Raw genomic sequence first — 115,343 nt, 5'->3', positions numbered from 1 at the left:
ATGGTGGTCGACTTGCCCGCGCCGTTGGGGCCGAGGAAGCCGGTGATGATGCCGGGCCGCACCGTGAAGGTGAGGTGGTCCACCGCGACCTTGTCGCCGTAGTGCTTGGTCAGCCCCTCAAGCTCGATCATGTACAGCACGCTAGGCGCGCCTGGGTGGCCCGGCCACCGGGGCGGGGCCGGCTGGCTGACCCCCTGTACGACCGGGCCCCCGCCACCGCCTCAGAGGGCGGTACGGGGGCTCGGTTGAATCCGGCGAAACCTTCCGACGGGTGGTTCAGCGCGTCTGCTGGGCCGGGACGCCGCGGGAGACCGCCTCGTCGTCGCCGGGGGCACCGGCCGCGGCCACCGCCGCACCGGTCAGCGTGGCCAGCATCTCGCGGACGTTGGTCAGCTGGGCGTTGATGGAGTCGCGGCGGTTGGTCAGCGCCGCCAGCTCACGCTCGGATTCGCTGCGGATACGATCCGCCTTGGCGTTGGCGTCCGCCACGATGTCCTCGGCCTGGCGCTGCGCGGTCTCCACCGTCTGGCGGGCCCGGCGCTCGGCGTCCGTACGCAGCTTCTCGGCCTCCAGGCGGAGCTGCTCGGCGCGGTGCTCGATCTCGGCGAGCCGCTTCTCGGCCTTGGCCTGACGGGAGGCGAGGTCGCGCTCGGACTGCTCGCGGCGCTTGGCGAGGTTGGTCTCGAAGTCCGCGGCGGCCTGGGCGGCCTTGGCGCGGGTCTCCTCGAAGAGGGAGTCCGCTTCCTCCCGCTTGGACTGGGCGTCCTTCTGGGCCTCGGCGCGCAGCGTGGACGCCTCGCCCTTGGCCTTCTCGACGATCCGGGCGCCCTCGTCCTCCGCCTTCGCCTTGCGCTCGGCGGCGAACGCCTCCGCGTCGTTGCGGACCTGCTGGGCGGCCGACTCGGCCAGCTCGCGGTGCTGCTCGGCGGCCCGGCGGGCCTCCTCGCGCAGGTCCTTGGCCTCCTCCTCGGCGAGCCGGAGGATCTTCTCGACGCGCGCTCCGAGGCCCGCGTAGGACGGTTCGGCGTCATTGACCTGCGCCTGGGCGTTCTGCGTCTCGAGGTGGAGTTCCTCGATCCGCTTTTCCAGCGACGTGATGCGGGCCAGCGCGCTGTCGCGGTCGGCGACGAGCTTCGTGATGCGGTCATCCACCTGACCGCGGTCGTACCCACGCCGCACGAGCTCGAAGCCGAAGGGGGAGGAAGTGTCGCTCATGGGGTTCCTGTCGAAGAGACCGGTGAGGTGATAAGGAGAATCCTAGGGGTCACAACGGCGTGTCATCGAGTCATTGCCCGTTTGATCTGGAGAATGACCCCTCATTTGAGTGGCTACCCTTCAGACTGCTTGCCACTCGAACGAGTTGCTCCGGCGCCCGCGCCCGCTTTCACCCCGTTGCCCTTGTTTTCGCCGCCTCCGCCGGGTGCCTCGAAGGACTCCAAAGCCTCCAGAACGTCCTGAACGCGGGAGATTTCGGCGTTGATGTCCTCCCGCCGGCGGACCAGGGTCTCCAGCTCGCGCTTGCCCTCGTCCACGATGCGGGCGGCCTCCTCCCGGGCCTCCTCGCGCATCCGCTCCGCGTCGCGCACCGCCTCGGCCTTCTTGTTCTCGGCCTCCTTGATCAGGCTCTCGGCCTTCTTGACCGCCGCGATCCGGACCTTGCTCGCCTCGCTGTTGGCGTCCGCCATCATCCGGTCGGCCTTCTCCTCGGCCTCCACCTGCTGCGCGGTGGCCTGCGCGATGAGCTTGTCGACCCGCTCGCCGGCGTTCTTCATGGTCTCCGCCGACTCCCGGCGGGCCCGCTCGTGCAGCTCCTCGACCTCGGACTCGATCCGCTGCCGCAGTTCCTCGGCGCGCTCCCTTATGGCGGTGGCGTCCCCGCGGGCCTCCTCCAGCAGCGCGTTGGCGTCCGTACGGGACTTCTCCACCCGCGCGTTGCCGTCCGCGGTCGCCTCCGTGACGAGCCGCTCGGCCTCCTTGCGGGCCGCCCCGACCATCGTGTCGGCCTGCTCCTCGGCCTGGGTGGCGACCTTCAGCGCCTCCTCCTGGGCCTTGGCGATGAGCTGGTCGGCCTGCTCCGCGGCGTCCCCGCGGCGCTTGGCGGCGTCCTTGCGGGCCTCGTCGAGCAGCCGGTCGGCCTCCTCCTGGGCCTCCCCGCGCATCCGCTCGGCGGCCGCCTCCGCGTCCTCCTTGATTTTGGCCGATTCGTTACGGGTGCGGCCGGCGTGCTCCTGCGCGGCGGTGACCGTCTCGGCCGCCTCGGCCCGCAGCCGGTCCGCCTCCGCGGTGGCGGTGGCGATCATCCGGTCCGCCTGCTCGCGGGCGTCGGCCCGGGTACGGTCCGCCTCCCGCTCGGCGTCCGCGGTGGTCTCCGCGGCCTCGGTACGCAGCCGCTGGGCCTCCGTCGCGGCCTCCGACACCAGCGTGTCGGCCTGCTCCGCGGCGTCCGCACGGGCCTTGTTGGCGTCCGCGCGCGCCTGGTCGCCGGTGCGCTCGGCGTCCCGGCGCGCCTGCTCCAGCACCTCGGCCGCCTCGGCCCGCAGCTGCTCGGACCGCTCGGTCGCCTCGGCCACCAGGGCCTGCGCCTGCTGCTCGCCCTCCGCGCGCAGCCGCTCGGCGGCCTCCTGGGCCTCCTGGACCGTACGGTCCGCGTCGTCCTGCGCCGAGGACGTCAGCTCGGTCGCCTCGGTGACGATCCGTTCGGCCTCCGAACGGGCCTCGGTGATCAGGCGGTCGGCCTGCTCCGCGGCGTCCGACCGCATCCGGTTCGCGTCCTCGCGCGCCTCGGCACGGGTCCGCGCGGCGTCCTGCTCGCCGGCCGCCAGCGCGTCCGAGGCGTCGGTGCGCAGCGCTTGCGCCTTCGCGGTGGCGTCGGTGACCAGCTTCTCGGCCTGTGCGGTCGCCTCCGCGACCAGCCGGTCGGCCTGCTCGGCGGCCTCCGTACGCGCCGCGTTGGCGTCCCGGCGGGCCTCGTCGAGCACCCCGGCCGCCTCCGTGCGCAGCCGCTCGGCCTCCTCGATGGCCTCCGCGACGGACCGCTCGGCAAGGGTCTTGGCGGCCTCCGACGCCTCCTGCGCCTCCTGCCGGGTGCGCGCCGCGTCCTCCGACGCCCGCTCCCGCTCGTCGTAGGCGTCCTTGCGGACCCGGTCGGCCTCCTCCTGGGCCTCCGACTTCGTGCGCTCCGCGGCGTGTTCGGCCGCCGACCGCAGCCCGGCGATCTCCTCGGCGGCCTGCTCGTGCAGCCCCGCGACCGAGTCCCGGACCTGCTGCGCGGTCTGCTCGGCCGTCGCCACCAGCTCGCCGGCCCGCCGGTCCGCCTCCTCGACCAGCCGTTCGGCCTCCTCCTGTGCCTCGGCCACCCGCGTACGGGCCGAGGCCAGCAGCTCCTCGCTCTGCTCGCGGGCCGCGGTGCGCTCCTGGTGGGCCTCCTCGCGGGCCTCGCCCAGCAGTTGCTCGGCCTCCCGGCGCCGCCGCGCGGCCTCCTCCTGCGCCTCGGCCAGCGCCTGCGCCGCCTCGGTGCCGGTGCGCTCCGCGGCGGCCGCGGCCTCCGCGCGCACCCGGTCCGCGGTCTCCTGCGCCTCCGACTTGAGCCGTTCGGCCTCGGCCGCCGCCTCGCCGCGCAGCCGTACGGCCACCGACTCGCCCTCGGCGCGCGCCGCCGAGGCGTCCGCCGCGGCCTCCGTGCGCAGCCGCTCGGCCTCCTCCTCGGCCTCCTGCTGGAGCGTGCGCCGACGCTCGGCGGCCTCCGACGTGAGCCGGGCGGCCTCCTCCTGCGTCTCGCGGCGCAGCCGTTCGGCCTCCGCGCGGGCCTCGCGCAGCGACTCCTCGGCGGCCGTGACCCGCTCCTCGGCCTCGGTACGCAGCCGGTCCAGCTCCGCCTGGGCGTCGGCACGCAGCTGCCCGGCGGCCTCCTCGGCCTCCTCGCGCAGCTTCGCGGCGCTCTTCTCGGCCGTCGACGTCAGCTCCTCGGCGGCCTGGGTGCCCTCCAGCAGCAGCTGTTCGGCCTCCGAACGCGCCCGCTCCAGCGCGTCCTCGGCCTGCCGGCGCAGCGCCGAGGCCCGCTCGATGGCCTCCGTCCGGACCCGCTCGCTCTCCGCGACGGCACCCGAACGGGTCTCCTCCGCATCGGACTTGGCCTTGGCCAGCAGCTCCTCGGCGGTACCGGCCGCCTCCTCGATCTGCTGGACCGCCTCGCGCCGGGCCTCGCTGCGGATCCGCTCGCCCTCGGCGACCGCGTCCGCACGCAGCTGCTCCGCCTCGCCGCGCAGCCGCCGCGCCTCCTCCTGGAGTTCGACGGTCTTGGCGCGGTACTCCTTGGTGTCGTCCTTCGCCGCGCCCTTGAGCTGCGCCGCGGTGTCGTGCGCCTCCTCGCGCAGCCGGTCGGCCTCGGCCTCGGCCTCCTTGCGCAGCCGGTCGGCCTCCTCGGCGGCGGCCTTGGTCGCGGCCTTGGCGTCCTCGGACGCCTTGGTCAGCATCTCCTCGGCGGCCCGCGCGGCCTTCGCCAGCTGGGCCGCGGAGTCCTCCGCCGCCTTCGACCGCGCGGCCTCCTGCGCCTCGGCGAGCAGCCGCTCGGTCTCCGTACGGGCGTCGACGCGCAGTTGCTCGGCCTCGGCCTTGAGCGCCTCGGCCTCCTTGGTGGCCTCACCGACCAGCCGGGCGATCTCCGCCTTGGCCGTACGGGTGCGCTGCTCGTTCTCCGACTCGGCGGCCGACAGCCGCTTTCCGGCGTTCTGCTGCGCCTCCTCGACCAGCTTCTCGGCCTCGGCGCGCGCCTCGCGCAGCGCCGTGTCCGCCTCCTGCAGCCGGGCCTCGGCGGTACGGGTCAGTTCGGCGGCCTGACGGCGCGCCTCCTCCGACTCGGTGCCGGCCGCGGTGCGCAGCTGCTCGGCCTGGTCCGTGGCCTCCTGGGCCTGGTTGGACGCGGCGGTCAGCAGCCGCTCGGCGTCCGTACGGGCGCGGCGCAGCAGGGATTCGGCTTCGGCGCGGGCCGCTTCGGCCTCCGAACCGAGCCGGGCCCGGGACTGCTCGATCAGCCGCTGGGCCTCGGCGCGCGCCGACGCCAGGGCCGCTTCGGCCTCCGCCCGGGACTCCTCCATCAGCCGGCGGGCCTGCGACTCCGTACGGGCGCGCAGCTGTTCGGCCCAGGCGACGTTCTCGTTGACGTGTGATTCGACGGTCTGCCGGCGCTCGTTGAGCTCCTCGTCGAGCCGCTGGCGGCGGCTGACCGCCTCGGCGTGCAGCTCGGCCTCCAGCCGGGCCTGCCGCTCGGCCTGCTCCTGCAGCACCCGCTGGGTCTGCGCCCGTGCCTCGCGCAGCTCCCGCTCGGCGTCCGACCGCAGCTGATCGGCCTGGATCTGCGCGTTGCGCAGCAGTTGTTCGGCCTGGTGGCTGAGGTTGTCGTAGGCAGGACGGGTCGCGAGGTTGCGACGCGCCTCGTGCAGCTTGGCGCGCAGCACCTCGACCTGGTAGCCGAGGTCGTCGGCGTGCTGGACGGCCTTGTCCCGCTCGTTCTTCAGCCGCTCCATCTCGGCTTCGAACTGCGAGAGGTGGTCGCCCTCAGCCCACTTACGCTCCTGGCGCTCGTTGCCCCGCACTGCGCGGTCCCATCCGTCCCCTGGTCATGGTGGCGGCCGGCTCCGGTCCTGCGGTGCTCGTCCCGTACACGTCACGTCGTACCCGACTGGCACCCATTGGAGCTGACCCTTCTCCGAAGAAATGGTGTCAGATCATCGGCAGAGTATGGACCGAGCCCCACTCCCGTACCCCGGCCGAAGCTGCACTCTACCGGCCGGGGAACGTGAAGGTCAGTGGTCCGTGGTGGCGGAGGGTGCGGCGGTGACGAGTTCGGTGAGTACGCCGTGGCAGTCCTTGGGGTGCAGGAAGGTGATCCGCGAGCCCATCGAACCCGTCCGGGGCTGGTCGTAGAGCACCCGGACGCCCTTGTCGCGGATGGCCTCGGAATCCCCGTCGACGTCCGCGGTGCCGAAGGCGATGTGGTGTACGCCCTCGCCGTTCTTGGCCAGCCATTTGCCCACCGCGGAGTCCTCGCGGGTGGGCTCCAGGAGCTGGAGGTAGGAGGCCCCGCCGTCCGAGGTCTCGTTGATCTTCAGCATGGCTTCCCGGACGCCCTGCTCCTCGTTGACTTCGGTGTGGAACACCTCGAAGCCGTACGTGGCACGGTAGAACTCGACAGTCTTGTCGAGGTCGAAACAGGCGATCCCGATGTGGTCGATTCGCGTCAGCATGGTTCCAGTGCACCCCTCTCACGACTGGTTACGCAACGTGCGCGCGATCACACCTGCTGGCCGGTGACCCGACGGGTACCGCTCAGTACATTGACGGGAACCCTCGTTAACTTCCCTGCAAAGGAAGGCCGCATCGCATGTCTGAAACCAACGGCACGAACGGCACCACCTCAGTAATCGTGGCGGGAGCCCGTACCCCGATGGGGCGGCTCCTCGGATCCCTGCGGACCTTCTCGGGCGCCGATCTGGGCGGCTTCGCCATCAAGGCGGCGCTGGACCGGGCGGGCATCGGCGGCGACCAGGTGCAGTACGTGATCATGGGCCAGGTGCTGCAGGCCGGGGCAGGGCAGATCCCGGCGCGCCAGGCCGCCGTCAAGGCCGGCATCCCCATGAACGTCCCCGCGCTCACCGTCAACAAGGTGTGCCTCTCCGGCCTGGACGCGATCGCGCTGGCCGACCAGCTGATCCGTGCGGGTGAGTTCGACGTCGTCGTCGCCGGCGGTCAGGAGTCCATGAGCAACGCGCCGCACCTCCTCCCCAAGTCCCGGGAGGGCTACAAGTACGGCGCCGTCGAGATGCTCGACGCGATGGCCCACGACGGCCTGACCGACTCGTTCGAGGGCATCGCCATGGGCGAGTCGACCGAGAAGCACAACACCCGGCTCGGCATCGCCCGGCCGGAGCAGGACGAGATCGCCGCGGCCTCGCACCAGCGGGCCGCCGCCGCCCAGAAGAACGGCCTCTTCGAGGCCGAGATCACCCCCGTGGAGATCCCGCAGCGCAAGGGCGAGCCGGTCCTCTTCAGCAAGGACGAGGGCATCCGGGCGGAGACCACCGTGGAGTCGCTGGCCAAGCTGCGCCCGGCGTTCGCCAAGGACGGCACGATCACCGCGGGCACGTCCTCGCAGATCTCCGACGGTGCGGCCGCCGTCGTCGTGATGAGCAAGGCCAAGGCCCAGGAACTCGGCCTGGAATGGATCGCGGAGATCGGCGCGCACGGCAACGTCGCCGGCCCCGACAACTCGCTGCAGTCCCAGCCGTCCAACGCCATCAACCATGCCCTGGGCAAGGAGGGCCTGACCGTCGCCGACCTCGACCTGATCGAGATCAACGAGGCGTTCGCGGCGGTCGCCGTGCAGTCAATGAAGGATCTGGGGGTCTCCCCGGAAAAGGTGAATGTCAACGGCGGCGCGATTGCCCTGGGTCACCCGATCGGGATGTCCGGCGCCCGCATCGTGCTGCACCTGGCCCTGGAATTGCGCCGGCGCGGCGGCGGGACCGGCGCGGCCGCGCTGTGCGGTGGCGGCGGTCAGGGCGACGCGCTGATCATCCGCGTACCGGGTAAGTAAGCGACAGCCCGTACGTGCGTGCGTACGGGCTGCCGAATCGCGTACCAGCGAGCCGAAGGAGCCGAGCAGCGATGGTGGACGTCCCCCAGCTGGTGGAACAGGCACGGCAGGGCCGGCCGAGGGCGGTGGCCCGGCTGATCTCCCTCGTGGAGGGGGCCGCGCCGGAGCTGCGCGAGGTGATGGCGGCGCTGGCACCGCTCACCGGCAACGCCTACGTGGTCGGGCTGACCGGCTCACCCGGCGTGGGCAAGTCCACCACCACCTCGGCCCTGGTCACCGCGTACCGCAAGACGGGCAAGCGGGTCGGCGTGCTCGCCGTCGACCCGTCCTCGCCGTTCTCCGGGGGCGCGCTGCTCGGCGACCGGGTCCGGATGAGCGAGCACGCCTCCGACCCCGGCGTCTACATCCGCTCGATGGCCACCCGCGGCCATCTGGGCGGACTGGCCTGGGCCGCACCGCAGGCCATCCGGGTCCTCGACGGGGCCGGCTGCGACGTGATCCTGGTCGAGACGGTCGGGGTCGGCCAGTCCGAGGTGGAGATCGCCTCCCAGGCGGACACCTCCGTGGTGCTGCTCGCGCCGGGCATGGGCGACGGCATCCAGGCGGCCAAGGCCGGAATCCTGGAGATCGGCGACGTCTACGTGGTCAACAAGGCCGACCGGGACGGCGCCGACGCCACCGCCCGGGAGCTCAACCACATGCTCGGCCTCGGCGAATCCCGGGCGCCCGGCGACTGGCGGCCGCCCATCGTGAAGACCGTCGCCGCCCGCTCCGAGGGCGTCGACGAGGTCGTCGAGGCGCTGGAGAAGCACCGGGCCTGGATGGAGGAACACGGCGTCCTGGCCGAACGGCGCCGCGCCCGGGCCGCCCACGAGGTCGAGACGATCGCGGTCACGGCGCTGCGCGAGCGGATCGGCGACCTGAGCGGCGACCGGCGGCTGGAGGCGCTGGCCGAGCGGATAGTGGCCGGTGAGACGGATCCGTATCGGGCGGCGGACGAATTGGTGGACGGCGTCACGAATGGCGGCTAGCGCCGGGCCTCCCACGTAGTTGGCTTTGCCGCCGTGGGGGTTGCTCGTCGTTGCGCGCTTTGCGGCGCCCCGTACGTACCTGGCTTTCCCGCCGCGGGGCTTGCTCGCCGTTGCGCTTTGCGGCGCCCCGCACGTACCTGGCCGTCCCGCCGTGGTTGTTGTTCGCCGTTGCGCCTGCGGCGGGCTGGGTTGTTTGTGGGTGCGGTGACGGGCCTCCGGGGCCGGGGTGTGGGACTGCTTCGCTTTACGTCCCACACCCCGGCCCCTCCGGCCCGTCCCCTCCCGTGAGGGGGAGGGGAAACGGTGGGTGGGGGTGGCGGCCCATCCGGGTCAGTCGTCCCCGTGGTCGTCGTGCGTGGGGGCGGTGTTCAGGGTGCCGGTCTGCGGGTCGATGAGGAGCTTGTGCTCGGTGCCGTCCTTGGTGACGGTCTCGACCTCCCAGACGGCCTTGGCGCGGTGGTCGTCGTCCAGTTCGACGGAGGTGACCGTGCCGTGTTCCGCGGCGGCCTTGCGGGCGGCGGTGGCGGCGTCCGTGCGGGCGTTGTTCAGGGCGGACCGCTCGCCGGCGTGATCGTCGTCGTCCTCGTGGTCGACGTGCTGCTTCAGCACCCGCGCGGTCCGCGCGTCGAGGGTGACCTCGTGCCACTTTCCGTCCTTGCCCAGCACGTCCGCGTCCCAGACCAGGCCCGGGCGGTCCCGGTCGAGGTCCAGGCCGGAGACCTTGCCGGGGACGGCCTTCAGGGCGGCGGCCGCGGCCTGGGGAGCGGTCACCCGGGCGGCGCCGGCCTCGCGGAGGTCCTCGGTGTCTTGGCGCTCGTGGCCGGCCGCCGGTGCCGCGGCCGGCGCGGTGCTGCCGGAGCCGCTGCCGCTCACCGCGACGGCGGTGACCGTACCGCCCGCCAGCAGGGCGGCCGCGGCGGCGGTGGCGATGACGAGGTGGCGCTTCATGTGCTCTCCTCCGTAGGTGCTCGGACCCGGTCGTCCGGGTCAACGCTGTTCGGCCACAGTGGCCGAACGCACCTGAAGCCGAGCTGAAGCCGGCTGAAGGACTCTTCAGGTTCCGGGTGGCAGGCTTCGTCCATGCTCCCGCCCGTCACCCACCACCGCCCCGACCGAGGCGCTGCGCGCCGCCCCCTTCGACTCTTGATCGTGGAGGACGAACAGCGGCTGGCCCGGTCGCTGGCCAGGGGCCTGCGGGCCGAGGGATACGCGGTCGACGTGGTGCACGACGGCCTCGAAGGGCTGCACCGTGCCGGCGAGGACGCCTACGACCTGGTCGTGCTGGACATCATGCTGCCCGGCATGAACGGCTACCGCGTCTGCGCCGCGCTGCGGGCGGCCGGGAACGAGGTGCCGATCCTGATGCTGACCGCCAAGGACGGCGAGTACGACGAGGCCGAGGGGCTGGACACCGGCGCCGACGACTACCTGACCAAGCCGTTCTCGTACGTGGTGCTGGTGGCCCGGGTGAAGGCGCTGCTGCGGCGGCGGGGGCGGAGCGCCCAGCCGGTGCTGCGGGTGGGGACGCTCGCCGTCGACCAGGGGGCGCGCCGGGTCGAGCGGGACGGTACCGAGGTCGCGCTGACCGCGAAGGAGTTCGCCGTACTGGAGCAGCTGGCCCTGCGGGCGGGGGAGGTGGTGTCCAAGGCGGAGATCCTGGAGCACGTGTGGGACTTCGCCTACGACGGTGACGTCAACATCATCGAGGTGTACGTGAGCGCGCTGCGGCGCAAGCTCGGCGCCGGGCACATCGTGACGGTGCGCGGTGCGGGATACCGGCTGGTGGCCGGTGCGTAGGGCGCGGGGCCGGGTCCTGGGTTCGGTACGGGCCCGGGCGGCGGCCGGCGCGACCGTGGTGGTGGCGCTGGCGCTGATCGCGGCCGGTACGGCGGTGCTGCTGGTGCTGCGCGGCAACCTGCAGGACCAGGCCGGGCTGCAGGCGGAGGTCGCGGCGCGCGAGGTGGCCGCGCAGATCGCCACCGGCACGGCGTACCCGAAGCTCGATCTGCCGGACGGCGAGGACCATCCGGTGGTGGTCACCGACGACGACGGGCGGGTGCTGGCGGCCGGCGAGGACGTGCGGGCCGTCGACGGCAGGCCGGTCAAGGGCGGGCCGGCAGCGGGCGACGCGGGTGCCGGATCCGGCAGGTCGGGTGACGGCGACGACGATGACGGGGACGACGACCGGGGCGGGCCGCGGGCCGGTGAGGTGGACGACGACGTGCGCTACCGGGACGGGACCGCCGACGTCGACGGCACGGTGGCGGCCTACCGGTTCGCGGCGGTCGAGGCCAAGGACGGCCGGGGCGAGAAGGCCGTGGTGCGGGCGGGGTCCGCGCTGGCGCCGGAGCGTGCCGCGGTCGGCTCGGTGCGGACCGCCATGCTGATCGGGCTGCCGCTGCTGCTCGTGGTGGTGGCGGGGGTGACCTGGCTGGTCACCCGGCGGGCGCTGCGGCCGGTGGAGGGCATCCGGTCGGAGATGGCGGCGATCACGGCCAGTACGGATCTGAGCCGGCGGGTGCCGGTGCCGTCGTCCCGGGACGAGATCGGCCGGCTGGCGCGCACCACCAACGAGACGCTGGCCGCGCTGGAGACCAGCGTCGAGCGGCAGCGGCGGTTCGTCGCGGACGCCTCGCACGAGCTGCGCAGTCCGATCGCCAGCCTGCGCACCCAGCTGGAAGTGGGGGTGGCGCACCCCGAGTTGCTGGACGTGCCGGGCGCGGTGGCGGACACCGTGCGGCTGCAGCGGCTGGCGGCGGACCTGCTGTTGCTGGCGCGGCTGGACGCGGGGGAGCGGCCGGCCGCGGCCCGGGTGGACCTCGCGGCGCTGGTGCGGGAGGAGCTCTCGCAGCGGGCCGGGGACCGGATTCCGGCCACCGCCGGTGAGCTCGCGGTCGTCGAAGTGGCCGGGTCCCGCGGTCAGTTGGGGCGCGTGCTGGGGAACCTGCTGGACAACGCGCAGCGGCATGCGGCCGGGGAGGTGCGGGTCGCGGTGGTGCGCGAGGGGGAGTGGGCCGTGCTGCGGGTCGAGGACGACGGGCCCGGGGTGCCGGAGGCGGACCGGGAGCGGATCTTCGAGCGGTTCGTCCGGCTCGACGACGCGCGGGCGCGGGACGACGGCGGGGCCGGGCTGGGACTGGCCATCGCCCGGGACGTGGCGGTCCGGCACGGCGGCACGCTGGTCGTACGGGACCGGGCGGTCTTCGAGCTGCGGCTGCCGGCGGCCGGCTGAGCCGATGCGGCCGCGGCCCCCGGGCGGGGGCCGCGGCCGGGCGGTCAGATCGTGCCGCGCTGGACGCGGAGGTGTTCGGCCACCGGGGTGAGGGAGGCCCGCAGCGCCTGCAGGTCATCGGGGGAGAACAGATCGATGAAGTGCTTGCGGACCGAGGCGACGTGGTGCGGGGCGACCCGGCGCATGGTGTCCCAGCCCTCCTCCGTCAGCACCGCGTAGAGGCCACGGCGGTCCGATTCGCAACTCTCTCGGCGTACCAGGCCGGCGTTCTCCATCCGGGTGATCTGGTGGGAGAGACGGCTCTTGGACTGCAGGGTGCTGGCGGCCAGGTCGCTCATCCGGAGCCGATGGTCCTCGGCCTCGGAGAGGTTGACGAGGATCTCGTAATCGTTGTTCGTCAGGCCGAACGGTTGCAGATCGCGCTCCAGTTGGTGCATCAGCAGTCTGCTGACGTCCAGATGAGTGCGCCAGGCACGCTGCTCCTGGTCGGTCAGCCAGGGAGTGTCGCTGTCGGTCGTCATGGATGAATTCTACCTGTTAAAAGTTGAATAGTGAATTAATCCCCGTTGGGGTGACGACGACCGGCCGGGGCCGGATGTGGGTCAGACGTTCGAGGTCACCGTCCGCAGACTACCGCTCACAGCCCGAAGCGGCGCTGGAGGCTCCCGAGGTTGCCGGGCAGCTGGGGCAGTTGTGAGCCACTTTGCGGAACGTGTCCGCCACCGCCCGGAACGCCCTCCTCCACCGGGACCGCGCCGGTCGCCAGCTCCGGCATCAACTGCTCCGTCGACTGCAGCAGGACCGTGCCGGCCCCCACGAACTCGAACTGGTGCTCCTCGCCCGAGGCCCCTCCGATACCGGTGTGCGCGCGCAGCCCGCCGAGGAATCCCCGCAGGTACTGGTGGTCGTAGTGGTGGCACGGCGAGGGGCAGTCGGCCCAGCCGACGAGCGCCTGCGGGTCCACCCGGATCGGCGGCTCCATGAACACCACCGGCCCGTTGGACGCCGCCACGAACTTGCCCGTCCCGATCAGCGTGAGGAAGCCCGGGATGATCGACTGCTTCAGCGACAGAGATGGCTGAAACGCGAGCAGATTGCCCGAGCGAATAGTGAGGTTGCCCTCATCGAGATCGTAGGAATTCACGTCGAAGGCACGGTCCGCGAGCAGCATCTTTCCCCGGCCCTCGGCGACGACCCAGTCCGCGGCGTGCAGTGGCGAATGGAAACTTCCGGCGATCAGCCGGTCCAGCCGGCCGTGCCCGATGCCCTGGAAGTCGATCTGCCCGTAGTAGGCGATCATCTTCCCCTTCTGCAGGAACCACTGGCCGTTCAGATCGACGCTGAAGGCGTACGGATTGACGTTGTCATCGGCGGGGAGCGAGGCGACGTCGTGGACAACGGGACCGGTCACAGCTTCTCCTCCGACGCCTGGACGTAGACGGTGCCCTGGCCCGACAGCTCCAGCTGGAAGGCCTCGCCCGAACCGCGGCCGACCATGTCGCGCCAGCCGAGCGCGGTGGACAGTTTGTTGCGGACCTCGCCGCGGTGCGCGACGTACGCCTGGGGGTCGACGTGGACCGGGCGCTGCGGGGTGATCGGCAGCTCCAGCACGCCGCCGTGGGCCATCACCGCGGCCGAGCCGACGCCGGAGAGCGTCGTCGTGAACAGGCCCTGGCCGGTGACCTGGCCGCGGACCATGCCCATCACACCGCCCTGCGCGCCCATGAACATCGTGCCCTGCTGGAGCGAGCCGTCGAAGGCCAGCAGCCGGTCGGCCTCGACGTAGAGCGTCTCGCCGGTCAGGTCCACGACGTGGACGTGATGCCCGCCGTGCCCGAACATCACCGTGCCACTGCCTTCCACGGTCATCAGCGGGGTCGCCTCACCGGCGACCCGGCGGCCGATCATCGAGCCGATACCGCCCTGGCCGCCCTGGATGTTCGGGGTGAACGAGACCTCCCCGCGGTACGCGAGCATCGCCCCGCGCTGGCTGAACATCCGCTGGCCGGGCGTGATCGTGGCCTGCACCATGCGGGAGTTGAGCGCCGTGAACGGCATCAGACCTCACCGCCCACGGTGTTGCGCTCGCTGGGCTGGACGTAGACCAGGCCCTCGCCCTCGAAGCGGATCTGGAACGCCTCGCCCGAGCCCTCTCCCATGAACGTGCGGAAATTCACGCCCGACTGGAAGTGCTGCTTCAGATCGCCGGTGTGCGCCACATAGGCGCCCGGGTCGACCTGCAGCGGGTACTGCTTGGTGACCCGCAGCACCACCGCGGGACCGTCCGAGGTGATCGCCGCCTGGCCGCTGCCCTCGACGGTGGTGGTGAACAGGCCGTTGCCCTGGGAGGCGCCGCGCAGGCCGGTGAACGTCGTGCCCGTGCGCAGCGCCGCGTCCGTGCAGAGCAGGTTGCTGGCCTCCACGTACAGCTTCTCGCCGTGCAGCCGCACCAGATTGATCTCGCTGGCGCGATCGGCGAAATAGCAGGTGCCGTGGCCCTTCACCTCCATCACGGCCATCTGCTCACCCGTGAGCCGCCGGGTGACCATGCCGCGCAGACCCTCGCCGCCGCCGGTCATCTTCTTGAAGGACATCTGGCCGTCGTACGCGACCATCGCCCCGTTTTTCGCCTTGACGGCATCGCCCGTCATGTCGACGGCGAGCACCTTGCTCCCCTGGAGCCGAAACTGAGCCACGCGTCAGACGGTAATGGCCACCGGCCGCGCGGGGCAGGCCCTTTGCCCCTGACATCGCCCGGAGATCTCCCTGAGCCGACCGGGTCCCGCTCGCCGGTCCGCCGGCGGCCGGCCCGGGGTGGTCCGGCTCACGTCCCCCCGGCGCGGTGATCGCGGGTGCGGCTGTAACAATGGGGCGACGCTTGTGAACCCTTGCACAAGCCAGCTCCTCGCCCGCCACCCGAACGAGGTTCCCGTGGACATCAAGACCGCCGCCGCCCTGCACCGCCTGCGCCTGGCCTCCGTTCCGGAGGCCATCTCCTTCCCCGCGCTGCTGATCTTCGGTACCGGTTTCCGGCTCGCCTTCGACTACGACGCCCTGGTGATGCCGCTCGGCCTGATCCACGGCCTGCTGTTCATCACCTACATGGTGCTGCTGCTGGACGTGTGGAACCGCACCAAGTGGCCCTTCAAGCGCGTCGCGTTCTTCTTCCTGCTGGCGATCCTCCCGTTCGGCGGCCTCTACGGCGACCGGGTGCTCAAGCGCGAGGAGGAGGCCGGCGTGATCGCCGCCCGCGCCCGCAAGGAAGGGATCGTCAACGCATGATCGTCGCCTTCTCCGTGAGCCCGCTGGGCGTCGGCGAGGACGTCGGCGAGTACGTCGCCGACGCGGTCCGGGTCGTCCGCGAGTCCGGCCTGCCGAACCGCACGGACGCGATGTTCACGTCCGTCGAGGGCGAGTGGGACGAGGTCATGGATGTCGTCAAACGAGCCGTCGCGGCCGTCGAGGCACGCGCCGGACGGGTCTCGCTGGTCCTCAAGGCGGACATCCGCCCGGGGGTCACGGATGGACTGACGTCGAAGGTCGACACGATCGAGCGGTTCCTCTCCGAGGGCTGAATCCCACGTACCTGGCTGTCCCGCCGCGGGGCTTGCTCGCCGTTGTGCGCTTTGCGGCGCCTCCCACGTACCCGTCTGTTCCGCCGCGGGTGTTGTTCGCCGTTGCGCCTGCGGCGGGCTGGGTGGTTTGTGGGTGCGGTGACGGGCCTCCGGGGCCGGTTGTGTGGACTGCTGACGCTTTACGTCCACACAACCGGCCCCTCCGGCCCGTCCCCTCCCGTTGGGGGGAAGAAAACGGTGGTGGGGGTGCACGTGACGTCCACGTGCCCGCAGGCAACGGATGACGCCCGCCCCCAACCAGCTGAGAAACCTCCCACTCACGGGAGGGGGTGGACCGGAGGACGAAGTCTGGAGGGCCGGCACCGCACCCGACAACACCACGCCCGCCGCCAGGCGCAACGGCGAGACGACCCGCGGCGGGTCGGCCAGGTACGTGCGGGGCGCCGCCAAGCGCGCAACGGCGAGCAACAACCGCGGCGGGACAGACGGGTACGTGGGAGTCAACCAAGCAACGCAAGGCCGAGTGGTGTCTGTTCGTAGAGCACTTCGTGGCCGTGGCGGTGGGAGGTCAGGAGGCCTGCGGCGCGGAGGACGGAGAGGTGGGCCGAGACGGAGGACGGGGCGAGGCCGAGGCGGCGGGACAGTGCGGTCGTGGTGGACGGTGCGTCGAGCGCGGCCAGGACGGCCGCCCGCTTCGGCCCCAGCAGCCGGGCCAGTGCGGGCCCGGCGTCCGGCTCGGACCACAGGCCGCCGATCCCGCGGGCCGGGTAGATGACGGTCGGCTGCCACGGCGGATCGAAACCGCTCACCACGTCCGGCCAGGCGAAGACGCTGGGCAGCAGCAGCACCCCGCGGCCGCCCAGGTCCTGGGTCTGCCGGAAGTCGGTGCGGGTCCGGACCGTGAGGGTGTCGCCCGACCAGGTCAGCCGGGGATGCAGATCGGCGAAGAGCCGCCGCAGTCCGCCGTCCGCCAACTGGCGTGAGCGGTAGGCGATCTCGGCCTCCAGCAGGGCCCGCAGCCGGGGCCAGTCCGGGGCGAGCAGCGCGTGCCAGGCCCGTTCGGTGACGTCGGCCAGCTCCTGCACGGCGCGGGCCGGATCCGCCAGCGCCGCGCGGCCGCGCGCGGACTCGGCCCCACCGGGGGTGCAGGCCAGCGACTTGGCCATCTCGGCCCGGGCCAGTTCCGGGTCGGTGGCCCGCAGCCGCGCCAGTTCCTCGTCGAACCCGGTCGTCGGGGTGTCCGGGGGCCGGCCCAGGAAGTCCGGGGTGTAGCCCGGCGGCGACGCCGGCATGAACAGCCACAGCGGTGTCAGGTCCAGCCCGGCCAGCGCCGTGCGCATCCGCCGTAACCACGGCGCGTGGTAGCCGTGCCGGTCGGTGCGGCGCAGGGTCCGTACCGCCTCGTGCGTCTCGCACAGCGGCGAGATGGCGAACCGGATGCGCAGCAGGTCGTCGGCGCCGAAGTGCAGATGCAGCGGCATGACCGCGGGACCCCCCGGGGATTCGGCTGGGGCCGAAAGATTACGGGACGGGGGCGGCGCGCGGCAGTCTGCCGCCATGTCCGCGACCACCGGGCCCGTTCCGCCGGGCCGTACTCCCGCACGCCCCGAGGAGGGGCCAGAGGCCGGCGGCGGCCCCGTCGCTGCCGGCCGCCCGGCCCGTTACCGTGCCGTCTTCGCCGTCCCGGAATTCCGTGCGGTCTTCGCCGCGCACCTGCTGTCCTCCCTCGGCGTGGTCGTCTGCGAGATCGCGCTGTCCTTGCTGGTCTTCCGGCGCACCGAGTCCCCGCTGCTGAGCGCCCTGACCTTCGCGCTCGGGCTGCTGCCGTACGTCCTCGGCGGGACGCTGCTGTCCGCCGTCGCCGACCGGTACCCGGCCCGCCGGGTGCTGGTGGTCTGCGATCTGCTGTGCGCGCTGGCGGCGGCCGGGATGGTCCTGCCCGGCACACCGGTCGCCGTGCTGCTCGTCCTGCGCTGCCTGATCGCCGCCGTCGCGCCGGTCTTCGCCGGCACGCGTGCCGCCACGCTCGGGGACATCCTCGGCGAGGGGGATCTGTTCGTTCTGGGCCGGTCGGTGATCCGCATCGTGAACCAGAGCGCCCAACTGGTGGGCTTCGGTGTCGGAGGGCTGCTGGTGGCCGTGGTGACGCCCGGGGCGGTGCTCGCCCTCACGGCCGTCACCTTCCTCGGTTCGGCGCTGCTGCTGCGTCTCGGCACCCGGGCCCGCCCGGCCCGGGACGGCGGCGGCGCGGCGGCCGGGCGCGGAGCCCTGCTGGGCGCGTCGCTGGGCGGCGTGCGGCGGCTGCTGGCGGACCGCAGGGTGCGCGCGCTGCTGCTCCTGACCTGGCTGCCGCCGGCCTTCGTGGTCGTCCCCGAGGCGCTGCTCGTCCCCTACGCCGACCTGCTCGGCGCCGGCCCGGGCGGTGCGGGGCTGCTGATGTGCAGCATGCCGATCGGCGCCGTGGTGGCGGAGAGCCTGGTCGGCTCGCTCCTGGGGCCGCGGGCCCGGTCCCGGCTCACCTTCCCCATGGGCGTCTTCGCCGTCCTGCCGTCCCTCGGCTTCGCCGCGCAGCCCTCGCTGGGCTGGGCGGTGCTGCTCCTGGTACTGACGGGTACCGGCATCTCGTACAACTTCGGGGTGGACCGGTGGTTCGTCGCCGCGGTCCCCGAGGAGTTGCTGGGGCAGGGGATGACGGTGGTGCAGGCGGGGCGGATGACGGCGATGGGCCTGGCGATGGGTGCGGCCGGTCTCGCGGCGGAGTACGCGCCGCTGCGGGCGGTGATGCCGGCGGCGGGGGTCCTCGGCGTGCTCTGCGTCCTCGCCGTGATCCGCGAGGTCCGGCGGACCGCCGGACGGGACCGCCGGCCCGGACCGCTGAGTGAGACCGAAAACTGAGACAAGGCTGACCACAATATGACCGCCGGGTAGGGTCGGAGACGTGCCGAAGCCGCTCAGCCTTGCTTTCGATCCCATCGCGCGCGCCGACGAACTGTGGCGCCAGAGGTGGGGAGCCGTGCCGTCGATGGGCGCGATCACGTCGATCATGCGCGCCCATCAGATTCTGCTGTCCGAGGTGGACGCGGTGGTCAAGCCGTACGGACTGACCTTCGCCCGGTACGAGGCGCTGGTGCTGCTGACCTTCTCCAAGGCCGGTGAGCTGCCGATGTCCAAGATCGGTGAGCGGCTCATGGTGCATCCGACCTCGGTGACGAACACCGTCGACCGGCTGGTGAAGTCCGGCCTGGTCGCCAAGCGGCCCAACCCGAACGACGGGCGGGGCACCCTTGCCTCCATCACGGACAAGGGCCGCGAGGTCTGCGACGCCGCGACCCGGGACCTGATGGCCATGGATTTCGGACTCGGCGCGTACGACGACGAGGAGTGCGCGGAGATCTTCGCGATGCTGCGGCCGCTGCGGGTGACGGCGGGGGATTTCAAGGACGCGGACTGAGGTCGGAAAGTACGGTCGCTGCGGGTCAGCGCGCTTGTGCCCGGCGTTCGCGGGGGTGGCCCGCGAAGGGTCCTCACCTGGTGCCGGGCGGTTGCGTGCTCCCCGCGTCCGCGGGGATTTTCTGGGCGGTTACGCTCGTATCCATGAAATCCAGCGTGCTGACCCGCTATCGGGTGATGGCTTACGTCACCGCCGTGATGTTGCTGGCGCTCTGCGCCTGCATGATCGCCAAGTACGGCTTCGGGATGGGCAAGGACCTCACCCTGGTCGTCTCCCAGGTCCACGGCGTGCTCTACATCATCTACCTGATCTTCGCCTTCGACCTGGGCTCCAAGGCCAAGTGGCCGTTCGGCAAGCTCCTGTGGGTGCTGGTCGCCGGCACGATCCCGACCGCGGCGTTCTTCGTCGAGCGCCAGGTGGTGCGCGAGGTCGAGCCGCTGCTCGCCGAGAGCGCCCCGGAGCCGGTCAAGGTCTGACCCCGCTCCGTCACGCGCCCGTCCCGCACCGGCACGGGCGCGTTTTCGCGTTCCCGCCTCTCCCCCCGGCCCGCTACGGGGTGTGACAACCGCGACCCACGGGGCGCTCCCGTCGACAATTACTAGGACGTCCTAGTAAATTCGATCGTATGGACGCTGACGCGATCGAGGAAGGCCGCCGTCGCTGGCAGGCCCGGTATGACGCTGCCCGCAAGCGGGACGCGGACTTCACCACGCTCTCGGGCGATCCCGTCGAGCCGGTGTACGGGCCCCGGCCCGGGGATTCCGTCGAGGGCTTCGAGCGGATCGGATGGCCGGGCGAGTACCCCTTCACCCGGGGGCTGTACCCGACCGGCTACCGCGGCCGTACCTGGACCATCCGCCAGTTCGCGGGCTTCGGCAACGCCGAGCAGACGAACGAGCGCTACAAGATGATCCTGGGCAACGGCGGGGGCGGGCTCTCGGTCGCCTTCGACATGCCGACGCTCATGGGCCGGGACTCCGACGACCCGCGCTCGCTGGGCGAGGTCGGCCACTGCGGCGTGGCCATCGACTCCGCCGCCGACATGGAGGTCCTCTTCAAGGACATCCCGCTCGGCGACGTCACGACGTCGATGACGATCAGCGGCCCGGCCGTGCCGGTCTTCTGCATGTACCTCGTCGCCGCCGAGCGGCAGGGGGTGGATCCGGGGGTGCTCAACGGGACCCTCCAGACCGACATCTTCAAGGAGTACATCGCCCAGAAGGAGTGGCTCTTCCAGCCGGAGCCGCATCTGCGCCTCATCGGCGACCTGATGGAGCACTGCGCGCACGGCATTCCCGCGTACAAGCCGCTCTCGGTCTCCGGCTACCACATCCGCGAAGCCGGGGCGACGGCCGCGCAGGAGCTGGCGTACACCCTCGCGGACGGTTTCGGGTACGTCGAACTGGGGCTCAGCCGCGGCCTGGACGTCAACACCTTCGCACCAGGGCTTTCGTTCTTCTTCGACGCCCATGTCGATTTCTTCGAGGAAATCGCCAAATTCCGCGCGGCACGCCGGATCTGGGCCCGCTGGATGCGCGAGGTGTACGGCGCGACGAGCGAAAAGGCGCAGTGGCTCCGCTTCCACACCCAGACGGCGGGTGTTTCGCTGACCGCTCAGCAGCCGTACAACAACGTCGTCCGGACCGCGGTCGAGGCCTTGGCGGCGGTGCTGGGCGGCACCAACTCCCTCCACACCAACGCCCTGGACGAAACCCTCGCGCTGCCGAGTGAGCAGGCCGCGGAAATCGCGCTGCGTACGCAGCAGGTGCTGATGGAGGAGACCGGGGTCGCCAATGTGGCGGATCCGCTGGGCGGTTCGTGGTTCATCGAGCAGCTGACGGACCGCATCGAGGCGGACGCGGAGAAGATCTTCGACCAGATCAAGGAACGGGGCCTGCGGGCGCATCCCGACGGGCAGCACCCCATCGGCCCGATGACCTCCGGAATTCTGCGCGGTATCGAGGACGGCTGGTTCACCGGCGAAATCGCCGAATCCGCCTTCCGTTACCAGCAGGCGCTGGAAAAGGGCGACAAGAGGGTCGTGGGCGTCAATTGCCACGAGGGTTCGGTCACCGGTGACCTGGAGATCCTCCGGGTCAGCCACGAGGTCGAACGCGAACAGGTCCGCGTCCTCGCCGCCCGCAAGGCCGCCCGCGACGACGCCCGGGTGTCCGCCTCGCTCAAGGCGCTGCTGGCCGCCGCGCGGGACGGCAGCAACATGATCGAGCCGATGCTCGACGCGGTACGCGCCGAGGCCACCCTGGGCGAGATCTGCGGCGCCCTGCGCGACGAGTGGGGCATCTACACGGAGCCGGCGGGCTTCTGAGCGAGTGTCCCTGCCGCTGGGCGGCTATCCCTCCCGTTGAGCCGGCCGACGCCACCGTCGGCCGGCTCAACGCGTCAGTACGAGCCCGAGCACCGGACCGACCACGACCACCCCGAACAGGGCGACCGCTGCGGTGGACACGACGATCGCGACCTTTCGGGGCAGAGAGGTGTGCGGGTGGGGGAGTGGTTCAGCGCGGAAGCAGGAAGGCGAGGAGCGGGCTGACGACGAGCATGCCGACGGCGGACAGCGCGACGACGCCGAGCACGATCGCACGCGTCGCGGTGCCCTTGGTTTCGCGCCAGGTCTCCCTCAGGCCGCGCCCGCTCCGGCCGAGGTCGGTGAGCAGCCAGAGCAGGGCGAAGGCCGCGGGGAGAAGGCAGGCGAACGCTGCCACGAAACTCTGCAGGGCCTGCGTGGTGTTGACCAGCTCGGTGCGGTGGTCACCGATTCCGCTGGCCGGGAGTTCCACGCCCGCCGGCAGGGATTTCCCCAGACCGCTCATTTCGGCTCGGGGATCATTCGCTTTTCCGGTGTCCGCACGGAAGGTGCCGGTGCAGGTGTAATCGGTGTAGGAATGGCCTTTGCGGGAGTAGTGGTATACCGATGTGCACTTCGCGACGATCAGATGCCCCGGCGTGCCCCTGACGCCGGCAGAAGCCAATCCCGACCAGGCGGTCCAGGCGCCGAAAAGCAATGCTCCGATCATCACGAGCACCGTCACGCATCGGCCCAGAAAGCGTTTTACGGGGGGCGGCGCCTGAAATTGGGGCATAGTGGATATATCCTTTCGTGCTCGCCGATATGGTCGAGCTGGTTGCGGTAACTCTGCGGTGAGGGGCGGGAGTTGCACCGGACGTGAAAAAGATCTTCACCTTTCCCTCACCTACGGTGGCCGTGGGCCTCGGCTACCGTACGTTACGGTTGACGTCTTCTTTACGCTCTCAAGTCAATGCCATTCCGAGGGGGAGTTATGGCGGGTGCCGGTTATGACGTCGATCCGGCGGTGCTGAAGACGCAGGGAGGCGTCTTCCGGGAAATCGGCTCCGGATTCAGCGACGCCGCCAAGAAGTTGAAGGCCGCATGCGGCGGTGATCCCGCGGATGCGTGGGGGAAGGACGACTTCCTCGATATGTTCAATAATTTCTACGCGCCGGTGGCGGAGGGGCTCTGCGACTCCATGCCCCATCTTGGGGAGGAAATCTCCAAGATCGGCAGCAAGCTGGAAGCCATGGCCGCGCACTACGACGCCACCGAGCAGGATCAGCACGACCACCTTGCCAAATACGCGGCGCAGCGACCGCACTTCGCGGACTGACGCCCTTTCGGTTCCGCCTGCTTTCTCGCACATCCGCACCGACAGAACTGTTTCTCGGGGGACACCTCACCGTGGCCGTTACGCTGCCGACCGAGCTCGACTGGATCCTCGATCTGCTGGGATTTCAATGGCCCAATGTCGACGAGGACAAAATGCGGGACGCCGCCGAAGGCTGGAGCAATTTCGCCGCGGCCGCCCGCCAGTACCAGTCGCAGGGCATCACTGCCTCCAACGCCGTGCACGGCGCCAACTCCGGTGAGGCGACCGAGGCGTTCGACAACACCTGGAAGAAGTTCGGTGGGGACGGCGGCTGGCTGGAAGAGGCTGCCGACGCGGCGGACGCCCTCGCCATCGTGCTCCAGGTGGTCGCCACCATCGTCCTCGTGATGAAAATCGCGGTGATTGTCCAACTCATCGCGCTGGCGGTCGAGTTCGTCGCCGCCCAGGCGGCGGCTCCGGTCACCCTGGGGGCTTCCGAGGCCGGTGCGGCCGCGGCCACGGTGACGACCCGGGTCCTGGTCCGCCGGATCATCACCGAGGCGAAGCAGAAGATCGTCCAAGCCGTGAAGGACGCCCTCGCCCAGAAGGTGGAGAAGAAGGTCGGCGAGATGGTGAAGGAACTCGCCATGGACTTCGCCAAGGACGCGGCCAAGGGGCTCGGGGGGAACATCGCGACCCAGGGCATCAAGGCACACTTCGGGGCGCAGGACGGGTTCGACTGGGCGGAAGCCGGTAAGGCGGGGTTGAAGCCGCTGGTGAACCTCGACGGCAAGGGGCTCGGTCTCGCCGGCGACAAGGTCAAGGACCTCAGCCAGGCCGGTACGGGCCTGTACCACATGGGTCAGGGCATCGGGAAGGTCGCGCAGGGCGACTTCGCCGAGGGCGGCAAGCAGATCTGGGACGGACGCGAGGAGACGGCCAAGGGCGTCCGGGAACTCCACGGCGTCCGCTACAAGGACAAGGAACCGGCGGCCGAAGGTGAGAGCTCGTCCGAGGGCGGTGCGTCCGAGGGCGGTTCCGGTTCCTCGTCCGGAGAAGGGTCCGGGTCTTCCGGGTCCGGTAGCTCCACCTCCTCCTCCGGGACGGGTAGCTCCACGGCCTCCTCCGAGGGCGACGGCGGCGCCTCGACCCGTACCGCCACCGCCACCCCCACCCCTCCCCCCGCCCCCACCACCGAGAGCGGCCGCGCCGAGGCCGACCGTGCCCGTGACGCCTTCGGGTGAGAGGAAGTACATCCATGAGCAGCAACAACGTCCGCTTCAGCGCCCCCGGTGAGCGGGACTACCCCGTGGCGGACCGGGACCTCGCGGAGGAGCAGAACGAGCACCTCACCAGGTCCTTGCGGGCGGTGCGGGACAACGCGGCCGCTCCGGCCGAGGTCCAGGACCTCGCGCGCAAGGTGCTCGGTGGCCGGCTGGAGCTCAAGGACGTACTGGACGACCCGTCCGGGTACCGGGCGCTGACCGACGGGATCGCCGGGATGCGGGAGAGCTGGCGGTCGATGTCGCCGGAGGACCGGCAGGCGGTGCGGGCGCGGGTCGAGGAGAAGGCCGAGGAGGCGGAGGCCGACGGGGTCGGCGCCACGTACCGGCCTCGGTGAGCGGCCGGCACGGGCTCGGCAAGCGCCCTCAGGGACCATCAACCCGTCTCAGGGGCCATCAATCGCCCTCACAGGGGCGGCACCGGCATCCGCAGCCGGAACAGTGCGCCGCCGCCCGGTGCCTGTTCCGCCGTGAGGTCGGCCGCGTGGGCGTGGGCGATCTGGCGGGCCATGGCGAGGCCGAGGCCCGAGCCGGGGAGGGCGCGGGCGGCGTGGGCGCGGTAGAAGCGGTCGAAAACGTGCGGGAGGTCCTCGGGGGCGATGCCCGGGCCGTGGTCGCGGACCGTCAGGTTCAACTCGCCCGCGGCGCAGTTGAGTTCGGCCTCCACCGGTCCGCCCGGCGGGGAGAACTTGGCGGCGTTGTCGAGGAGGTTGGAGAGCAGGCGGGTCAGGCGGGAGGGGACGCCGGGGACGGTGACCGGGGCCGCCTCGGGGGCGAGGCGGAGGGTGAAGGCGGTCTCCGGCCAGTGTTCGCGGGCGGTGGTCACCGCGTGTTCCAGCAGGACGGCCGGGCGGACCCGTTCGACCAGGGGCTGGGGCTCCTCGTCCCGGGCGAGTTCGATCAGGTCGTTGACGAGGGTGGTGACCTCGCGCAGCTGCCGGCCCAGAGCCGCCGAGGCGCGGTCGCGCTGGGCGTCGGTCAGGCGGTCGGCGCGGGCGAGCAGTTCGGCGTTGGTACGGAGTGCGGTCAGCGGCGTCCGTAGTTCGTGGGAGGCGTCGGCGACCAGACGGCGCTGGGCGGTGACGGACTGCTCCAGGGCGGCGAGCATGGTGTTGAAGGTGGCGGCGAGGCGGGTGAGTTCGTCCTCGCGGGCGGTCGGGCCGGCCGGCAGTGCGATGCGGTGGCGGGGGTCGCGGGTGGCGGCGATGCGTTCCGCGGTGGCGGTGAGGCGGGCGACCGGCGCCAGGCCGGCCCGGGAGACCGCGTAGCCGAGCGCGGCGGCCAGCAGGATGCCGGCGCCGCCGACCGCGGACAGCGCCCAGGCGGCGTGCTGTACCCCGCGTTCGACGGTGTCCGAGCGGAGCGCCACCTGGAGCGCCTCGTGCCGGCCGTGCGGCGCGGTGTACATCCGGACGGGCTGTCCGTCGACCGTGAGGTCGCGGTAGTACGGCGTCTGCCGGCCGGCGGCGACCCGGCGGGTGTCGTCGGAGACCGGCAGGACGGGGTAGCCGCCGCGGGGGTCCTTCGCCGGGTCGGCGGGAACGATCTGGAAGCAGGGCACGGCCTGGTAGCGGCAGGAGGCGTCGCTCACGGTCGGGCCCCAGTCGCGGGTCTCGTGGATCTTCTGGGTGGCCGTCTGGGCGAGATCGAGTTCCAGCTGGCGGGTCATCTGGTAGTGGATGATCACGAAGGCGGCGGCGCAGACACCGACCGCCACCAGGGCGACCGCGGCGGAGGCGGCCAGGGCCAGGCGGGTGCGGAGGGGGTGGTGATGGCGTCGCCACGGGGCCGCGTCCGAAGTGCCCGGCCCCTGGGCGCCGCTCGCATCCCCCGGCCCGTGCGTCCCCGTCCCCTGCGTCCCCGTCCCCTGCGTCCCCGGCCCGTGCGTCCCCGCCCCCTGCGTCCCCGTCCCGTCCATCCCTGTCCCGTGCGTCCCCGCGCCGTCCGCCCGCTCCCCGCTCATCGGTTCTCCGGGAGGTCCAGGCGGTAGCCGATGCCGTGCACGGTGTGGACCAGGCGGGGCTCGCCGCCGGCCTCCAGCTTGCGGCGGAGGTAACCGACGTACACCGCAAGGGAGTTGGAGTCCGGTCCGAAGTCGCGGCCCCAGACGCGCTCCAGGATCATCTCGCGGGGCAGCACCTGGCCCGGGTGCAGCAGGAGCAGCTCCAGCAGCGCCCATTCGGTACGGCTGAACTCCAGCGGGCGGCCGGCGCGGTGGCCGGTGCGGGTCACCGGGTCGACGACCAGGTCCTCGAAGGAGAGCCGGGTGTCCTCGACGGCGGGCGCCGCGGCCCGGCGGAGCAGGGCCCGTAGCCGGGCCAGCAGTTCGTCCAGGGCGAAGGGCTTGACCAGGTAGTCGTCGGCGCCGGCGTCCAGTCCGTCGACCCGTTCGCTGACCGAGTCCAGCGCGGTCAGCACGAGGATGGGCGTGCGGTCGTCCAGCGCGCGCAGCCGGCGGCAGACCGCGAGCCCGTCCAGCACCGGCATCATCACGTCCAGGACGATGGCGTCCGGCTGCCAGGCGGCGACCTCCGAGAGCGCGGCCAGCCCGTCGGCGGCGCCGCGGACCGCGTAGCCCTCCACGGACAGGCCGTCCTCCACGGCGGCACGCACCTCCGGTTCGTCGTCGACGACGAGGATCTTGGGGGCCGGGGCGTGCCCGGGTGTGGACGACGGCATGGACATAGGCTGCCAAACACCTCTCTTAGAAGCTTCTTAGGGCACATGGCGAGCGTGGCGGCCATGCGCACACCACTCTCTGTCGTGATCGGGGCGGGTGGCACCGGCGGTCACATCTACCCCGGCCTCGCCCTCGCCGACGCGCTCCGCAGGGCCGTGCCCGATGCCGTGATCTCGTTCGTCGGGACCGAACGCGGGCTGGAGACACGGCTGATACCGCAGGCCGGGTACCGGCTGCACACCGTCGACATGATCCCCTTCGACCGCTCGCTCGGCGCCCGACGCTATCTGCTGCCGGCCGCGCTGCTGCGCTCGGGAGCCCAGTGCCGGACGATCCTCAAGGAACAGGGCGCCCAGGTGGCGGTCGGGATGGGCGGCTATCCGAGCGCCCCGGTGATCGTCGGGGCGCGGCTGGCCGGGCTGCCCAGCCTGATCCACGAATCCAACGCGGTGCCCGGCCGGGCGAACCGGTTCGCGGCCCGCCTGACCCCGCACCTCGCCCTCGCCTTCGACCGCAGCCGGCCGCATCTGGCGGGCGGGGAACGCGCCGAGACGGTCGGGATGCCGCTGGTGGGCCCGCTGGCCGGGCTGGACCGTACGGGGCTGCGGCCGGCCGCCCGGCGGGCGCTGGGCGTCCCGGACGGGGCCCGGCTGCTGCTGGTCAACGGCGGCAGCCTGGGCGCGGCCCGGCTGACCGAGGCGGCGGTGGGACTCGCCGCCCGGTACCGGACGCGTACCGATCTGCGGCTGCTGATCAAGACCGGCCCCGCCGCCCTGGAGGAGACCCGGGCCCTGCTGGCGGCGAACGGCGGGGCGGCGGTCGCCGAGGCCGTGCCCTATCTGGACCGGATGGACCTGGCGTACGCCGCGGCGGACCTCGTGGTGTGCCGGGCCGGTTCGGCGACCGTCGCCGAGCTGGCCACGATCGGGATGCCGGCGGTGCTGGTGCCGTATCCGCACGCGCCGGGCGACCACCAGACGCACAACGCGCGGGTGCTCTCCGACGCCGGGGCCGCGGTGCTGCTGCCTGACGGGGAGACCACGGCCGAGCGGCTGGACGCGCTGGTCACCCCGCTGCTGACGGACCCCGACCGGCTGGCCGCGATGGGTGCGGCCGCCGACCCCGGCACCCATGCGCACGCCGCGGACCTGCTGGCCGCCAAGACCCTGGCGCTGGCCGGCCGCCACCGCCACCTGACCACGCCCCTGGACGTCAACCCCCCTCTGAAGGAGTCAGCATGAGCAACAGCAACAGCAACAGCAACAGCAGCACTGGACGGCAGTGGGCCGGGCGGCGGGTCCTGGTCACCGGGGCCGAGGGCTTCATCGGTTCCGCCCTGGTCGACCTGCTCGTCGAGGCCGGCGCCGAGGTACGCGCCCTGGTCCACTACAAGCCGTACGCGGAGAAGGGCAATCTGGCGCGCTATCTGACGCCGGGCGGGCCGGTGGAGATGGTCGCGGGGGACGTGCGGGACGCGGGCCGGGTGGCGGACGCGGTCGCCGGCTGCGACACGGTCTTCCATCTGGCCGCGCTGATCGGGATCCCGTACAGCTACGACTCGCCGGGCGCGTACGTGCAGACCAATGTGGTGGGCACGGAGAACGTGGCGGAGGCCTGCCGGCGGCACGAGGTGCGGCGGCTGGTGCACACCTCCACCAGTGAGGTCTACGGGACCGCGCGGACCGCGCCGATCGCCGAGGACCACCCGCTGCAGCCGCAGTCGCCGTACTCCGCCTCGAAGATCGGCGCGGACATGATGGCGCTGTCGCACTGGCACGCCTTCGAGCTGCCGGTGACGGTGGTCCGGCCGTTCAACACCTACGGTCCCCGGCAGTCCGCGCGGGCCGTGATCCCCACGATCCTGGCCCAACTGCACGCGGGCGCCCGGCAGATCAGGCTCGGCTCGCTCACCCCGACCCGGGACTTCACCTACGTCACGGACACCGCGGCCGGGTTCCTGGCGCTGGCCGACTGCGACCGGGCGCTGGGGCAGGTGGTCAACCTCGGCACCGGGCGGGAGATCGCGATCGGCGCGCTCGCCGAGGCGCTGATCACGGCCTCGGGGCGGGACGCGGAGGTGGTGGTCGATCCGGCGCGGCTGCGGCCCTCCGGCAGCGAGGTGGAGCGGCTGCTTTCGGACAACTCCCGGGCGCGGGAATGGGCGGGTTGGCGGCCGGAGGTCTCCTTGGAGGAGGGGCTGAAGCGGACCTCGGCGTGGGTCGCCGAGCATCTGCACCTCTTCGCGGCCGACCGTTACCAGGTCTGATCCGCGTCCCGCTGCCGGCGGGCGTCCTCTGCTACCGGGCGTCGTCGTGTTCCCTGGCCCCGGCGGGCCGGCCGGTCTGCCCGTCCAGCCCGGTCTGCCCGTCCAGGCCGGCCAGTCCGCCGAGGAAGAGGGCGGTGAAGTCCCGGCCCCAGTCGGCGTCCACGGGTTCGCCGCTGACCAGGGTGCGGTGCACGATCGCGCCGGCGATCACGTCGAAGATCAGGTCCATGGTGCGGGCGGCGGTCCGCGCGCCGTCCTCGCCGGGGGTGTCGGCCGGCAGCTCGCCGCGTTCCTGGGCGCGCGCCCGGCCCAGCAGGACCAGGCGCTTCTGGCGGTCGACGATGGCCGAGCGGATCCGTTCGTGCAGCGCCTCGTCGGTGGTGGACTCGGCGACCACGGCCATCAGGGCCGTCTTGGTCTCGGGCCGGGCGAGCAGCGCGCCGAACTGCAGCACCACGCCCTCGATGTCGGCCCGCAGGCAGCCCCGGTCGGGGAGTTCGAGCTCGTCGAAGAGGACCGCCACGGCGTCCACGACGAGCTCGTTCTTGTTCGCCCAGCGGCGGTAGAGCGTCGTCTTGGCGACTCCGGCGCGGGTCGCCACCGCGCTCATGGTCAGCCCTCCCCAGCCGAGGTCGACGAGTGCGGCACGGGTGGCGCTGAGGATCGCGTGGTCGGTCTCGGCGCTGCGCGGGCGGCCCGTGCGGCCCTTCCTCGGGCTGGCGGAGTGGTGCATGCGGGCGACCATACCGGCCAGTACGGGCCGGGGCGGGGCGCCTCGTGAGGGAGATCACGGAGCGCGGGGCCGGAACCGGTTGTTGCGCAGGGGCGACGGCGAGTTACGCTACGACCCGTAGCGTAAGACTGGCATCCCTCCTCCGGATGCGGAGCCGTCTTGAGCGACAACCACCGGCCTGGGTGGGGACCCGAGGCCGCACGTACGGCCGTTGCGGCCGACCGCAGTACCGCGCACCACCCCGGCTGTCCGGCAGCCGGAAACGCTGACCACGTCGATCGACCGCACCGCTTTCCGGATCGCTTTCCGGAACGGACCGCCCAGGGGGGAGGATGGACCCATGCAGCCACGCAATATGTCCATGAGCGGAGTCGTCGACCTCGCAGCGGTGAAGGCGGCCGGGGAAGCGAAGCAGAAGGCGGAGCAGGCACGCGCCGAGGCCGCCCGTACGGGCCGGGCGCCGGCCGGCGGGGCCCGCCTGGTGTACGACGTCGACGAGGCCGGGTTCCAGCAGGACGTCCTGCAGCGCTCCACCGAGGTCCCGGTGGTCATCGACTTCTGGGCCGAGTGGTGCGAGCCGTGCAAGCAGCTGGGTCCGCTGCTGGAGCGCCTCGCGAACGAGTACGCCGGCGCCTTCGTCCTGGCGAAGATCGACGTCGACGCCAACCAGATGCTGTTCCAGCAGTTCGGGGTGCAGGGCATCCCGGCGGTCTTCGCGGTGGTCGCCGGACAGCCGATCCCGCTGTTCCAGGGCGCGGCCCCGGAGGCGCAGATCCGGCAGGTGCTGGACCAGCTGGTGCAGGCCGCCGAGCAGCAGTTCGGCATCGTCGGCGCACAGGTCGACCCGCAGGCCGCGGCCGAGGAGACGGCCCCCGCCGCGCCCGCGCCGGGTCCGTACGACGCGGTGCTGGAGGCCGCCAGTCAGGCGCTGGACGCCGGTGATCTGGGCGGCGCCATCCAGGCGTACAAGAACGTCCTCTCCGACGACCCGGCCAACCCGGAGGCCAAGCTCGGCCTCGCGCAGGCCGAACTCCTGCACCGGGTGCAGGACCTGGACCCGCAGGCGGTGCGCAAGGAGGCCGCGGACAACCCGGCCGACGTGCCGGCGCAGATCCGCGCCGCGGACCTGGACCTGGTCGGCGGGCACGTCGAGGACGCCTTCGGCCGGCTGGTCGAGACGGTGCGGCGGACCGCCGGGGACGACCGGGAGGCCGCGCGGCTCCGGCTGTTGGAGCTGTTCGAGGTCATCGGTGCGGAGGACCCGCGGGTGACGGCGGCGCGTACCGCGCTCGCCCGGGTGCTGTTCTGACCCGCTGTCCTACGAGGCGTCCGGTTCTGACCAGGCGTCCGCTTCTGACCTGTACGCCCTTCGCACGTTGACCAAACAAACGAAGCAGCGGCCACGTTTTACCTAAACTTGGTAAACGTGGCCGCTGTTACTTGGAGTAAGTCAAAGCGACCCCCTTGCGGCACTGTGTCCGCAATTGCGCGATGTCTCTTCGCGGTGAGTGGCGACCGTGTGTGTCGGGGTGATGTCGGTCGGTCGCCACGTGGTTATCAGCCCGTTACCCGCAAGTAACGAGCCCCTTGTGCACGGGCCGTGAATGGACCACGATCGGCCACGCTCGGTCCATTCCCGCAGCCCGGCATCCGGTCGGCGCGACGGGGCACTTGGGTCCCCACCGAGTGGTCGGCGGCAGTGGCGCCGGCCGTGGACAGGGGGGTCTCTGCCCCTTCGGCAGAGCCTGTCCAGGAGGTTGCGCGAGAGCGTGGCCAGTGGTTGTCGCTCGGGGGTGATCGCCGGTATTCGGAAACACGATGTGCCTCCGAGAACAGGCGCTCTCCTTCCCGAGGACGTAGCACTTCTCCCATCCCAGGTACCGCCGCCCCAACTCGGGCGGCAGATACCGGAGATGTACGTCCGAGAAGGAGGAAAGTCATGGAGTCCCTGGCTCGTGGCGGGACCAGATGGAAGCGGTTCGCCGTCGTCATGGTGCCGAGCGTGGCGGCGACCGCCGCGATCGGTGTCGCCCTGTCGCAGGGTGCCCTTGCGGCGTCGTTCAGCGTGTCCGGCCAGCAGTTCAAGGTCACGACGGACCGTCTGGACGGCACCGGCTTCGTCCAGTACGGAGCCATTGACGCCCAGAAGGGCGGCAAGGCTGTCCCGGTGGCGGTCTCGGCGTTCTCCAACGCCAAGATCAAGAACCTGTGCCAGTCGGTGGTCGTTCCGGTCCCGGTCTTCGGCGATGTGTCGCTGAAGCTGTCGGCCGGTGGTGGCAGCACGCCGGTGGAGGCGAAGAACCTCTACATCGACCTGGACCAGCTGGACGCGGACGCGACCTTCAACAACATCAACATCGGTGTTGCTGCGGGATCGACGTCCAAGGGCCCCGGCATTCAGAAGGGTGACAAGACCGACCCGGGCTCGTTCGCCCAGGAGGCCGACTCGGCCGTGCTCACCCACGTCAAGCAGACGGCGTGGGCCACGACGGCCGGCACCTTCAAGCTCAGCGGCCTGAAGATGAGCGTCGCCAAGGGCAAGAACGAGTGCTACTGACGCACTGAGCGTACGGGCGCGGGGCCTTGAGTCAGTGCGGCGGCCCACGCCGTTCCCCGTGCCCGTACGCCGGGTAGCGCTTGGTAGACAACTCAGCTCAGAACCACCGATTTGCCAGTCCCGAGGAGCTGTACGACATGAGCGCCGAAACGCGACCACGGCTGATCGAGTCCGTCGGCCGGAAGCGGATTTCGTTCCGGGAGTGGCGCGGACACCGCCCGTTCTGGGGCGGCATGCTGACTCTGCTGGCCGGCCTCCCGATCATGTACATCCCTTACGCGAATCTCACGATCGGTTCCCTGACCGTCCGCATGGCCACCACCGCCGGCGCCGGCTCGCTGATCATCGGTGTGCTGCTGGTCGTGCTCGGTCTGACCATGTGGTTCCAGCCGGCCTCGCGGGTCTTCGCCGGTGTGGCGGCGATCCTGCTGGCCCTGGTCTCGCTGGTCGTCTCGAACTTCGGCGCCTTCCTGATCGGTTTCCTGCTGGGGCTGATCGGCGGTGCTCTGGGAGTCGCCTGGGCGCCGGGCGGGCCGGAGAAGAGCGGGGACGACGCGGAGGAACCGGTCCGCAACGTCGCCGGGCCGGTGGTCGCGACGGACCCCGCCCGTGGGTCGGGCAACGGACTGGACGACCTGTCAGGAACGAGCCCGATCAATGGAACGAACGGGAGGCACCGTGCCGGGTGACGAGCTGCATGAGGAGAACGCAGCCGCCGGGGCGAGAACCGGGCCGAGGCACGCGGCGCCGAAAAAGCCGCTGCTGACTCGGCTCCACGTGCCCGCGGGCAAGGCGATCGCGATCGCCGCCATGCCGTCCGCCGTCCTCATGGGCATGGGGCTGACGCCCCAGATGGCGATCGCCAAGCCGGCGCCGCCCAAGAGCCCCTTCAAGGACGGTCCGTGCGTCACTGCTCCGGACAAGGTGGACGGACAGGACGGCAAGAAGGCCAAGGCCGGCGCGAAGGACAAGAAGGACGGCGGACAGGCGAAGGGCGACAGCACGTCGTCCACCAAGCCCTCCGCGGAGCCCTCTGCCTCGCCGTCGCCCTCGGCCGGCAAGCAAGCGGACAAGACACCCGAGGCCACGCCGTCCGGCTCCGCCTCGAAGACCGACGAGCCCTCGGGCTCCGCGACCCCGTCGCCGTCGGCCTCCGAGGGGACGAAGGACGACGGGGGTCTGCTGGGCGGGATCGGCGACGCGCTCGGCGGTCTCCTCGGCGGCGGCTCGTCGGACGACGGCAAGGCGTCCGCCTCGCCGAGCACGACTCCGTCCCCCTCGTCGTCGGCCTCGCCGTCGAAGGAGTCCACGTCCGGCGATGCGGCCAAGGACACCGCGTCCGCCGCGGACAAGGCCACCAACCCGGTCAAGGACACCGTCGACGGCCTCACGGGCGGCGCCAAGAAGGCCGGTGACGCCCTCGGGAACGGGTCGAAGACGGTCAACGACGCCGTGCACGGCGCGGTGGGCACGGCCGACAACGCCCTGCCCGGCGGCGGTCTGGACGGCAAGGACGCCGACGGCAAGAAGTCGTACCCCTGCGTCGTCGAGAACAAGCAGAAGGGCAAGGACGAGCAGACGCCCGTCACGCTGCCCGACGACCCCTGGCACCTGGAGTCCAGCGGTCTGACCCTGCGCGGTCTCGACTACGAGGGCGTCGTCAACGTCACCACGCAGAACGGCCACACCAAGCAGGCCCTGAAGTTCACCGCGGACAGCGTGGACATCGGCGACCTGCACCAGATCGTGGACGACAAGGCGTCCGGCAAGCACTACCACGTCCGGTCGACCCCGCACTCCAAGTCCACGATCCGCGGCGGCAAGGTGACCATGTACACCGAGCGGCTGCAGGCCAACCTCTTCGGGCTGATCCCGATCGTCTTCGATCCGGAGCACCCGCCGCCGCTCAACATCCCGTACGCGTACTTCACCAAGGTGAAGCTCGACCAGGCGGGCCAGTTCGGCGGCAACCTCACCGTCCCGGGCATGAACGTGTCCATCGAGGACTGACCGGAGCACCACCCGGCCGGAGCTTTCCGGGAGCCGCGGAAACGGCGGTGGGGCGCCCCTCTCGAGAGGGGCGCCCCACCGCCGTTTCGTCGTACGGGGCGTCAGCCGCGCCCGCCGCCGAGGTGGTGCACCCGGACCATGTTGGTGGTGCCGGGGACGCCGGGGGGCGAACCCGCGGTGATGATCATGGTGTCGCCCTCGCTGTAGCGCTGGAGCTTGAGCAGCTCGGCGTCCACCAGGTCGACCATGGCGTCGGTGTTGTCGACGTGCTCCACCACGAAGCTGTCCACGCCCCAGCTCAGCGTGAGCTGGTTGCGGGTGGAGACGTCGGTGGTGAAGGCCAGGATGGGCTGGACCGCGCGGTAGCGGGACAGCCGGCGGGCGGTGTCACCGGACTTGGTGAAGGCCACCAGCGCCTTGCCGTTGAGGAAGTCGGCCATCTCGGCGGCCGCCCGGGCCACCGAACCGCCCTGCGTGCGCGGCTTCTTGCCGGGCACCAGCGGCTGCAGGCCCTTGGAGAGCAGCTCCTCCTCGGCCGCCTCGACGATCTTCGACATCGTCTTGACGGTCTCGATCGGGTACTGGCCGACCGAGGACTCCGCGGAGAGCATGACCGCGTCGGCGCCGTCGAGGATGGCGTTGGCGACGTCGGACGCCTCGGCGCGGGTCGGCCGGGAGTTGGTGATCATCGACTCCATCATCTGGGTCGCGACGATCACCGGCTTGGCGTTCCGCCGGCACAGCTCCACCAGGCGCTTCTGCACCATCGGGACCTTCTCCAGCGGGTACTCCACCGCCAGGTCACCACGGGCGACCATGACGGCGTCGAAGGCCATCACGACCTCCTCCATGTTGGCCACCGCCTGCGGCTTCTCCACCTTGGCGATGACCGGCACCCGGCGGCCCACCTCGTCCATGACGCGGTGCACGTCCTGGACGTCCTTGGCGTCCCGGACGAAGGACAGCGCGACCATGTCGCAGCCCATCCGCAGGGCGAACTTCAGGTCCTCGATGTCCTTCTCGGACAGCGCGGGGACGTTCACCGCGGCGCCGGGCAGGTTGATGCCCTTGTGGTCGGAGATGACCCCGCCCTCGATGACGATGGTGCGCACCTGCGGGCCGTCGACCTCGATGACCTGGAGGGCGACGTTGCCGTCGTTGATCAGGACCGGGTCGCCCTTGGAGACGTCACCGGGCAGGCCCTTGTAGGTGGTGCCGCAGATGGTCTTGTCGCCGGGCACGTCCTCGGTGGTGATGACGAACTCGTCGCCGCGCACCAGCTCCACCGGGCCGTCGGCGAAGGTCTCCAGGCGGATCTTGGGGCCCTGGAGGTCGGCCAGCACGCCGATGGCGCGGCCGGTCTCCTCCTGGGCCTTGCGGAGTCGGTGGTACCGCTCCTCGTGCTCCGAGTGGGTCCCGTGGCTCATGTTGAAACGGGCCACATTCATACCGGCCTCGATCAGCGTCTTCAGCTGCTCGAAGGAGTCGACGGCGGGGCCCAGGGTGCAGACGATTTTGGAACGGCGCATGGCTTGGATCCTATCGGTTTGTTTCAGAGCGGAATATTCCGGTAGGCGAAAACACCAACGTCTAGGCGTTGACCAGGGCGTATGTCTGCTGGGCGATCTCCAGTTCCTCGTCGGTGGGCACCACGGCGACCGCGACCCGGGCGTAGTCCGGCGAGATCAGCCGCGGCTCGCCGGAGCGGACGGCGTTCAGCGAGGCGTCCACGGCCAGGCCCATCTCCGCAAGGCCCGCGACGGCGGCCTCGCGCACCGGGGCGGCGTTCTCCCCGACGCCCGCGGTGAAGGCCACCGCGTCGACCTTGCCGAGCACCGCGCTGTAGGCGCCGATGTACTTCTTCAGCCGGTGGATGTAGATGTCGAAGGCGAGCCGGGCCCGCTCGTCGCCCTCGTCGATCCGGCGGCGGATCTCCCGCATGTCGTTGTCGCCGCACAGCCCGACCAGCCCGCTCTTCTTGTTGAGCAGCGCGTCGATCTCGTCCGTCGACATCCCCGCCACCCGCTTGAGGTGGAAGGTCACGGCCGGGTCGATGTCGCCGGACCGGGTGCCCATGACCAGCCCCTCCAGCGGCGTCAGGCCCATCGAGGTGTCCACGCAGCGGCCGCCGGCCACCGCCGAGGCGGAGGCGCCGTTGCCCAGGTGCAGCACGATGACGTTGACCTCGGAGGGGTCCTTGCCCAGCAGCTCGGCGGTCTTGCGGGAGACGTACGCGTGCGAGGTGCCGTGGAAGCCGTAGCGGCGGATCCGGTGGGCGTCGGCGGTCGCCACGTCGATGGCGTAACGGGCCGCGTGCTCCGGCATCGTGGTGTGGAAGGCGGTGTCGAAGACGGCAACCTGCGGCAGGTCGGGGCGGAGCGCTCGGGCGGTCCGGATGCCGGTGATGTTCGCCGGGTTGTGCAGCGGGGCGACCGGCACCAGCCGCTCGATCTCCGTCAGGACCGCGTCGTCGATCACGGTCGGCGCGGTGAACTTCAGCCCGCCGTGCACCACCCGGTGCCCGATCGCGGCCAGCTCGGGGGAGTCCAGGCCGAGCCCGTCGGCGGCCAGCTCCGCGGCGACGGCCTTCAGCGCGGCCTCGTGGTCGGCTATCGCGCCCTCGGTCTCGCGCTTCTCCCCGCCGGACGCCAGCGGCGTGTGCACCAGGCGCGAGGTCTCCTCGCCGATCCGCTCGACGAGCCCGACGGCGAGCCGGGTGCTGCTCGCCATGTCGAGCAGCTGGTACTTCACCGACGAGGAGCCGGAGTTGAGGACGAGGACGCGGGTGGCGGTGGCAGACATCTGGTGCTTTCCGGTGGGTGGCGGGGAGGGGCTTGGCGGGGTCAGGCGGTGTGTCCGGCGCCGGGCCGGGCGCCCTGTGCCTGGATGGCGGTGATGGCGACGGTGTTGACGATGTCCTGGACCAGCGCACCGCGCGAGAGGTCGTTGACCGGCTTGCGCAGGCCCTGCAGGACCGGGCCGACGGCGACCGCACCGGCCGAGCGCTGCACGGCCTTGTAGGTGTTGTTGCCGGTGTTGAGGTCCGGGAAGATCAGCACGGTCGCCTTGCCGGCCACGTCGGACTCCGGGAGCTTGGTCCGCGCGACCGCCGCGTCCACCGCCGCGTCGTACTGGATCGGGCCCTCGACCTTGAGGTCCGGGCGGAGTTCGCGGACCAGCTCGGTGGCCTTGCGGACCTTGTCGACGTCCGCGCCGGAGCCGGACGTGCCGGTGGAGTACGACAGCATCGCGATCCGCGGCTCGACGCCGAACTGGGCCGCGGTGGTGGCCGACTGGATGGCGATGTCGGCCAGCTGCTCGGCGTTCGGGTCCGGGTTGACCGCGCAGTCGCCGTAGACCAGCACCCGGTCGGCCAGGCACATGAAGAACACCGACGAGACGATCTGCGCGTTCGGCTTGGTCTTGATGACCTCGAAGGCCGGGCGGATGGTCGCCGCGGTGGAGTGCGCCGCACCGGAGACCATGCCGTCGGCCAGGCCCTCCTGGACCATCAGCGTGCCGAAGTAGGAGACGTCGGCGACCACGTCGTAGGCCAGCTCGTAGCTGACGCCCTTGTGGGCGCGGACCTTGGCGTACAGCTCGGCGAACCGCTCGCGGAGCTCGGAGGTCTGGGGGTCGATGATCTGGGCGGCCGCCAGGTCGATGGCCAGGTCGGCGGCGCGCTTGCGGATCGCCTCCTCCTCGCCCAGCAGCGTCAGGTCGCACACGTCGCGGCGCAGCAGCACATCGGCGGCGCGCAGCACCCGCTCCTCGGTGCCCTCGGGGAGGACCACCCGGCGGCGGCCGGAGCGGGAGCGCTCGATCAGCTCGTGCTCGAACATCATCGGGGTGACCCGGCCGGAGCGGGCCACCGAGATCCGGTTGGTCAGCTCGACGGTGTCCACGTGCCGCTCGAAGAGGCCCAGCGCGGTCTCCGCCTTGCGCGGCGAGGCGGCGTTGAGCTTGCCCTCGATGGCGAACAGCTCGCCGGCGGTCGGGAAGGAGCCGCCCGGTACGGAGACCACCGGGGTGCCGGGGGCGAGCCGGCCGGCCAGCGCCATGATGTCGGGGCCGGGCCGCTCGTCGAGGGTGAGCAGCACACCGGCGATCGGCGGGGCCCCGGCGCTGTGCGCGGCGAGCGAGCCGATGACCAGGTCGGCCCGGTCCCCGGGGGTCACCACGAGGCAGCCGGGGGTGAGGGCCTTGAGGAAGGTCGGCAGCATGGCGCCGCCGAAGACGAAGTCGCGGGCGTCCCGGGCCAGGCCGGAGTCGTCGCCCAGGAGTATCTCGGCGCCGAGGGTGTGCACGATCTGGCCGACGGTCGGGGCGGAGAGCGAGCCGTCCTCGGGAAGCGCGTAGCAGGGCACCGGCAGGCGGGCGGCGAGCCGCTCGACGACCGCCTCGCGCAGCTCGGGGGCCACCCGGTTGACGATCACGGAGACCACGTCGCAGCCGAGCGACTGGAAGGCGCGGTAGGCGTTGCGGGCCTCGGCGCGGACCGACTCGGCCTCCTGGCCCTGGCCGCCGACGACGGCGATCAGCGAGGCGCCGAACTCGTTGGCGAGCCGGGCGTTCAGGCTCAGCTCGTCGGGCAGGCTGGTGTCGGCGTAGTCCGAGCCGAGGACCAGGACGTACTCGTAGTCGCGGGCCACCGCGTGGAAGCGGTCGACGAGCCGGGAGACCAGCTCGTCGGTGCCGCGCTCGGCCTGGAGCGTGGCGGCCTCGTCGTAGGCCATGCCGTACCCGGTCTCGGGGGACTGGGAGAGCCGGTAGCGGGCCCGCAGCAGGTCGAAGAGGCGGTCCGGTCCGTCGTGGACCAGCGGGCGGAAGACCCCCACCCGGTCGACGTGGCGGGTCAGGAGCTCCATGACTCCCAGCTCCACGACCTGACGGCCGTCGCCGCGGTCGATACCGGTCACGTATACGCTGCGCGTCACGCGTGCTCTCCGATCCATTCCGTTGGTCGCAAGGTCAAAATTGGCCGTTATGGTGGGCTTGCCCCTCTTGACAATACCTGCGCGTGTGGCTAGGTCGCTCTTCCAGTTTCCCTTGAGGGGGCCGGGCGGGGACAGTAGGGGTGGGGTCGATGTGTGAGGCCGGGACCCGTCGGGCCCGTGAAACAATCGGACCGGCTCAGGAACCCACAGCGAGCACAGGAGACACAGCACGATGCGTATCGGAGTCCTCACCGCAGGCGGCGACTGCCCCGGCCTGAACGCTGTGATCCGGTCCGTCGTCCACCGCGCCCTCACCGGCCACGGCGACGAGGTCATAGGTTTCGAGGACGGCTTCGCCGGCCTGCTCGACGGCCGCTTCCGCAAGCTGGACCTGGAGGCGGTCAGCGGCATCCTCGCCCGCGGCGGCACCATCCTCGGCTCCTCCCGGCTGGAGCGCGCCCGGCTGCGCGAGGCCTGCGAGGACGCCAAGGACCACTCCAAGGACTACGGCATCGATGTCCTGATCCCGATCGGCGGCGAGGGCACCCTCACCGCGGCCCGGATGCTGTCGGACGCCGGACTGCCCGTCGTCGGCGTCCCCAAAACCATCGACAACGACATCTCCTCCACCGACCGCACTTTCGGCTTCGACACCGCCGTCGGCGTGGCGACCGAGGCCATCGACCGCCTCAAGACCACCGCGGAGTCCCACCAGCGGGTCATGGTCGTCGAGGTGATGGGCCGGCACGCCGGCTGGATCGCGCTGGAGTCCGGGATGGCCGGCGGCGCCCACGCCATCTGCCTGCCCGAGCGCCCCTTCGACCCGGCCGACCTGTGCACGATGGTCGAGGAGCGGTTCTCCCGCGGCAAGAAGTTCGCGGTCATCTGCGTCGCCGAGGGCGCACACCCGGCGCCGGGGTCCATGGACTACGGCAAGGGCGCCATCGACCAGTTCGGCCACGAGCGCTTCCAGGGCATCGGCACCGCCCTCGCCCGCGAACTGGAGCACCGCCTCGGCAAGGAGGCCCGGCCGGTCATCCTCGGTCACGTCCAGCGCGGCGGTACCCCGACCGCGTACGACCGGGTGCTCGCCACCCGCTTCGGCTGGCACGCCGTCGAGGCCGCACACCGCGGTGACTTCGGCAAGATGACCGCCCTGCGCGGCACGGACATCACGATGGTGCCGCTGGCCGACGCGATCACCGAGCTCAAGACAGTGCCGGGGTGGCGGATGGACGAGGCCGAGTCGGTCTTCTGAGCCCCGGGCCCCACCGCGTACGACGGCGGCGCGCCTCCCCTCGGTCGAGGGAGGGCGCGCCGCCGTTCGTCCGCGCGGTCACTGCGCGCCGATCGCCTCCAGCATGTTCAGCCGGGCGGCCCGGCGGGCCGGCCACAGCGCGGCCAGCACCCCCACGACCAGCGCGATCAGCAGGAACAGCCCGAGCCTGCCCCAGGGCAGCAGCAGCTGGTAGGTGGGGAGGCCGTGGCCGAGCATGGTGCCGGCGGCCCAGGAGAGGAAGATCCCCAGGCCGATTCCCAGGCCCGCGCCGAACAGCGCGATGACCACCGACTCCAGCCGGACCATCTGCTTGATCCCGCTGCGGGCCAGTCCGATCGCCCGCAGCATCCCGATCTCCCGGGTCCGCTCGAAGACCGACATGGCGAGGGTGTTGACGACACCCACCACCGCGATGACGACGGACATGCCCAGCAGCCCGTAGGAGATGTAGAGCACCGTGTTGATGTTCTCCGCGCTCGCCTTGCGCAGGTCGGCGCGGTCCTGGACCTTCAGCAGCGGACTGTCGCCGAGCGCGTGCCGGATCGGGGCCACCAGCCCGTCCGTGCGGCCGTCCTGGGCCTTGACCAGCAGCTCGTCGTTCAGCGGCCGGTCCAGGTGCGGATCGACCACTGAGGTGGCGCCGATCGAGTCGCCGAGCACCTCGTTGTCCGCGTAGATGCCGGTGATCCGCAGCTTCGTCTTCTTGTTGTCGCGGAACGTGGCGTCCAGGGTGTCGCCGGGGTGCCAGCCCTTCTTCTTGGCCATGTCCTGGGAGACCGCGATGCCGTCGGTTCCGGTGTGCGGCAACGAGCCGCTGACGAAGTCCAGTTGGGCGACCTTGCCGATCGTGGTGAGGTCGGTGCCGATCAGGCTCATGGAGTAAGTGGTCGACCCGATGCCCGTGCGGCGCAGCGGAGCCATCGCCTCGACGCCGGGGAGGTCCGCCACCTTCTGCGACAGCGCGGTGTCCAGGCCGGTGTACGTCGAGGTGCTGACCTTGAGGTCGGCCGTCAGCCCCTTGGCCGCCATCTCGTCCATGGCCTGCTGCGTGGAGATCCCGACGACCGTCATGCCGGTCATCAGGGTGAGGCCGATCATCAGCGCCGAGGCGGTCGCCGCCGTACGGCGGGGGTTGCGCAGCGCGTTCTCCTTGGCCAGCTTGCCGCTGACGCCGAACAGCCGGGTGGTGACGACGCCCGCCAGCGAGACCAGGGGCCGCGACAGCAGCGGCGCGAGGATGATGACGCCGGTCAGCGTCACCATGGAGCCCGCCATCGCGGTCGTCAGGTCGTCGACGGACGTCAGGGTGCGGACGTAGAGCATGATCGCGACACCGATGCCGGTGATGACCGCGCCGAGGGAGTTGCGGATCACCAGGCTGCGCGGCGCCGGCGGCGCCTCGACGGTGTTGAGCGCTTCCACCGGGGCGATCTTCGCGGCCTTGCGGGACGGCAGCCAGGCGGCCAGTACGGTCACCACGACGCCCACGCCGAGTGCGGAGAGCACCGCGGTCGGGCTGATGACGACCGGTCCGTTCGGGAAGCCCGCGCCGTTGGCGTTGAGCACCGCCCGCAGGCTCACCGCGAGCCCCAGGCCCAGCGCGAAACCGACGGCCGAGGAGATCAGCCCCAGCAGGGCCGCCTCGGCGAGGACCGAGCGGACCACCTGCCGGCGGGAGGCGCCGACCGCGCGCAGCAGGGCGATCTCCCGGCTGCGCTGGGAGATCAGCATGGTGAAGGTGTTGGCGATGATGAAGACACCGACGAACAGCGCGATCCCGGCGAAGGTCAGCAGCGTCTGGGTCAGGGAATTGTTCTTCTCGGCGATCATCGTGGACTGCGTGGCGGCGAGCGTGGCACCGCTGGTCGCCTCGGCGCGGTCCTTGGGCAGGATCCCGCGGACCTTCGCGGTCAGGGCCTGCTGATCGGCGCCGGGCGCGGCGCCCACCACCAGCTCGTCGAACTGACCGGGGTGCAGATACAGCTTCTGTGCAGTCGCGGTGTCGAAGAGCGCGAGGCTGCCGCCCGCGGTCACCTGCGGATCGTCGGTGGTCACGATGCCGACCAGCTTCTTGGTCAGCGCCGGGCCGTCGGTGGCGAACTTCACGGAGTCGCCGAGCTTGTGGCCGGACGCCTTCGCGGTGGCCTCGTCCAGCGCGATCTCGTTCGCGGCGGCCGGTCCGCGGCCCTGCTTCAGCGGGTAGCGGGGGTCGTGGCCGTCCTTGTCCGGCTGGAAGTTGACGGCGAGGTTCTGCCAGCCGTCGCCGATCGGTGCGCCGTCCGGGCCGGCGAGGGTGGCCGTGCCGGTGACGTTGCGCCGCACGGACGTCACGCCGGGCAGGGCACCGATGCGGTCGGCCAGCTTGTCGTCGAGGAGGGTGGCCCGTTTGCCGTCCTTGCCGGTGACCGGCGCGTTGTCCGCGGGGACGTCCTGAACGGAGACGGCCACCCCGTCGAGGTTCCTGGCGGAGGCCTTCTTGATGGCCCCGCCGACGGTGTCACTGAAGATGAGGGTGCCGGCGACGAAGGCGACGCCGAGCAGCACCGCGAGCGCGGTCATCATCAATCGGGCTTTGTGCGCAAGGAGGTTGCGCAGGGCGGTACGCAGCATGGTGGTGGTGTCTGTCCTGGTCCGGTGGCGGGGGAGGAAGGGCTGCGCCCGGAGGCGCGGCTGGGGCGGGACGGGCCCGCGTCGGCTGGTCCGGCCCTCGGCTAGCTGGTCCGGCCCTTGGCGTCGAACAGCCGCATCCGGTCGAGCACCGCGTCCGCGGTCGGCTCGTGCAGCTCCTCGACGATCCGGCCGTCGGCCAGGAAGACCACCCGGTCCGCGTAGCCGGCCGCGACCGGGTCGTGGGTGACCATCACCACCGTCTGCTCCATCGCCCGCACCGACTCGCGCAGGAAGCCCAGGACTTCGGCGCCGGAGCGGGAGTCGAGGTTGCCGGTCGGCTCGTCGGCGAAGATGATCTCCGGCCGGGCGGCCAGCGCCCGGGCCACCGCGACCCGCTGCTGCTGGCCGCCGGAGAGCTGGGCCGGCCGGTGCGCCAGCCGTCCGCCCAGCCCGACGGTCTCGATGACCGCGCTGACCCACTCCCGGTCGGGCTTGCGGCCCGCGATGTCCATGGGGAGGGTGATGTTCTCCAGCGCGGTGAGCGTGGGCAGCAGGTTGAACGCCTGGAAGATGAAGCCGATCTTGTCGCGGCGCAGCCGGGTCAGCTGCTTGTCGTTGAGCGAGCCCAGCTCCACGTCCCCTATGCGGGCCGAACCGCCGGAGATCTTGTCCAGGCCCGCCATGCAGTGCATCAGCGTGGACTTGCCGGAGCCGGACGGGCCCATGATCGCGGTGAACCGGGCCTTGCCGAAGTCCACGGAGACGGAGTCCAGCGCCACCACCCGGGTTTCCCCCTGGCCGTAGACCTTGCTCAGGTCGGTGGCGCGGGCGGCGACGGCGCCGGCGGTGCGGGTGGGTGCGGACGAGCCGGGAAGGCCCGGGAAGGCGGCCGGGTGGGACACGGGGACTCCTGGAAGGGGACGGGAAATTCGACCTCCCCATTCTCGAAGGCGCAGGTCAGCCTGGTCGTCGGCCCCAGGGACGGAAAGCCGGACCGATCGGAAGGGTGACATCGGCCCCCGGAGTCCACCTCTGGGGGGACGGCCGTACGACCTGGGACCGACGGGATCCCTCAGGGTCGCTCGCGCGCTGCCGGGCGCCGGGGCGCGCGGTCAGGGCAGATCGCCGACCCGTGCCCAGAACTCGGCCAGGATGCCGTCGAGGAAGGCGCGCCCCGCCTCGCCCGACTCCCCGGTCCCGTCGCCGCCGCCCCAGTTGAGCGTAGCCGCCATCGACGCCTGGTAGTCGGCGTGCAGCGCCTGCAGAACCTCCTGGATCCGCTGCTTGGGCACCGGGACGAGCTTGCCGACCGGCCGGACGTACGCCTGCCAGCGGGTGGTGGCCGCGCTGGTCAGCAGCTCGGAGAGCTTGGCGTCCTGGCCGGTGAAGCGGAGCAGCGCGGGCAGCGGCAGGTCCAGCGTCTCGGCCAGCGCGGCGGCCTGCCGCTCGCTGCCGCCCCACTTCCCGCCCGCCTCCAGACGCTCGTACCCGGCCGGGTCCATGCCGATCCGCAGGGCGAGCGCGTCCGGTGCCAGGCCGGCCGCGAGGCGGTACTCGCGCAGGGTGCCGGGGGCGCCGAGCAGTTCGCCGGGCGCGCACCACAGGGCGCCGGCGAGCGCGGTCAGTTCGGATTCCGTAGGAGCGCTTTCCCCCAATTCCCAGGACGCCACCGTGGCCGGGGAGACCGGAATTCCATAAGCGGCGCGAATTCCGTAGGCGACATGGGCAGGGGTCATGCCGAGGGCCTCGCGGAGCCGGCGGGCGGCGGTGGCGTCGAAAGGGGGCCTGCGCGGCTCCCCGGCGTGCGTGTTCACCGGCACACGGTAAGTGACGATGTGGCTTCGCACCTATCGTGTGGAAACCCAAGGATGGAAGTCGTAGGAACCTCCTAGCCGGTCGGCTTTTCTCGGCCGGGGCGTGAAGATTTCCGGCCGATCGGTCGCTCACCAGCACCGACCGGCCCACCTCTCCTTCACTACCCCTTCACGGCGCCGCCCAGCGCGAAACCCCCGCCGAGTCGCCGGGAAATGAGGACGTACAGCAGCACGACCGGTGTCGAGTAAAGGAGGGAGAATGCCGCGAGTTCGCCGAACGCGATGGCCCCGTAATTGCCGAAGAAATTGAAAATGCTGACCGAGGCGGGCAGTTGCTCCGGGGAGAGCAGCAGCATGAACGGCACGAAGAAATTGCCCCACATCATGATGAAGGTGTAGATGGCGACCACCGCGAGTCCGGGTCCCATCAGCGGCAGGATCACCCGCAGCAGGGTCTGCCACCACGACGCGCCGTCGGTCCACGCCGCCTCCTCCAGGGCCCGCGGCACCCCGTCCATGAAGTTCTTCATCAGCCAGACGGCGAACGGGAGTTGGGCCGCGGCCAGGAACAGCGCGGTGCCGTAGCGGGTGTCGATCAGGTTGATCTGTACGAACAGCCCGTACACCGGCACCATCACCGCGGTGATCGGCAGACACGTCGAGAACAGGATGGTCAGCAGGTACGGGCGGGCGAAGCGGGAGCGGAAGCGGGACAGCGGATAGGCGGCCAGCGCCGCGCAGACCACCGTGAGCAGGGTGGCGCCGCCGCAGATCAGCAGGCTGTTGAGCATCGGCGTGAAGGTGATCTCGTCGGTCAGCACCGCCGAGAAGTTCTCCAGCGTCGGGGACGCCGGCGGCCGCACCCGCAGCGTGGCGTGCGCGTCCAGCGACGCCAGCACCAGCCACAGCAGCGGAACGGCGAACGCCACCGCGACGACCAGCAGCCCGGCGTCGGCGGCCAGCCGGCGGACGACCCGCCGGGGGAGGGGCAGCGGCACCGCGTCAGACCTCCTCGCGCATCAGGCGCAGCCAGCCGGCCGCGAACACCGCGCCCACCAGCAGCAACAGCAGTGCCACCGCGGTGCCGTAGCCGATCAGCGACTTCAGGAACGCCTGGTCGTACATGAACACCGGCAGCGTCTGGCTGCGGTTGCCCGGGCCGCCCCGGGTCATCGCCCAGATCAGCCCGAAGACGGAGAGCGTCTGCAGGGTGTTGAGCATCAGGTTCGTGCCGATGGAACGGCGGATCATCGGCAGCGTGATGTGCCACAGCCGGCGCAGCCCGCCCGCGCCGTCCACCTCGGCGGACTCGGTGACCTCCGGCGGGATGTCGGACAGCGCCGCGGAGTAGATCAGCATCGAGAACGCCGTACCGCGCCAGACGTTGGCGAACGACACCGCCAGGATCGGCAGCGTGAACAGCCAGTTCTGGGTGGGCAGATGGAGCCAGGAGAGCACCGCGTTCAGGGTGCCGCGCCGCTCGAAGAACGTGTACAGCAGGAAGCCGGCGACGATCTCCGGGAGCACCCAGGCGGTGATCACCACGGCACCGGTCAGCACCCGCACGGGACGCGAGGCGCGCCGCATCAGACCGGCCAGCGCCAGGCCGAGGGTGTTCTGCCCGAGGATCGAGGAGACCACCGTGAACACCAGCGTCAGCACCACCGCGTTGCGGAAGCCCGGATCGCCGAAGGCGTGCCGGAAGTTGGCCAGGCCCACGAAGGACGCCGACTCCTGACCGGTCAGCTGGGTGTCGGTGAAGGCGAGGTAGACGCAGTAGGCGATCGGGCCGGCCAGGAAGAGCAGCAGCAGGACGGTGGCCGGGAGGAGCGGCGACCAGCGCAGCAACCGGGTGCGGACCGGGACGGCCCGCGGCGTACGGGCGCGGGCGGCGGTCCGGGCGCCGGCGACGGTGCCGGTCATGGCCGGGCGACGGTCCGGCCGTCCACGATCGACCCGAGGCCCTCGTCGTAGTCCTTGGCCGCCTCGGCCGGCGAGGAGTCATCGGCGGTGACCGCCTCCATCGCCTCCCCGATCGCCGCCGCGACCTTCGGGTACTCGGGCAGCGCGGGACGGAAGCGGCTGACCTTCACCAGCGAGGTGAAGAAGCCGATGCCGGGGACGGACTTCAGATAGCGCGGATCGGTCGCGACGTCCTTGCGCACCGAGATCTGCGCGCCCCGTACGCACCACTCCAGCGCGTTCGCCTTCGACTGGAAGGTCTGGATCAACTTCCAGGCCAGATCGGGCTGTTGGGCCCGCTGCGGCACCGACCAGGTCCAGCCGCCGGCCAGGCTCACCGTGCCCGGCGGGCCACCGTGCCGGGTGGGGAACGGCGCCTGGCCCAGCGTCGTCGACCACTGCGGCCAGGGGTTGCCGCCGCCGGTCTTCTGCCACTGCTGGCCCAGCCACGAGCCGTCCAGATCGATCGCCAGCTTCTCCTCGGGGAGAAGCTCGGCGGCCACATTGGTCTGGATGTTGGGGCTGAGCGCGTCGGAGACCTCGGGGCCGAGCCCCTCCTTGTAGACGGTGTCGATGAAGGTCAGGCTGTCCCGGAAGCCCTTGCTGCCGGTGACCCACTTCTTGGCCGCCGGGTCGTACAGCGGGTCCCGCCCCGTGCCGTACAGCAGCATCTCGAAGCCCTGCATCACGGCCGCCTCGCCGGCGCCCTTGCCGGTGAAGACGTTCAGCGGGATCACCCCGGGGACCTTCTTCTTGATCGTCCGGGCCGCGGCCAGCACCTCGTCCCAGGTCCTCGGCCGCCAGTTCGCCGGCAGCCCGGCGCGGCGGAAGATCTTCTTGTTGAACCACAGGCCGCGGGTGTCCGTACCGTCCGGGACGCCGTACGTCTTACCGTCCTGCCCCCGGGCCGCGGCCTTCGCGGCCGGCTCGAACTGCCGCCAGTCGGCCCACGACTTCACCTGCGCGTCCAGCGGCCGCAGCAGCCCCGCCTTGATGTCGGAGTTGACCAGGAAGGTGTCCTCGTAGACCAGGTCGGGGGCGGTCCTGGGGGAGCGCATCATCTGCTGGATCTTGGCGTAGTAGTCGTTCTCCGACGCCTGGATCGGGATCAGCCGGACCTTCTTGCCCGGGTTGTTCTTCTCGAACTGCCGGGCCACCAGGCGTATGTAGTCGTCCCGCACCGTGACCTTGGCGTTGGTGTCCTTGATGAAGGCCACCTTGACGGTGTCCTTGTCGCTCCCGGACCCGCTGCCGCAGCCGGTGAGCGTCCCGGCGGCGACGGCGGCGGCGACGAGCAGAATCAGCGGAGCGGTGGGACGCACGGCAGACCTCCTGCGGGACCACGGCCAACTCACCACGGGTTGCTGCCCGCTGAACGTAAGTCACCGATCACAGCGGGTCAATGGCCCGACCAGCGGTAGCGCAATTCGGGCCGGCCGACCTGGCCGTACTGCGGCGCGCGGACCGCCCGGCCGCCGTCCACCAGATGCTCCAGATAGCGGCGCGCGGTGATCCGGGAAATGCCCACGTCGGCGGCGGCCTCGGCGGCGGTCAGCCCGCGCTCGGCGGCCCGCAGCACATCGGTCACCGCCCGCAGGGTGGCCGCGGTGAGCCCCTTGGGCAGCGCGGCCGGCCGCGGGGCGCGCAGCGCGGCGATCGCCCGGTCCACCTCGTCCTGCCCGCTGGCCTCCCCGCTCGTGGCGCGGAACTCGGCGTACCGGGTGAGCCGGTCCCGCAGCGTGGCGAAGGTGAACGGCTTCAGTACGTACTGCACCACCCCCAGCGAGACGCCCTCCCGGACCATCGCCAGATCGCGGGCCGAGGTGACCGCGATGATGTCGGCCCCGTGCCCGGCCGCGCGCAGCGTCCGCACCAGCTGCAGCCCGTGCCCGTCGGGCAGATACAGGTCCAGCAGCAGCAGATCGACCGGGTGCTGGTCGAGGTGGCGGCGGGCGTCGCCCATGGAGTGCGCGGTGCCGGACACGGTGAAGCCGGGCACCCGCCCGACGTACAGGGCGTGCGCGTCGGCGGCCACCGGATCGTCCTCGACGACCAGCACCCGGATGTCCAAGGGGCTCACCGCCGCCCACCTCCCTCGGCCGGGCCGGCCGGCCCGCATGCCCTGCTCATACCGTCGCCCCCGTCCGCAGCGGCAGCCGCACGGTGAACCGCGCGCCGCCCTCCGCCGCCCGTTCCAGCGTCACGGTGCCGCCGTTGCGCCGCACCGCCTGCCGTACCAGCGCCAGCCCCAGCCCCCGGCCGGCCGCGCCCTGCTTGGTGCTCCAGCCCCGCCGGAAGATCTCCTCGGCGGCCTCCGCGGCCACCCCCGGCCCGTTGTCCGCCACCCGCAGCAGCAGCTCGCCGCCGTCCGCGTGGGCGGTGACCCGCACCTGCGGCGGCTCGGCCGGGGCGTGCTCCGGGCCCGGGGCCGCCGCGTCGATGGCGTTGTCGAGGAGGTTGCCCAGCATCGTCACCAGGTCCCGGGCCGGCAGCCCGGGCGGCAGCACCCCGTCGTCGATCCGGCTGTCCGGCGTCAGGGTCAGCTCCACCCCGCGCTCGTTGGCCTGGGCGGCCTTGCCCAGCAGCAGCGCGGCCAGCACCGGTTCGGCGACCGCCCCGACGACCTGGTCGGTCAGCGCCTGCGCCAGTTCCAGCTCGGCGGTGGCGAACGTGACCGCCTCCTCGGCCCGGCCCAGTTCGATCAGCGAGACCACGGTGTGCAGCCGGTTGGCGGCCTCGTGCGCCTGCGACCGCAGCGCCTCGGCGAAGCCCCGCACCGAGTCCAGCTCACCGGAGAGCGCCTGGAGTTCGGTGTGGTCCCGCAGGGTGACGACGCTGCCGTGCTGCTCGCCGCCGGAGACCGGCGCGGAGTTGACCACCAGCACCCGGTCGCGGGTCAGATGCAGCTCGTCGACCCGCGGCCCGGGCTCCCGCAGTGCCTCGGTCAGCGGCTCCGGCAGCCCCAGCTCGGTCACCGCCCGGCCCACCGCGTCCCCGGACAGGCCCAGCAGCTCCCGCCCGCCGTCGTTGATCAGCGCGACCCGGCGCCGCCCGTCCAGCATCAGCAGCCCCTCGCGCACGGCGTGCAGCGCCGCCTGGTGGTAGTCGTGCATCCGGCCGAGCTCCTGGGCGTTCATGCCGTGGGTGTGGCGGCGCAGCCGGGCGTTGATCACGTACGTGCCGGCACCGCCCAGCACCAGCGCCGCCGCGGCCACCCCGACCACCGCGAGCACCTGCTCGCGCAGCTGCCGGCTGATCGTCTTGATCGTGATCCCCGAGCTGACCAGCGCGGTGATCCGGCCGCCGGCCCGCGGATCGCGGACCGGGGCGACCACCCGTACGGACGGGCCGAGCACCCCCATGTGCGTCTCCGGGAAGATCCGGCCGTGCAGCGCCGGCCCGATGTGCCCCAGGTACTTCTGCCCGATCGCGGACGGCTCCGGATGCGTCCAGCGGGTCCCGTCCGGAGCCATCACCACCACGAAGTCCACCCCCGCGTCGCGCCGCAGCCGCTCGGCGTACGGCTGGAGCGCGGCCGTCGGGTCCTCGGTGCGGGCCGCCGCCACCACGGCCGGGGAATCGGCCACGGCGGTCGCGGCCGCGGTCGCCTGCCGCTGCGCCGTCTCCTCCGCCTGCCGCCCGGCACTGAGGTACGCGAACACGGCGCAGCCCACGACGACCACCGCGACCAGCACCACCTGCATGGCGAAGAGCTGGCCGGCCAGGCTGCGGGGACCGCGCAGCCGGCCGGGCCACCGGGGCCCGCGGGGTCGGGGGAGTCGCATACGGAACAGTCTGCCGGGTCACTTTTACGTGAACGAAATGTACGTAAGGGTGACGGGCGCCACAGTGGGCCTGCATAGTCGCCGGGACTCATCGTGCGCCGAGCCTCCCCAGTGCCTGAACGGCCTGGGTGGTGCCCCAGATCAGGCGCAGGACCGTAGACCCGAGGAGGCAGCCGTGGCTGCACAGACCCCGCCGTCCGGGGTGACCACCGAGGAAGCCGCGCCGGCGAAGCGGGACCGGACCCACTTCCTCTACATCGCCGTGATCGGGGCGGTGCTCCTCGGCATCATCGTGGGCTTCGCCGCCCCCGGTGTCGCCGTCGAGCTCAAGCCGCTCGGTACCGGGTTCGTGAACCTGATCAAGATGATGATCTCGCCGGTCATCTTCTGCACCATCGTGCTGGGCGTCGGCTCGGTCCGTAAGGCCGCCAAGGTCGGCGCGGTGGGCGGACTGGCCCTCGGCTACTTCATGGTGATGTCGACCGTCGCGCTGGCCATCGGCCTGGTCGTCGGGAACGTCCTGGAGCCCGGCTCCGGGCTGCACCTGACCGAATCCGTGCGGCACGCGGGCCACGCGCAGACCTCCGGCAGCGCCGAATCGCTGCCCGAGTTCCTGCTCGGCATGATCCCCACCACCCTGGTCTCCGCCTTCACCCAGGGCGAGGTGCTGCAGACGCTGCTGGTGGCGCTGCTGGTCGGCTTCGGACTGCAGGCGCTGGGCTCGGCGGGCGAGCCGGTGCTGCGCGGCGTCGGACACCTGCAGAAGCTGGTCTTCCGGGTGCTGGCCATGATCATGTGGGCGGCGCCGGTGGGTGCCTTCGGCGCGATCGCGGCGGTGGTCGGCGAGACCGGCCTGGACGCGCTGAAGTCGCTGGCCATCATCATGGTCGGCTTCTACGTCACCTGTCTGCTGTTCGTGATCGTGGTGCTCGGCGCGCTGCTCCGGCTGGTCGCCGGGGTCAACATCTTCCTGCTGCTGAAGTACCTCGCCCGGGAGTTCCTGCTGATCCTGTCGACGTCCTCCTCGGAGTCGGCGCTGCCCCGGCTGATCGCGAAGATGGAGCACCTCGGCGTCAGCAAGCCGGTGGTCGGCATCACCGTCCCGACCGGCTACAGCTTCAACCTCGACGGCACCGCGATCTACCTGACGATGTCCTCGCTGTTCGTGGCCGAGGCGATGGGCAAGCCGCTCGCGCTCGGACAGCAGATCTCGCTGCTGGTCTTCATGATCATCGCGTCCAAGGGGGCCGCCGGCGTCACCGGCGCGGGCCTGGCCACGCTGGCCGGCGGGCTGCAGTCGCACCGCCCCGAACTGGTCGACGGCGTCGGCCTGATCGTCGGCATCGACCGCTTCATGAGCGAGGCCCGGGCGCTGACCAACTTCGCCGGCAACGCGGTCGCCACCGTGCTCATCGGGACCTGGACCAAGGAGATCGACCAGGCCCGGGCGGCCGAGGTGCTGGCCGGCCGGATCCCGTTCGACGAGAAGACGCTGTCCGTCGACGCGCACGGCCCGGCCGCGGACCCGGCGCCGCCGGCCACGGTCGCCGGCCCCCGGGACGGCGGGGCGAAGGAGTCCGCCACGGTCTGATCCACGGCCGCAGCAGGGGCGAAGGGGCGGACGCCGGTCGCGGCGCCCGCCCCTTCGGCGTCAGCAGGAACGCCTACGCCGGCCGGAGCCAGATCGTGGCCAGCGGCGGCAGCACCAGCGGGACGGAGCTGGTCCGCCCGTTCCAGGGCACCGTTTCGGTCTTCAGCGGATCGGGGTTGGCCACCCCGCTGCCGCCGTAGCGCGCCGCGTCGGTGTTGAGCACCTCGCGCCAGGCCGGGACGTCGTCCGGGACGCCGATCCGGTACCCGTGCCGCACGACCGGCGAGAAGTTGGTGACCGACACCAGCGGGGCACCGTCGGCGGCGAAGCGGAGGAACGAGAAGACGTTGTCCTCGCTCGCGTCCCCGTCGATCCACTGGAAGCCGGCCGGTTCGGTGTCCCGCTCCCACAGCGCCGGGGTCGCGGCGTAGTGCCGGTTCAGCTCCCGGACCAGATCGCGGACGCCCCGGTGGTCCGGCTCGGCCTCGTACGACGGGTCGAGCAGCCACCAGTCCGGGCCGTGGCGCTCCGCCCACTCCGCGCCCTGGGCGAACTCCTGCCCCATGAAGAGGAGTTGCTTGCCCGGGTGCGCCCACATGAAGCCCAGGTACGCCCGGTGGTTGGCGCGCTGCTGCCACCAGTCCCCGGGCATCTTCGACACCAGCGCCTGCTTGCCGTGCACCACCTCGTCGTGCGAGATCGGCAGCACGTAGTTCTCGGAGTAGGCGTAGATCATCGAGAAGGTCATCTCGCCGTGGTGGTACTTGCGGTGCACCGGCTCCTTGGAGACGTAGCCGAGCGAGTCGTGCATCCAGCCCATGTTCCACTTCAGGCCGAAGCCCAGGCCGCCGAAGCCGCCGGGCCCGACGTGGTGGGTGGCGCGGGTGACGCCGTCCCAGGCGGTGGACTCCTCGGCGATGGTGACGACGCCGGGGCAGCGGCGGTAGACCGTGGCGTTCATCTCCTGGAGGAAGGCCACCGCGTCGAGGTTCTCCCGGCCGCCGTTGACGTTCGGGGTCCAGCCGCCGTCCTCGCGGGAGTAGTCGAGATAGAGCATCGAGGCGACCGCGTCCACCCGCAGCCCGTCGATGTGGAACTCCTCGCACCAGTACACCGCGTTGGCCACCAGGAAGTTACGGACCTCGGTGCGGCCGTAGTCGAATTCCAGGGTGCCCCAGTCGGGGTGCGCGGCCCGGGACGGGTCCTGCGGCTCGTACAGCGGCCGCCCGTCGAACTCCGCCAGCGCCCAGTCGTCGCGCGGGAAGTGCGCCGGGACCCAGTCCATCAGCACGCCGATGCCCGCCCGGTGCAGGGCGTCGATCAGGAACTTGAAGTCGTCCGGCGTGCCCATCCTGGCCGTGGGCGCGTAGAAGCCGGTCACCTGGTAGCCCCAGGACCCGCCGAAGGGGTGCTCGGCGACCGGCATGAACTCGACGTGGGTGAAGCCCAGGTCCTTGACGTAGGCCGGCAGCTGCGCGGCGAGCTGCCGGTAGGTGAGACCGGGGCGCCAGGACGCCAGGTGCACCTCGTAGACGGAGAACGGCGCCTGGTGGACGGGCCGTTGACCGCGCCGCGCCATCCAGTCGTCGTCCTGCCAGCGGTGGCGCGAGGTGTGCACGACCGAGGCGGTGGCGGGCGGGCACTCGGTCCGGCGGGCCATCGGGTCGGCGCGCACCGTCCGCGAGCCGTCCGGCCGGGTGATCTCGAACTTGTACAGCTCGCCCTCGCCGAGGTCCGGCAGGAACAGCTCCCAGACACCGGAGGAACCCAGCGACCGCATCGGATGGCCGGTGCCGTCCCAGTAGTTGAAGTTGCCGACGACGCGGACGCCCTGCGCGTTGGGCGCCCAGACGGTGCAGCGGGTGCCGGTCACGCCCTGGTGGTCCATGACGTGGGCGCCCAGCGCCCGCCAGAGCTGCTCGTGCCGGCCCTCGCCGAACAGGTGCAGGTCGAGTTCGCCCAGCGTGGGCAGGAAGCGGTACGGGTCGTGCACGGTCGCGGTGCTCTCGCCGTAGTCGACCAGCAGCCGGTACTCCGGGACGGTGCGCAGCGGCAGCACACCGGCGAACAGACCGTCGCCCTCGGAGTGCAGTTCGGCGCGCAGCCCGTCCGCCAGGACGGTGACACCGCTCGCGAACGGCCGCAGTGTACGGATGAGCAGCCCGCCGCGCACGGGGTGGGCGCCGAGCAGCGCGTGCGGGTCGTGGTGCGCGCCGGCCAGCAGCCGGCCGCGGTCCTCGTCCGACAGCGGGGTGGCGGCCCGTACTCCGCGGCCGCCGGTGCCGGGCCGTGCCGCACCGGCCGCGGCGGCGGCTGCCCGGGCCGGCCGGTCGCCGGGTGCGGCGGCCGCCTCCCGGGGCGCGGGCGGACGGGTGCCGGACGCCGGGGCGCCGCGGCTGCCGGGGGCCGCGGTCCCGGGGCCGGGGGCGGCGGCCCCGGTCGCGCTCTCGGCGGCCCTGTCCGGTGGGGACGCGGGGTCGGGAGGGGGGGGGCGGGACGGCGGTGGGGCGGCGGTCACGGGCGGGGCCTCCTCGGGGGCGGTGCGTCGGCGGTGCGTGGGGCGTCGGCGGGCGGGGCGGGGGCGCGTCGTCGGCTCGGGGCGGGCGGGTCAGGGCGGGCCGGTCCCGTCCACGCCCACGGCCGGTTCGCCGCCCGCCGCCAGCCGCCGGACCGCGGCCATCGGGACGGACAGCCAGTCGGGCCGGTGCCGGGCCTCGTAGAGCACCTCGTAGACCGCCTTGTCGGTCTCGTAGGCCCGCATCAGCTCGGGCGCGGAACGCGGATCGAGCCCGCCGGCCTCGGCGTAGCCCAGGCAGTACGCGGCCCGGGTGCGCCGGGCCCACTCCAGCGCCCAGGGGTCCGCGCCGGCCGGCCCGCTGCGCGCCGCGTAGTCGAAGGACCGCAGCATGGCCGCGACGTCCCGCACCGCGGGCTGCAGCTTGCGGCGCTCGGCCAGCGGACGGGCCGGTTCGCCCTCGAAGTCGATCAGCGACCAGCGGCCCTCGTCGGCGGAGCGCAGCGTCTGGCCCAGGTGCAGGTCGCCGTGGATGCGCTGGGCGGCCCAGCTGCGGCCGTCGTGCCCGACGGCGGCCAGCGCGTCGAAGGCGGTGCGCAGCCGCGCGCGGTAGGGCTGGAGCACGGGTACGGCCCGGGCGGTGGCCTCCAGCCGCTCGATCATCTGCGCCGCGATCACGTCGAGCTGCGGGCGGCGCAGCTCGGTGGTCGGCAGTGTCTGGGCCAGCGCGGTGTGCACCTCGGCGGTGGCGTGCCCGAGCGCCCGGGCCGAACCGGTGAAGTCGGCGCGGACGGCCAGCGCGTTGAGCGCCAGCTGCCAGCCGTCCGCCGAGCCCGGCAGGAACGGCTGGAGCACGCCCAGCGTGGTCGCCTCGCCGTTCTCCGCGGCGACCGCCGACTCGAACCACGCGGCGGGCGCCGGGACCCGGGCGCACTTGGCGTCCGCCAGTGCCCGGGGCAGTTCCAGATCGGGGTTGATGCCCGGCTCGATCCGCCGGAAGACCTTCAGGATGAACGAATCCCCGTACACGATCGAGGAGTTGGACTGCTCGACGGCGATCGGCCGGGCCGGTAGTCCGGAGGGGATGTCCGCGTCGGGTTCGCGGCAGAAGCGCAGGGCCCCGAGCCGCCCGGGGACCCGCAGCCGTTCCAGCAGCAGCCCGCAGAGCCGGTTGTCCAGCAGCGCGTCGTAGACCACCCGGCCGCGCAGCGGGCCGCCGCCGGGCCGGCCGATCACCGCCCGTGCCAGCTGGGGCGGCGGCGCCGGATGCACCCCGAGCAGCAGCTGGTAGCGGTCCCCGCCGGCCGGTGTGCGGCTCGGCGGGGAGCTCTGCTGGGCCCGGACCAGCAGCTGCAGCAGGCCGGGCGAGGTGCCGTCGCCGGTGCACGGCAGCAGCTCGGTGGCGGACAGCAGGGTGAAGCCGGTGAGCAGCCGCCCCTTGCCGGCGAACCAGCGCTGGCGGGGCACCCATTCGGCGAGCAGCGGCGCCAGCGAGGAGAGCAGATCGGGGGCGGTGACGAGCGGACGGTGGTCAGGGGTGTTACGGGTGGCACGGGTCGGGGCGGTGTCCGACATGGCGTCGCGTCCTTTCCCCGGGCACACGACAGGTAGGGCAAAGTGTCCCGGAATACGGCCTTCACTGTGCGGTGGCGCGGTGGCGGTACCCCCGGACGGAGGGTGTGAAGATCCTCCCGGCGGGGGTGTCGGGATCGCGGCAGCGGTCGTGCCGGTGCGCGTGTCCGCTGCGCGGTGGTCCCCCTCGAACCGGGGACCACCGAGGGCTCACCCGGCCCGTGCGGTAGTAAGGAGACTGCCCGAGCGAAAGGTCAAAAAACGCCCGTACGCGGGATGCGGCCGCGTACGGGCGGGGTGCTCGGTGCCCGTGCCCGGTCAGGGCCGGGGCACTAGGTGGCGTTTCTGCGCAGCCGGAACCAGTAGAAGCCGTGGCCCGCGAGGGTGAGCAGGTACGGCAGTTCCCCGATGGCCGGGAAGCGGACGCCGCCGATGAGTTCCACCGGATGGCGGCCGCTGAACGCCCGCAGGTCCAGCTCGGTCGGCTGGGCGAAGCGGGAGAAGTTGTGGACGCACAGCACCAGGTCGTCGTCCGCGCCGCCGGTGCCCGGCGAGGCCCGCAGGAAGGCCAGCACCGCCGGGTTGGTGGAGGACAGCTCGGTGTAGCTGCCGAGGCCGAACGCCGGGTTCTGCTTGCGGATCTCGATCATCCGGCGGGTCCAGTGCAGCAGCGAGGACGGCGAACTCATCGCGGCCTCGACGTTGGTGACCTGGTAGCCGTAGACCGGGTCCATGATGGTCGGCAGGAACAGCCGGCCCGGGTCGCAGGAGGAGAATCCGGCGTTGCGGTCCGGGGTCCACTGCATCGGGGTGCGCACCGCGTCCCGGTCGCCGAGCCAGATGTTGTCGCCCATGCCGATCTCGTCGCCGTAGTAGAGGATCGGCGAACCGGGCAGCGACAGCAGCAGGGCGGTGAACAGCTCGATCTGGTTGCGGTCGTTGTCGAGCAGCGGGGCCAGCCGGCGGCGGATGCCGATGTTGGCCCGCATCCGCGGGTCCTTGGCGTACTCCGCGTACATGTAGTCCCGCTCTTCGTCCGTGACCATTTCGAGGGTCAGCTCGTCGTGGTTGCGCAGGAAGATGCCCCACTGGCAGCCGGACGGGATCGCCGGGGTCTTGGCGAGGATTTCCGAGACCGGATAGCGCGATTCGCGGCGCACCGCCATGAAGATGCGCGGCATGACCGGGAAATGGAACGCCATGTGGCATTCGTCGCCGCCGACCCCGTAGTCACCGAAGTAGTCGACGACGTCCTCCGGCCACTGATTGGCCTCGGCCAGCAGCACGGTGTCCGGGTACTGCTTGTCGATCTCGGCCCGGACCCGCTTGAGGAAGGCGTGCGAGGCGGGCAGGTTCTCGCAGTTGGTGCCCTCCTCGGCGTAGAGGTACGGCACCGCGTCGAGCCGGAAGCCGTCGATGCCCAGGTCCAGCCAGAACCGCAGTGCGGAGATCATCTCCTCCTGGACCGCCGGGTTCTCGTAGTTGAGGTCCGGCTGGTGGGAGAAGAAACGGTGCCAGTAGTACTGCTTGCGGACCGGATCGAAGGTCCAGTTGGAGGCCTCGGTGTCGACGAAGATGATCCGGGCGTCGCCGTACTGCTTGTCGTCGTCCGCCCAGACGTAATAGTCGCCGTACGGGCCGTTCGGGTCGCTGCGCGACTCCTGGAACCACGGGTGCTGGTCGCTGGTGTGGTTCATCACCATGTCGATGATGACCCGCATGCCGCGGTGGTGTGCGGCGTCGACGAATTCCACGAAGTCCGCCAGATCACCGAATTCGGGGAGCACCGCGGTGTAGTCGGCGACGTCGTAACCGCCGTCCCGCAGCGGCGATTTGAAGAACGGGGGCAGCCAGAGGCAGTCCACGCCCAGCCACTGCAGGTAGTCGAGTTTCGCGGTGAGGCCCTTGAGGTCACCGATGCCGTCGCCGTTGCTGTCCTGGAACGAGCGCACCAGGACTTCGTAGAAGACGGCCCGTTTGAACCAGTCGGGATCGCGGTCCTTCGCCGGGGTGTCCTCGAACGTGTCGGGGACAGGCTCATTGACGATCAATTGGGTGACCCTCCGATCGGTGAGGACGGTCGCAGCGACAGCACATGGGCGGGCGCGAGCGAGCGGCCCGGCTCCAGGCGCACATAGTTGTCCCTGCCCCAGTGGTAGGTATCGCCGGTGAGCTCGTCGCGCACCGGAAAGGACTCGTGCCGGCCGAGGCCGAGTTCCGGCATGTCCAACGACACCGTCGCCTCGTGGGTGTGGTGCGGGTCGAGGTTGACCACCGTGAGCACCGTGTCGGTCCCGTCGCCGTGTCCCGCGCGCTTGGAGAACGCGAGCACGGCGTCGTTGTCCACGGGGTGGAAGTGCAGATTGCGGAGCTGCTGCAGGGCAGGGTGCCGGCGGCGGATGCGGTTGAGGGCGGTGATCAGCGGGGCGATGGTACGCCCCTGCTTCGCCGCCGCGTCCCACTCGCGCGGCCTGAGTTGGTACTTCTCCGAGTCGAGGTACTCCTCGCTGCCGGGGCGTACCGGGGTCGACTCGCAGAGCTCGTATCCGGCGTACACGCCCCAGGTGGGGGACAGGGTGGCGGCCAGTACGGCGCGGATCTCGAAGGCGGGGCGGCCGCCCTCCTGGAGGTAGGCGTGCAGGATGTCCGGGGTGTTGACGAAGAAGTTGGGCCGCAGGTAGGCGGCGGATCCGCCGGACAGCTCGGTGAGGTACTCGGTCAGCTCCTGCTTGGTGTTGCGCCAGGTGAAGTACGTGTACGACTGCTGGAAGCCGATCTGCGCCAGGGTGTGCACCATGGCCGGGCGGGTGAACGCCTCGGCGAGGAAGAGCACGTCCGGATCGGTGCGGTTGATGTCGCCGATGACCTTCTCCCAGAAGGCCACCGGTTTGGTGTGCGGATTGTCCACCCGGAAGATCCGTACGCCCTTGCCCATCCAGAAGCGCAGCAGCCGTTCGGTCTCGCGGACCAGGCCGCGGAAGTCGGCGTCGAAGGCGAGCGGATAGATGTCCTGATACTTCTTCGGCGGGTTCTCGGCGTACGCGATCGAGCCGTCGGAGCGGTGGTGGAACCACTGCGGGTGCAGGGTGACCCAGGGGTGGTCCGGAGAGCACTGCAGCGCGAAGTCCAGGGCGACCTCCATCCGCAGGTCACGGGCGGTGCGCACGAAGTGCTCGAAGTCCTCGAAGGTGCCCAGGTCGGGGTGGAGCGCGTCGTGCCCGCCGGCCGCCGAGCCGATCGCCCAGGGGGAGCCGACGTCGTCCGGGCCGGCCGACAGGGCGTTGTTGGGGCCCTTGCGGAAGGAGGTCCCGATGGGGTGGACGGGCGGGAGGTAGACGACGTCGAAGCCCATGGCGGCCACGGCCGGCAGGCGTTCGGCGGCGGTGCGCAGGGTGCCGCTGACGGCCGTGCCGTTCGGGGTGACCACCGCGCCCTCGGAGCGCGGGAAGAGTTCGTACCACGAGCCGTACAGGGCCCGGCGGCGCTCGACGACCAGCGGCATCGGGCGCGAGACGGTGAGCAGTTCGCGCAGCGGGTGGCGGCCCAGGGCCTCGATGACCTGCGGGGCGAGCGCGGCGGCGAGCCGGGTGGCGGCGGGCAGTTTCGGGTCGCGCAGGGCGTCCACGGCGGCCAGCACCGCCTCCCGGCCGTCGCTCTTGGGGACGTCGGCGGCCGCCCGCTCGTGCAGCTCGGCGCCCTCGGCGAGGACCAGCTCGGTGTCGATGCCCGCCGGGATCTTGACCGCGGCGTGCTTGCGCCAGGTGGCCAGCGGATCCGACCAGGCCTCGACGGTGAAGGTCCAGCGGCCCTCGACGTCCGGGGTGACCTCGGCGCTCCAGCGGTCGGTGCCGGGCGCCCGTTCCTGCATCGGTGTCCAGGGTCCGCAGCGGCCGGCGGGATTGCGCAGCACCACATTGGCCGCGACCGCGTCATGGCCTTCGCGGAAGACCGTGGCCGAGACCTCGAAGGTCTCGCCCACCACGGCCTTCGCCGGGCGGCGGCCGCAATCGATCTGCGGGCGGATGTCCAGAACAGGGATGCGACCGATCATGGGCTCACCTGGGGCTTGTGATGCTTTGCGGGGTTTTGTCCTTTGTATCCGCTCCACGGGAGGGGGACCGGGTGCGGGCATGGGGGCTCCTGTCCGCTTCACCCGGCTGGCGGAGAACACGGCCGACCGGGGTGTACTCGATGAGCCTTCCCTCGACCGGAGGACATGAACTCCGGCGGAATGTGAACTACTGGTACGTAACCGGCGGCCCGGTGCGACCTCGCGGACACACGGCCACCTCGGTGCGGAAGGCTGCGGGGCTGGGCGGACACGATCGGCGTTCGCCTCCTCAACTCAGGTGTGATCACAGCGGAGTTGCGGTGTGCGGAAGTACCGGTGCCGCGCCGCGGCCGGTCGGCGCCACACCGCAGCCTCTCTCCAGGAGGGATCTCGTACAAGAGCGCATGAGGGGGTGGAATCGGCCATATCGGGAAACGCGCGGGTAGGGAGGTGCGTGGGGTCCGCGAGGGAACTCAACTTCTGTGATTCTCAGGGCAGTTGGGGCTCCGCATGTGGTGTGGCCGTCGCGCGGGCCACCCGGATGGGGGAGCGGTGGGGGCACCGGGCGTCAGCGGTCCCGGCGGTGGACGACGGCCTTCCTGACCAGACGGCCGTCGGCGAAGCACAGCTCGTAGGCCGCGTCGGTGTCGGCGTCGACGCCGTAGTACGCGCAGGACCAGCCGCGGGGCGGTGCGGGGGTGCCGGCCGGGGGCTCGTCCAGCCGGAAGAACGGCACCAGGCCGGCCACCTGCGTGCGCGGCATTCCCGGGCGCAGTCGGTCGTAGTGCGCCCGGTCCAGGACCGTCCAGTCGGTGCTGACCAGGGCGAAGGCGCCCATCAGCACCAGCAGTGCGGCGGTCACCGCGAGCGGGACGGCCACCGTCTGGCGCAGCCGCCGCCGCACCTGGCGCCGTGCCCGGTCCAACTCCCGTGCGGCGGCGGTTGGTTGGGGTGCTGCGTCGGAGCCGGTGAGCGGGCCGCCGGCGAGGGGGAGGTGGGCGGTGACCGTGAATCCGCCGTCGGGGGCCGGGCCGGTGTGCAGGGCGCCGCCGGCCAGCCGTACCCGCTCGTCCAGGCCGACCAGTCCGCTGCCGCCGGAGACCGCCGCCGGGGCGGGGCCGGGCGGCGGCGCGGCGTTGGTGACGGTGACCCGAAGCTGCCCCTCCGCCCGCTCGATCCGCACCCGGACGGCCGCGCCCGGGGCGTGCTTGGCGGCGTTGGTGAGTGCCTCCTGGACGAGCCGGTGCACGGCGGGGCCGGTCATGCCGGGCAGACCGGCCGCGTCCCCGCCCGGCTGCTCCAGCGTCACCGTCATCCCGGACGCCCGGACACGCGCCACCAGCCCCGCCACGCTCCCGTCCGCGGGCCGCCGCGGCGCGCCCTCGTCGTCCGTCCGCAGCACGCCGATGATCTCCCGCAGTCGCTCGGCCGCCGCACCGGCCGCCGCCCGCAGCTCACCGGCCGCCGCCCGGCGGTCCGCGTCCAGCCCCGGGTCCAGCTCCAGCGCGCCGGCCCGCAGCGCGATCAGCGCCAGCTCGTGGCCGAGCGAGTCGTGCATGTCGCCGGCGATCCGGGCCCGTTCGCGCAGCCGGGTGCGGTCGGCGACCGCCTGCTGCTCGCGCTCCATCCGGTCGGCCAGCCGCCAGCCGGTGCGGACGAGTTCGCCGTACTGGCGGCGGTAGCGGCCCAGCAGCCAGGGCAGCACCACGTTCAGCAGCAGCGCCAGCAGGAAGGTGAACCACGGCCACAGGGTGCGGGCGACCAGCGCGCACACCGGAACGCCGGCCAGCGCGAGACCGGTGAAGAACCACAGTGCGGGCCGGGCCCGGGCCGGCCGGACCCCGGCGAGATAGCCGAGCACGGCCAGCGCCAGGGCGTACGCACCGGTGAAGAGCTGCACCGACAGCACCAGACTCGGCACGACCGGCACCGCGACCGCCACCAACGGCGCCCGCCGGCGGACGAGTACGGCCAGCGCGAGCAGCGGAAAGCCGGCCAGGGTCGCCCACCGCCGGGGCCCCGAGGGGTCGTCGAGGGTGCAGAGCGGCGGGACGCACAGCAGCAGCCACAGCGCCAGGCCGGGGAGCCGGGCGCGCAGCCGTCCCGCGTCCGCGCGCCGCGCCCAGGACCGCAGTGCGGCCGGGGACGGCGGGCGCCTCACGGGGCGGGGACCAGACCGGCCTCGTAGGCGAGGATCGCGGCCTGGACGCGGTTCTTGAGGCCCAGCCGGGCGAGGACCGCGCTGACGTACGCCTTGACGGTGCCCTCGACCAGGAACAGCCGCCGGGCGATCTCCGCGTTGGACAGCCCGGCGCCGACCAGACCGAGCACCTCGCGCTCGCGCGGGGTCAGTCCGGCGATCCGCGTCCGGGCGGCCGCACCCCGGCCCAACTGCCCTTCTCCGAGACGGGAGATGACCCGCCGGGCGACGGACGGGGCGAGGCAGGCGCCGCCCTCCGCGACGGCCCGGACCCCGGCGATCAGCTCCCGCGGATCACCGGTCTTGAGCAGGAAGCCGGCGGCGCCCGCGCCGAGCGCGCCGGCGATGTGGTCGTCCTCGGAGAAGGTGGTCAGCATGACCACCGCGGTCCGGGGGAGAGCGGTGGCGAGTTCGGCGGCCGCGGCCAGGCCGTCCAGGCGCGGCATGCGGATGTCGAGGAGGCAGACGTCGGGGCGGTGCCGCAGTGCGAGGTCGACCGCCGCGCGGCCGTCGCCGGCCTCCGCGACCACCTCGATGCCGGGTTCGGTGGCGAGGATCGCGCGCACCCCGGCCCGCAGCACGGCCTCGTCGTCGGCCAGCAGCACCCTGATCGTTTCGCCCATCCGGACCCCCGTTCCGCCCCGTTGCGCGCGCCGACCGCGCCGTGACGCGCGAAGGCGGTGTCCGGAAGGTCTCCGGACACCGCCCGTTTCGGGGTCACGTTACCCCGGGCCGATCAGTTGGCATCGGCCGGTTGTGTCACTTGACGGCGACGCCGGTCCAGGCCGACTCGACGCCCTTGACCTCGGCGCTGTCCTTGCCGTAGAGGTCGGTCGCGGCCTTGACGGTGGCCTCGCGGGCCGCCTTGTAGTCGGTGTTCGAGGTCATGTACTCGGTCAGGGCCTTGAACCAGATCTTCTCGGCCTTGTCCCGGCCGATGCCGGTGACCTTGGAGCCGTCCGCCGTCGGGCTGTCGTACTTGACGCCACCGATCTCCTTCGGGCCGCTGCCCTCGGACAGCAGGTAGAAGAAGTGGTTGGCGACGCCCGACGAGTAGTGCGGGTCGAGGTTGCCGGTGTTGGAGTCCCAGTTGTCCTGCGACTGACCGTCCTTGGACGGCTTGTCCATGTAGCGCAGCGGCTTGCCGTCACCGTTGATGTCGATCTTCTCGCCGATGAGGTAGTCGCCCGGGTCCTTGTCGTTCTTGGCGTAGAACTCGACCGAGGTCCCGAAGATGTCGGAGGTGCCCTCGTTGAGGCCGCCGGACTCGCCGCTGTAGGTGAGGTTGGCGGTGGCGGAGGTGACACCGTGCGACATCTCGTGCGCCGCGACGTCGATGGCGGTGAGCGGCTTCTTGTTGCCCTCGCCGTCGCCGTACGTCATGCAGAAGCAGCTGTCGTCCCAGAAGGCGTTGACGTAGCTGTTGCCGTAGTGGACGCGGGACGAGGCGCCCTTGCCGTCGCCCTTGATGCCGCTGCGGCCGTGCACGTTCTTGTAGTAGTCCCAGGTCTCGGCCGCGCCGTAGTGGGCGTCGACGGCCGCGGTCTGCGGGTCGTCGGGCTTGCCGGTGCCCCAGGCGTCGTCGTCGTCCGTGAAGGCCTTGCCGTCACCGGACTCGCTGTTCCCCAGGTTGGTGGTCTTGTGGCCACCGCGCCCGTCGTCGGTCAGCGTGAAGCCGCTGCCTTCCTTCTTGGTGCCCAGCTCGACGCTGCCGCTGTACTCGCTCTCGCCCTTGCCGGTGTGGATCTCGTCGTACTGGAACAGCTTCTTGCCGGTGTTGGCGTCGGTGATGACGTGCAGCCGGCTGGGGGTGCCGTCCTTCTGGACGCCCTTGACGACGGTGTCGTAGGCCAGGACCGGCGTGCCGGAGGCGGCCCAGACGACCTTCTTCGGGGTCTGCGGGGTCGCGGCCTGGTTGGCGGCGAGCGACTTCACCGCGGTGCCCCGGGCCGACTTCGCGGCGGCCTGCGGGGCGATCTTCGCGGTGGTGGAGGCCACCTTGATGCTCTTCTGCGTCGACTTGGTGGTCGACTTGATGGCGCCGCCCTTGGCGGTGTGCACGACCAGGTCGCCGCCCAGCACCGGAAGCCCGGCGAAGGTGCGGTCGTAGCGGGTGTGCGTGGTGCCGTCGGCGTCCTTGATGACGTCCTTGACGACCAGCTTCTCCTGGCCGCCGAGGCCGAGCGCCTTCGCGGTCTGCGCCTTGGTGCCGTCCGCGTCGCGCAGCAGTTCCGCGCGGTGCGAGGCGCTGAGCTGGAGGGGGGAACCGTCCTTGTGGGGGGCCGGTGCCGGCGAGGCGCCGGCCGTTCCGACGGTGATGCCCGCTGCCAGCAGGGCGGCGGCCGCAAGGGCGCCACCGGTGATACGGGTCTTGCGGGATATGTGGGGGGCCACGCGTGCTCCTTCAACTTTGCCAAGTGGTGGGGGTGCAAAGCGATGCGGGTGTGACTCGCGTCGGGAAGACTGCCAGCTGAACGCGTGCATGTCAGGAGCCTGTTCACAGGTTGGCCGAAAATCGTCCGTACAGAGGTGATCGGTGTTCGCATAACGGAGGAGGGCGCCGCCCCCGGAATTCCGGGGACGACGCCCAAGTGCCGTGCTCACCAGGTCAGTTGCCGATCCTTCCGACGACCGGCCCGGCTATGTCACATCGAGGTGACAGCTGAGTGCCGACGCCGGATCAGAACGTCAGCTTCCAGCCGTTGATGTAACCGGAGTCCTGCGAGTAGACGTCCTGGACGCGCAGCTTCCAGGTGCCGCTCGCCGCCTTCGAGGAGGCGTTGACGGTGTACGTGGTGTTCACGTTCGCCGCCGAGTCGTACGGGTTGGAGTTCTTCAGCCGGTAGGCCGTGCCGTCCGGGGCGATCAGGTCGATGACCAGGTCACCGCGGTAGGTGTGGACGATGTCCACGCCGACCTTCAGCGTGCTGGAGGCGTTGCCGCTGCGGCTGACGTTGATCGGCGAGGTGACCGCCGCGCCCGCGTCCGGGATCTGCACGTCGTCGGAGTTCTCGAAGACGCTGCCGCCGCCGGTCGCGTTGACCGTCCAGGTGAAGGAGGTGGTTCCGGTCTTCTTCGCGGAGTCGGTGACCGTCACCGTCACGTTGGACGTGCCGGCCGTGGTCGGCGTCCCGGAGATCAGACCGGTGCTCGCGTTGATCGACAGCCCGGCGGGCAGCCCGCTCGCCGTGTACGACAGCGCGCCCGCGGTGCCGCTGGTGGCCTTGATCTGCAGGCTCGCGGCCTGGCCCACGGTGCTGGTCTGGTTGCCCGGGTTGGTGACGGTGACCCCGCCGCCGTCCGGGACGCGGGAGCCGACGTTGACCGCCGCCCAGGTGTTGGCGACCGTGTTGTACGACGCGCTGCCCTGGCCGAACAGGTCCGCTGCCGCCTTCAGGGTGGCGGTGCGGGCGTCGGCGTAGTTGGTGGTGGCGGTCATGTACTGGCTGAGCGCCTTGAACCACACCTTCTCGGCGTTGGCCCGGCCGATGCCCGGCACCGGCAGGTTGTCGAAGGTCGGGCTGTCGTAGTGGACGCCGCCGATGTCCTTCGGGCCGCTGCCCTCGGACAGCAGGTAGAAGAAGTGGTTGGCGACGCCGGACGAGTAGTGCACGTCCTTGTTGCCGACACCGCTCGACCAGTAGTCCGCGGAGGCGCCGTCCTTGCTGGGCTTGTCCATGTAGCGCAGCGGGGTGCCGTCGCCGTTGATGTCGATCTTCTCGCCGATGAGGTAGTCACCGGGGTCGGACGGGTTGTTGGCGTAGAACTCCACGGCCGTGCCGAAGATGTCCGAGGTGGCCTCGTTCAGACCGCCGGACTCGCCGCTGTAGTTGAGGCCCGCGGTGTTCGAGGTGACGCCGTGCGACATCTCGTGGCCCGCCACGTCGAGGGCGGTCAGCGGGGCCGCGTTGCCGCTGCCGTCGCCGTACGTCATGCAGAAGCAGCCGTCGTCCCAGAACGCGTTGACGTAGCTGTTGCCGTAGTGGACGCGGGAGTAGGCACCCACGCCGTCGCCCTTGATGCCGCTGCGGCCGTGCACGTTCTTGTAGTAGTCCCAGGTCTCCTGGGCGCCGTAGGCGGCGTCCACGCCCGCGGTCTGGGCGTTCTGCGGCGTACCGTCGCCCCAGGTGTCGTCCGCGTCGGTGAACAGCGAACCGGTGCCGGACGACCCGTGCTTGAGGTCGTAGGTCTTGTGGTTGCCGCGGGTGGCGTCGGTCATCGAGAAGTTCGGCGCCGAGCCCGACGTGCCGATGGTGACCTTGCCGCTGTACTCGCTGTTGCCGACACCGGTCTCGATGCCCTGGTAGCGGTAGATCTCGGCGCCGGTGGTGGCGTCCGTGATGACGTGCAGCTGGTTGGGCGTGCCGTCGTCCTGCAGCCCGCCGACCACGGTCTCGTAGGCCAGCCGCGGCTTGCCGTCGGCGACCCAGATCACCTTGCGGGGCGCCTTCGTGGGGGCGGTCTTCTTCGAGCCCAGCGACTGCGCCGACTTGACCGCCTTCGCCGCGGCGGTGGCCGGGGCCACCTTGGCGGTGGTGCTCGCGACCTTCAGCTGCGAGGCGACGGCCTTGGTGACGCCCTTGAGCGTGCCGGCCTTGCTCTCGTGCACGACGAGGTCGCCGCCGAGCACCGGCAGTCCGGCGTAGGTGCGCTCGTAGCGGGTGTGGACCGTGCCGTTGGCGTCCTTCGAGACGTCCTTGACGACCAGCTTCTCCTTGGCGCCGAGCTTGAGCTCGCGGGCCGTCTGCGCGGTGGTGGCGCCGGCCGCCCGTATCAGCTCCGCACGCTGGGACGGGGACAGCTTGGCCGGCAGTGCGCCGGGATCGGGTACGGCGTGCGCGGTGCCGGGCCGCGGGGCGGCCGCCGTGCCGGTGCCGGCCTGGACTCCGACGGCCAGCATCGCGGTGACGGCGACCAGTGCGCCGGTCGCGACGGCGCGTCCATGGGGGGTGCGTCTCACACTGACTCCTTCTGCGGTGGCCGCTACGTGACGGCGCGGCCGAGGGGGACCGGGCGGCCCAGCGGCCGTCCGGGCAGATCGAGGCAGAACACTTGGAGCGTGTGGGGGGAGACGTACGCGAGAGGTGCGACGTACTGGTGGAACGGGTGGTGCAGGGGAAGCCGGCTGCCGCAGGGCGTGGTGCTGTGGGGACCGTGCGGCGGCTGCGGGGAAGAGTCCCACCGTGGATGGCTGGTTGTCAGGGTCCGTTCAAGTAATTGGCCGGAAAACGTCCGTTGCGCGAAATCGACGTCCGGAATCCGGACGTGAGGTGATCCCCGTCACGGCCGTTCCCCGTGCCAGGACCGCCAGAGCGCCGCGTACGCACCGCCGTTCGCCACCAGCTCGTCATGGGTGCCGAGTTCGGCCAGCCGGCCGGCCTCCATGACGGCGACCCGGTCCGCGTCGTGCGCGGTGTGCAGGCGGTGCGCGACGGCGATGACCGTACGGCCGGCGAGGACCGCGGCCAGCGCCCGCTCGGTGTGCCGCGCGGTACGCGGATCGAGCAGCGCCGTCGCCTCGTCCAGGATCACCGTGTGCGGATCGGCCAACACCACGCGGGCCAGGGCGAGTTGCTGGGACCGGGCGCCGTCGAGGCGGTGGCCGCCCGGGCCCAGCTCGGTGTCCAGACCGGCCGGCAGCTCCCCGGCCCAGTCGGCCCCGACGGCCGCCAGCGCCGCCCGCAGTTCGCCGTCCCCGGCACCGGGCGCGGCCAGCCGGAGGTTGTCGCGGACGCTGCCCAGGAAGACGTGGTGCTCCTGGGTGACCAGGACCACGTGTCGCCGCAGCACCTCCGGATCCAGCCCGGCGACCGGCACCCCGCCGACCGTCACCGACCCGCGGCGCGGCGCCTCGATGCCGGCCAGCAGCCGCCCCAGCGTGGACTTCCCGGCCCCGGAGGGACCCACCAGCGCCAGCCGCTCACCGGGGCGGACGGTGAGGGTGACGCCGTGCAGGACGTCGCCGGCGCCCCGGTCCGCCTCCTCCCCGGCCGGCCCGTCACCGCCGGTGGGGTAGGCGTAGTGGACGGCACGGACCTCGACCCGGTCACCGGCCGGCACCGGTCCGGCGCCGGCGGCCGCCTCCCTGTCGCGCGGGACCGTGCCCAGCCCCTCGACACGGGCGAACGCGGCGCCGCTGCTCTGCAGTTGCTCCATCCACAGCAGGATCGTGTCCAGCGGCTCGGACAGCTGCCGCAGATACAGCGCCGCGGCGAGGACCGCGCCCAGACTGACCCCACCCGAGCCCATCAGGGCCCCGCCGGCCAGCAGCACACCGGCCACCGGCAGGACGTGGGCGACGTCCACCGCGGGCAGCAGCACACTGCGCAGGAACAGCGTCCGCAGCCGCGTGCGGCGGCACTCCGCGATCGCCCGCTCGCCCGCCGCCCACCGGCGCTCCTGCAGGCCCAGCGCCTCCACCGTCCGGGCACCCGTGGCGGTGGCGGCCAGCAGCTCGGCCAGTTCCGAGGTCGCCGCGCCCTCCGCGAGATACGCCCGGTGCGCCCGGCGCAGATACCAGCGGACCGCCAGCAGTCCGCCGAGCAGCCCCAGCGCGCACAGCCCGAGCAGCGGACCGGCCACCACCACGGCACCGAGCAGGAACAGTGCCTGCACGGCCGCGACCGAGACCTCCGGCGCGGCGTCCCGCAGCGTCCGCCCGACCGAGGTGACGTCCGTCGTGCCGCGGGCCGTCAGATCACCGGTCCCGGCGCGCTCCACGACCGCGGCGGGCAGCGCCAGCGCCCGGTCGACGTACCTCTCGCGGATCCGCGCCGCGGCCCGTTCCCCGAAGCGGTGGCCGACGTACCGGGCCTGCCGGGCCAGCAGCAGCTGGGCCACCGCGCACACCAGGATGACCAGCGCCAGCCGGTCCACCGCGGCCACCCCACCGCCGTCCCGGACCGTGTCCACGATCCGGCCCAGCAGCCATGGACCGGCCAGCCCGGCGCCGGCCGCCAGCGCGTTCAGCACCAGCATCAGCGCGAACGCCCGGCCGTCCCGGCGCACCAGCCCCAGCGCGGCCCGCCGGGTCGCGGGCGGATCGGCGACGGGGAGCGCGTGGGCGGTGGGTGGTGCGGTCGGTGCCGCCGGTGACGTCATGACGTGGCTCCTCCGGCCCGGTCGTCCTCGCCCGCTTCCTCGTGCCCGTCCTCGCGGTCGCTCTCGTCCGCGTCCTCGTCCTCGTCCTGGTCGCGGGAGACCAGGCGGCGGTACTCCGGTACGTCGTCGAGGAGTTGGCGGTGGCGGCCGGCCGCGGCGACCTTGCCGTCGACGAGGAAGCACACCACGTCGGCGTGGTCGAGCAGCAGCGGGGAGGCGGTGGTGACGACCGTCGTACGGCCCGCGCGGGCGGTGTGCAGCCGGTCCGCGATCGCCGCCTCGGTATGGGCGTCCACGGCCGAGGTCGGCTCGACCGCGAGCAGCACCTCCGGGTCGGCCAGCAGCGCCCGCACCAGGCGCAGCCGCTGCCGCTGGCCGCCGGAGAGGTTCCGGCCCTGCGCCGCGACCGGCGAGTCCAGCCCGTCCGGCAAGGCCCGGACGATGTCCTCGGCCAGGGCCGTGCGCAGCGCCCGGCCGATCGCCGCGTCGGTACGGTCCCGGCGTCCGCTCACCACCTCGCGCAGGGTGCCGGCGAACAGGTCCGCCTCGTTGTCCGCGACCAGGATGCGTTCGCGGACCCGGGACAGCGGGATCTCGTCCAGCCGGACCGCGCCCCAGGCCGCCGCGGAGTCGGCGAACCGGCCCAGGCGGTCGACCACCGCCGCCGACTCGGCCGGCCGGGCGGCGACCAGCGCGGTCAGCAGCCCGGGCACCACCTCGACGCCCGACTCCGGATCGCGCAGCACGGCCACCCGCTCGGGTCCGGCCGTGACCGTGCCGCCGTCCGCCGTGGCGTCGGTGGCGTCGTTGGCGTCTTGGGGATCCGTCGCGTCCGCCGGCAGGTGCAGGAACCGTACGACCCGGCGGGCGGCGACCAGGCCGCGGGTGAGGTCGTGACCGCCCTCGATGAAGAACGACACCGGGACCACCAGGGCCGCCGTATAGCCGTAGACCGCCACCAACTCGCCCGTGGTGAGGTCGCCTTGGGCCGCCATCCGGGCCGCGAGCCAGGTGACGGCGGCCAGGAACAGGGTCGGCAGGCCCACCCCGAGCGCCTGGATCCAGCTCGTCACCGCCCCGACCCGGTAGCCCTCGCGGCGCAGCTCCTGCGACGCGCGCCGGTAGCGGCCGGCGAACACCTCCTTGCCGCCCAGACCACCGAGCACCCGCAACCCGTCGACCAGATCGCCCAGTTGGGCCGCCAGCCCGCTCTGCCGCTCGCGGTAGTGGGACTCCGCGCCCTGCAGCCGGCCCAGCAGCGGCCCGACCGCCACCGCCAGCAGCGGTACGCCCAGCAGCACCACCGCGGCGAGCAGCGGCGAGACGGACAGCAGCAGCACGGCGACGACCCCGTACGCCAGCACCCCGCCGACGCCCGGCCCGGTCATGGTCAGGGTCTGGCTGATCACCGCGACGTCGCCGATCCCGATGGTGACGACCTCCCCGGCCGTCACCTGCCGGGGCAGCGCCGCGCCCAGCCGCAGGGTGTGCGCCATCACCGCCCGGACCGTGCGGAACGTGGCGTCCATCCGGATCCTGGTCATGGTGCGGTGCCGCATCACGCCCAGCCAGGCGTTCAGCCCGCCGACGGCCAGCAGCACCGCCACCCATCCGGCCAGCGCCGCGGTCCGCCCCGGTGCCAGCCCCTCGTCGATCGCCCGGGAGAGCACGTACGGCGGCACCATCAGCCCCGCGTTCCACAGGCTCCCGTACGTCGCGCCCGCCGCCACCCGCCCGCGCCGGCTCGCCACCAGCCACCACAGATAGCGCCCGGCACTGCGCGGCACCTTCGCCGACTGCGTCATGTCGCCCCCCGTCCGGTCCGCCCACTGTAGTTGGCGACTTGACCTTCACCCATGGGGCAATGCCTGGCGGCGCTGCCGTGAACTCCTCCTCGAAGAGCGCCACTCCTCGCACGGGCCCCGAGGTCCGCCTCGCCGCACGACCGCTCAGACCAGGCTGTCCCGCCACGCCTGGTGCAGGGCGGCGAACCGGCCGCGGTCCTTGACGAGTCGGTCCGGCGGGCCGTCCTCGACGATCCGGCCGTCGGCCATGACCAGGACCCGGTCGGCGATCTCGACGGTGGACAGGCGGTGCGCGATGACCACGGCCGTACGGCCCCGCAGGACGGTGTCCATGGCGCGCTGGACCGCGCGTTCACCGGGGATGTCCAGGGAACTGGTCGCCTCGTCGAGGATCAGCACGGCCGGGTCGGCGAGCAGCGCCCGGGCGAAGCCGACGAGCTGGCGCTGGCCGGCGGATATCCGGCCGCCCCGCTTGCGCACGTCGGTGTCGTAGCCGTCCGGCAGGGCGGTGATGAAGTCATGGGCGCCGATGGCCTTCGCGGCGCTCTCGATCTCCGCGCGGGTGGCGTCCGGGCGGCCGAGGGCGATGTTGTCGGCGACCGTGCCGGAGAACAGGAACGCCTCCTGGGTGACCATCACGACGGCGCGGCGCAGCTCCGCCGTGGACAGCTCGCGCAGCTCGACGCCGTCGAGCAGGACCCTGCCCTCGGTCGGGTCGTAGAAGCGGGCCAGCAGCTTGGCGAGGGTGGACTTGCCGGCGCCGGTGGCGCCCACCACGGCGACCGTCGAACCCGCCGCGAGGGTCAGGTCGAAGCGGGGCAGCACCTCGCCGCCGGTCCGGTAGGCGAAGCGGACCTCGCGGAACGCCACCTCGCGGCCCGGCCGGCCGGACGCGACGGCCGGCAGCTCGGCGGGTGAGGGCGGTTCCGGGACCGTCGGGCGCTGGGCGAGCAGACCGGCGATCTTCTGCAGCGAAGCGGCGGCGCTCTCATAGGCGTTGAGGAACATGCCGAGGCGGTCGATGGGGTCGTAGAGCCGGCGCAGATAGAGCACCGCCGCCGCCAGCACGCCCAGCGCCAGGCCGCCGGTGGCCACGCGGTAGGCGCCCCACAGGACGATCGCGGCGACCGCGACGTTGGCGGCCAGGCGGGAGAGGACGACATAGCGCGCCATCTCCAGGAACGCGTCGCCGTTGACCCGCTCGTGGCGGTGGTTGAGCCGGGCGAACGCCGCGTCGTTGGGCCGCTCGCGGCGGAACGCCTGCACCGGGCGGATGCCGTTCAGGGTCTCGGTGAACTGCACGATGACGCCCGCCATCGCCGTCGACTTGGCGCTGTAGACCCGGTGGGAGCGGCGGCGGTACGCGCGCACCTGGAGCGCCAGCGGGGCGGCGGAGACGAGCGCGGCCACGCCGAAACCCCCGTCCAGGAAGAGCAGGGTCACGGTGATGTAGACCGTCGACAGGGCGATGGTGATCAGTTCCTGGATGCCTTCGTCGAGGAGTTCGCGCAGCGACTCGACGTCGGTGGTGGCCCGGGATATCAGCCGGCCGGAGGTGTAGCGCTCGTGGAAGTCCAGGCTGAGCGCCTGGCCGTGCCGGAAGATCCGGCCCCGCAGGTCCACCAGGACGTCCTGGCTGATCAGGGCGGAGAGCCGGATGAAGCCCCACTGCAGCCCGCCGGACGCCGCGGCGCACAGCACGGCCGCCACCGCCACGGCCACCAGCGGCCCGCGGTCGCCCGCCCGCAGCGCCGGCACCGCCCGGTCCAGTGCGTAGGCGACCAGCAGCGGGCCGGCCTGCACGGCGGCCTGCTGGAGGAGCAGCAATGCGGCGACCACACCGACGCGCCGGCGGTGAGGTGCCAGTAAGGAGGCGAGCAGTGAACGGGCGGCGTTCCGGGGGGCGGGCAGCCGGTCCCGTTCGAAGGCGTCATCGGCCTCCGGCGGCTGCCCCGGGGAGCGGTCCGGGTCGGCGGGGAGCTGCCGCGCCGCGCCGGGGTCGGGCTCGGGCTCGGGGGCGTCGGACGGGCGGCCGGTCGTGGTGGTGGTCATCGGGCGGCCTCTTCCTCGCCGGACATCAAGGTGGCGTATTCGGCGTTGTCCCGGAGGAGTTCGTGGTGGGTGCCGACGGCGGTGATCCGGCCGCCGGAGAGCAGCGCCACGCGGTCGGCGAGCAGGACCGTGGACGGGCGGTGGGCGACGACCAGGGCCGTGGTCGTCGCCAGGACCTGGCGCAGCGCCGCCTCCACCAGGGCCTCGGTGTGCACGTCGAGGGCGGAGAGCGGATCGTCGAGGATCAGGAAGCGGGGCCGGCCGACCACCGCGCGGGCCAGCGCCAGCCGCTGCCGCTGCCCGCCGGACAGGCTCAGGCCCTGCTCGCCGACCGGGGTCGCGCCGCCCTGCGGCAGCGCGTCGACGAACCCGTCGGCCTGCGCCACCCGCAACGCCCGGCGCAGATCGCCCTCTTGGGCGTCGGCCGCGCCCATGAGGACGTTCTCGGCGGCGGTCGCGGAGAACAGCGTGGGTTCCTCGAAGGCCACCGCGACCAGCGAGCGGACCTCGTCGCGGCCGATCGCCGCCAGATCGCGGCCGTCGAGGGTGATCCGGCCGGCGGTCGGGTCGTACAGCCGCGGCACCAGCGCCGTGAGCGTGGTCTTCCCGCTGCCGGTCGCGCCGACCAGGGCCATCGTCTCGCCGGGCCGGATGTGCAGGGTGACGTCCTGGAGGGTGGGCGGGGCGTCCGGCGGGGCATCGGGGTAGCGGAACTCCACCCCGGAGAAGACCAGACCGCCGGGGGCCGACCGGGGCCGGTCCCCGCCCGCCCGCTCGCCGCCGGCCGGCGGTACGTCGCGCACCTCCGGCCCGTCCGCCACCGGCGCGTCCCGCGTCCCCGGCTCGTCCGCCACCGGCGCGTCGCGCACCTCCGGCTCGTCCATCACCTCGAAGTACCGGTCGGTGGCCGTGGCCGCCTCGTTGCTCATGGCCAGCAGGAAGCCGATCGACTCCACCGGCCAGCGCAGTGCCAGCGCCGTCGACAGGAACGCGACGAGCGTGCCCGCGGACAGCACGCCGTCGGCCACCTGGACCGCGCCGAGCACCAGCGCGGCGCCGAGCGCGCACTCCGGGAGGGTGGTGTTCAGCCCCCATATCCAGGCCAGCAGCCGCGCCTTGCGCAGTTCGGAGGCGCGCAGCCGGCCGGTCAGCTCCTTGAAGGCCCGGGCCTGGCTGCGGTGGCGCCCGAAGCCCTTGATGATCCGGATGCCGAGCACCGACTCCTCGACCACGGTGGTCAGATCGCCGATCTGGTCCTGGACGACGCGGGCCGCCCGCCCGTACTTCGCCTCGAAGACCGAGCACAGCACCAACAGGGGCAGCAGCGGCGACAGCAGCACCAGCCCCAGCGACCAGCGCTGGGCCACCAGAAGCACCCCGCCCACCAGGATGGTCACGCCGTTGACCAGCAGGAACGTCAGGGGGAAGGTCAGGAACATGCGCAGCATCTGCAGATCGGTGGTGCCCCGCGACAGCAGCTGGCCCGACGGCCAGCGGTCGTGGAAGGCGACCGGAAGCCGCTGCAGCCGGCGGTAGAGCGCCGCGCGCATCGCCGCCTCCACCCCGGACAGCGGGCGCGCCACCAGCCAGCGCCGGAGCCCGAACAGCAGCGCCTCGGCGAGCCCGAGCAGCAGCAGGAAGCCGCCGCCCAGCCACACCCCGCCCGTGTCACCCGCCGCGACCGGCCCGTCCACCAGCCACTTGAGCACCAGCGGGATGACGAGGCTGACGCACGAGGCCACCACCGCCACGAACGCGGCCGTGAACAGCCGCGCCCGCACCGGGCGCACGAACGGCCACAGGCGCAACAGCGAGCGCACCGCGGAGCGTTGGGGTAAGGACGTCGGGTCGGTCGGGTTCGTCGCGTACGTGGTATCAGCCATCACTCGCGAGAGTAAGGCGCACCACTGACAACGCTCAGCTGGATTTCGGCGGGCCGCGGCCGGCACCCGTCAGTTCACGCCGCGCCGGCCCCGGCACCGCCCCGCACCGGCCCACGCCGCCCCGGCCTCAGCCCGGCACCGCCCGGCACCGCCCCGCGCCGCCCCGCACCGCCCCGGCCTCAGCCCGGCACCGCCCCGCACCGCCCCGGCCTCAGCCCGGCACCGCCCGGAACAGCACCACCGACCGCCCCTGCAGCGTGAGCGCGCCGCCCGCCGGGCAGGGCGGTTCGCCGGCGGTGGGCTGTTCCTCGCGGGCGGTGTCGACGAGGAGTTCGTAGGTCTGCGCCCAGGGCGGGCCGGGGAGGGTGATCTCGCGGGGGCGGGCGGCGGCGTGCAGGACGGCGAGGAAGCTGTCGTCGACGATGCGGACGCCCCGTTCGTCGCGCTGGGAGATGTCGTTCCCGGAGAGGTACATGCCGAGCGTCGCCCCCGGGGTGTACCAGTCCTGTTCGGTCATCTCCGTGCCGTCCGCGGTGAACCAGGCCAGATCGCGCAGCCCGCCCTGTTCGTGCGGCCGTCCGGAGAAGAACGCCCGGCGGCGCAGTACGGGGTGGGCGCGGCGCAGCGTGATCAGCCGGGCGGTGAGGTCGGCCAGCGGCCGCCAGCGGGAGTCCTCCAGGAGCGACCAGTCCAGCCAGCCGGTGGGGTTGTCCTGGCAGTAGGCGTTGTTGTTGCCGTGCTGGGTGCGGCCCATCTCGTCGCCGGCCACCAGCATCGGCACGCCGGTGGACAGCAGCAGGGTGGTCAGGAAGTTGCGCAGCTGGCGGTGGCGCAGCGCGCTGACCTCGGGGTCGTCGGTCTCGCCCTCCGCGCCGCAGTTCCAGGACCGGTTGTCGTTGTTGCCGTCGCGGTTGTTCTCGCCGTTGTCGCCGTTCCGTTTGTGCTCGTAGGTGACCAGGTCGCGCAGGGTGAAGCCGTCGTGCGCGGTGATGAAGTTGACCGACGCGTACGGGCGGCGGCCGCCCCAGGCGTAGAGGTCGCTGGAGCCGGAGAGCCGGTAGCCCAGGTCGCGCACGTCGTGCTGGGCGCCGCGCCAGAAGTCGCGGACGGTGTCGCGGTAGCGGTCGTTCCACTCCGTCCACAGGGGTGGGAAGGCGCCGACCTGATAGCCCCCGGAGCCGACGTCCCACGGCTCGGCGATCAGCTTGACCCGGCGCAGCACGGGGTCCTGGGCGATCACGGCGAGGAACGGGGAGAGCATGTCGACGTCGTGCATCGAACGGGCCAGCGCGGCCGCCAGGTCGAAGCGGAAGCCGTCCACGCCCATCTCGGTGACCCAGTAGCGCAGGGAGTCCGTGATCAGCCGCAGCACGTGCGGCTGGACGACGTGCAGGGTGTTGCCGCAGCCGGTGTAGTCGGCGTAGCGGCGGGCGTCGCCGGCCAGCCGGTAGTAGCCGCGGTTGTCGATGCCCCGCAGGGAGAGCGTCGGGCCCATTTCGCCGGCCTCCGCGGTGTGGTTGTAGACCACGTCGAGGATCACCTCGATGCCCGCGTCGTGCAGCGCCCGCACCATCCGCTTGAACTCGCCGACCTGCTGCCCGCGGGTCCCGGTGGCGGCGTAGCCCGCGTGCGGCGCGAAGTAGCCGATGGAGTTGTAGCCCCAGTAGTTGCGCAGCCCCCGGCGTACCAGGTGGTCCTCATGGGCGAACTGGTGGACCGGCAGCAGCTCGACCGCCGTGACGCCGAGCCGGACCAGGTGGTCCAGCGCGGCGGGGTGCGCCAGCCCCGCGTACGTGCCGCGCAGCCGCTCCGGAATACCGGGGTGACGCATCGTGAAACCGCGTACGTGCAGCTCGTAGAGGACCGAATCCGGCCACGGGGTCTTCGGACGGCGGTCGTCGCGCCACTCGTCGTCGCCCTCCTCACCGGCGTCCTCGCCGACCACGACGCCCTTGGGGACGAACGGCGCGGAGTCCCGGTTGTCGCGGACCGTGTCGGCGAGGTGCTGGTCCGGCCAGTCCCGGACGTGCCCGTAGAGCTGGGCCGGCAGCGCGGTCCCGGGGCCGGCCGGTTCCGTACGGCGGCCGAAGTCGCCGTCGACGGCCCTGGCGTACGGGTCGAGCAGCAGCTTCGCCGGGTTCCAGCGGGCGCCGGACCAGGGGTCCCAGCGGCCGTGCACCCGGTAGCCGTACCGCTGGCCGGGGCGCACACCGGGCAGGAAGCCGTGCCAGATCTCGTGGGTCAGCTCGGTCAGCGGATGGCGGGTCTCCCGCTCCTCCTCGTCGAACAGGCACAGCTCCACGGCCTCGGCGCCGCCCGCCCACAGGGCGAAGTTGGTGCCGGCGACCCCGTCGGGGCCGGTGCGGTGGCGCGCCCCCAGGGGGGTGGGGGCGCCGGGGCGGATGTCCGCGGGCGGGGCGAGGGGCTCGTCCGCCACCGCCTCTTGTTCGGGTGCGCTCGACACGTGCCGGCCTCCTGCGGCTCATGGCTCGGTCGGGCGGTGCCCGCGCACGGAGTCCCGGCCGCGCGTACGTTCCCGCCCTCCCCGTTGTTCTTCCCGCAACCGGCCGTTGCCTCACGTTTCCCCGCGCGGGGGCTCGGCGCGCCGCCCCCGGAGCCCTCCGTGGCGGGACAAACGGATGGATCCGCACGCGACATACCCCCGTCACTCCCCATCATCGTTCACAATTCGGTATATGACCGGCCATCAGCAGGAACGTGCAGGGGGACGAGCGAAGCACCACCGGAACGTCCGCGTCCGCGTCGCCCGCGCCGTCGTGGCCTGGCTCGCCGGGACGGTGGCACTGGCCGGCTGCGGGGACACCGAGGCGCTCATCGGCGGCGCCCCGCGCACCCCGGAGGAGGCGATCAGGATCGTCCCGGAGAATGGCGCGCGCGGCGTACGGGCCAACGGGCGGTTCGAGGTCCGGGTGCCGGAGGGGCGGCTGGAGCGGGTGCACGTCACCCGCACCGCGGGAGCCGGCCGGCAGCCGGTGGTCGGCCGGATCTCACCGGACGGCATGGTCTGGCGCCCCGTCGCCGGCCCGCTCCGGCCCGGCACGACGTACACCGTCGACGCGGTCGCCCTGGACGGCGCCGGCCACCGCGCCACCCGCCGCACCACCTTCACCACCGCCCCGCCGGTCCACCGCGTCACCGGCTCGTTCTCGCCGCAGGGCGACGCCACGGTCGGCACCGGCCTGATCTTCTCGATGGTCTTCAACCGCCCGATCGCCGACCGCCGGGCCGTCGAGCGCGCCGTCCGGGTGAGCGCCCAGCCCCGCGTCGAGGTCGCCGCCCACTGGTTCGGCCACCGTCGCCTCGACTTCCGCCCCCGCGACCGCTGGCGGCCGGGCACCCGGGTCACGGTGGAGCTCCGGCTGCGCGGTGTGAAGGCCGCACCGAACGCCTACGGGACGCAGCGGCGGACCGTCCACTACCGGGTGGGCCGCGACCAGGTCAGCTTCATCGATGCCGCCCGGCACACGATGACGGTGCGCCGGGACGGACGGACCGTCGCGGTGCTGCCGGTCACCGCGGGCGACGCCGAGAACCCCACGTACAACGGGCGGATGGTCATCCTGGAGCGGCACTCGCTGACGCGGATGGACGGCGGCACGGTCGGCTTCGGTGGCGAGTACGACATCAAGGACGTCCCGCACGCCATGCGCCTGACCAGGTCCGGGACCTTTCTGCACGGCAACTACTGGGCGCGGCCCGAGGTCTTCGGCGGCCTCAACACCAGCCACGGCTGCGTCGGCCTCAAGGACATCAAGGGCGGTGGCCCGCACACCCCGGCCGGCTGGTTCTTCGGCCAGTCGATCGTCGGGGACACCGTGGTCGTCCACAACTCACCGGAACGGCTGGTCGCACCGGACAACGGCCTGGGCGGCTGGAACCTGTCCTGGGAGCAGTGGCGGTCCGGCTCCGCGCTGCACTGACCGGCGCCGGACGGTCCGCGACCGCGCCGGAGCGGCTCCGGCGGGCGTGCCCGGCCGTCCGCTCCCGCTCACCCCCGCACTTGGGACTAAACGGTGACATCCGCGGGGAGTTCACATGTCGGTGCGGTGTGGTTATCTAACGCCAGGCGCGCGGTCCTCCGCGTCCGCGCGCGGGGGAGTGCGGGCCGTACGAGGGGAAATGGGGCCAGTGGTGAACGTCCAGCCGAATCCGGGGGTGCCGGCGCGCCGGCGCCGGGGGCAGCGTGCCGGCGGCGCACCGCTCGCGTTGCTGCTCGGCGCGACGCTGATGCTGGTGAGCGCGTGCGGTGGCGACGACGGAGACGACGGGAAGGCGGCCGGCAAGGCCGGCGGCGACAAGGCCGCCTCGCAGGCCGCGGTGACGATAGCCCCCAAGGACGGCGCGGACGGCGTGGCCACCAGTGGCGCGCTGAAGGTGACCGCGGGGAAGGGGCGGCTGAAGACCGTCAAGGTCACCGACGGCAAGGGCAACGCGGTCGACGGGAAGATATCCGGCGACGGCGCGCTGTGGCAGCCGAGCGGCCATCTGGGCGCCTCGACGAAGTACACCGTCGACGCGGTCGCGGTGGACGGCCGGGGCCGGGAGGCCGCCGAGCACTCCACGTTCACCACCCTCGTCCCGAAGAACACCTTCATCGGCCAGTACAGCCCGGAGAACGGCCAGCAGGTCGGCGTCGGCATGCCGGTCTCGATCCGCTTCACCCGCGGCATCACCCATCCCAAGGCGGTGGCGGACGCCATCAAGGTCACCGCCAGCCCGTCGGTCCCGATCGAGGGCCACTGGTTCGGCAACGACCGGCTGGACTTCCGCCCCGAGAAGTACTGGGCGCCCGGCACCAAGGTCACCCTCAAGCTCGACCTCGACGGCGTCGAGGGCCGCCCCGGCGTCTACGGCACCCAGGCCAAGCAGGTCTCCTTCACCGTCGGCCGCGGCCAGGTCAGCACGGTCGACGCCGAGCAGAAGACGATGACCGTGGTCCGCGACGGCAAGAAGATCAAGACCGTCCCGATCACCGCGGGCGCGCCGGGCACCGAGACGTACAACGGCACGATGGTGATCAGCGAGAAGCACGTGGTGACGCGGATGAACGGCGACACGGTCGGCTTCGGCGGCGAGTACGACATCAAGGACGTCCCGCACGCCATGCGGCTGAGCAATTCCGGGACGTTCATCCACGGCAACTACTGGTCCGGCCGGCCGACGTTCGGCACCCGCAACGCCAGCCACGGCTGTGTCGGCCTGTTCGACCAGCGCGGCGGCGGCGACGGCTCCACCCCGGCGGCGTGGTTCTTCCGCAATTCCCTCGTCGGCGACGTCGTCATCGTCAAGAACTCGCACGACGAAACGATCCAGCCGGACAACGGCTTCAGCGACTGGAACCTCTCCTGGGAGAAGTGGAAGGCCGGCCAGTAGGACGCCGGTGGCGAGCGGGCGGGAGCGCCGGGAAACGGCGGGAAACGGCCGGAAGGTGACCGGGTCCGGGCACTGTGACGGAGCGCACCGGTCCGCCCGCCGTTAACGCGTACTAACCTTCCGGCATGACTGTGAATCTTGAGGTCGCCGAGGGTGTCGGGACCATCCGCCTGGACCGCCCGCCGATGAACGCACTCGACATCGCCACCCAGGACCGGCTGCGCGAGCTGGCCGAGGAGATCACCCGCCGCGACGACGTGCGCGCGGTCGTCGTCTGGGGCGGCGAGAAGGTCTTCGCGGCCGGCGCGGACATCAAGGAGATGCAGGTCATGGACCACGCGGCGATGGTCGTGCGGTCCAAGGCGCTGCAGGACGCGTTCACCGCCGTGGCCCGGATCCCCAAGCCGGTGGTCGCCGCGGTCACCGGCTACGCGCTCGGCGGCGGCTGCGAGTTGGCGCTCTGCGCCGACTTCCGGATCGCCGCCGACAACGCCAAGCTCGGCCAGCCGGAGATCCTGCTCGGCCTGATCCCGGGCGCCGGCGGCACCCAGCGGCTGGCGCGGCTGGTGGGGCCGTCCAAGGCCAAGGACCTGATCTTCACCGGCCGTCAGGTGAAGGCCGAGGAGGCGCTCGCCATCGGACTGGTCGACCGGGTGGTGCCGGCCGCCGAGGTCTACGAGCAGGCGCACGCCTGGGCGGCGCGACTGGCGGCCGGACCGGCGCTGGCGCTGCGGGCCGCGAAGGAGTCCGTCGACGCCGGACTGGAGACCGACATCGACACCGGGCTGACGGTCGAACGGAACTGGTTCGCCGGGCTGTTCGCGACCGAGGACCGGGAGATCGGGATGCGCAGCTTCGTCGAGGAGGGCCCCGGCAAGGCCAAGTTCCTCTGATACGTGCGGTGTTGACGGGGCGCATGAGGTTTGGCCGGGACCCGATGCCCCGTGTGGGCGAATCGTGGAAAACGTAACTGCGGCTCAAAAAAGCCCTGTTGACACCTCGGATCGATCATTCGTATGCCCGGTGTCGTCGCAGGTCAGCGGCGGGATCCCGAAACCTCTGCTGCCACTGGCATATGTCTCCGTCGGGGGTCGGAGCCGTCGATTCCGGGCAACGGATTCCCTCGGTTCCGCCCCCGTGACCGCCAAGTAGCAGCCATGATGGGGGCATGGCGGGCCTCGAAGGTATGGAGCAGCCGCGGCCGCGGAGCGATCCGGCCGCCGCGCGGTGGGGCATCCCCGGTACGGACCGGACCCCGGCGCCGGCTCCCGGCAGTCCGGGTGCGGTATCCGTCGACCTGGTGGCCGAGCCGACCCTCGGCGAGGTCCGGCTGCCCTCCCGCCCGCAGTCCGCCGGTATCGCCCGCCGGCTGACCGCCGCCGTCCTCCTGAAGCAGTGGTCCCTGACGCCCCAGCTCGCCGAGCACGCCGTGCTGCTGGTCTCCGAGCTCGTCGGCAACGCCGTACGCCACACCGGAGCCCGGACCCTGGCGCTGCGGATGCTGCGCCGCCGTGGCTGGATCCGCATCGAGGTGCGCGATCCGTCCCGCGGGCTGCCCTGTCTCATGCCCGTCCAGGACCTGGACATCAGCGGGCGCGGGCTGTTCCTCGTCGACACACTCTCCGACCGGTGGGGCGTGGACCTGCTGCCGCGCGGCAAGACCACCTGGTTCGAGATGCGGGTCGGCGACCGCTGAACACCCCTCTCCGGCCGGTGCTCCGGTCGCGCGGTGGCGGTCCGTAGGATGGGCTGTTCATGCGCGCGACCGGTACGGAGAGGAGGGACATGCACCAGCTGCGGCGATCGGCCGGCATGATGCTGCTGCTCCTCCTCGCGGTGACCTTCGGTCCGCTGCTGTGCCGGACCGGCCTCGAAGCGGTGGCCCCGGCCGGCCCTACGGCAGCGCCGGCGGCCGTGGCGACGGCCGTGACCGCGATCGACGGGCGGCCCGGTGCGGAGCCGGCGGCCGCCGCTCCGACCTCCCCGTTGACGGCCCCGCCGGTCGCCGCCGACCCGGGGAAGCGGTGCTCGGACCGGCATGCGCCCGGCCCCGAGGAGTCCGCGCCGCTGCCCACCCCGCACCGCGGTGAGCCGCTGGCCCCCGCGCCGACGGCCGGAGCCGGGCCGCTCGCCGCCGACGCGCCCGCCCAGTTCGCGCTGGCCCGTCCGCCGACGGACCGCGCCCCCGCCACCGACCCCACCGCGCTCCTGCCCGTACTGCGGATATAGGCCGCCGGCCACCCGCACCCGGCCGATTTCCCTCTCCGTACGTCAGGAGCTTCCGCATGCCCGCAAACGCTTCCCGCACCCGCAAACTGGCCGCCATCGGCGCGGTCCTGGCCCTCGTCGTGGCGCTGGTCGCCATCGGCGTCGCCATCGGCAAGACCATCGAGGGCGACCGCGACACCGCCCGCGGCGGCGAGCCCGAGGCCGCCGCCTCCCCCCGGTCCGAGGAGGACCCCGACCAGCAGAAGATGTTCGACGACCTCGCCCGGCGGACCAGCCGGCGCACGGCCGGCGACCCGCTGGCCGTCGGCAAGAAGGACGCCCCGGTCGTCCTGGTCGAATACGCCGACTACCAGTGCTCGTTCTGCGGCCGCTTCACCCGCGAGACCCAGCCCGAGCTGATCAAGAAGTACGTCGACGCGGGCACCCTGCGCATCGAGTTCCGCAACTTCCCGGTCTTCGGCGCCGACTCCGAGCGGGCCGCCCGCGCCTCCTGGGCGGCCGGCCGGCAGGGCAGGTTCTGGCAGCTGCACGACACGCTGTACGCCAAGACCCGCAAGGGCGCGGCGCTGGCCGAGGACAAGCTCGTCGAGCTTGCCGAGGAGAGCGGGGTGCCGGACCTCGACAGGTTCCGCAGCGACCTGAAGAGCGCGGACGCCGAGCGGGCGCTGAAGAAGGACCAGGACGAGGGCTACCGGCTCGGGGTGCAGTCCACGCCGTCCTTCCTGATCAACGGCCGGCCGGTGGCCGGGGCCCAGCCCACCGAGGTCTTCGCGCAGGCGATCCAGGACGCCGCGGCGCGGGCCGGCAAGGGCGGTGCGGGGGCCGGGAAGTGACCGACATCGGCTACCTCGCGGCGTTCCTCGGCGGGGTGCTGGCGCTGATCAGCCCCTGCAGCGCACTGCTGCTGCCGGCGTTCTTCGCCTACTCGCTCACCGGAACCGGCCGGCTGCTGGCCCGCACCGGGGTGTTCTACCTGGGGCTGGCCACCACGCTCGTACCGCTCGGCGCGGCGAGTACGGCGGCCAGCCGGCTGTTCAACGGCCACCGCGACCTGCTCATCACCCTCGGCGGCTGGACGGTCATCGCGATGGGGCTCGCCCAGATCCTCGGCCTGGGCTTCGCCTCCCGCCGCGCGCAGGCCGCGGCGGCCCGGATCACCCCGCGGTCGGCGGTCACCACCTTCCTCCTCGGCTGCGTCTACGGCCTGGCGGGCTTCTGTGCCGGCCCGATCCTCGGCGCGGTGCTGACCGTGACGGCGGTCAGCGGCTCGCCGGTGTACGGCGCCTCGATGCTGGCGGTCTACGCCCTGGGCATGGCACTGCCGCTGTTCGTGCTGGCGCTGTTCTGGGACCGCTTCCGGCTCGGGTCCCGCGGCTGGCTGCGCGGCCGGGAGTTCACCCTGGGGCGGCTGCGGCTGCACACCACGTCGGTGGTGTCCGGGGCGTTCTTCCTCGGCATCGGCGTGCTCTTCCTGTGCTTCAACGGGACCAGCGCGCTGCCCGGCATCCTCGACGCCGACGCCGAATTCCGGGTCGAGGAATGGGCGACCCGGCTCGGGAACGGCGTGCCGGACTACGCCCTGATCGCGGTGGCCGCCCTGGCCGTCGCCGCGCTGCTGGGGCGCATCGCCCTGCGGCCGGAGAAGCGACCGGAGGACGGGGACGGCGAGGCACCGCCCCCGGGCCGGTAGCCGGACACCCGCGCCCTGCCCCTGGCCCGCCGCGGCGGTAGCCCCTCGTGCGTCTCTCGTGCCGGGGGGCTGCCGCCGCGGCCGGGTGTCAGGCGCTCAACGGGCGGCGCCAGCGGGGGTGCGGGCGGGCGAACCGGCGTATGTGCGGGCTGTGCGCGTCCGCCCGGCGCCGGCGGTCGTTGCAGAGCAGGCACTTGCCGTAGCCCGGCGGGAGGGGGTCCTCCGGGTCGCCGTACAGCGGATCGACCGCGCCGTGCGGATGCAGGGCGCAGCCGGTCGGGCCGGTCTCGGCGCCCAGCGAACTGGCGGCGGTCAGTGCTTGCCGGAGGACGTCGACGAGTTGGTCCGCGTCGTGCCGGTTGGGCGCGGACTGGAGGGCGGTGGTCAGGTCGGAGGCGGTGGTCAGCGCGGTCTGGAGTTCGCGCAGGTGTGCGTAACCCATGCCTCGGAGCGTAGGCGGACCCACTGACAGTTGATCTTCCGATCGCACTTCGCGGCTTCCCATGCCCGCATCCATGCCCGCCCACGCCCACGATTTAGCACCGGAAGAGTGACCGTCCCCTTGCGGGGGGTAAGGCGCCGGCGGCCGGTCCGGCCGCCGGCTTCGCGACTACGGCGCGACCGGCAGGGCCCGCTTGTGGGCCGTGAGGCGGTAGCGGCGGGCGATGGCCTCGAAGGCGGGGGTGGGGACCGGGTTGCCTTCCAGGAAGTCGTCGATCTGGTCGTAGGTCACGCCGAGGGCGTCCTCGTCCGGCTTGCCCGGGTCGAGGGTCTCCAGGTCGGCGGTCGGCACCTTCGTGACGAGCTCCCGCGGGGCGCCCAGCGCCGCCGCCACCGCGCGCACCCGGCGCTTGGTGAGGCCGGTCAGCGGCACGACGTCGGCCGCGCCGTCGCCGAACTTGGTGAAGAAGCCGGAGACCGCCTCGGCCGCGTGGTCGGTGCCCACGACCAGGCCGTCGTGGGCGCCCGCGACCGCGTACTGCGCGATCATGCGCTGCCGCGCCTTGATGTTGCCCTGCACGAAGTCCTGGTGGTGCGCGTCGCGGAAGACCAGCCCGCCGTCCACCGCGGCCTGCAGCGCCGCGTCGCTCGCCGGGCGGACGTCGACGGTCAGCTCCCGGTCGGCGCGGATGAACTCCAGCGCGCGCTGGGCGTCCTTCTCGTCCGCCTGGACGCCGTAGGGCAGCCGCATCGCGTAGAACGTCGCCTCGTACCCGTCGGCCCGGGCCCGCTCCACGGCGAGCTGGCACAGCCGGCCGGTGGTGGTCGAGTCGACGCCGCCGCTGATGCCCAGGACCAGCGAGCGCAGGCCCGAGGAGGTCAGCTGCTCCGTGAGGAAGGCCACCCGGCGCTCGATCTCCTGCTCGGCGTCGAAGGACGCGGTTACCTGGAGATCCCGGGCGATCTCCTGCTGCAGGGCCATGGACGCCGGGTCGGTCACGGCTGCTCCTTTTCCGCTCGGGTTCGTTTCCGTACGCGCGCGCATTTCGTTCCTGCGCGAGGGGTCCCGTACGGAGGGATGTGGGCCTGGTCACGCGATGCGCGCTTCGGTCACCGGTTGTTGCCTTTCGGCGTACGAAACGTGGCGCGGGGTCGCGCTGTGTTCGTCGCCGGCATACGGACGGTGGCCGTGCAGCGCGCTTTCGCGTGCCGTAGGAAACCTTATGCCGGGTGCGCCCACTTCTTCAGAGCGGTCCTGCTGGAAAAGTTCGCGACGTCCTTGTCCAGCGGGTGGTCGGTGTACTGGTGGATGCGCCACTTCGCCTTGATCCGCGGGTGCCCGGCGGTGACGTAATCGGCGATCCACAGGCCGTCGGCCGCGTAGGACGTGGTGTCGCGGTGGAGCCAGAAATCGCGGTTGCAGTAGAGCATCACACGGTGCTTGGGACGGAGCTTCTTCACCTCGACCAGGAACTGGTCCTTCTGCGCATTGCTGGCGTGCGTCCCGTCGCCGGTGGTCTCCCAGTCGCAGGCCAGGATGTCGCCCGGGATCGAGGCGCACTTCGCCACGAAATACCGCGCCTGGGCGGAGATGTTGCCCGGCCACAGGAAGTGGTAGAAACCCACCACACAACCCGCTTTACGGGCCTTCGCGGCCTGGGTGTTCTGGTGCGGATTGATGTAGGAGCGGCCTTCGGTCGCCTTGACGAAAACGAAGTCCAGCCCCTCGGTGGAAAATGAGGTGTTATAGGAGCTGACATCGACACCGTGCAGCATGAGTGGCCTCCTGCCGATCGGACCTGCGGATGCGAAGCGCCAACTGCTCGAAACGTCAACTGCGTTGCCACGAGTGCCGTGCTGTGCCGTGCGGTTCGGTTCGGTGCCTGCCGTGCCCGTGCCGTCCCCGTGCCGTGTGTGTTCCGCGTTCGTGCGCGCCCCGCGTTCTCGGTCTTCCCATTCCTGAGTCTTCCCGTTCCTGACCGGACGTACGTTCCCCACGGGCCGTCAGTTCACCGCGGATCGAAGGACGCCCGCCCGGCGGGCGGGTGCGGGAGGAGGCGGACCGTCAGCGGCGCAGTGCGCGGCGCAGTACGGCGCGGGCCCGGCGGCGGGCGCGGCCGACGATGCGGTGTGCCGCGCGGCGGGTCCGGGTGGAGCGCAGCTCCTGGAAGAGGAGCTGGTAGCGCTCGGAGATCGGCTCGGGGTCGTAACGGCGGGCGCTCTCCCGCGCGGCCTCGGCCATCGTCCGGCGGCGCACGGGGTCCTCGATGAGGTCGAGCAGTCCGGTGGCCAGCGCCCGGCCGTCGCCGGGCGGCACCAGCAGGCCGTCCGTGCCGTCGTCGATGATCTCGGCCGGTCCCAGCGGGCAGTTGGTGCTGACGACCGGCACGCCGCAGCGCATCGCCTCGACGAGCGTCATGCCGAACGACTCGGCGTCCGAGGCCGAGGCCACGATCGACGCCTTGGCGAACTCCGCCTCGATCGGCGAGCGCGGCCCGGTCAGTTCGGCGCGTTCGGTCAGCCCGAGCCCGTCGATCAGCCCCTGGAGCGCGGCGCGTTCGGCGCCACCGCCGTGTATCCGCAGCCGCCAGTCGGGGTGCTTGGCGGAGACCGCGGAGAACGCCTCGATCAGCAGGTCGAAGCGCTTGCCGCGGACCAGCCGGCCGGCCGCCGCGATCACCTTCGCGGTGCCGTCGGAGGGCGCGACGGGCGGTGCGGGCACGATGTTGGGCACCGCCAGGACCCGTACGCCGGGCAGCGGCATCCGGGCGCGGTAGACCGCCGCGTCCGCCTCGGTGGTGGTGACCAGTGCGTCCAAGTGCCGGTAGTGGCGGGCGAGTTCGGCGCGCAGACGCTTGCCGTGCGCGTCGTGGCGCAGGTGTTCCTGGGCGATCCGCAGGGCGCGGCGGGGACCGAAGCGCGCCAGGTAGACGTTGATGCCGGGGCGGGTGCCGATCAGGACGTCGGCGTCGGTGGTGCGCAGGAACTCCGCGGCGCGGACGTCGACGAGCCGGCTGTACTGGTGGTGCCGCTTCTCGGCGAGCGGGAAGTCCTCGGCGGGCTCGCCGAACCGCGGGTCCGCCATGTCGTCGCTGCCCACCCGGGTGTCCACCAGGGGCGTGAGCCGCACCCGGGGGTCGAGGGTGAACCGCGGGACCTCGCGGTGGCGCAGCATCGAGACGATCTCGACCTCGACGCCGGGCCGGCCGGCGAGCGCGGCGGCGAGGTTGAAGGTGGTGCGGATCGTGCCGCCGATGGCGTACGCGTTGTGCAGCAGGAGGGTGATCTTCATCCGGAGTGGTGTCTTCCCGAGGTCTGCCCAGTCGTGGGGACCGGTGGGTCCCGCACCGCGGCCGGCCGCCGCGGCCGGCCCGTCCGGCACGGGGGCCACCGTGTCGGCAAGGGGTAAGCCGACTGCGTGGCAGGGGTGAGAGGCCGGTAAGAACCACGGGTGAGAGCCGGGTAAGAAACCCGCCGCCCGGCCGGCCGCCCGCCGCCGCCCCGCCGCGGCCTTGGCAGACTTGCCGGGTGACCCATTCCGTACTGCTCGCCGAGGACGACCGCCCCATCCGCACCGCCCTGGAGCGTGCCCTGACCCTCGAGGGGTACCGGGTCACCGCGGTCGCCGACGGCATCCAGGCGCTGGCCGCCGCGCACCGCGAGCGGCCGGACGTGATCCTGCTGGACGTGATGATGCCGGGCATCGACGGGCTGCAGGTGTGCCAGGTGCTGCGGGCCGAGCAGGACCGCACCCCGATCCTGATGCTGACCGCCCGGGTCGAGACCGCGGACCGGATCGCCGGTCTGGACGCCGGGGCGGACGACTACGTGGTCAAGCCGTTCGAGGTCGAGGAGGTCTTCGCCCGGCTGCGGGCGCTGCTGCGGCGGACCACGGCGGGCGGGGCCGAGGCGGCGGTGGGCGGCGCTCCCGGGGCGGCTCCCGCGGCGGCTCCCGGGCCGGGCGGGGACGAAGCGGCCGGCGGGTACGACGTGCGGGCGGTGGACAGCGGGGTCGTCGAGGCCGCGGACCTGCGGATCGACGGGCCCTCGCGCCGCGCCTGGCGCGGGGACCGGGAGCTGGAGCTGACCCGGACCGAGTTCGAGCTGCTGGAGCTGCTCGCCCGGAACGCCGGGATCGTCCTGGACCACTCGACGATCTACGACCGGATCTGGGGCTACGACTTCGGGCCGGGCTCCAAGAATCTCGCGGTGTACGTCGGCTACCTGCGGCGCAAGGTCGACGTCCCGGGCAGCCGCCCGCTGATCCACACGGTGCGGGGCGTCGGCTACGTCCTGCGGGAGGACTGACGTGCCCGGCCGGCTGCGGGCCTGGTTCCGGTCCCGGGCCGGCGCCTGGCGGGACCGCGGGCGGACGGCCTGGCTGCGCACCCGCCGGCCGGCCAGTCTGCGGACCGCCTTCGCGGTGGCGTTCGCGACCGGGGCCGCGGTGGTCACCGTGCTCGTGGGGTTCCTCAGCTACGACGCGGCCGCGCGGCTGGTGCGGGTGGACGAGAGGTCGGTGTTCTCCGAGGTCGTCCGGGATCTGCGCACCCAGGTGCAGGAGAAGGAGTTCGGGCCCGCCGACTACGCGGCCTCCGACCCGGACCACGACGGGCCGCGCGACGACCTGACCCGGCCGACCCGTACCGACGTGCAGATCCTGGGTGCCGGCGGCCGGATCGTGGAGCTGGGGCGCCCGGCCCTGCCGGCCGGTGCCGCCGAGCGCCGGATCGCCACCGACCCGCAGGCCGGCCGGTACGCGGAGCGGGAGGCGGACATCGGCGACGACGAGTACCACGTCGCGACCGTCGCGCTCGGTGACGGCCGCGGGGCGGTGCAGGTCGCCCAGAAGTTCAGCGAGACCGAGGACCTGCTGTCGGCGCTGCAGCAGCGCACCGTCCTGCTGGCGGCGGTGGTCATCGCGCTGGCCGGCACGGTCGGCTGGTGGCTGGCGCGCCGGATCACCGGCCGGCTGGTGCGCCTGACGTCGGTCGCGGAGAGCGTCGCCGAGCACGGGCGGCTGGACGTGCCGGTGCCGGTGGCCGGCCGGGACGAGGTCGCCCGGCTGGGACGGGCCTTCGACGACATGCTGGGGCGGCTGGCCAGTGCCGTCCAGGACCAGCAGCGCCTCGTGCAGGACGCCGGGCACGAGCTGCGCACCCCGCTGACCTCGCTGCGGACCAACATCTCGCTGCTGAAGCGGTTCGACGACCTGCCGCCGGACGCCCGCGAGGAGCTGCTCGCCGACCTGGCGGGCGAGGCCCGGGAGCTCAGCGATCTGGTCAACGAGCTGGTCGGGCTGGCGGCCGGGCAGCGCGACGACGACCCGCTGTCGGAGGTGAGCCTGGCGGAGGTCGCGGAGAAGGCGGCCGCGTCGGCCCGCCGCCGCACCGGCCGTGAGATCACCGTACGGACCCTCCGCCCGGCGGTGGCCTGGGGGCGGCCGGCCGCGCTGAACCGGGCGATCGGCAATCTGCTGGAGAACGCCGCCAAGTTCGACGCGGGCGGCACCGAACCGATCGAGGTGCGGGTCACCGGCGCCCGGATCGAGGTCCTCGACCGGGGCCCGGGGATCGCCGAGGCCGACCTCACCCGGGTCTTCGACCGCTTCTACCGCTCGGCGGCCGCCCGCGGGCTCCCCGGCTCGGGTCTCGGCCTCGCCATCGTCCGGGAGATCGCCACCGCCCACGGCGGCCACGCCTTCGCGGCCGCCCGCCCCGGCGGCGGCGCCGTCCTGGGCTTCACGGTCGGCCGGGGATACGCCCACTGACCGGGCCGGGCCGGAGAGCCGGCCGGTCCCTCAGCGGGCCTCGCCCTGGGCCACCTCCACCGATGCGTGCAGGTCCGCGGCGGCGTCCAGGGCGGCGGCCGCGGAGAACGTGACGCAGCTGAGCAGGGCCGCGGCGACGAGCCGGCGGCCGCGGAAGCCGGACCGTGTCCGGGGCCGGCCGGCGGCCGGCCCCGAGCCGAGCAGCGCGGCGACCCGGCGCGGCACCGGGCCGGTGGTCGCGGCGAGGACCGTACGGGGGCGGTGCGGTGCCGGGGCGTGCGGGCCGGCGGCCAGGGCGGCGCGGCCGATGGCGCGGGCGGTGACCCGGCGGTCGCCGACCCGGGCGGCGGCCGCCTCGTCCGCCCAGCGCTCCAGGGCGTACGCCAGCGGCGCCCGCAGGCCGTGCAGCAGCGGATGGCAGATCTCGGCGAGCGCGGCGGTGAGCAGGAAGAGGTGGTGCCGGGCGGCCAGATGGGCGCGCTCGTGGGCGAACAGCGCCTCGCGCTCGGCGGCGGGCAGCGCCCGCAGCATCCCGGCGGTGACCACGACCCGGCCCGGCCGCCCCGGGAGGGCGTACGCGTCGGGCTCGGCGTCCGGCAGTACGCACAGATCGCCGGAGACCGGGTGCGGTGCGGTGGCGCGCCGGGCCGTGCGCAGTTCGGTGCGGTGGCGGCGGGCGCGGTACGCGGCGGCGAGGGCGCAGGCGGCCAGCAGGACGCCGGCGGCCCCGGCGGCGGGGAGCATGACGGCCGGATCGCCGTCGGCCAGCGGGAGGGAGAGGTGGCCGAGGGCGGCGACCGGCGGCAGCCGCAGTGCCCCGGCGGCCGCCAGCAGGCCGAGCGCGGCGGTCGTGCAGCCGGCGAGCAGCGCGGCGCAGCCGGTCAGCAGCCAGGCCGCGGCGCGCGGCGGCAGCGACTCGGCCAGCCGGCGGGCGGCGGGCACCGCGAGCAGCGGCATCAGCAGCGGGATCCAGACGGCGATGATCACGGGGCGGCCCCCGGGGCGGGCGGCGTCCCCTGGGGGCCGTCCCCGGCGCCCTCCAGCAGGGAACGCAGCAACTGCTCGTCCTCGCGGGTGAGTTGGGAGACGAAGCGGGCGAGCGCGGTGCCGCGGTCGTGCTGTTTGTCGAGCTCGCTGCGCATCCGCCGGGCGGTCAGCCCCGCGGAGTCCTGTATCGGGGAGTACACGAAGCCGCGGCCCGCCCGGGAGCGGGACACCGCGCCCTTGTCGTGCAGTCGGGACAGGATCGTCGTGACGGTCGTACGGGCCAGCCGGCCGCCGAGGGCGCTCTGCACCTCGGCGGGGCTGAGCGGCACCTCGGCCGTCCAGAGCGCGGCGAGCACGCTCGCCTCCAGCTCGCCGGAGGGGCGCCGCTGCACGGGTGGTGTCTCCGACATGGGAACGCCCTTCACCTGCTCGTCGTCTACAGTTCCGTAGACCGTCTACGTGACTGTAGTCGGTCGGGCCGGTCGCACGGCAGGCCCGCAACCCATTATGGGAGGGGCCACCGACATGGCCGTAGCCGCTGCGTTCGCGCAGGTCACAGCCGGGGCGACGGCTATGGGCCAGGCCGTCGACGTGCTCGACGCCGGCTCGCTGCTCGCCGCGTTCGGGGCGCTCGGCGTCGCCGTCGTCCTGTTCGCCGAGACCGGACTGCTGGTCGGGTTCTTCCTGCCCGGCGACTCCCTGCTCTTCACCGCCGGGCTGCTCTGCGCCCCGGGCGCCGGCGGCGCCGTGCACCTCGCCCTGCCCCAGGTGCTCCTCGCGGCCGCGGCCGGCACGCTCGCCGGCTCCCAGACCGGCTACTGGCTCGGCCGGCGCGGCGGCCGCGCCCTGCTGGCCCGCAGCCGCGCCCGCAAGCTGCACGAGGGCGCCGCCCGGGCCGAGGAGTACCTCGCCCGCTACGGCCACGCCAAGGCCATCGTCCTCGCCCGCTTCGTGCCGATCGTGCGCACCGTGCTGAACCCGCTGGCCGGGGCCCTGCACGTGCCCGCCCGCACCTTCACCCTCTGGCAGATCACCGGCGGACTGCTCTGGACGCTCGGCCTCACCCTCGCCGGATACGCACTCGGCTCGTCCGTCCCTAACGTCGACCGCTATCTGCTGCCGCTGGTGGCCCTCGTGGTGGCGGTGTCGCTGACCCCGATCGCCCTGGAGGTGCTGCGCGCCCGCCGGCGCCCGGCGACTTCCGACCCGGAGGAGCAGCACCCGTGACCTCCCTCGCCCTCGGCGGAGCCGCCATCGACGGCGCCGCCTACACCTGGATCACCGGCCTCGCGCACCGCGCCCCGCACGGCCTGAACACCGCCGTCGCCGCCTGGAGCGACTACGGCCTGGCGCTCTTCGCCGTGCTGATGCTGCTCGCCTGGTGGCGGGCGCGCCACCGCGGGCCCGGCGCGATGGCCACGGCCCTGGCCGCCCCCGTGACCGTGGTCGTCGCCTACGCCGCGAACGACCTGGTCAAGAGCCTCTTCGACGAGCAGCGGCCGTGCCGGACGCTGCACACCCTCACCGTCGAGACCTGCCCCGGGCCCGGCGACTGGTCCTTCCCCAGCAACCACTCCGCCATCGCCGCGGCCGCCGCGGTCGCGCTCCTCCTGTGCGACCGGCGGCTCGGCCGGATCGCCGCCGTGGCCGCCGTCCTGATGGCGGCCTCCCGGGTCTGGATCGGCGCCCACTACCCGCACGACGCCGCCGTCGGCCTGCTCGCCGGCGGCCTGGTGGCCTGGGCCCTCACCCCGCTCGCGCCCCGCGCGGCCCCCGCCGTCGCCCGGCTCCGCGCGACCCGGCTGCGCCCCCTGGTGGCCGCGCGGTGACCGCGCCGGAAGGGGAGCCGGGGACCGGGCCCGGACCGGGCCCCGAACCGGTGGCGGGCCGGGAACCACGGCCGGGGCTGGGCCCCGGATCAGTCCCCCGGCCGGGCAACGGCGCGCTCCTCGCCCTGGCCGCGGTCTGTGCGGTGCTCTTCGCCGCCACCGCGGTCACCGTCTCCGTACGCCACGGCACCCCGCTCGCCCTCGAACAGGACATCGTCCACTGGGCCGCCGCCCACCACGGCGAGCCGGTGCGGTCACTGGCACGGGCCCTGACCGCCACCGGCACCGGCCTCGTCCCCTACCTGATGGCCGTCCTCGCCGGACTGCTGGCCGGCCGCGGCGCGACCGGCCGCCTGCGGGCCGTGACCTGCACCGTGGTCGTCCTCGCCGTCGGCCAGGCGGTCCGCTACGGCCTGATGGAACTGCTCGCCCGGGCCCGTCCGCCGGTCGCCGACTGGGCCGGGCACGCCACCGGATACGCGTTCCCCTCCGGCCACGCCACCACCTCCGCCCTCGCGGCCGGCCTGCTCGCCTGGGGCCTGGCGCACCGCTGCGGCCCCGCCGTCGCCCGCACCTGGTGCGCGGTCCTCGCCCTCTGGGCCGCCGGGGTCGGCCTCACCCGGGTCTACCTGGGCGTCCACTGGCTCGGCGACGTCGTCGGCGGCTGGCTGCTGGCCGCCACCTGGCTCACCCTCGCCCTGCTCCTGGAACCGGCCGCCTTCCGCCGCCGGGCGCCCCGGGCGCACTCCGGGGCCACGCAGCCCAGGGGTGGGCATTCCCATGAATAGCTGACGATCCGACCAGGTCTTCCCCAAGGCGGCATGGACGCCGCCCGCGCCGAGCACCACTGTCCTGGGCGCCGGGACCGCAAGGATCCCGCCACCGCCCACGGCAGGTACGACCGCACCGCACCGCCAGGGGGAGATCGCCATGAACCAGCCGTTCGACGCCCGGCTCCCGCGCCCGGCAGCCGACCAGGAGACCGTCGCCGGCGCCCCGCAGGGCCGCTGCCCGGCCGCCGCCGTCAAGGACCCCACCCCGTGCGAGGGGCCGCAGGACGCCGCCACCATCGTGGACCGCCACGGCCGCGAGGTGGCCGGCTGCGTCCACCACTGCGCCCGCCTGCTGGCCGGCCTCGAAGGCGCCCGCGTGCACCCGTTCGTCCCGGCGCGGCACGCCCTGGAGATCTACTCCCGGGCCCGCGAACTCCCGCCCTTCGCCTGGGAGATCGGCAGGTAGCCGCGCCGGGGCCGACGTTTCAGGCCGTCGCCGTCAGCACTCGATGATGTTGACGGCGAGGCCGCCGCGGGCGGTCTCCTTGTACTTGACGGACATGTCGGCGCCGGTGTCCTTCATGGTCTTGATGACCTTGTCGAGGGAGACGTGGTGACGGCCGTCGCCGCGCAGCGCCATGCGGGCGGCGGTGACGGCCTTGACGGCGGCCATGCCGTTGCGCTCGATGCACGGGATCTGGACCAGGCCGCCGACCGGGTCGCAGGTCAGGCCGAGGTTGTGCTCCATGCCGATCTCGGCGGCGTTCTCCACCTGCTCGGGGGAGCCGCCCAGGACCTCGGCCAGGCCGCCGGCGGCCATGGAGCAGGCCGAGCCGACCTCGCCCTGGCAGCCGACCTCGGCGCCGGAGATGGAGGCGTTCTCCTTGAAGAGCATGCCGATGGCGCCGGCGGCGAGCAGGAAGCGCACCACACCGTCCTCGTCGGCACCGGGCACGAAGTTGATGTAGTAGTGCAGCACGGCCGGGATGATGCCGGCGGCGCCGTTCGTCGGCGCGGTCACGACCCGGCCGCCGGCGGCGTTCTCCTCGTTGACGGCCATCGCGTAGAGGGTGATCCACTCCATGGCGCGGGCGGTGGCGTCGCCCTCGGCACGCAGCTTGCGGGCCGAGCCGGCCGCCCGCCGGCGGACCTTCAGGCCGCCCGGCAGGATGCCCTCACGGGACATGCCGCGCGTCACGCAGGCCTGCATCACCCGCCAGATCTCCAGCAGGCCCTCGCGGATCTCGTCCTCGGTGCGCCAGGCCTTCTCGTTCTCCAGCATCAGGGCGGAGATGGACAGCCCGGTCTGCTCGGACAGGCGCAGCAGCTCGTCGCCGGTGCGGAAGGGGTACTTCAGGACCGTGTCGTCCGGGACGATCGGGTTCTCGCCCTCCACCGCGTCCTCATCGACGACGAAGCCGCCGCCCACCGAGTAGTACGTCTTGCCGAGCAGCTCGGCGCCGTCCGCGTCGTAGGCCCAGATGGTCATGCCGTTGGCGTGGTACGGCAGGGTCTTGCGGCGGTGCAGGACCAGGTCCTCGTCGAAGTCGAAGGCGATCTCGTGGGCGCCGAGCAGGCTGATCCGCCCGGACTCCTTGATCGCCGCGACGCGGTCGTCGGCGGTCTCGACGTCGACGGTGCGGGGGGAGTCGCCCTCCAGGCCGAGCAGGACGGCCTTGGGGGTGCCGTGGCCGTGGCCGGTGGCGCCCAGCGAGCCGAAGAGTTCGGCGCGGACGCGGGCCGTGCGGGCGAGCAGACCGTCCTTCTTGAGCCGGCCGGCGAACATCCGGGCGGCGCGCATCGGGCCGACGGTGTGGGAGCTGGAGGGACCTATGCCGATGGAGAAGAGGTCGAAGACGGAGATGGCCACGGGGGCGGACTCCCTTGTCTGCTCGTGGTGGACGGTGGAGCTATGGGACAGGAGGTACGTTTCTGCGCCGAATGTCGAGCGTAACGCGGACCCGGCGCGGTGCCGTCAGACGGAAACCGTCGGGCGGCCGTCGGTGGGTGTAACAGGAGGTGTCGGGGTCACCGCGGGTGCCGGGCCGGCCACCGTGGCGGCGGGCGGACCGGTCAGACCGGTCGTACGGGCCCGCACGCCGGCCCGTACGGCCCAGAAGTAGAAGGCCGGCGCGGAGAGCGCGACCAGGGCGATGTCCAGGCCGTCGGGGATGACGCCGCGCCCGCCGAAGTCCGGGCTGCCCAGCGCGGACAGCGCAGCCAGCCAGAGCAGGAAGGCGATCATCCACCAGGCCGGGGCGAACTGCCGCCGCAGCCGTGCCGCGCCGAGGGACCCGGCCTGGTGGCGCAGCACCAGCACCGCGATCGGCACGGACACCAGCGTCAGCGCGGTCACCTTGCCGGTGTCCGGCCACTTCGACCAGTACAGGGCGCAGGCCGCGAAGGCGAAGGTGACCGGGCAGAGGACCCCGGCGGCCGGCAGCCGGAACGGACGGGGCAGCTCCGGCGCGGTCCGGCGCAGCACCCCCACCGCGATCGGGCCGATCAGGTACGAGATGACCATGGCCGCCGAGACCACCCCGGCCAGCGCCTGCCAGCTGCGCCCGACGGTCAGCAGCAACAGGACGGAGAAGCCGAGGTTGAGCCACATCGCCGGGCGGGCGGTGCCGTACCGCGGGTGCACGGCCGCCAGCCTCCGCGGGAAGAAGCCGGTCTCCGCCAGGTTGGTGACCATGTACGCGGCCGAGGCCACGTTGGCGATGTTGGAGCCGGCCGGCGAGATGAACGCGCCGAACTGCAGCATCGTGACCACCCAGTGCAGCATCAGCAGCCTGGCGAGGTCGGCGAACGGCGAGCTCAGGTTCACGCCCTGCCAGCCGCCGGCCCGGGCCAGCTGCTCGGGCGGCACCGCACCCAGGTACGCGGTCTGCAGCGCCAGGTAGATCACCAGGCCCAGGGCGAGCGCACCGACCAGGGCGACCGGGATGGCCCGGCCGGGGTTCCGGGCGGCGCCGCCGAGGTTGACCACGGCCTGGAACCCGTTGAAGGCGAAGACCACGCCGCAGGTGGTGACGGCGGTGAGCACGGCCGGCCACCCGTACGGGGCGAAGCCGCCCTGCGCGGTGAAGTTCGAGGTGTGGAAGCCGGAGGCGGCCAGCGCCGCCACGGCGGCCACCGGGATGGCGAACTTCACCACGGTGAGCACGGTGTTCGCGCGGGCCAGCAGTTGCACCGACCAGTAGCAGGTCAGCCAGAGCGCGACGGTCAGGGCCAGCGCCACGGCCATGCCGGACGCCGAGAGCTGGTGGCCGGCCGGTTCGACCAGCCCCTTCGCCCAGCCGAAGTCCCAGGACGTCATGTACTGGGTGGCGGCGATCGACTCGATCGGGATGAGCGAGGCGACCGCGATCCACACCGCCCAGCCGGTGACGAAGCCGAGCACCGGCCCGTGCGAGAGGTGACCGTAGCGGGCCATTCCGCCGGGGATCGGGTAGGCCGCGCCGACCTCCGCGTAGGACATCGCGATCATGCCGATGAAGACGGCACCGATCACCCAGGCGACCAGCGCCGCCGGGCCCGCCACCTGGGCGGCGGCACCGGCGCCGAAGAGCCAGCCGGAGCCGAAGATCGAGCCGATGCCGATCATGATGAGGGCGAAGAGGCTGAGCCCCTTCCGGTCGCCCGCGCTCATGTCCATGGGGTGGTGTCGTCCGTCCTGCTGTCGAAAATGCCCCCTCGCCGTTGAAGGGCCGCTGCGAGCTGACACCTTATTTCGCGCGAATCACCGTGAATCACCGGTTCCGCCGTGAGGGCGCGCGAGAGCGAGGAAAGGGGAGGAAAATCCGGGTGAGCAGACCATGAGCCCGGGACCAACGGCCCCGGGCTCACGGCCCGTTGACCCTCCGTCCGCCGCTCGGCGACGGTCCGGAGGATCACCGCATGAGACGCGTCACAGCGACGGGTACAGCGGGTACTTCTCCGCGAGCGCGGTGACCCGGGCCTTGAGGGCCTCCGCGTCGTAGTCGGGCTTGAGGGCCTGGGCGATGATGTCGGCGACCTCGCGGAAGTCCTCGGCCGTGAAGCCGCGGGTGGCCAGGGCCGGGGTGCCGATCCGCAGACCCGAGGTCACCATCGGGGGCCGGGGGTCGTTGGGGATGGCGTTGCGGTTGACGGTGATGCCGACCTCGTGGAGCCGGTCCTCGGCCTGCTGGCCGTCGAGCTGGCTGTTGCGCAGGTCGACCAGGACGAGGTGGACGTCGGTGCCGCCGGACAGGACCGACACACCGTGCTCGGTGACGTCGTCCTGGACCAGGCGCTCGGCGAGGATCTTGGCGCCCTCCAGGGTGCGCTGCTGGCGCTCCTTGAACTCGTCGGACGCGGCGACCTTGAAGGAGACCGCCTTCGCGGCGATGACGTGCTCCAGCGGACCGCCCTGCTGACCGGGGAAGACGGCAGAGTTGATCTTCTTGGAGATCTCGGGCGTGGCGGAGAGGATGACGCCGCCGCGGGGACCGCCGAGGGTCTTGTGGGTGGTGGTGGTCACCACGTGGGCGTGCGGGACGGGCGACGGGTGCAGCCCGGCCGCGACCAGACCCGCGAAGTGGGCCATGTCGACCATGAGGTAGGCGCCGACCTCGTCCGCGATGCGGCGGAAGGCGGCGAAGTCGAGCTGGCGGGGGTAGGCGGACCAGCCGGCGACGATGAGCTTGGGCCGGTGTTCCTTGGCCAGGCGCTCGACCTCGTCCATGTCGACCAGGTTGGTCTTCTCGTCGACGTGGTACGGCACGACGTGGTAGAGCTTGCCGCTGAAGTTGATCTTCATGCCGTGGGTCAGGTGCCCGCCGTGGGCGAGGTTGAGACCCAGGATGGTGTCGCCCGGCTTGAGGAGGGCGAACATGGCGGCGGCGTTGGCCTGGGCGCCGGAGTGGGGCTGGACGTTGGCGTAAGGGGCGTCGAAGAGGGCCTTGATGCGGTCGATGGCGATCTGTTCGACGACGTCGACGTGCTCGCAGCCGCCGTAGTAGCGGCGGCCGGGGTAGCCCTCGGCGTACTTGTTGGTGAGGACGGAGCCCTGGGCCTCCATGACCGCGACGGGAGCGAAGTTCTCCGAGGCGATCATTTCGAGGGTGGACTGCTGGCGGTGCAGCTCGGCGTCGACGGCCGCGGCGACGTCGGGGTCGAGCTCGTGCAGGGAGCTGTTCAGAAGCGACATGAGTCTTTCCTGGAGGGGTCGGAGGGCGCAGAGCACTTCCGGGCGGGGTGGCTCACTCGGTGATGAACGCGGCGTACTCGTCGGCCGTCAGCAGCTCGGCGGGCTCGTCGCTCATCTTCACCTTGAACAGCCAACCGCCCTCGAACGGGGCGGAGTTCACCAGCGAGGGGTCGTTGACGACGTCCTCGTTGATCTCCACGATCTCGCCGTGCACGGGCGCGTAGAGATCGCTGACCGACTTGGTCGACTCCAGCTCACCGCAGCTCTCGCCCGCCGTGACCGTGGAGCCGACCTCAGGGAGCTGCACGTAGACGACGTCGCCGAGCGCGTTCGCCGCGTGCTCCGTGATGCCGACCGTCGAGACGCCTTCCTCGGCGGCCGACAGCCACTCGTGCTCCTTGCTGTAGCGCAGCTGCTGGGGGTTGCTCATGGCTCGATTCTCCTGTACGCGAGGGTGTGATCGTGAATGGGGGCACCTCCCCGGACGAAGTCCGGGGGGAGCGTCTTGCACAGTGAGACGCGCGGTGGCGCGCCGCCGCCCGGTCCGCCGGGACGAACCGTTACTTCTGCCGCTTGTAGAAGGGCAGCGCGATGACCTCGTACGGCTCATGGCTTCCACGGATGTCCACGTGGACACCCTCGGTGCCCGGTGTGGCGTAGGCCGCGTCGACGTACGCGATGGCGATCGGCCGGCCGAGCGTGGGGGAGGGGGCGCCCGAGGTGACCTCGCCGATCACCGTGCCGTCGGCGGAGACGACCGGGTAGCCCGCGCGTGGGACCCGGCGGCCCTGGGCGATCAGCCCGACCAGCTTGCGCGGCGGGGCGGCCTCGGCGCGTTCGGCGGCCACCTCCAGCGCGGCGCGGCCGACGAAGTCGCCGTTGTTGGTCGTCTTCTCGAATTTCACGACCCGGCCCAGGCCGGCGTCGAACGGGGTGATGGCGGTGGTGAGCTCATGCCCGTACAGCGGCATGCCCGCCTCCAGGCGCAGGGTGTCCCGGCAGGACAGCCCGCACGGCACCAGGCCCACGTCCTTGCCGGCCTCGGTCAGCGCCTCCCAGAGGGCGACCGCGTCGGCCGGCCGGACGAACAGCTCGAAGCCGTCCTCGCCGGTGTAGCCGGTACGGGCGATCAGCGCCTCGACGCCGGCGACCGTGCCGGGCAGGCCGGCGTAGTACTTCAGCCCGTCCAGATCGGCGTCCGTCAGCTTCTTGAGGATGCCGGGGGACTCCGGGCCCTGCACCGCGAGCAGCGCGTAGGCGTCCCGGTCGTCGCGGACCACGGCGTCGAAGCCGCCGCCCCGAGCGGTCAGCGCGTCCAGCACGACCTGGGCGTTGGAGGCGTTGGCGACGACCATGTACTCCTGGTCGGCCAAGCGGTAGACGATCAGGTCGTCGAGGATGCCGCCCTCGGCGTTGCAGATCATGGTGTACCGGGCGCGGCCGGTCTTCACCCCGCCGATGTTGCCGACCAGGGCGAAGTCGAGGAGGTCGGCGGCCTGCGGGCCGGTGACGGTGATCTCGCCCATGTGGGAGAGGTCGAAGAGGCCGGCGCGGCTGCGGACCGCGACGTGCTCGTCGCGCTCGCTGCCGTAGCGCAGTGGCATGTCCCAGCCGGCGAAGTCGGTCATGGTCGCGCCGAGTGCCCGATGCGTGGCATCGAGCGCCGTGCGGCGGGGGGCATCAGTCATGGTTCTGGGCTCCCAGGCAGGGGTGACAAGACGTTCTCCCCATCTGTCATCGGAACCTGAGAGGTTCACCGGGAGCCCGCGAACGGGCCCGGTTTGCACCTTGGGTGGAGCCGCCCCGTGGGCCGGGCCGGGCTCGCTTTTCAGATCTGCCTCGCCCGCGCGGTATAGGGGCCTGAGAGATTCAAGGGAGGACTTGCTCCTTCGGCGCCCCGCCGTGGCGGCCGGGGACTCTCCCGCGCGGATTCAAGCGGCCGGTATGGAGTTGGCGGTGCACGGGTGAACCGAGATGTGCACGTGGCGCGCACATCATTGCACGGGATCGCCGAATACAGGAGGCCCGGTCGCCGCACCGCACCCGACGTGGGCGGATCGCACAATCACCTTGATGGCCATTACCTTTTCTTGACACTCTGCGGGTAGGGAACCGGCCTCGGGCCGGACCGCAACCCGGACGGGGAGGGTGATCACGATGCACAGGGACGCGGCACTCGCGGCCACATCGGGGGCCGGACCCGAAGAGCCGGTGGCGGTCCGCGCCGCCGAGCCGGTGACGGTCCGCGCCGCCGCGCCCCGGGCCCGGCGCCCGGCGCGTCCGGTCGTCCGGCCGGGGCGCGGCGCGCGGGTGGTGGACCTGCGCGGCGCCGGCCGGGCCCGGGCCGCCGCCGAGCTGCGGTTCCCGCCCGGTGACCTGGTGGTCGTCTCCGGCCTGCCGGGCAGCGGCAAGAGCACCCTGATGCACCGCGTCGTGCCGCCGCTGGACGGCGGCGGGGCCGAGGTGCACCGGATCGACTCCCAGGACGTCCGCGAGCGCTGGGAGCGCGGCCGGCTGCGCCGGCTGCCCTACGGCCTGTACCGCCCGCTGGTCCGGGCCGCGCACTATCTGGCGCTCGGCCGGGCGCTGCGCTCCGGCCGCAGCGTGGTGGTGCACGACTGCGGGACGCTGGCGTGGGTGCGCCGGTGGATCGCCCGGGCGGCCGGCCGCGGCGGCCGCGGGCTGCACCTCGTGCTGCTCGACGTGGCACCGGAGGTGGCCCGGGCCGGCCAGGAGGCGCGCGGCCGCGGGGTGTCGGGGTACGCCTTCGCCCGGCACCGCCGGGCGGTGGCCGGGCTGGTCGGCGGCGCGGAGGCGGCCCGGCTGCCGCGGGGATTCGCCTCGGCCGTGCTGCTGGACCGCCGCGCGGCGAGCGCCCTGGAAACCCTCACCTTCCGCTGACCGATGCCGCCCCTTCGCCCGCGCCGCCGCTCGTCGCGGCGGGACCCGGCACCGTACGCGCGGCACCGGCCTTCCCTCGTCTAGGGTCATGGGCCAGAAAGCGCGGAGTGCGGTGTGGAACACGGGTGGATGCAGATGAACTTTCCGGAGCAGGGGATACCGCAGCTGGCCTGGCCGGCGAACGAGCTCGAAGAGGTGCTGGCCGCGTCGGTCGGGCATCCCGGCGCCGGCGGCCGGATCGTCGAGGTCCTGGGCCGCAGCCGGGTGTGGGTGCCGCTGCCCAACGGCGGCGGCCCGGACGGCGCGGGCCTCGGTACCGCCGGGCTGGACCTGCCCACCGTCGACATCGGCGGGCTGGCCTACGTCCCGGTCTACAGCTCCGAGCAGGAGTTCCTGCGGGTCGTCGGCTCGCACATGTCCTTCACCGTCGCCCCGGCCCGGGAGTTCGCCCGCGGGCTGCCGCCGAAGATCGGGATCGTGGTGAACCCGGACGGGACGGTCGGCGTCCCGGTACCGCCGCCCGCGGTGGCCGAATTGTGCCGCTCGGGACGTCAGGAACCGGACACCGGCGCACTGCCGAGCGGCGGCCGGGTGCGGCTCTTCGAACCGGACTGGCAGGACGAGCCGGTGGACTTCCTGGCCGCCGCCGGACTGGAGTTCTCCGGCGTCGGAATTGTCCTGACTGCCCGGCGTGTCCTGGCCAGTGTCGAAGGCGACACGCCCGCGCTGTTCGTCGGTGTCCAGGTCGCTACGGTCCCCGAGGCGCTGCACGACGGATCGGCCCGCGACGCGGTGCTCGCGGGCCTGGGACGGGCCCTCGGCGCGGTGCCGGTGCCCTGGCCCGTGCAGCTCGTCATGCTCGACCTCGCCCAGGGCGACCCGGTCGCCGACTGGATGCTGGAGCGGGTACGGCCGTTCTACTCGCGCGAGCACTCCTAGGGTTCGCCGTTGTCGCGGAGGCCGCGGCCTTCCGGCCCTGGACCATCGGCAAGCCCTAAGCTGGTTGGATGACGCGCGGGCGCACCCACACGTGCCCTGCCGAGAGAAGGGACGGACCACGTGAGTGCGGGTGCGCATCAGGGGCCGCCGGCGACCGGACAGCTGGAGCAGCTGCTGCAGCAGGTCTCGCCCGGCCGTTACGACGCCTACGAGGCGCTGCTGCACGCACTCGCCGCGGGCCAGGTCTGGATGCTGCTCTGGCACGGCCGGGCCGGTTCGCCCGACGCGCAGTACGGGAACATGGAGGTCGACGGCCTCGGTTACGCGCCGTGCGTGACCTCCGCGCCCGAACTCGCCGCCTCCGGCTGGAACCGCGACCACGAGGTCGTCAGCGGCCTGGAGATCGCCGCCGCGCTCTTCCCCGACCGCTGGGGACTGTGGCTGAATCCGCACGCTCCCGGCGGCGGAGTCGGCATTCCGTGGCTGGATCTGCGCCGGATCGCCGGCGGCCTCGACCGGCTGCCCGCCGGCCCGCTGCGGATCTCCGATCCGGTCATCGACATCCCGCAGTTCTACGCGCTGCTGGCGCAGAACGCCCATCGCACGCCCGCCGTACGGTCGTTGCGCCGCGCCTGGGTGCAGCCCGCGCTCGGCGCCCCGTATCTGGCGATCGGTCTGGATCTGTACGACACCGGCCCGCAGGCGGTGGATTCCGCCCGGTTGATGATCCAGCAGTCGATCGGTGCCGTTCCGGACGGATTGCCGGTCTCCACGGTCGCGATGAACGACGAGTACGACCCGGTCGCCATGTGGATGCGGGCCGCCGCGCGGCCGTTCTTCGACCGTGACGGCTACACCCAGCAGCCGGCCCAGCCGCCGGCGCCCTCGTACGGCTACGGCTACCCCCGCCCTTACTGACAGGCCCGCCCGTCGCCCGACCACCACCCCTCAACGACGCCCTCCGGGTGGCCCCCGCCCGTCTCTCCTGTCGGAGCGTGTCGCTCCGGCAGGTTTCTTGTGGTGAATTCGCCCCGTACGCCCCGCGGTTGAGGTGCTCTCCCGCGGCTCTTCGCTCCGCTCAGCCCGAACTTGTGTCCGTATAACGGAAAGTCGTGGAGCACATCACAGTTGCGCATCCTTTCCCTGTCAGGGCTGGTGACTGATCGCGAAGGGGATGAAGACTCCGGAAACAACAAGGGCCTCGGTCCTTTGTGCGAGCGTCATTCCGGTCGGCGTCGGGTGAACCGCTTCCTTCCGCAAGGTGAACTCCCATGAGGATCACCGGACTTGCTCCGCAGTGCACCAATTGACGTGAACCAGGCCGCTACCGCGGCGGGCAGGGGCCGGCCACCGTCGGCCGAGAGGGGTCAAAGGCACCGTGACCGCACCGATCGAGACCACCGGGGCGGCTGCCGAGGCGCAGCCGGAAGCGGTGCTGGAGGGCGTGTCGAGCAAGCGCATCGAAGGGCGTTCGCTCGGCCAGATCGCATGGCTGCGCTTCCGGCGGGACAAGGTCGCGGTGGCGGGTGCCATCGTTGTCATCCTGCTGATCGCCGTCGCGGCGCTCTCCCGTCCGCTGCAGGCCCTGCTCGGACTGGACCCCAACGCGCCCAACGAGTCGCTGATCGACCCCAACACCACGCTGCCCAAGGGGGACTTCGGCGGGATGAGCGGGGACCACCTGCTCGGCGTGGACCCGAAGTTCGGCCGCGATCTGCTCGCCCGGGTCCTGGAGGGCTCCTGGGTGTCGCTGATCGTGGCGTTCGGCGCGACGCTGCTGTCGGTCGCCATCGGCACCGTGCTCGGCGTGATCGCCGGTTTCTACCGCGGGCGGGTGGACGCCTTCATCAGCCGCATGATGGACGTCTTCCTGGCGTTCCCGCTGCTGCTGTTCGCCATCGCGATCTCCGCCTCGCTGCAGGGCGGCGCCTTCGGCCTGGAGGGCCTGCCGCTGCACATCTCGGTGCTGATCTTCGTGATCGGCTTCTTCAACTGGCCGTACATGGGACGGATCGTGCGCGCGCAGACGCTGTCGCTGCGCGAGCGGGAATTCGTGGACGCCGCCCGGGGCATGGGCGCGCGCGGACCGTTCATCCTCTTCCGGGAGCTGCTGCCCAACCTGGTGGGCCCCATCATCGTCTACTCGACGCTGCTGATCCCCTCCAACATCCTCTTCGAGGCCGCGTTGAGCTTCCTGGGCGTCGGCATCCAGCCGCCCCAGGCCTCCTGGGGCGGCATGCTCAACCAGGCGGTCAAGTACTACGAGGTCGACCCCCAGTACATGATCGTCCCCGGCCTCGCGATCTTCGTCACCGTGCTCGCGTTCAACCTGCTCGGTGACGGTCTGCGGGACGCGCTGGACCCGCGCAGCCGCTGACGGCACCGCGGGCAACCCGCCCCAGCCGCCACCGCGCTTTGTGTTGTGACGTTTCTCGACGAACGAAGACCGTACGAAGACCGAACGAAGGGGACACCGACCACCATGCGAAGGTCAGTTCCGGTCGCGACCATAGCGGCCATCACCAGTGCGGGCCTTTTGCTGGCCGGCTGCAGCGGGGGCAAGGGCTCCTCGGAGGGCTCAGGGGAGGCCAACGCGGCCACCAAGGGCGTCGTCAACGCCTCGGACGCCAAGGGCGGCACGGTCACCTACGCCATGAGCGACGCCCCCGAGTCGTTCGACCCGGGCAACACCTACTACGCCTTCATCTACAACTTCAGCCGGCTCTACGCGCGCCCGCTGACCACCTTCAAGCCGGGCCCCGGCCCCAAGGGCAACCAGCTGGTCCCGGACCTCGCCGAGTCGATGGGCAAGCCCAGCGACGGCGGCAAGACCTGGACGTACAAGCTCCGCAAGGGCATCAAGTACGAGGACGGCTCCACCGTCACCTCGCAGGACGTCAAGTACGCCGTGGAGCGCTCCAACTTCGCGCGTGACGTGCTCTCGCTGGGCCCGAACTACTTCCAGCAGTTCCTCAAGGACAACGACGGCGGCGGCTACAAGGGTCCGTACAAGGACAAGAGCAAGGCCGGTCTGAAGTCCATCGAGACCCCCGACGACCAGACGATCGTCTTCCACCTCAAGAAGCCGTTCGCCGAGTTCGACTACCTGGTCAGCGCCCCGCAGACCGCGCCGGTCCCGCAGGCCAAGGACAAGGGCGCGGACTACACCAAGTCGGTGCTGTCCACCGGCTCGTACAAGTTCCAGAGCTACCAGGAGGGCAAGCAGCTCACCCTGGTCCGCAACCCGCAGTGGTCGGCGAAGACCGACCCGCTGCGCAAGCAGCTCCCGGACAAGATCGTGCTGAACCTGAAGGTCGCCCAGTCGACGATCGACAAGGACCTCCAGTCCGGCAACACCCTGGTCGACCTGGCCGGCCGCGGCGTCGACGGCCAGACGCAGGCCCAGCTCCTGACCAACTCCGACGAGAAGGCCAACACCGACAACGCGCTCGGCCAGCGCCTCGTCTACACGGCGATCAACACCAAGGTGAAGCCGTTCGACAACCTCGAGTGCCGCAAGGCGATCGAGTACGCGATCGACAAGAAGGCCGTGCAGACCGCGCTCGGCGGCCCGATCCGCGGTGAGCTGGCCTCCACGGTCCTGCCGACCGACATCGCCGGCTACCAGAAGTACGACCTGTACCCGCAGAAGTACACCGGCGACAAGCTCGACCTGAGCGAGGCCAAGAAGCACTGGGACAAGTGCGGCGCCGGCAAGACCACGACCACGATCCTGGCCCGCAACGACCGCCAGGACGAGGTCGACGCGGCCACCTCGGTCATCGAGTCGCTCAAGAAGATCGGCGTCACCGCCAAGATCCAGTCGTACCCGACGAGCAAGTACTTCTCGGACTACGCCGGTGTGCCGGAGTTCAACAAGAAGAACAACGTCGGCCTGATCATGATGCAGTGGGGCTCCGACTTCCCCACCGGCTACGGCTACCTGCAGCAGATCCTGAACGGCAAGGCGATCAGCAAGTCCGGCAACACGAACCTGTCCGAGCTGGACGACCCGGAGATCAACAAGCTGCTCGAAACGGCCATCGCCAACACCGACAAGGCGGCCCGCGAGAAGGCGTACGCCGAGATCGACAAGAAGACGATGGAGCAGGCGGCGCTGGTCCCGCTCACCTACTTCAAGGTCCTGATGTACCGCTCGCCCAAGGCCACCAACCTGGTGTCCACCTCGGCCTTCAGCGGTCAGTACGACTACCTCAACATCGGCGTCAAGAAGTAGCAGCCCTGGAAGGCAGGTGAAGGCATTGGTGTCCGCGGGCCGGTTCCGGCCGGCCCGCGGCGCCGACGCCGCATCCCCGTGTTCTCGTACATCATCCGCAGGTTGATCAGCGCAGTGATCCTGCTGCTGATCGTCAGCGCGGTCACTTTCGGCATCTTCTTCCTGCTGCCGAAACTGGCCGGGCAGAGCACCGACCAGCTTGCCCAGCAGTACATCGGAAAGGCCCCCACGGCCGCGGACATCGCCGCGGTGAAGAAGAACCTCGGCCTGGACAAGCCCGTGTACGAGCAGTACTGGGACTTCCTCAAGGGCATCTTCGTCGGCGTCGACTACAAGTTCGGCCCGGAAGCGGCCAAGTGCCACGTGCCGTGCTTCGGTTACTCGTTCAAGACCCACATCGAGGTCTGGCCGGAGATCCAGTCCCGGCTCCCGGTGACCCTCTCGCTGGCCGCCGGCGCGGCCGTGCTCTGGGTCGTCTCCGGCGTCGCCACCGGCGTGCTCTCCGCGCTGCGCCCCGGCTCGTTCTTCGACCGTGCGGCGATGGGCGTGGCGCTGGCCGGCGTCTCCCTCCCGATGTTCTTCACCGGTGCGCTGGCCCTGGCCCTGTTCACCTATCAGTGGCCGATCTTCGAACGCAGCGACTACGTACCGCTGCTGGACAACCCGTTCCTCTGGGCCCGCACCCTGGTGCTGCCCTGGGTGACCCTGGCCTTCCTCTACTCCGCGCTCTACGCCCGGCTCACCCGGGCCGGCATGCTGGAGACGCTGGCCGAGGACTTCATCCGCACCGCCCGCGCCAAGGGCCTGCAGGAGCGCAAGGTGGTCGTCCGGCACGGTCTGCGCGCCGCACTCACCCCGATCATCACCGTCTTCGGCATGGACCTCGGCCTGCTGCTCGGCGGCGCGCTCATCACCGAACAGGTCTTCTCGCTCAAGGGAGTCGGCGCCTTCGCCGTCGAGGCGATCAACGCCAACGACCTGCCGAACATCCTCGGCGTCACCCTGCTCGCCGCGTTCTTCATCGTCATTTGCAACCTGGTGGTGGACGTTCTGTACGCCGCCGTCGACCCGCGGGTGAGGCTCTCGTGACCGACTCCTCCGAGGACAGGACCGCCACCGCGGCGGCCACCCCGACCACGGCACCGCAGACGTCCGCCTTCCTCGACGTGCGCGACCTGAAGGTGCACTTCCCCACCGACGACGGCCTGGTGAAGTCCGTCGACGGGCTGACCTTCAGCCTGGAGAAGGGCAAGACGCTCGGCATCGTCGGCGAGTCCGGCTCCGGCAAGTCGGTGACCTCGCTCGCCGTGATGGGCCTGCACCGCGCCTCGCGCCAGCAGCGCAACAAGGTCCGGATGTCCGGCGAGATCTGGCTGGACGGCAAGGAGCTGGTCTCCGCCGACCCGGACGAGGTGCGCCGGCTGCGCGGCCGCGAGATGGCCATGATCTTCCAGGATCCGCTGTCCGCGCTGCACCCGTTCTACTCGGTCGGCAAGCAGATCACGGAGGCCTACCGGGTCCACAACGACGTGGACAAGAAGACCGCGCGCAAGCGGGCGATCGAGATGCTCGACCGGGTCGGCATCCCGCAGCCCGACAAGCGGGTCGACGACCATCCGCACCAGTTCTCCGGCGGTATGCGCCAGCGCGCGATGATCGCGATGGCGCTGGTCAACAACCCCGAGCTGCTCATCGCGGACGAGCCGACCACCGCCCTGGACGTCACCGTCCAGGCGCAGATCCTGGACCTGATCCGCGATCTGCAGAAGGAGTTCGGCTCGGCGGTCATCATCATCACCCACGACCTGGGCGTGGTCGCCGAGCTCGCCGACGACCTGCTGGTGATGTACGGCGGCCGGTGCGTCGAGCGCGGCCCGGCCGAGAAGGTCTTCTACGAGCCCCAGCACCCCTACACCTGGGGGCTGCTCGGCTCCATGCCGCGCATCGACCGCGCGCAGACCGAGCGGCTGATCCCGGTCAAGGGCTCCCCGCCCAGCCTGATCAACGTCCCGTCCGGCTGTGCCTTCAACCCCCGCTGCCCGTACGCGGACGTCCCCAAGGACAACCTCACCCGTACGGTCCGCCCCGAGCTGAGCGAGGCGGGCGGCGGGCACTTCTCCGCCTGCCACATGGCGCCGGAGGAGCGGAAGCGTATCTGGACCGAAGAGATTGCGCCGAAGCTGTGACCGAGACGACTGACGACGAGAACACCACGATCCCGCTCCAGAAGTCGCCGGACGCGGCACCGGCCGGGTCCGGGGACGACGCCGAGCCGCTGCTCCGGGTGCGCGGGCTGGTCCGGCACTTCCCGATCACCAAGGGCCTGCTCAAGCGGCAGGTCGGTGCGGTGCAGGCGGTCGACGGCATCGACTTCGACGTACGGCCCGGGGAGACGCTCGGCGTGGTCGGCGAGTCCGGCTGCGGCAAGTCGACGATGGGCCGGCTGATCACCCGGCTCGACGAGCCGACCGGCGGTTCGATCGAGTTCCAGGGCACCGACATCACCCATCTGTCGCCGGGCAGGCTGCGGCCGATGCGCCGCGACGTCCAGATGATCTTCCAGGACCCGTACGGTTCGCTGAACCCGCGGCACACCATCGGCGGCATCGTCTCCACCCCCTTCCGCCTCCAGGGCGTCGAGCCGGAGGGCGGGGTGAAGAAGGAGGTGCAGCGGCTGCTGGAGCTGGTGGGCCTGAGCCCCGAGCACTACAACCGCTATCCGCACGAGTTCTCCGGCGGGCAGCGGCAGCGCATCGGCATCGCCCGGGCGCTGGCGCTCAAGCCCAAGCTGGTGGTCGCCGACGAGCCGGTGTCCGCGCTGGACGTGTCGATCCAGGCGCAGGTCGTCAACCTGATGGACGACCTCCAGGAGGAGCTGGGCCTGACCTACGTCATCATCGCCCACGACCTCTCGGTCATCCGGCACGTCTCGGACCGGATCGCGGTGATGTACCTCGGCAAGATCGTGGAGCTGGCCGACCGCACCGCGCTCTACGAGACGCCGATGCACCCGTACACCAAGGCGCTGCTGTCCGCGGTGCCGGTGCCCGACCCCAAGCGGCGCACCCAGCGGGACCGGATCCTGCTCAAGGGCGACGTGCCCTCGCCGATCAACCCGCCCTCCGGCTGCCGGTTCCGGACCCGCTGCTGGAAGGCGACCGAGGTGTGCGCCACCACCGAGCCGCCGCTGGTCGCGCTGCGGACCGGGCACCAAGTGGCCTGCCACCACCCGGAGAACGCGGAGGGTGCCGCGCCCGCAGCTGGCAACGAGCTGACAGGTCAGGCATCAAGTGACAAGTAACTCCTGACGAGTTGGCAAAGTCGCGGGTGGAACGCGGCGGGAGGGTGCAGAGTCAGCACGGTTGTTCGATCTCCGATCGATCTTCATCCGGACATCCGAAGGGATGGCTCATGGCACTCTCCCGCACCGCGCGTCGCACCTCCCGCTGGCTGGCTCTGGCCACCGCGGTGGCCTCGGCCGCCACCATCGCCGCCGCCCCCGCGGCGACCCCCGGCGCGCCCGGCGTCGGCGACCCGTACTTCCCCGAGATGGGCAACGGCGGCTTCGACGCCCTGCACTACGACCTCGGCGTCAGCTACCACCCCGACAGCGGGCGGCTCGACGGCCGCACCACGCTCACCGCCCGGGCCACCCAGAACCTCTCCGCCTTCGACCTCGACCTGCAGCAGCTGACCGTCGACTCGGTGCGGGTGAACGGCCGGCGGGCGCACTTCGCGAGATCCGGCGACGAGATAACCATCCGCCCGGAGTTCGCGCTGCGCCGCGGCGGGAAGTTCACCGTCACGGTCGCCTATCACGGCGTCCCCAAGCCGCTGAACGGCCCGATCGTCTTCGGCTCGGACTACGGCTGGATGAAGACCAAGGACGGGGTGTTCGTCGGCTGCGAGCCGAACGCCGCCTCGACGTGGTTCCCCTCCAGCGACCACCCGAGCGACAAGGCCACCTACGACATCCGGATCGACGCCCCCAAGGGCCTGACCGGGGTCTCCAACGGCCGGCTGATCGCTTCCGGGGAGGCGCACGGCCGCTCGTACGCCCACTGGCGGGAGTCCCGCCCGATGGCGACCTACCTCGCCACCGCCACCATCGGGAAGTTCGACGTCCGTACCGGAACCACCCCGGGCGGCATCCCGGTCTACGTGGCCACCGATCCGACCCTGCCCACCGGCAAGGTGGACGTGTACGGCATCACCTCGGAGGCCACCGACTACTGGTCGAAGGTCTTCGGGCCGTACCCCTTCGAGGAGACCGGCGCGATCGTCGACGACATGCCGCAGGCCGGGTTCTCGCTGGAGGTGCAGTCCAAGCCGGTCTACTCGGGGGTGCGCAGCGAGAGCACCATCGTCCACGAGCTGGCCCACCAGTGGTTCGGCGACTCGGTGTCCGTGCGGCAGTGGAAGGACATCTGGCTCAACGAGGGCTTCGCCACCTACTCGCAGTGGCTGTGGGGCGAGCACCGCGGCACGACGAGCGCCCACGACGCCTTCCGCAAGGCGTACGACGCCATCCCGGCCGACAACGGCTTCTGGAAGCAGAAGATCGCCGATCCGCAGCGCGACACGATGTTCTCCGACGCGGTCTACGAACGCGGTGCGATGACGCTCCAGGCGCTCCGCGAACGCATCGGTGACCAGGCGTTCTTCAAGCTGCTGCCGGCCTGGACCGCGGCCCACCGCTACGGCAACGCGCACACCGCCCAGTTCGTCGCGCTGGCCGAGAAGATCTCCGGGCAGAAGCTGGGGGACTTCTTCGACACCTGGCTGTACACGGAGAGCAAGCCGGAGCTGTCCGCCAAGTAGGCCGCCGGTACCGGGCGGGTCAGTCGGCGTCCGGCCGGCTGCCCGGCCGGGGGCGGAGCTGCTGGGGGCGCGGCAGGTGCAGCCCCAGGTAGACCGCGCCCATGCGCAGGGCGAACACCACCCCCGCCGAGATCGCCGCGGCGGGGGTGGGCCGGGCGCCGAGGTGGTGCAGCAGGAGGAGGCAGCCGGCGCCGGCCAGGGCGGCGATGGCGTAGACGTCCTCGCGCAGCAGCAGCGGGGGGAACTCGCCGCACAGCACGTCCCGGATGACCTCGCCGGTGACGCCGGTGAGTACCGCCAGGATGATCACGGCGAGCGGGGTGGCGCCCGCCGCGATGGCGGCCCGGGCGCCGATCACGGTGACCACGGACAGTCCGACCGCGTCGACCACCAGCAGCGACTTCCGGGGCAGCGACCAGAACCGCAGGTAGATGATGGTGCCGACACCGACGCAGATGATCACGGTGAGCAGCACCCAGTCGTGCGTCCAGTACAGCGGCCGCCGGTCGAGGATGAGATCGCGCAGCGTGCCGCCGGAGATGGACGCGGCGAAGGCGAGCACCAGGCCGCCGAAGGGGTCCATGTTGGCGCGGTAGGCGGCCAGCACCCCGCTCGCCGCGAAGGCCGCGACGCCGGCCAGGTAGAGGACGTGAAGCATGGCGTCATCATCGCAGGGACGGAACGACGCTCTCCGCTTGCGTCCGGGAAGCTGACCCTACCGGTCGGTAATTTATCCGTGTACGGTGCCGCCATGGCTCTGGTCACCTCAGGCAACAGTGAGTTCGACCGCGACACCGCGGTCACCCGCCGCGCAACCGGCATCTACGAAGCCCAGCTCTCGGCGGGCTGGACGATCATCCAGGCGGTCAACGGCGGCTATCTCCTCGCCCTCATGGGCCGCGCCCTCGGCGACGCCCTGCCGCACCCCGACCCGCTGTCGGTCACCGCGCACTACCTCACCGCCTCCGTTCCCGGCCCGGCCGTCATCCGCACCGAAGTGGTGCGCACCGGCCGCACCATGTCGACCGGGACCGCGACCCTCGTCCAGTTCGCGGAGGACGGCAGCGAGGTCGAGCGGCTGCGGGTGCTCGCCGCGTACGGCGATCTCGGCGCGCTGCCCGACGACGTCCGCACGACGGCCAAACCGCCCGCCATCCCGCCGTACGAGCACTGCCTGGGCACCGACAGCGCCCCCGACGGGGCGTCGGCCATCCCCGGCAGCACCGCCATCGCCGGGCGGCTCGACCTCCGGCTGGACCCGGCGACCGCGGGCTGGGCCATCGGCGCACCGTCCGGCCGGGGCGAGATGCGCGCCTGGTTCGGGCTCGCCGACGGCCGGGACCCCGACCCGCTGTCCCTCCTGCTGACCGTCGACGCGCTGCCGCCCACCGCGTTCGAGATGGGGCTCTCCGGCTGGGTCCCCACCGTCGAGCTGACCGTCCACGTCCGGCACCGCCCGGCACCGGGGCCGCTGCGGGTCGCCATCACCACCCGCAATCTGGCCGGCGGGTTCCTTGAGGAGGACGCGGAGGTGTGGGATTCGGAGGACCGGCTGGTGGCGCAATCACGCCAACTGGCGCGGGCGCTCGGGGTGGAGTGATCCGGCGCGTCGGCGCGGCCGGGCCCGCGAGGTACCGTGCGGCCCCCTCTGGAACGGACTTTCCGCAGGTGGCCACCGGTGCGAGAGGGCGGAGAGTGACGCAAAAGTGCGCGCGGGGGCGGTGCGGGCCGTGTCAAACTGATCGACATGGGGGACGTACCGCTCACGATGGAGGACGGGACCGTCGTCTGGCTGCGCGCGGAGGCGCCGGCGGCCGCCGACGGCCCGCCGGGCCCGGTGTCCGGCCAACCCACCGCCGCTGACGGCGAGTTGGAGCTGCCGGACGCGTTCGGCTCCGCGCAGCCGGTCAGTGTCGACGGCCGGATGGGCCGGGCGCTGACCCGCGGCGGCGAGGTCCTGGAGGAGGCGCTGCGGCCGCTCGGCGGGGTGCTCGGCCAGATCCACCGCTCGATCTCGGCCGGCAGCCACCGCCCGGACGAGGTCACCGTGGAGTTCGGGGTCACCCTCGGCTCGGATCTGCGCCTCGGGGTCTTCACCGGCAACGGCGAGGCCAGCTTCAAGGTCTCCGCCACCTGGAACCTCGCCGGTGACCGCGGCACCGGCCGCAACGGCGACCGCGCCGCCCACCGCGACCGCGACCGCGGCGACGACGACGGCACGGGCACCCCGGACACCCCGACCGGCCCCGGCACCCCGGGCGGTGCGGCGCCGTGATCGCCGGCGCAGGTCCGGACACCCCGCTCCAGCTGTCCTTCGCCTCCGTACGGGACGGCGAACGGGCCGTCGGCGCGGGCGTCCTGGTCGCCGAGCGGCTGATCCTGACCTGCGCCCACGTCGTCAACAGCGCCCTGGGCAGGGCGCGTTTCTCCCAGGACACCCCGGGACCCGGCGAGACCGTCACGGTCCGGCTGCCGCACGTCGCGGCCGGGGTGGACCTCACCGCCCGGGTCGTCCGCGAGATGTGGACCCCGCCGCGCGCCACGGCCACCGGACCCGGCCCGGCCGACCCCGGCCGGGTGCCGTACCACGGCGACCTCGCGGTGCTGGAGCTCACCGACGCCCCGCCCCCGGGCGCCGAGCCCGCACCGTTCCTCCAGCACAACTACGCCGGGGAGACCATCGCGTTATGGGCCAGCGGCAATCCGCTGCCCACGGTCCGGGCCGTGCCCCGGGTCTCGGCGCCGCCCTGGATCGCGCTGGACGTGCTCGGCGGCACCCAGGTCACCGAGGGCTTCAGCGGTGGCCCGCTCTGGGACCGCGAACGGCAGGCCGTGGTCGGCCTGGTCGTCGCCGTCCACCGCGCCCCCGAAGGCGCCGGGGCGGCCGGTGACCAGCAGCGGGCGGTGCAGGTGCAGGGCGGCGTTGACGACGGAGATCTCGTTGCGCTCCAGGAGGTAGGGCGCGCGGGG

The 115,343-nt window shown here is 72.2% G+C and carries 96 protein-coding genes and 2 riboswitches (1 of these 98 running past the window's edge); of the genes, 46 read left to right on the top strand and 50 right to left on the bottom strand.

The window, feature by feature from the left end:
• The 4 genes from V2J85_RS23585 to mce all read right to left on the bottom strand — a co-directional run.
• Positions 1 to 131 carry the start of an ABC transporter ATP-binding protein gene (locus tag V2J85_RS23585; protein WP_261955667.1) on the bottom strand. 892 nt of this gene lie to the left of the window's left edge, so the window shows 131 of its 1,023 coding nt (coding positions 1-131); it begins with the start codon at positions 129 to 131; its stop codon lies beyond the left edge, outside the window.
• A gap of 145 nt (positions 132 to 276) precedes the next feature.
• On the bottom strand, positions 277 to 1,215 hold the full coding sequence (locus V2J85_RS23580) for a coiled-coil domain-containing protein (protein WP_030414114.1): 939 nt from the start codon (positions 1,213 to 1,215) through the stop codon (positions 277 to 279).
• Between the two features lie 113 nt (positions 1,216 to 1,328).
• On the bottom strand, positions 1,329 to 5,591 hold the full coding sequence (gene scy / locus V2J85_RS23575; RefSeq protein ID WP_330822651.1) for a polarized growth protein Scy: 4,263 nt from the start codon (positions 5,589 to 5,591) through the stop codon (positions 1,329 to 1,331).
• A gap of 210 nt (positions 5,592 to 5,801) precedes the next feature.
• Positions 5,802 to 6,242, bottom strand: coding sequence for a methylmalonyl-CoA epimerase (mce, locus tag V2J85_RS23570; protein WP_330822650.1), 441 nt, complete (start codon positions 6,240 to 6,242; stop codon positions 5,802 to 5,804).
• Positions 6,243 to 6,379: 137 nt separating this feature from the next.
• Between mce and V2J85_RS23565 the strand changes: the two genes are divergently transcribed.
• Together V2J85_RS23565 and meaB are read left to right on the top strand one after the other, a co-directional pair.
• The gene (locus tag V2J85_RS23565; protein WP_261955664.1) at positions 6,380 to 7,591 is read left to right on the top strand and encodes an acetyl-CoA C-acetyltransferase; all 1,212 of its coding nucleotides are present in this window, start codon (positions 6,380 to 6,382) and stop codon (positions 7,589 to 7,591) included.
• A gap of 71 nt (positions 7,592 to 7,662) precedes the next feature.
• The gene (gene meaB, locus V2J85_RS23560; RefSeq protein WP_261955663.1) at positions 7,663 to 8,622 is read left to right on the top strand and encodes a methylmalonyl Co-A mutase-associated GTPase MeaB; all 960 of its coding nucleotides are present in this window, start codon (positions 7,663 to 7,665) and stop codon (positions 8,620 to 8,622) included.
• A gap of 330 nt (positions 8,623 to 8,952) precedes the next feature.
• Here the strand turns inward: meaB and V2J85_RS23555 are convergent, their stop codons facing one another.
• Positions 8,953 to 9,570, bottom strand: coding sequence for a PepSY domain-containing protein (locus V2J85_RS23555; protein WP_330822649.1), 618 nt, complete (start codon positions 9,568 to 9,570; stop codon positions 8,953 to 8,955).
• Between the two features lie 132 nt (positions 9,571 to 9,702).
• On the opposite strand from V2J85_RS23555, the gene V2J85_RS23550 reads away from it, so the two are divergent.
• Both V2J85_RS23550 and V2J85_RS23545 read left to right on the top strand, forming a co-directional pair.
• On the top strand, positions 9,703 to 10,419 hold the full coding sequence (locus V2J85_RS23550; protein WP_261955661.1) for a response regulator transcription factor: 717 nt from the start codon (positions 9,703 to 9,705) through the stop codon (positions 10,417 to 10,419).
• A 16-nt stretch (positions 10,420 to 10,435) separates the two neighbouring features.
• Entirely contained in the window at positions 10,436 to 11,854 is a 1,419-nt protein-coding gene (locus V2J85_RS23545; RefSeq protein WP_330822662.1) for a sensor histidine kinase, read from the top strand.
• Between the two features lie 44 nt (positions 11,855 to 11,898).
• Here V2J85_RS23545 and V2J85_RS23540 read toward each other — a convergent pair whose 3' ends face one another.
• The 4 genes from V2J85_RS23540 to V2J85_RS23525 all read right to left on the bottom strand — a co-directional run bounded on the left by V2J85_RS23540 (position 11,899) and on the right by V2J85_RS23525 (position 14,550).
• Positions 11,899 to 12,375, bottom strand: a complete 477-nt coding sequence (locus V2J85_RS23540) for a MarR family winged helix-turn-helix transcriptional regulator (RefSeq protein ID WP_261955660.1) — start codon at positions 12,373 to 12,375, stop codon at positions 11,899 to 11,901.
• A gap of 116 nt (positions 12,376 to 12,491) precedes the next feature.
• Positions 12,492 to 13,265, bottom strand: coding sequence for an AIM24 family protein (locus V2J85_RS23535; RefSeq protein ID WP_030815426.1), 774 nt, complete (start codon positions 13,263 to 13,265; stop codon positions 12,492 to 12,494).
• Entirely contained in the window at positions 13,262 to 13,912 is a 651-nt protein-coding gene (locus V2J85_RS23530; protein ID WP_261955658.1) for an AIM24 family protein, read from the bottom strand. The genes V2J85_RS23535 and V2J85_RS23530 overlap by 4 nt, the downstream gene beginning before the upstream one ends.
• Positions 13,912 to 14,550 (bottom strand): AIM24 family protein, encoded by a 639-nt coding sequence (locus V2J85_RS23525; protein WP_261955657.1) that lies wholly within the window; start codon positions 14,548 to 14,550, stop codon positions 13,912 to 13,914. The genes V2J85_RS23530 and V2J85_RS23525 overlap by 1 nt, the downstream gene beginning before the upstream one ends.
• Before the next feature lie 235 nt (positions 14,551 to 14,785).
• On the opposite strand from V2J85_RS23525, the gene V2J85_RS23520 reads away from it, so the two are divergent.
• Both V2J85_RS23520 and V2J85_RS23515 read left to right on the top strand, forming a co-directional pair.
• Positions 14,786 to 15,136, top strand: a complete 351-nt coding sequence (locus V2J85_RS23520; RefSeq protein ID WP_330822648.1) for a DUF3817 domain-containing protein — start codon at positions 14,786 to 14,788, stop codon at positions 15,134 to 15,136.
• The gene (locus tag V2J85_RS23515) at positions 15,133 to 15,429 is read left to right on the top strand and encodes an MTH1187 family thiamine-binding protein (protein ID WP_261955655.1); all 297 of its coding nucleotides are present in this window, start codon (positions 15,133 to 15,135) and stop codon (positions 15,427 to 15,429) included. Before V2J85_RS23520 ends, V2J85_RS23515 begins: the two co-directional genes overlap by 4 nt.
• A 500-nt stretch (positions 15,430 to 15,929) precedes the next feature.
• Here V2J85_RS23515 and V2J85_RS23510 read toward each other — a convergent pair whose 3' ends face one another.
• Positions 15,930 to 16,910 (bottom strand): ArsR/SmtB family transcription factor, encoded by a 981-nt coding sequence (locus tag V2J85_RS23510; RefSeq protein ID WP_261955654.1) that lies wholly within the window; start codon positions 16,908 to 16,910, stop codon positions 15,930 to 15,932.
• Positions 16,911 to 16,986: 76 nt separating this feature from the next.
• Between V2J85_RS23510 and V2J85_RS23505 the strand changes: the two genes are divergently transcribed.
• From V2J85_RS23505 to V2J85_RS23490, 4 genes are all read left to right on the top strand, one after another.
• Positions 16,987 to 18,324 (top strand): MFS transporter, encoded by a 1,338-nt coding sequence (locus V2J85_RS23505; RefSeq protein WP_330822647.1) that lies wholly within the window; start codon positions 16,987 to 16,989, stop codon positions 18,322 to 18,324.
• 43 nt (positions 18,325 to 18,367) lie between these two features.
• Positions 18,368 to 18,880: a MarR family winged helix-turn-helix transcriptional regulator gene (locus V2J85_RS23500; RefSeq protein WP_261955652.1), complete on the top strand. Its 513-nt coding sequence runs from the start codon at positions 18,368 to 18,370 to the stop codon at positions 18,878 to 18,880.
• Between the two features lie 143 nt (positions 18,881 to 19,023).
• Entirely contained in the window at positions 19,024 to 19,356 is a 333-nt protein-coding gene (locus V2J85_RS23495) for a DUF3817 domain-containing protein (RefSeq protein ID WP_261955651.1), read from the top strand.
• A gap of 149 nt (positions 19,357 to 19,505) precedes the next feature.
• The gene (locus V2J85_RS23490; RefSeq protein ID WP_261955650.1) at positions 19,506 to 21,206 is read left to right on the top strand and encodes a coenzyme B12-dependent isobutyryl-CoA mutase large subunit; all 1,701 of its coding nucleotides are present in this window, start codon (positions 19,506 to 19,508) and stop codon (positions 21,204 to 21,206) included.
• Positions 21,207 to 21,396: 190 nt separating this feature from the next.
• Here the strand turns inward: V2J85_RS23490 and V2J85_RS23485 are convergent, their stop codons facing one another.
• Positions 21,397 to 21,981, bottom strand: coding sequence for a hypothetical protein (locus V2J85_RS23485; protein WP_261955649.1), 585 nt, complete (start codon positions 21,979 to 21,981; stop codon positions 21,397 to 21,399).
• 198 nt (positions 21,982 to 22,179) lie between these two features.
• Between V2J85_RS23485 and V2J85_RS23480 the strand changes: the two genes are divergently transcribed.
• The 3 genes from V2J85_RS23480 (at position 22,180) to V2J85_RS23470 (ending at position 24,124) form a co-directional block, all read left to right on the top strand.
• Complete coding sequence (locus V2J85_RS23480) at positions 22,180 to 22,524, top strand: hypothetical protein (RefSeq protein ID WP_330822646.1); 345 nt, start codon at positions 22,180 to 22,182, stop codon at positions 22,522 to 22,524.
• Positions 22,525 to 22,595: 71 nt separating this feature from the next.
• Entirely contained in the window at positions 22,596 to 23,747 is a 1,152-nt protein-coding gene (locus tag V2J85_RS23475; protein WP_330822645.1) for a WXG100-like domain-containing protein, read from the top strand.
• 14 nt (positions 23,748 to 23,761) lie between these two features.
• Positions 23,762 to 24,124, top strand: a complete 363-nt coding sequence (locus tag V2J85_RS23470; RefSeq protein ID WP_261955646.1) for a hypothetical protein — start codon at positions 23,762 to 23,764, stop codon at positions 24,122 to 24,124.
• A 68-nt stretch (positions 24,125 to 24,192) separates the two neighbouring features.
• Here V2J85_RS23470 and V2J85_RS23465 read toward each other — a convergent pair whose 3' ends face one another.
• Together V2J85_RS23465 and V2J85_RS23460 are read right to left on the bottom strand one after the other, a co-directional pair.
• Positions 24,193 to 25,749 carry a sensor histidine kinase gene (locus V2J85_RS23465; protein WP_330822644.1) on the bottom strand — a complete coding sequence of 519 codons (1,557 nt, stop codon included), beginning with the start codon at positions 25,747 to 25,749 and terminating at the stop codon, positions 24,193 to 24,195.
• Complete coding sequence (locus tag V2J85_RS23460; protein WP_261955644.1) at positions 25,746 to 26,471, bottom strand: response regulator transcription factor; 726 nt, start codon at positions 26,469 to 26,471, stop codon at positions 25,746 to 25,748. The genes V2J85_RS23465 and V2J85_RS23460 overlap by 4 nt, the downstream gene beginning before the upstream one ends.
• Positions 26,472 to 26,528: 57 nt before the next feature.
• Here V2J85_RS23460 and V2J85_RS23455 point away from each other — a divergent pair, with 57 nt between their 5' ends.
• Both V2J85_RS23455 and V2J85_RS23450 read left to right on the top strand, forming a co-directional pair.
• The gene (locus tag V2J85_RS23455; RefSeq protein ID WP_330822643.1) at positions 26,529 to 27,707 is read left to right on the top strand and encodes a UDP-N-acetylglucosamine--N-acetylmuramyl-(pentapeptide) pyrophosphoryl-undecaprenol N-acetylglucosamine transferase; all 1,179 of its coding nucleotides are present in this window, start codon (positions 26,529 to 26,531) and stop codon (positions 27,705 to 27,707) included.
• Positions 27,704 to 28,732 (top strand): GDP-mannose 4,6-dehydratase, encoded by a 1,029-nt coding sequence (locus V2J85_RS23450; RefSeq protein WP_330822642.1) that lies wholly within the window; start codon positions 27,704 to 27,706, stop codon positions 28,730 to 28,732. Before V2J85_RS23455 ends, V2J85_RS23450 begins: the two co-directional genes overlap by 4 nt.
• 31 nt (positions 28,733 to 28,763) lie before the next feature.
• On the opposite strand, the gene V2J85_RS23445 is transcribed toward V2J85_RS23450, so the two are convergent.
• Positions 28,764 to 29,465, bottom strand: a complete 702-nt coding sequence (locus V2J85_RS23445) for a TetR/AcrR family transcriptional regulator (protein ID WP_330822641.1) — start codon at positions 29,463 to 29,465, stop codon at positions 28,764 to 28,766.
• 340 nt (positions 29,466 to 29,805) lie between these two features.
• On the opposite strand from V2J85_RS23445, the gene V2J85_RS23440 reads away from it, so the two are divergent.
• The 4 genes from V2J85_RS23440 to V2J85_RS23425 all read left to right on the top strand — a co-directional run bounded on the left by V2J85_RS23440 (position 29,806) and on the right by V2J85_RS23425 (position 34,032).
• The gene (locus tag V2J85_RS23440) at positions 29,806 to 30,774 is read left to right on the top strand and encodes a tetratricopeptide repeat protein (RefSeq protein ID WP_261955640.1); all 969 of its coding nucleotides are present in this window, start codon (positions 29,806 to 29,808) and stop codon (positions 30,772 to 30,774) included.
• Positions 30,775 to 31,404: 630 nt separating this feature from the next.
• The gene (locus tag V2J85_RS23435; RefSeq protein WP_030415642.1) at positions 31,405 to 32,022 is read left to right on the top strand and encodes a DUF6230 family protein; all 618 of its coding nucleotides are present in this window, start codon (positions 31,405 to 31,407) and stop codon (positions 32,020 to 32,022) included.
• Between the two features lie 137 nt (positions 32,023 to 32,159).
• Positions 32,160 to 32,711 carry a DUF6114 domain-containing protein gene (locus tag V2J85_RS23430; RefSeq protein ID WP_261955639.1) on the top strand — a complete coding sequence of 184 codons (552 nt, stop codon included), beginning with the start codon at positions 32,160 to 32,162 and terminating at the stop codon, positions 32,709 to 32,711.
• Between the two features lie 88 nt (positions 32,712 to 32,799).
• Complete coding sequence (locus V2J85_RS23425) at positions 32,800 to 34,032, top strand: hypothetical protein (RefSeq protein ID WP_315975450.1); 1,233 nt, start codon at positions 32,800 to 32,802, stop codon at positions 34,030 to 34,032.
• A 101-nt stretch (positions 34,033 to 34,133) separates the two neighbouring features.
• On the opposite strand, the gene pyk is transcribed toward V2J85_RS23425, so the two are convergent.
• The 3 genes from pyk to pta form a co-directional block, all read right to left on the bottom strand.
• Positions 34,134 to 35,561 carry a pyruvate kinase gene (gene pyk / locus V2J85_RS23420; protein WP_261955638.1) on the bottom strand — a complete coding sequence of 476 codons (1,428 nt, stop codon included), beginning with the start codon at positions 35,559 to 35,561 and terminating at the stop codon, positions 34,134 to 34,136.
• A gap of 61 nt (positions 35,562 to 35,622) precedes the next feature.
• Entirely contained in the window at positions 35,623 to 36,834 is a 1,212-nt protein-coding gene (locus V2J85_RS23415) for an acetate kinase (protein ID WP_261955637.1), read from the bottom strand.
• Between the two features lie 41 nt (positions 36,835 to 36,875).
• Positions 36,876 to 38,969, bottom strand: coding sequence for a phosphate acetyltransferase (pta, locus tag V2J85_RS23410; protein WP_261955636.1), 2,094 nt, complete (start codon positions 38,967 to 38,969; stop codon positions 36,876 to 36,878).
• A 232-nt stretch (positions 38,970 to 39,201) separates the two neighbouring features.
• Between pta and V2J85_RS23405 the strand changes: the two genes are divergently transcribed.
• A complete protein-coding gene (locus V2J85_RS23405; RefSeq protein WP_261955635.1) occupies positions 39,202 to 40,227 on the top strand; it encodes an ATP-dependent 6-phosphofructokinase in 1,026 nt (341 codons plus the stop codon).
• 78 nt (positions 40,228 to 40,305) lie between these two features.
• Here V2J85_RS23405 and V2J85_RS23400 read toward each other — a convergent pair whose 3' ends face one another.
• The 8 genes from V2J85_RS23400 to V2J85_RS23365 form a co-directional block, all read right to left on the bottom strand.
• The gene (locus V2J85_RS23400) at positions 40,306 to 42,858 is read right to left on the bottom strand and encodes an ABC transporter permease (RefSeq protein ID WP_261955634.1); all 2,553 of its coding nucleotides are present in this window, start codon (positions 42,856 to 42,858) and stop codon (positions 40,306 to 40,308) included.
• A gap of 101 nt (positions 42,859 to 42,959) precedes the next feature.
• A complete protein-coding gene (locus V2J85_RS23395; RefSeq protein ID WP_261955633.1) occupies positions 42,960 to 43,760 on the bottom strand; it encodes an ABC transporter ATP-binding protein in 801 nt (266 codons plus the stop codon).
• Positions 43,761 to 43,970: 210 nt separating this feature from the next.
• Positions 43,971 to 44,678, bottom strand: coding sequence for a helix-turn-helix domain-containing protein (locus V2J85_RS23390; RefSeq protein WP_261955632.1), 708 nt, complete (start codon positions 44,676 to 44,678; stop codon positions 43,971 to 43,973).
• A gap of 155 nt (positions 44,679 to 44,833) precedes the next feature.
• On the bottom strand, positions 44,834 to 45,670 hold the full coding sequence (locus V2J85_RS23385) for a carbohydrate ABC transporter permease (protein ID WP_261955631.1): 837 nt from the start codon (positions 45,668 to 45,670) through the stop codon (positions 44,834 to 44,836).
• Positions 45,671 to 45,674: 4 nt separating this feature from the next.
• Complete coding sequence (locus V2J85_RS23380; protein WP_261955630.1) at positions 45,675 to 46,595, bottom strand: carbohydrate ABC transporter permease; 921 nt, start codon at positions 46,593 to 46,595, stop codon at positions 45,675 to 45,677.
• A complete protein-coding gene (locus V2J85_RS23375) occupies positions 46,592 to 47,956 on the bottom strand; it encodes an extracellular solute-binding protein (protein WP_261955629.1) in 1,365 nt (454 codons plus the stop codon). The genes V2J85_RS23380 and V2J85_RS23375 overlap by 4 nt, the downstream gene beginning before the upstream one ends.
• A 77-nt stretch (positions 47,957 to 48,033) precedes the next feature.
• The gene (locus V2J85_RS23370) at positions 48,034 to 48,753 is read right to left on the bottom strand and encodes a response regulator (protein ID WP_261955628.1); all 720 of its coding nucleotides are present in this window, start codon (positions 48,751 to 48,753) and stop codon (positions 48,034 to 48,036) included.
• A gap of 7 nt (positions 48,754 to 48,760) precedes the next feature.
• A complete protein-coding gene (locus tag V2J85_RS23365; protein WP_330822640.1) occupies positions 48,761 to 50,419 on the bottom strand; it encodes a sensor histidine kinase in 1,659 nt (552 codons plus the stop codon).
• A gap of 175 nt (positions 50,420 to 50,594) precedes the next feature.
• On the opposite strand from V2J85_RS23365, the gene V2J85_RS23360 reads away from it, so the two are divergent.
• Entirely contained in the window at positions 50,595 to 52,010 is a 1,416-nt protein-coding gene (locus V2J85_RS23360; protein WP_330822639.1) for a cation:dicarboxylate symporter family transporter, read from the top strand.
• A 73-nt stretch (positions 52,011 to 52,083) separates the two neighbouring features.
• On the opposite strand, the gene glgB is transcribed toward V2J85_RS23360, so the two are convergent.
• The 13 genes from glgB to glgX all read right to left on the bottom strand — a co-directional run bounded on the left by glgB (position 52,084) and on the right by glgX (position 77,653).
• Complete coding sequence (glgB, locus tag V2J85_RS23355; RefSeq protein ID WP_261957425.1) at positions 52,084 to 54,258, bottom strand: 1,4-alpha-glucan branching enzyme; 2,175 nt, start codon at positions 54,256 to 54,258, stop codon at positions 52,084 to 52,086.
• A gap of 360 nt (positions 54,259 to 54,618) precedes the next feature.
• Positions 54,619 to 56,100, bottom strand: coding sequence for a maltokinase N-terminal cap-like domain-containing protein (locus tag V2J85_RS23350; protein WP_261955625.1), 1,482 nt, complete (start codon positions 56,098 to 56,100; stop codon positions 54,619 to 54,621).
• A gap of 329 nt (positions 56,101 to 56,429) precedes the next feature.
• Positions 56,430 to 58,148, bottom strand: coding sequence for a maltose alpha-D-glucosyltransferase (treS, locus tag V2J85_RS23345; protein ID WP_261955624.1), 1,719 nt, complete (start codon positions 58,146 to 58,148; stop codon positions 56,430 to 56,432).
• Positions 58,145 to 60,148 (bottom strand): alpha-1,4-glucan--maltose-1-phosphate maltosyltransferase, encoded by a 2,004-nt coding sequence (locus V2J85_RS23340; protein ID WP_261955623.1) that lies wholly within the window; start codon positions 60,146 to 60,148, stop codon positions 58,145 to 58,147. The genes treS and V2J85_RS23340 overlap by 4 nt, the downstream gene beginning before the upstream one ends.
• A 568-nt stretch (positions 60,149 to 60,716) precedes the next feature.
• Complete coding sequence (locus tag V2J85_RS23335) at positions 60,717 to 62,309, bottom strand: sensor histidine kinase (RefSeq protein ID WP_330822638.1); 1,593 nt, start codon at positions 62,307 to 62,309, stop codon at positions 60,717 to 60,719.
• Positions 62,306 to 62,971: a response regulator transcription factor gene (locus V2J85_RS23330; RefSeq protein WP_261955621.1), complete on the bottom strand. Its 666-nt coding sequence runs from the start codon at positions 62,969 to 62,971 to the stop codon at positions 62,306 to 62,308. The genes V2J85_RS23335 and V2J85_RS23330 overlap by 4 nt, the downstream gene beginning before the upstream one ends.
• Before the next feature lie 136 nt (positions 62,972 to 63,107).
• Entirely contained in the window at positions 63,108 to 64,742 is a 1,635-nt protein-coding gene (locus V2J85_RS23325) for a M4 family metallopeptidase (protein ID WP_261955620.1), read from the bottom strand.
• A gap of 286 nt (positions 64,743 to 65,028) precedes the next feature.
• A complete protein-coding gene (locus tag V2J85_RS23320; protein ID WP_261955619.1) occupies positions 65,029 to 67,308 on the bottom strand; it encodes a M4 family metallopeptidase in 2,280 nt (759 codons plus the stop codon).
• A gap of 320 nt (positions 67,309 to 67,628) precedes the next feature.
• Positions 67,629 to 69,449, bottom strand: a complete 1,821-nt coding sequence (locus tag V2J85_RS23315) for an ABC transporter ATP-binding protein (protein ID WP_261955618.1) — start codon at positions 69,447 to 69,449, stop codon at positions 67,629 to 67,631.
• Positions 69,446 to 71,254 carry an ABC transporter ATP-binding protein gene (locus V2J85_RS23310; RefSeq protein WP_330822637.1) on the bottom strand — a complete coding sequence of 603 codons (1,809 nt, stop codon included), beginning with the start codon at positions 71,252 to 71,254 and terminating at the stop codon, positions 69,446 to 69,448. The genes V2J85_RS23315 and V2J85_RS23310 overlap by 4 nt, the downstream gene beginning before the upstream one ends.
• A gap of 144 nt (positions 71,255 to 71,398) precedes the next feature.
• Positions 71,399 to 73,306, bottom strand: a complete 1,908-nt coding sequence (locus V2J85_RS23305; protein WP_330822636.1) for an ABC transporter ATP-binding protein — start codon at positions 73,304 to 73,306, stop codon at positions 71,399 to 71,401.
• Positions 73,303 to 75,189: an ABC transporter ATP-binding protein gene (locus tag V2J85_RS23300; protein WP_330822635.1), complete on the bottom strand. Its 1,887-nt coding sequence runs from the start codon at positions 75,187 to 75,189 to the stop codon at positions 73,303 to 73,305. Before V2J85_RS23300 ends, V2J85_RS23305 begins: the two co-directional genes overlap by 4 nt.
• A 211-nt stretch (positions 75,190 to 75,400) precedes the next feature.
• Positions 75,401 to 77,653, bottom strand: coding sequence for a glycogen debranching protein GlgX (glgX, locus tag V2J85_RS23295; RefSeq protein ID WP_330822634.1), 2,253 nt, complete (start codon positions 77,651 to 77,653; stop codon positions 75,401 to 75,403).
• Positions 77,654 to 77,885: 232 nt separating this feature from the next.
• Here glgX and V2J85_RS23290 point away from each other — a divergent pair, with 232 nt between their 5' ends.
• The 7 genes from V2J85_RS23290 (at position 77,886) to V2J85_RS23260 (ending at position 84,502) form a co-directional block, all read left to right on the top strand.
• A complete protein-coding gene (locus tag V2J85_RS23290) occupies positions 77,886 to 79,130 on the top strand; it encodes a L,D-transpeptidase (RefSeq protein WP_330822633.1) in 1,245 nt (414 codons plus the stop codon).
• 211 nt (positions 79,131 to 79,341) lie between these two features.
• Positions 79,342 to 80,583, top strand: coding sequence for a L,D-transpeptidase (locus V2J85_RS23285; protein WP_261955612.1), 1,242 nt, complete (start codon positions 79,342 to 79,344; stop codon positions 80,581 to 80,583).
• A 125-nt stretch (positions 80,584 to 80,708) separates the two neighbouring features.
• The gene (locus V2J85_RS23280) at positions 80,709 to 81,476 is read left to right on the top strand and encodes an enoyl-CoA hydratase/isomerase family protein (RefSeq protein ID WP_261955611.1); all 768 of its coding nucleotides are present in this window, start codon (positions 80,709 to 80,711) and stop codon (positions 81,474 to 81,476) included.
• Between the two features lie 275 nt (positions 81,477 to 81,751).
• Positions 81,752 to 82,279 (top strand): ATP-binding protein, encoded by a 528-nt coding sequence (locus V2J85_RS23275; protein WP_330822632.1) that lies wholly within the window; start codon positions 81,752 to 81,754, stop codon positions 82,277 to 82,279.
• A gap of 89 nt (positions 82,280 to 82,368) precedes the next feature.
• Positions 82,369 to 82,812 carry a hypothetical protein gene (locus V2J85_RS23270; RefSeq protein WP_261955610.1) on the top strand — a complete coding sequence of 148 codons (444 nt, stop codon included), beginning with the start codon at positions 82,369 to 82,371 and terminating at the stop codon, positions 82,810 to 82,812.
• 56 nt (positions 82,813 to 82,868) lie between these two features.
• On the top strand, positions 82,869 to 83,645 hold the full coding sequence (locus V2J85_RS23265) for a DsbA family protein (RefSeq protein ID WP_261955609.1): 777 nt from the start codon (positions 82,869 to 82,871) through the stop codon (positions 83,643 to 83,645).
• The gene (locus V2J85_RS23260) at positions 83,642 to 84,502 is read left to right on the top strand and encodes a cytochrome c biogenesis CcdA family protein (protein WP_261955608.1); all 861 of its coding nucleotides are present in this window, start codon (positions 83,642 to 83,644) and stop codon (positions 84,500 to 84,502) included. Before V2J85_RS23265 ends, V2J85_RS23260 begins: the two co-directional genes overlap by 4 nt.
• 88 nt (positions 84,503 to 84,590) lie before the next feature.
• Here V2J85_RS23260 and V2J85_RS23255 read toward each other — a convergent pair whose 3' ends face one another.
• The 4 genes from V2J85_RS23255 to V2J85_RS23240 form a co-directional block, all read right to left on the bottom strand.
• The gene (locus V2J85_RS23255; protein ID WP_261955607.1) at positions 84,591 to 84,944 is read right to left on the bottom strand and encodes a hypothetical protein; all 354 of its coding nucleotides are present in this window, start codon (positions 84,942 to 84,944) and stop codon (positions 84,591 to 84,593) included.
• A gap of 168 nt (positions 84,945 to 85,112) precedes the next feature.
• On the bottom strand, positions 85,113 to 85,943 hold the full coding sequence (nadE, locus tag V2J85_RS23250) for an ammonia-dependent NAD(+) synthetase (protein ID WP_315975449.1): 831 nt from the start codon (positions 85,941 to 85,943) through the stop codon (positions 85,113 to 85,115).
• Between the two features lie 221 nt (positions 85,944 to 86,164).
• Complete coding sequence (locus V2J85_RS23245; protein ID WP_261955606.1) at positions 86,165 to 86,719, bottom strand: glycoside hydrolase family 25 protein; 555 nt, start codon at positions 86,717 to 86,719, stop codon at positions 86,165 to 86,167.
• Positions 86,720 to 87,008: 289 nt separating this feature from the next.
• Complete coding sequence (locus V2J85_RS23240) at positions 87,009 to 88,235, bottom strand: glycosyltransferase family 4 protein (RefSeq protein WP_330822631.1); 1,227 nt, start codon at positions 88,233 to 88,235, stop codon at positions 87,009 to 87,011.
• Between the two features lie 236 nt (positions 88,236 to 88,471).
• On the opposite strand from V2J85_RS23240, the gene V2J85_RS23235 reads away from it, so the two are divergent.
• Positions 88,472 to 89,251: a response regulator transcription factor gene (locus V2J85_RS23235; protein ID WP_261955604.1), complete on the top strand. Its 780-nt coding sequence runs from the start codon at positions 88,472 to 88,474 to the stop codon at positions 89,249 to 89,251.
• A 1-nt stretch (position 89,252) separates the two neighbouring features.
• The gene (locus V2J85_RS23230; protein ID WP_261955603.1) at positions 89,253 to 90,713 is read left to right on the top strand and encodes a sensor histidine kinase; all 1,461 of its coding nucleotides are present in this window, start codon (positions 89,253 to 89,255) and stop codon (positions 90,711 to 90,713) included.
• Positions 90,714 to 90,743: 30 nt separating this feature from the next.
• Here the strand turns inward: V2J85_RS23230 and V2J85_RS23225 are convergent, their stop codons facing one another.
• Together V2J85_RS23225 and V2J85_RS23220 are read right to left on the bottom strand one after the other, a co-directional pair.
• Positions 90,744 to 91,700, bottom strand: coding sequence for a M56 family metallopeptidase (locus tag V2J85_RS23225; protein WP_261955602.1), 957 nt, complete (start codon positions 91,698 to 91,700; stop codon positions 90,744 to 90,746).
• Entirely contained in the window at positions 91,697 to 92,110 is a 414-nt protein-coding gene (locus V2J85_RS23220) for a BlaI/MecI/CopY family transcriptional regulator (protein WP_330822630.1), read from the bottom strand. Before V2J85_RS23220 ends, V2J85_RS23225 begins: the two co-directional genes overlap by 4 nt.
• A gap of 115 nt (positions 92,111 to 92,225) precedes the next feature.
• Between V2J85_RS23220 and V2J85_RS23215 the strand changes: the two genes are divergently transcribed.
• The 4 genes from V2J85_RS23215 to V2J85_RS23200 all read left to right on the top strand — a co-directional run bounded on the left by V2J85_RS23215 (position 92,226) and on the right by V2J85_RS23200 (position 94,768).
• On the top strand, positions 92,226 to 92,927 hold the full coding sequence (locus tag V2J85_RS23215; RefSeq protein WP_261955600.1) for a DedA family protein: 702 nt from the start codon (positions 92,226 to 92,228) through the stop codon (positions 92,925 to 92,927).
• Positions 92,924 to 93,529 carry a phosphatase PAP2 family protein gene (locus V2J85_RS23210; RefSeq protein ID WP_330822629.1) on the top strand — a complete coding sequence of 202 codons (606 nt, stop codon included), beginning with the start codon at positions 92,924 to 92,926 and terminating at the stop codon, positions 93,527 to 93,529. The genes V2J85_RS23215 and V2J85_RS23210 overlap by 4 nt, the downstream gene beginning before the upstream one ends.
• Positions 93,526 to 94,317, top strand: a complete 792-nt coding sequence (locus tag V2J85_RS23205) for a phosphatase PAP2 family protein (RefSeq protein ID WP_261955598.1) — start codon at positions 93,526 to 93,528, stop codon at positions 94,315 to 94,317. Before V2J85_RS23210 ends, V2J85_RS23205 begins: the two co-directional genes overlap by 4 nt.
• A gap of 142 nt (positions 94,318 to 94,459) precedes the next feature.
• Positions 94,460 to 94,768 carry a hypothetical protein gene (locus V2J85_RS23200; RefSeq protein ID WP_330822628.1) on the top strand — a complete coding sequence of 103 codons (309 nt, stop codon included), beginning with the start codon at positions 94,460 to 94,462 and terminating at the stop codon, positions 94,766 to 94,768.
• A gap of 33 nt (positions 94,769 to 94,801) precedes the next feature.
• Here V2J85_RS23200 and V2J85_RS23195 read toward each other — a convergent pair whose 3' ends face one another.
• The 5 genes from V2J85_RS23195 to gcvT form a co-directional block, all read right to left on the bottom strand.
• Positions 94,802 to 96,172: an L-serine ammonia-lyase gene (locus V2J85_RS23195; protein ID WP_261955596.1), complete on the bottom strand. Its 1,371-nt coding sequence runs from the start codon at positions 96,170 to 96,172 to the stop codon at positions 94,802 to 94,804.
• Between the two features lie 105 nt (positions 96,173 to 96,277).
• Complete coding sequence (locus V2J85_RS23190; protein WP_261955595.1) at positions 96,278 to 97,960, bottom strand: APC family permease; 1,683 nt, start codon at positions 97,958 to 97,960, stop codon at positions 96,278 to 96,280.
• A gap of 252 nt (positions 97,961 to 98,212) precedes the next feature.
• Complete coding sequence (gene glyA, locus V2J85_RS23185) at positions 98,213 to 99,475, bottom strand: serine hydroxymethyltransferase (RefSeq protein WP_261955594.1); 1,263 nt, start codon at positions 99,473 to 99,475, stop codon at positions 98,213 to 98,215.
• Between the two features lie 52 nt (positions 99,476 to 99,527).
• Positions 99,528 to 99,905 (bottom strand): glycine cleavage system protein GcvH, encoded by a 378-nt coding sequence (gene gcvH / locus V2J85_RS23180; RefSeq protein ID WP_261955593.1) that lies wholly within the window; start codon positions 99,903 to 99,905, stop codon positions 99,528 to 99,530.
• A 130-nt stretch (positions 99,906 to 100,035) separates the two neighbouring features.
• Complete coding sequence (gcvT, locus tag V2J85_RS23175; RefSeq protein WP_330822627.1) at positions 100,036 to 101,163, bottom strand: glycine cleavage system aminomethyltransferase GcvT; 1,128 nt, start codon at positions 101,161 to 101,163, stop codon at positions 100,036 to 100,038.
• 33 nt (positions 101,164 to 101,196) lie between these two features.
• Positions 101,197 to 101,313: riboswitch (glycine riboswitch) on the bottom strand.
• Positions 101,314 to 101,409, bottom strand: a riboswitch (glycine riboswitch).
• Positions 101,410 to 101,632: 223 nt separating this feature from the next.
• On the opposite strand from gcvT, the gene V2J85_RS23170 reads away from it, so the two are divergent.
• The 9 genes from V2J85_RS23170 (at position 101,633) to V2J85_RS23130 (ending at position 112,373) form a co-directional block, all read left to right on the top strand.
• Positions 101,633 to 102,376: an AAA family ATPase gene (locus V2J85_RS23170; RefSeq protein WP_330822626.1), complete on the top strand. Its 744-nt coding sequence runs from the start codon at positions 101,633 to 101,635 to the stop codon at positions 102,374 to 102,376.
• 135 nt (positions 102,377 to 102,511) lie between these two features.
• Entirely contained in the window at positions 102,512 to 103,315 is an 804-nt protein-coding gene (locus tag V2J85_RS23165) for an enhanced serine sensitivity protein SseB (protein ID WP_261955590.1), read from the top strand.
• 120 nt (positions 103,316 to 103,435) lie between these two features.
• Positions 103,436 to 104,233 (top strand): enhanced serine sensitivity protein SseB C-terminal domain-containing protein, encoded by a 798-nt coding sequence (locus V2J85_RS23160; protein ID WP_261955589.1) that lies wholly within the window; start codon positions 103,436 to 103,438, stop codon positions 104,231 to 104,233.
• 460 nt (positions 104,234 to 104,693) lie between these two features.
• Positions 104,694 to 105,692, top strand: a complete 999-nt coding sequence (locus V2J85_RS23155) for an ABC transporter permease (RefSeq protein WP_261955588.1) — start codon at positions 104,694 to 104,696, stop codon at positions 105,690 to 105,692.
• Positions 105,693 to 105,797: 105 nt separating this feature from the next.
• Positions 105,798 to 107,552 carry an ABC transporter substrate-binding protein gene (locus V2J85_RS23150; protein ID WP_261955587.1) on the top strand — a complete coding sequence of 585 codons (1,755 nt, stop codon included), beginning with the start codon at positions 105,798 to 105,800 and terminating at the stop codon, positions 107,550 to 107,552.
• Positions 107,553 to 107,630: 78 nt separating this feature from the next.
• A complete protein-coding gene (locus tag V2J85_RS23145; protein WP_261955586.1) occupies positions 107,631 to 108,641 on the top strand; it encodes an ABC transporter permease in 1,011 nt (336 codons plus the stop codon).
• Positions 108,638 to 109,738, top strand: a complete 1,101-nt coding sequence (locus V2J85_RS23140) for an ABC transporter ATP-binding protein (RefSeq protein WP_261955585.1) — start codon at positions 108,638 to 108,640, stop codon at positions 109,736 to 109,738. Before V2J85_RS23145 ends, V2J85_RS23140 begins: the two co-directional genes overlap by 4 nt.
• A complete protein-coding gene (locus tag V2J85_RS23135) occupies positions 109,735 to 110,853 on the top strand; it encodes an ABC transporter ATP-binding protein (RefSeq protein WP_330822625.1) in 1,119 nt (372 codons plus the stop codon). Before V2J85_RS23140 ends, V2J85_RS23135 begins: the two co-directional genes overlap by 4 nt.
• 110 nt (positions 110,854 to 110,963) lie before the next feature.
• Positions 110,964 to 112,373, top strand: a complete 1,410-nt coding sequence (locus V2J85_RS23130) for a M1 family metallopeptidase (protein WP_261955584.1) — start codon at positions 110,964 to 110,966, stop codon at positions 112,371 to 112,373.
• 19 nt (positions 112,374 to 112,392) lie between these two features.
• Here the strand turns inward: V2J85_RS23130 and V2J85_RS23125 are convergent, their stop codons facing one another.
• Complete coding sequence (locus V2J85_RS23125; protein ID WP_261955583.1) at positions 112,393 to 113,031, bottom strand: trimeric intracellular cation channel family protein; 639 nt, start codon at positions 113,029 to 113,031, stop codon at positions 112,393 to 112,395.
• A gap of 93 nt (positions 113,032 to 113,124) precedes the next feature.
• Here V2J85_RS23125 and V2J85_RS23120 point away from each other — a divergent pair, with 93 nt between their 5' ends.
• From V2J85_RS23120 to V2J85_RS23110, 3 genes are all read left to right on the top strand, one after another.
• Positions 113,125 to 113,973: a thioesterase family protein gene (locus V2J85_RS23120; protein WP_261955582.1), complete on the top strand. Its 849-nt coding sequence runs from the start codon at positions 113,125 to 113,127 to the stop codon at positions 113,971 to 113,973.
• A gap of 147 nt (positions 113,974 to 114,120) precedes the next feature.
• Positions 114,121 to 114,648 carry a CU044_2847 family protein gene (locus V2J85_RS23115; RefSeq protein ID WP_330822624.1) on the top strand — a complete coding sequence of 176 codons (528 nt, stop codon included), beginning with the start codon at positions 114,121 to 114,123 and terminating at the stop codon, positions 114,646 to 114,648.
• Positions 114,645 to 115,343, top strand: a 699-nt coding sequence (locus tag V2J85_RS23110; protein WP_419836825.1) for a trypsin-like peptidase domain-containing protein, incomplete at its 3' end; no start/stop codon positions are given. The genes V2J85_RS23115 and V2J85_RS23110, both read left to right, overlap by 4 nt.

Source organism: Streptomyces bugieae, assembly GCF_036352915.1.
In the GTDB taxonomy this organism is placed as follows: Bacteria; Actinomycetota; Actinomycetes; order Streptomycetales; family Streptomycetaceae; genus Streptomyces; species Streptomyces endophytica.
The sequence above is the reverse complement of the archived record's forward strand: the minus strand, read 5'-3'. Positions and strand labels throughout refer to the sequence as shown.

Coding starts and splice junctions, on each gene's coding strand:
- V2J85_RS23510 (WP_261955654.1), bottom strand. CDS start 16,910: ATGCCGCTGCATCTGCACTTCGGCGCCGACGACCTGCTGCGCATCCGG.
- V2J85_RS23460 (WP_261955644.1), bottom strand. CDS start 26,471: ATGTCCATGCCGTCGTCCACACCCGGGCACGCCCCGGCCCCCAAGATC.
- V2J85_RS23315 (WP_261955618.1), bottom strand. CDS start 69,449: ATGACGTCACCGGCGGCACCGACCGCACCACCCACCGCCCACGCGCTC.
- V2J85_RS23440 (WP_261955640.1), top strand. CDS start 29,806: ATGCAGCCACGCAATATGTCCATGAGCGGAGTCGTCGACCTCGCAGCG.
- gcvT (WP_330822627.1), bottom strand. CDS start 101,163: ATGACTGATGCCCCCCGCCGCACGGCGCTCGATGCCACGCATCGGGCA.
- V2J85_RS23415 (WP_261955637.1), bottom strand. CDS start 36,834: ATGTCTGCCACCGCCACCCGCGTCCTCGTCCTCAACTCCGGCTCCTCG.
- V2J85_RS23470 (WP_261955646.1), top strand. CDS start 23,762: ATGAGCAGCAACAACGTCCGCTTCAGCGCCCCCGGTGAGCGGGACTAC.
- V2J85_RS23220 (WP_330822630.1), bottom strand. CDS start 92,110: ATGTCGGAGACACCACCCGTGCAGCGGCGCCCCTCCGGCGAGCTGGAG.
- V2J85_RS23565 (WP_261955664.1), top strand. CDS start 6,380: ATGTCTGAAACCAACGGCACGAACGGCACCACCTCAGTAATCGTGGCG.
- V2J85_RS23505 (WP_330822647.1), top strand. CDS start 16,987: ATGTCCGCGACCACCGGGCCCGTTCCGCCGGGCCGTACTCCCGCACGC.
- V2J85_RS23200 (WP_330822628.1), top strand. CDS start 94,460: ATGAACCAGCCGTTCGACGCCCGGCTCCCGCGCCCGGCAGCCGACCAG.
- V2J85_RS23580 (WP_030414114.1), bottom strand. CDS start 1,215: ATGAGCGACACTTCCTCCCCCTTCGGCTTCGAGCTCGTGCGGCGTGGG.
- V2J85_RS23265 (WP_261955609.1), top strand. CDS start 82,869: ATGCCCGCAAACGCTTCCCGCACCCGCAAACTGGCCGCCATCGGCGCG.
- V2J85_RS23445 (WP_330822641.1), bottom strand. CDS start 29,465: ATGCACCACTCCGCCAGCCCGAGGAAGGGCCGCACGGGCCGCCCGCGC.
- V2J85_RS23555 (WP_330822649.1), bottom strand. CDS start 9,570: ATGAAGCGCCACCTCGTCATCGCCACCGCCGCCGCGGCCGCCCTGCTG.
- V2J85_RS23405 (WP_261955635.1), top strand. CDS start 39,202: ATGCGTATCGGAGTCCTCACCGCAGGCGGCGACTGCCCCGGCCTGAAC.
- V2J85_RS23480 (WP_330822646.1), top strand. CDS start 22,180: ATGGCGGGTGCCGGTTATGACGTCGATCCGGCGGTGCTGAAGACGCAG.
- V2J85_RS23270 (WP_261955610.1), top strand. CDS start 82,369: ATGCACCAGCTGCGGCGATCGGCCGGCATGATGCTGCTGCTCCTCCTC.
- V2J85_RS23430 (WP_261955639.1), top strand. CDS start 32,160: ATGAGCGCCGAAACGCGACCACGGCTGATCGAGTCCGTCGGCCGGAAG.
- V2J85_RS23455 (WP_330822643.1), top strand. CDS start 26,529: ATGCGCACACCACTCTCTGTCGTGATCGGGGCGGGTGGCACCGGCGGT.
- V2J85_RS23515 (WP_261955655.1), top strand. CDS start 15,133: ATGATCGTCGCCTTCTCCGTGAGCCCGCTGGGCGTCGGCGAGGACGTC.
- V2J85_RS23540 (WP_261955660.1), bottom strand. CDS start 12,375: ATGACGACCGACAGCGACACTCCCTGGCTGACCGACCAGGAGCAGCGT.
- V2J85_RS23400 (WP_261955634.1), bottom strand. CDS start 42,858: ATGCTGCGTACCGCCCTGCGCAACCTCCTTGCGCACAAAGCCCGATTG.
- V2J85_RS23215 (WP_261955600.1), top strand. CDS start 92,226: ATGGCCGTAGCCGCTGCGTTCGCGCAGGTCACAGCCGGGGCGACGGCT.
- V2J85_RS23310 (WP_330822637.1), bottom strand. CDS start 71,254: ATGACGCAGTCGGCGAAGGTGCCGCGCAGTGCCGGGCGCTATCTGTGG.
- V2J85_RS23340 (WP_261955623.1), bottom strand. CDS start 60,148: ATGATCGGTCGCATCCCTGTTCTGGACATCCGCCCGCAGATCGATTGC.
- V2J85_RS23300 (WP_330822635.1), bottom strand. CDS start 75,189: ATGGCTGATACCACGTACGCGACGAACCCGACCGACCCGACGTCCTTA.
- V2J85_RS23240 (WP_330822631.1), bottom strand. CDS start 88,235: ATGAAGATCACCCTCCTGCTGCACAACGCGTACGCCATCGGCGGCACG.
- meaB (WP_261955663.1), top strand. CDS start 7,663: ATGGTGGACGTCCCCCAGCTGGTGGAACAGGCACGGCAGGGCCGGCCG.
- V2J85_RS23125 (WP_261955583.1), bottom strand. CDS start 113,031: ATGCTTCACGTCCTCTACCTGGCCGGCGTCGCGGCCTTCGCGGCGAGC.
- V2J85_RS23485 (WP_261955649.1), bottom strand. CDS start 21,981: ATGCCCCAATTTCAGGCGCCGCCCCCCGTAAAACGCTTTCTGGGCCGA.
- V2J85_RS23495 (WP_261955651.1), top strand. CDS start 19,024: ATGAAATCCAGCGTGCTGACCCGCTATCGGGTGATGGCTTACGTCACC.
- V2J85_RS23290 (WP_330822633.1), top strand. CDS start 77,886: ATGACCGGCCATCAGCAGGAACGTGCAGGGGGACGAGCGAAGCACCAC.
- V2J85_RS23190 (WP_261955595.1), bottom strand. CDS start 97,960: ATGGACATGAGCGCGGGCGACCGGAAGGGGCTCAGCCTCTTCGCCCTC.
- gcvH (WP_261955593.1), bottom strand. CDS start 99,905: ATGAGCAACCCCCAGCAGCTGCGCTACAGCAAGGAGCACGAGTGGCTG.
- V2J85_RS23115 (WP_330822624.1), top strand. CDS start 114,121: ATGGGGGACGTACCGCTCACGATGGAGGACGGGACCGTCGTCTGGCTG.
- pyk (WP_261955638.1), bottom strand. CDS start 35,561: ATGCGCCGTTCCAAAATCGTCTGCACCCTGGGCCCCGCCGTCGACTCC.
- V2J85_RS23490 (WP_261955650.1), top strand. CDS start 19,506: ATGGACGCTGACGCGATCGAGGAAGGCCGCCGTCGCTGGCAGGCCCGG.
- V2J85_RS23365 (WP_330822640.1), bottom strand. CDS start 50,419: ATGCGACTCCCCCGACCCCGCGGGCCCCGGTGGCCCGGCCGGCTGCGC.
- V2J85_RS23305 (WP_330822636.1), bottom strand. CDS start 73,306: ATGACCACCACCACGACCGGCCGCCCGTCCGACGCCCCCGAGCCCGAG.
- V2J85_RS23435 (WP_030415642.1), top strand. CDS start 31,405: ATGGAGTCCCTGGCTCGTGGCGGGACCAGATGGAAGCGGTTCGCCGTC.
- V2J85_RS23255 (WP_261955607.1), bottom strand. CDS start 84,944: ATGGGTTACGCACACCTGCGCGAACTCCAGACCGCGCTGACCACCGCC.
- glyA (WP_261955594.1), bottom strand. CDS start 99,475: ATGTCGCTTCTGAACAGCTCCCTGCACGAGCTCGACCCCGACGTCGCC.
- V2J85_RS23275 (WP_330822632.1), top strand. CDS start 81,752: ATGGCGGGCCTCGAAGGTATGGAGCAGCCGCGGCCGCGGAGCGATCCG.
- V2J85_RS23245 (WP_261955606.1), bottom strand. CDS start 86,719: ATGCTGCACGGTGTCGATGTCAGCTCCTATAACACCTCATTTTCCACC.
- V2J85_RS23350 (WP_261955625.1), bottom strand. CDS start 56,100: ATGTCGGACACCGCCCCGACCCGTGCCACCCGTAACACCCCTGACCAC.
- V2J85_RS23380 (WP_261955630.1), bottom strand. CDS start 46,595: ATGACCGGCACCGTCGCCGGCGCCCGGACCGCCGCCCGCGCCCGTACG.
- V2J85_RS23550 (WP_261955661.1), top strand. CDS start 9,703: ATGCTCCCGCCCGTCACCCACCACCGCCCCGACCGAGGCGCTGCGCGC.
- V2J85_RS23370 (WP_261955628.1), bottom strand. CDS start 48,753: ATGCGGGCCGGCCGGCCCGGCCGAGGGAGGTGGGCGGCGGTGAGCCCC.
- V2J85_RS23330 (WP_261955621.1), bottom strand. CDS start 62,971: ATGGGCGAAACGATCAGGGTGCTGCTGGCCGACGACGAGGCCGTGCTG.
- V2J85_RS23170 (WP_330822626.1), top strand. CDS start 101,633: ATGCACAGGGACGCGGCACTCGCGGCCACATCGGGGGCCGGACCCGAA.
- V2J85_RS23150 (WP_261955587.1), top strand. CDS start 105,798: ATGCGAAGGTCAGTTCCGGTCGCGACCATAGCGGCCATCACCAGTGCG.
- V2J85_RS23165 (WP_261955590.1), top strand. CDS start 102,512: ATGAACTTTCCGGAGCAGGGGATACCGCAGCTGGCCTGGCCGGCGAAC.
- V2J85_RS23130 (WP_261955584.1), top strand. CDS start 110,964: ATGGCACTCTCCCGCACCGCGCGTCGCACCTCCCGCTGGCTGGCTCTG.
- V2J85_RS23280 (WP_261955611.1), top strand. CDS start 80,709: ATGACTGTGAATCTTGAGGTCGCCGAGGGTGTCGGGACCATCCGCCTG.
- V2J85_RS23465 (WP_330822644.1), bottom strand. CDS start 25,749: ATGAGCGGGGAGCGGGCGGACGGCGCGGGGACGCACGGGACAGGGATG.
- V2J85_RS23450 (WP_330822642.1), top strand. CDS start 27,704: ATGAGCAACAGCAACAGCAACAGCAACAGCAGCACTGGACGGCAGTGG.
- V2J85_RS23530 (WP_261955658.1), bottom strand. CDS start 13,912: ATGCCGTTCACGGCGCTCAACTCCCGCATGGTGCAGGCCACGATCACG.
- V2J85_RS23120 (WP_261955582.1), top strand. CDS start 113,125: ATGGCTCTGGTCACCTCAGGCAACAGTGAGTTCGACCGCGACACCGCG.
- mce (WP_330822650.1), bottom strand. CDS start 6,242: ATGCTGACGCGAATCGACCACATCGGGATCGCCTGTTTCGACCTCGAC.